Here is a 115,343-nt window from a genome sequence, read left to right as displayed (position 1 = left end):
CACCCTATGGTGGCTCTTCTTGGTTTGGGTGTTCTTGTTCTGTACCAGATTCCAGAAAAATTCTATCCAGTGTTTTTTTGTTTGGTTTGCCTCCTCCTCTTTTTTTTCCCAGAAGATCCAAGTGGAAGGTTTTATAGTGGTAAAGAAATATTTCCTTTGTCCGCAGCATTTGCGTTAGCTGGTTTTGGAATTCTTTGGGATTGGTTTTTTTTGGTATTTGGAAAATCAGAATCCAAATTTAAAAAAATGCGAAGGGCATTGGCCTTTTTTGGGTTTTTACTTATACTTCCTATTTTCCACTTTGCTGATATACAATACCGAATTCTTTTGAGTTTGATTCTTCTCACTCAAATTTTTAGTCAGTGGAATGGATTTCAGATTTTGGTTTGGACGGTCAGTACTGGACTTTGGATTTTTACTATTTTTACTAATCCAAATTCATTTCGATATTCTTATGAACAAATGTGGATTCCGGGAGAATCAATGGCTTCAGTACCAAACAATGGTTTGCTTATCGCGCACCACGGTTTTTGTGAATACTATCATTTTCAGTTTCGGAAAGATTGTCTTTCTTTCGAGCCAGATACAAAAGCCATTTCTGAATTACCCCAAGGTACAGAAATTTATCGAGCCGTATATGGAATCCGATATGAGAATTTACTCTCGAGTAAAGATGAAAACAAAATCCCATTTTTTTCCTTCATCCAACCTTTGGGTGAATACCAACTGGTTTTAGAAAAGGACTGGAAACGTTACCGGTCATGGTTGGAAAATAGAAATTCGAAACTTGTATCCATTGCCAAGTCTTGGAAAAATCCTTACAAAGAACGTCCAAATTTTATTAAGAGAAAACATTCCAATGGTCTTTAGATTCAGAAAAATACCGATCCTTGGGATGAATGAGAAAGTGCATCGCGGGACCTTACGTTTGTTTTTTGGAAAGATTTATTTCCAGTGGAAACGTTACTTAATTTGGTTTTTGGAACGAAAGTTTTTTGCTACGACAAAAATCTCAATTCAGGAAATGCAGGAACGTTTTCCTGTTTCTATTTTTAAGCATTCGTCGCCCATTTACCGCAAACTAAAAAATGTACCTATGTATCTCCAAGAAAATAAAAGGGTAAATCTAAATATCGCCATTTCAAAGTTAGATGGCATTCTCCTGGCACCCAACCAAGTATTTTCGTTTTGGTATTTGGTGGGCAAACCAACCAAAAAAAAAGGGTATTTGCCTGGAATGCAATTACGCAACGGAAGTTTTATCGAACGAACGGGCGGTGGACTTTGCCAAATGGCCAACCTAATCTATTGGATGACTTTGCACAGTCCACTAGAAGTCAAAGAGAGATGGCGTCATAGTTTTGATATTTTTCCCGATTCAGAAAGAACTCTTCCCTTTGGATCAGGGGCCACTTTGTCTTATAACTATATTGATCTACAAATTAAAAATACAACCAATCAACCCTTTGTTTTGCATCTATGGATTGAGGATGACTTGTTAAAAGGAGAATGGCTTTCCGACTTAGAATTTCCTTTTTTTTACCAAGTGTATGAATCTTATCATGGTTTTCATGCAGAACCTTGGGGTGGATATACAAGAAGAAACGTGATACGGAGAAAAAAGATTTCAAAAGATACAAAAGAAATTTTGAAAGATGAGTTGGTAACTGAAAATACGGCTTGGATGATGTATGAACCATTGTTAGAATCTAAAGAATCAAGTTCGGATCTTTAAAATCTCTAATGGAATATAGAATCTTTTGATAAATGATTCTACATCACTCTAAACTTTTCTAAACCCCTCCAACCCATTTTGTATACAATTATACTGAATTCGTATACTGCTTGAATTTGAATTTCTATTGTATCTCCATTCGTTTGCGATGATACTTTATCTATGACAACGATAAGAAAAATCAATTTAGGAAACCAAGGCCTTACCGTTCCCATCGAAGGACTCGGTTGTATGGGAATGACAAAATTGGCGGGATGAATAATTACGGTCCTTTAGAAATTGAAAGATTGGTAGCTAAAGCGATCAAAGGGAATCGAAATTCATATATCATAGCAACTAAGTTCGGTTATGAGATCGATGAAAATGACCAACTCACTTGGCAAATCAATGGTAGGCCAGAGTATATCAAAAAAGCAATCGAACGGTCCCTCAAAAACTTAGGCACCGACTATATTGATCTTTATTATCTGCATAGGCTTGATCCCAAACCACAACATCCTCTAGTCAGTATAACCGAATTAGCTGGTAGCAAAGTAGACTCCTTCCTACTCGGAAATAAATTTGTTTATGATTTTTATATGATCTCGATCAAAAAAAACATAAAAGGAACAATTCGTTATGGAAGACAAAACTACGATTTCAGTGAAGGTATGATGGCACTGAGTTCCCCCAAACAAGTATTTTCCTCTGATGAAACTACAGATTTTTCTGAATTATCTGGTTGGTTTCTTATCTTTCACGCAGATTTTATCAGGAACTATGATTTAGCAAAACGTATAAAAAGTTATGGTTTTCTTTCTTGCGATGTTCATGAAGCCCTTCATTTATCAGAAAAGGAAGAGGCCGTAATCGATTCTATTATGAAAAACATCCAACATGAATATTTATCTCCTATAGATAAGTTTAGCCAAGATGTAATGATTTCCCATATTGAATTATTACTTAATTATTCTAACAGGTTTTATAATAGACAATTTATTACTCGCAAACACAGTAACGATGATCTTCTTATCCGATTGGAAAGTTTACTGAATGAATACTTTGATACAAACAAGATTCAACAACTAGGACTTCCCACTGTAAAATATCTTTCCTTCCGATTAAATGTTTCGCCCAATTATTTAAGCGATATGTTGAAAACGATTACAGGTCAAAATACGCAACAACACATTCATAGCTGGATCATAGAGCGGGCAAAAGAAAAATTATCTACGACATCCCTATCTGTAAATGAAATCGCCATTCAATTGGGTTTTGAATACCCACAATATTTTAGCAGACTCTTTAAAATAAAAACTAATCTCTCTCCGATACAATTTAGAAACTCATTTAATGAAAGTTCCCAATCAACCTAAGTTCACTCTTCGACTTATGTCAAAATAAAGATTTTTCCGAAAGAAACCCAAGAACTTCCCCTAAATTTATCTACCATTGAGGCAATTCAATCAGTCTCATAAAAGAACCAGCCTGTTAGATGTTTAAAGTTGACCATCTGGTCAGCGTTGATTTTTGTTTGCCTTGCCGAGGGCTGGGAAAATTATTTATTTTAACCCCTGGAGAATAAGATGAGCTTTGCTGAGCTTTCGATAAAACGACCTATTTTTATTACCTGTACAATCGTTTTGATTTTGATTACAGGTTATCTGTCCTTAAACAAATTGGGAGTCGACTTATTCCCCAATATTACAATTCCAGTGGTAACAGTCACTGTTCCTTATCCTGGTGCAGCACCAAACGAAATCGAAACACTGATTGCGAAACCGGTCGAAGACGAATTGTCAACGATCTCCGGGGTGAAAAGAATCAAGTCAATCTGTAACGAAAGTTTGGGAACTGTCGTTGTTGAATTCACAATGGAAACCGATGTGAAATATGCAGAACAACAAGTCCGCGATAAAATTTCTGCCGTAAAACCAAAGTTGCCAGATGATGCAAAAGAACCGATCATCAGAAGGATCGACCCTGCCGATCAACCCATTATCATCTTAGCATTGAGAGCTGATCTTCCTGAAGCACAAATTTACGATATTGCAAACGAAGAAATCAAACAGATTCTTCTCACTACGCAAGATGTGGGAAACATCACTATCTACGGTGGACGCAAAAGAGAAATCCATGTAGAGTTGGATCGGGATAAATTAAAATCCCATATGATTTCGGCTTCTATGGTTTCCAATCGTTTGGCTTCTGGCGGAACGAATATTCCAGCGGGAAAAGTAAGTCGCTCGGACAACGAATTAGTTTATAGAACCATCAACGAATTCAAATCCCCTGATGAAATTCGCGATACTCCACTTTCTCTTTTTGGGAACGAAGTGCCTGTCAAAATTGGCCAGTTGGGAGAAGTAAAAGATACGATGGAAGATGAAGCTTCCCGTGCTTACTTTAACGGAAAAAAAGCGGTCTTTCTTCTTGTGTATAAACAATCAGGAGCCAACACTGTTGCCGTTGCCAAGGCGATTAAAAAGAGAGCTGCTGATATCAATAAGGATTTAGCAAGACGTAATGGTTCTCTTTTTCTTGCTATCGCAAACGACAACTCAACTGCTATCGAAGACAATATTTATGATGTAAATGAAACTATCTTCATTGGGATTGCTCTTACTATCATCGTAGTATTATTATTCCTCGGAAGTGTTCGTTCTACACTGATCACAGGGCTTGCACTACCAAACTCGCTACTCGGAGCTTTTATCTTGATGGCGATTGCTGGTTTTACGGTCAACGTAATGACTCTACTTGCTTTAAGTTTGGCAGTTGGACTTCTGATTGATGATGCGATTGTGGTTCGGGAAAATATTTTCCGCCATAGAGAGATGGGAAAAACAGCAAGACAGGCATCCATTGATGGAACCAAAGAAGTAACACTTGCTGTTATCGCTACGACAATGGCTGTCATCGCAGTGTTTATGCCAATTGCCTTTATTAGTGGGGTTGTCGGACAGTTCTTACGAGAATTCGGTCTTACCATTTGTTTTGCCTTACTCATTTCACTCTATGACGCCCTTACCATCGCACCGATGTTATCTGCTTATTTTGGTGGAGCCGTTGCAGGTCATGGTGGTGGTCACGGCGGAGGACATTCTTCTGCGGAGCCAACTACTTCTAAATCAAAGAAAAAAGCACAAGAAGAACAACTTGCTTACGTTTCTGGTCCTGCCGCACCAGGAAAAGTTGCCCAAGTATTGTCTCTGATTTTCAAACCGGTTCGTATCCTTCTGAATGTATTGAATTTTGGATTGGAAAAAGTTTTGGCTGCATTCAACAGATTCCAAACAAGATTAGAAAATCTTTATGCAAAAATTTTAAAATTTACTCTACGTTTTCCAATTTTGATTATTTCTGGCGCGATATTTTTATTTGTATTTAGTATCTATCTCACTAAGTATGTTACAAAAACCTTCTTACCAGCGCAGGATCAAGGTAAGTTCCAAGTAACTTTGGATATGCCGCCAGGCACATCTGTTGATAAGATGGCGACAGTTGCAAAGGAAGTGTATGAAAACATTTCTGCACACAAAGAAACAAAACAAGTAGCGATGTTCAATACGAACAGAACCACTTCGATGTTTGTGGAAATGGTTCCTTCAAAACAAAGAAAGGTAAATACAAGTCAGTTCAAAGATATTTTAAGAAAGGAACTTGCAACGACTCACCCTTATGCGACTCCAATCGTAAAAGATATTGATAATGTCGGCGGAGGACAAAGACCTTTCGTACTTGTTGTCAGTGGACAAAAAGGTGAGGAAGTACAAGAATACGGTTTAAAACTTCTAGAAAGATTAAGAAAGTCCAAAGCATTACTCGACGTAGATACAAGTTACAGAGCAGGTTCTCCTGAATTTCGTGTGATTCCTGATCGTGCCAGAGAAGTAATGTTAGGTGTTTCCGGTTCTGCTATTGGTATGGAACTTAGAACTTTAATTGAAGGAACAACACCTGCTGTTTACAGACAAAATGGTGTAGAATATGATATTAGAGTTCGACTCAAAGAAGGCCAAAGAAACTTAAAAGAAAGTTTCTACCAATCTTATGTTCCGAACTTTAACAACATCATGATCCCAATCAAAAACGTTGCTTCTTCCGAAGAAACTACGGGACTTGCAACCATCAACCGATTGAACAGAAACCAATCCTTAGAAATTTATGCGGATATGGCTCCGGACGGTCCAGGTATGGGTGGTGCCATTGAAGAGATAACAAAAATCACGGAAACAGAACTTCCTCTTCCTGCATCGGTCAGAATCAATTACCTGGGACAAGCGGAAAACTTCAAAGAGTTAGGTTCGTCGATGGCGATTGCAATGGGGCTTGGAATCCTATTCATCTATATCGTACTTGCATCTCTTTATGAAAGTTTTATCACTCCCATTGCCATCATGTTGGTGTTACCATTGGCGTTATGTGGTGCCTTCATTGCACTTTTCCTTGCCAACGAGTCAATGAACCTCTTTTCCATGATTGCACTCATTATGCTCATCGGTGTCGCTACCAAAAACTCAATTCTACTTGTGGACTTTACAAACCAGTTGATCCAACAAGGAACTGAAATGAAAGAAGCGATCATTGAAGCGGGAAGAGAAAGACTTCGTCCGATTCTAATGACCTCATTCGCGTTAGTTGCTGGATTTTTACCGATTGCTATCGGTTTAAATGAAGCTTCAAAACAAAGAACGAGTATGGGTTGGGCGCTCATCGGTGGTGTGATCTCCTCGACACTACTCACTCTGGTTGTGGTCCCCGCAGCATTCTCCTATATTGAAAGATTGAACAATTTCGTTAGAAGAAATTCTCCAAACCCAGACGCAAAATAGAAGTTTAGAAATTTCATTTAGAAATTCTTTTAATAGCCCCACTTCTGTGGGGTTTTTTGTTTTAATACCATAATCTACAAAACTTTCATGATTCTTTGGGCACCATCTCCGGCCATCAGTCGACGAGGGCGCTCCTTCTGTCCGGGGTGCAAGTGACTGGATCCTTAAAGTCCTATAAAAAAATCTTGAAGATAGCAGAAATATTCTGCAAAATGAAAAGCTATGAAAGAACTTACTCTTAGATTGGAAGATGATCAACTTCTAAAATATACTTCCCCAAGTTCAAATACTATCAAATCTTCAGAATTGTTTTCTAAGATATGAAACTTATGAAACTAATTTTGATCGTAATTTGTTTGGGATTTCCTTTTTTATCTTTGCTATCCCAATCCACAGAAAATAAACTCAATGTTTTGGATCGTAAGGCATACGAACTTTCCATAGAAAAAAATCCAAATAAAGAACTGATCAACTTAGAGAAAAACATTCCTGAAATTCTTTTGGATATACGTTATGCGACTCCGAATAACTTCACAAAACAAGTTATCTATAAGGAAGCCAAAGCTTATGCCAGAAAACCAGTAGCAGAAGCTCTCCGCAAAGCCAACCTCGAATTTATGCAACTTGGGTACTCGATTAAAATCTTTGATGCTTACAGGCCATACAGAGCAACAGTCAAATTTTTTGAAATTGTCGGAGATACAAGGTATGTGGCTTCCCCAAAAAACGGATCAAGGCATAACAAAGGTTGTGCGATTGACTTAACATTGGTGGATACAAAAACAAAACGGGAACTTCCGATGCCAACGGAATATGATTCCTTTCGCAAAGAAGCCTGGTCCGAAGCTCCTGTTTCTGATCCAGAGATTTTAAAAAACCGAACCATGTTGATTCAAGTGCTTAGTCAATATGGATTTCGTGTGAACAAAACAGAATGGTGGCATTATGATTTTTTAGAATGCTCCGGGTTTGAAGTTTTGGACATTCCTTTTGAGGAATTAGAGTAGGGTTTAGATATACTAATTTTAATTTGCCAATGATTAAGATATTCTTATTCATTTAAATTAATAAAAGGATTATCCTGTTTTCCTGTGCCAATCACTACATTATACTCTAATTTTGGAATTTTTTCTAGCGGAATTCCTTGAGCTAACATACGGGCTTCATAAGTGTCAATTATGCATTGAAAATGTTTTTTTGCAGATTCGATTTTTTGTTTTTCTTCCTCAGTTCGAATATCACTAAAGTTTTTGTATCCTTTGGTTTCTTTAATATAATAAAGAAACTTTTCAGTGCCGCCAGTTTCTTCTTTTACAACAATTGCCCAATCTGGGTTATATTCTCCGACTGGTGTCGGAACAATAAACTTTCGCGGGAGTTTAGTAAATACCTCAACTTTGCTTGAATCTTCTTGTTCTCTAGCAAATCTCTTTTCAGTATCACTATCAGTTTCCATTTTATCATATAATCCATGTTTATTGGTTTCTATCGTATCAGATATTACCTCTTTAAATTCTTTAAAAATTGGATCAGATGTATTCTTTTGCTCCCAGTAGGTATTGGGTAGAGGAACATATTCTAGTCCATTTTTAATACCAATTTCTCGTATGACTTCTCTGATGTGCTGAGCGGATCTTTCGAGGTAGTTCTGCGGATTTTTTACAAATTCACTAAGAGAGCCGGATTCTTTTAAGATTTTTTTTAAAGTATCTCTAGTTAAGTCCGTTTCTTTTTGTAAGTATTCAAGAGGGTCAGGGAGGGGGAATGGACTTGTTACTTCTCTTGATTCTCTATTACGAATTTCTGCAGCGGAGACACCACCATAAGCAATGGTTCCTTGTGCAATAGAAGTAACTACTCTCATGGATTCACATTGGATCTCTCGGATCCTTTTCACCGATTCGGTAATAATAGAATTGGAATCAAACTGAAATCTATATATGGTTTTTTGTTTGATGATATCCCAAAGTTTCCAAAATTCTGGATGATTCCATAAGTGGTCATTTTTTTTGATTAGGTTTGGCTTTCTTTTGATTTGAACGAAGGTTTGGATATTTAGTCCTCTGAGCCATTCCAGAATGATGTCTTCACGGCCAGCAAAATCACCTTCCAAAATAAACTCTGATGGGTTTAGAAAGGCATTTTCCATTAGATTTGTAAATGCACCATCTGCGTTAAGATAACGTAATTTTTTTAAGACTTCAAAAAGTTCGTCTGCTTTTTTTCTTTTTTCTTGGGGACTAGGAGTATTAGAGCTGAAGCTGGCAACAAGATTCATAAATTGATGGGAATTTACTTTCCCAAATTCGATACCGGATTCTTCCCTGTATTCTGTTTGTAATCCTCTTACAAATTCCGTATAACTTTCGTTTACTACGACTGTAAGTTGGTTTATAGTTTCGTTTTGAATTCGATTGCCTTGAAAGTCCACTGGGAGCCGCATCCCTCGACCAATCTGTTGTCGTTTGGTAAATTCGGAGCGTGTTTCTAATAAGGTACAGATTTGAAACACATTTGGATTATCCCAACCTTCTCTGAGCGCTGAGTGAGAAAAGATAAAACGAAGTGGTTCGTTAGAATCGAGTAACCTTTCTTTGTCTTTCATGATGAGATTATAGGTATCATCATCTTTGGCGCCATCGCCTTTGGTATCTTTCCATTCGACGATTTCTGAATTTCCTTTTTTCTTTTTATCGCCCGAAAAATATCCATTATGTACAAGCTCGACGGGAGGAGCATTTAAATCGATAAACTCTGGTTTTTGAATCAACTCTGAATAGGCTGCCTCAAATACCTTTCCAAATTTACCAAGACTTGTGGTTCCATCAGGATTATATTCTCTGTAATTGGAAACTCGATCAAGAAAAAAGAGAGTCAAAACCTTGGCCTGAATTCCCATTCGCAAAAGTTGCATTTCTTTTTCCAAATGTGCTTTGATTGTTTCTTTGATTCTTTCGTCTTGAATGACGGGGGCTATGGAACCAATTTCTTTGCCCAAAAGAATTACGGTGCCGTTTGTGAATCGTAAAAATTCGTTTCCAGGTTCGATGCTAATCGTATCAGCAATATAACCATTATAATGCGAATTTTCTGTTTTCAGACTTAAGTCATCTTTTTGTTTGAGTTTGATTTTCTTTTTTGAAATTTTTCCCTTAGATTGGACGTTTACCGTGACAGTTGCGGTAAACCCAACACCTGGTTTACCTTCTGTAGATTCCAGTTTGATATAAGGTGCGTTTTCTGTTCCTGTAACTTCTAAAGATCGAATTTGGATCCGTTTGACGAGTTTTCTTTGGAAGGCCTCAACGGGACCCAAGCGAAAGATAGGGTTGTATCTAATGCGTGGTGTAGCCGAATACCTTAATTGGAAAAGTGGATTTAATTCTGCAATGGCATTCTGTGCGGTTTCGGTATTGTCTACAGATTGGGGTTCGTCAATGATGAGGATGGGTTTTGATGAACGAATGAAATCAATAGGTCTTTGTCCATTCAGCTCATCCATTTCTTTTCGAATTACTGCATTATCCTTATTGAAGGCTTGGATATTCATCACAAGAATTTGCAATTGGTTTGTCGTAGCAAAGTTACGGAGGGCACTTGGCGCAGAACCTTGGTAAAGCGAATAAGTGCTTCCTTTGACAAGAGGAATCCCATACTTAGCTCGGAAATGGTCTGCCGTCATTTCTAAGGTTTTTAGAACTCCTTCTTTAATGGCGATGGAAGGAACAATAATGATAAACTTCGACCAACCATAGAGTTTATGAAGAGATAAAATTGTATTTAAATATACATATGTCTTTCCAGTTCCTGTTTCCATCTCGATGGTAAATCGAAGTCCATTTCGTTCAAATTCTTCTTTTGTAGTGGCTTCAAGAGAAAACTTGTCTTGCACCTTTCGCAAGTTTTCATACAAAACTGATTCTTCTAAAAGCAGGGCATTTCCAAATCCAAGTTCGGTTTGAAAAAGAGACCCTTTTTCACCAGAAAGAGAAAAAGAAAATCCGCTGGGATTTTTTTCCATCCCTTCAAATAAAGATACAGTGGCACTTGTGGCAGTGTCTTGGAATTCGAGACTTTCGAAATGGATTTTCATGCTATACTACTTGAAAGCTAACGTCTTTCATCTGTTTGAATCCGGCATGTACGTTGGCTTTAAGGACATCGTTTCCAGAAAAACCCATTTCTCTAGCAATCACAAGCGAAGGGCTTCGTCTCATGATTTCATTAAAAACTTCCAAGTTATGTTCTTTTCCTAGTACATAATAGGCGGTTTCTTCTGCGATATAAACGATCTTTCCGGCGATGGTCTCCGTTTTGATATTTGGGTTTGCGAGGGCTTCTGAAATTCCCGATTTTAATAAAACTTCATAGAGAATGGCTTCTTCTGTATTCGCTAATGCATTGGAAGACAAAAGTGTTGGTTGGTCTTCGAAGAGTGCTTTTTCCACAGCTTCCTTGGTTTTTTCGATATTACCATTCCAAACAGGGAAGTTAGACGGTGCCAGTTTGAAAACCCGAAAGCCTAGATCTTGGGGTTTACGTGGTGGTTCGTTTTCTTCTTTCCTATTTTTTGTTAGTTGGTCTATCTCGGATTCAAAACCCAAAGAAGGAGCCTCTTCTTTTTTGGATTGGTCTGCTTTTACTTTTACCGATTTTTTCCCACTATCTTTGGTGTTTGCACTTCCTTCTTCTTTCAGCTTTGTTATCACACGTCGGATCCGTTCCATTCCAATTTCGGAAATAGTTTGGAAACCGGCCCTGGAGGCTTCCGATTCCTCCCAAGTCCCATCGGCCTTTTGTTTGCGGGTGGGTTCGGGGAGTTGCACACAGATAAATTTACGATTGGCCCCATCTTCCGCATTTAACGCCAGTACGGCGTGGGCTGTGGTCGCAGAACCGGAAAAGAAGTCAAGGATGATGTCGTTTGGGGTAGTGGAAGCTTGATAAATGAATTCTTTAATCAAAGATGTAGGTTTCGGAAAATCAAAAGCCTTTATCTCAAATATGTCTGATACCTCGCGTGTTCCCGTTGTAGTAAGCCCAACTTTTTCTGAATTGAGCCAACTTGAAAATCCAGTTAGCTCAGTTTTTAGATCATTGAGAAATTTTTTTTCCCTCGGTCTTCCTTCCGGTGATTTTGGGAAAAGTATCCTTTTCTCTTCGATCATTTTTTCTATAACTGGTTTTGATTTTGACCAACCTCTATTTGGGTTTGGGGGATAACTTATGTTAGTTTTTGGATCAACTATTGGATAATGTAAGTTAGGTCTTTGTTGGGCAGTTGCTAATCCGCTTAAATCGATGCTTGCCCAAGGACCTCTTGCATCATTATCAGGATTTGTATATTTTGATTTGTCTATCATCTCTCCTCTGAACGAAAAGAGTGACAGTTTTGAATAACTTAAAATATATTCATGATCTGACGAAAGATTATTCTGATTACGATTATCAGCATTAGATCTTCTCTTCCATTGAAATAATGCCACAAAGTTCTCTTCTCCGAAAATTTCATCACATACCTTCCGTAAGTGGGCCACTTCACCATCATCAATGGAAATAAAAATCACCCCATCTTCACGAAGTAAATTCCGGGCAAGAAACAGTCTCGGATACATCATATTCAGCCATTGCGAATGGAACCGGCCCGTAGTTTCTGTGTTATTCGAAAACTTTCGCCCTTTGGCATCCACTTGTCCCGTGTATTCTAGATAGGTTTTTAAGGCTTCGGTATAATCATCCGGATAGACAAAGTCGTTTCCTGTATTGTAAGGCGGGTCGATATAGATCATCTTTACCTTACCGAGGTAGGACTTTTGCAAAAGTTTTAACACTTCCAAATTGTCCCCCTCGATATAGAGGTTTTCGGTCTTGTCAAAGTCCACCGAAGCGGCACGGTCAGGAAGTAGAGTGGCTGTCGTTGGGGATTGGATGGCCTTAAAACAATTTCGTTTGCCTGGCCAGTTCAGTCCAAATCGTTCTTTTGGATCTTCCGATTCGATCGTTTCGCCAAGGCTTTGGCGGAGTTTGTCCCAATCTATCAAATTGCCTTCGGTAAAGACTTCAGGGAAGTGTTCTTTTAGAATACGGAGTTTGTCTTCGGTGATGTTGTGGGAGGTAAGGGGGAGTTTTTGGGGTTCGTCAGTCATTTTCTTTAATTCCTTGATTGTGTTTTGGTTAGATTCCAAAACGGAACCTCTTTCCATCTTTCAGGAAAACCCATTTCGCGAATGGGAATGGTAGGATAGAGAGTAAGTAAATCTAAAAAACGAAATTTCCATTGGCTAGTTGGGGAAATGAAATTTAGCATATATTGAATGATCGATAGAATCACAAAGATTTTGTTTGGTTGGATTTCGACTGGTTGTTTCCAACCTAAATCATTTCTCGGAAGCATTGGTTTGTATCCAAACTCTCGATTCCACAACCTAGAATGGTGTGCACAAATGTTCCTGACTGAGTTTAAACTTCCGATCCAAGACAAGAGAACAGGTTCAGGTAAATTGTATTTTTTAGCAATCGATTTTGAAGTGGAGGTAGCGATTCCTCTGTACATAGTAAACAGTGTACCAAAACTGATGAGCTCAGTAGCCATCCAAAGAGGCAGAGAATCATGCTCTTCACCATATTTGTGTTGGAAATGTGAGACAAATTTTTCCTTACTTCGTGAATATTCTTTTTTGATTTCCTCTTGGAGTTTCAAAAATTCAGGTTCTTTTAACATGGGAAAGGCAGAGGGTTCTATGTATCCAAAAGCACCTGTTTGGTGAGATAGTTTGTATGTGATATCGGTTCGTAGAGCAATTTCTATTTTCTCGATGCCATCAAGAACCAGTAAACGAAGTTTACGATCAAAACAATAACGGCTCCAAATTTCTTTCAGAGTGGTGTTTTGTCTAAATTCTTCGTTTGGATAATTTCGAAAAGGAAACCAATAGCCACTCAATCGATAGTAACTAACTTGTTTTAAGATTGATACTAAGTCAATGCGGTCGCATACCAAACCTCTGGAAAGAAGTTGATCGGCTTGTTCATCGATGGTTAAGGCTTTTTTTTGGTAGATCATCGCCCTTGATTCCGGGAAGGGCAAAAGACCTGCCAATTTGGGCTTACATTCAGAGGCCTGGCAGGTATGCTATCTATCATGATCGGCCATCTGGGTAGATTCGCAAGTGAAAAATCATCTAGGCTCAGAAAATCATTTTTAAAAAGTTCATATTTTGAGTTGGGATTTTGCATTATAAAATGGCAAAAAAACAAGGCTGGCAAGGGAAAAAATGAACAGAAAATGACTGTCAAACAATTTGTATTTTGCCGCAAAATAAAACAGTTTCATCTGTTACAAATTTAGCTTTCTTTTCCATTTCCTCTAAGAATTTTTCCTTTTCTTCATCAATAGAACGACGTGCCATTTCAAAACTCTTCCAGGCCTCATCCCTTCTTTTTTCGATTTCTTTCCTTTCTCTTTCGAGTTTTAGTCTATCTGTTAGGTTCCCCGCATCTTTTGCTTGTTTTTTGCGAATTTTGATTTCCTCATCAAAAGACCTGAGTTCTTTTTGCAGGCTCAATCGTTTGTCATCGGCCCAGGCATCTAGTTTTTCATATTCCTTTGTAAAAAGATCTTGGTTTCTTAAGTCTCGATTGATTAAGATTTGGTTCTTTTTGTTTGAATGAATTTCTTCAAATTTAGTTGTTCTTGAATTTAAATCTTTTTCAGCATATGGCTTCCACTGACAGGATCTAGAAAATAGACGAATTGCTTGTTCGTTGTCTAAGGTTGAGCCATCTTCCCACAGAATTGTTATTAAAAGGACTTCTTCTTTCTCAAAACTATCCAAAGTCCAAAGTGTAGCTAAAATATCACCTTGTTTGTTTTTTATATTCGCATAACTCTGATCAATTCTATCTTTGCTTAGAGTAAATTTCAATATACCATCTTCTGGAATTGCTTCATTGACTGCTGCTTCCAAGATTTTTTTGGCAAGGGGATGGTTAGAATGGAATGAGTTTTCTTGAAATAAAGATTTTCCCATCCGGTAGTGGCCAAGTTGAATTGGAAGAGATGGAAATGGGTTAGAGTCTAAACGGAAACTAAGATCTAAGTCATTTGTTTTTCCATGTTTATGTATGGCATCCTTTGTTAAAATCCATAGTAATTTAGTTTGGCGATCGAACAAAATCTCACTTTCTTCCATTCGGATCTTAAGCTTTTCTTGGACAATTTCGTCAAAGTTTGTAAGTAACTTTTCTCTAGTTTCTTTTATTCTTTCATTTATATCCGATTGTAGCTCAGATTGAAGTTTATCAAATGCATCTTGGATTTCTTCTTTGGTACGACAAGATTGGAAAATTTCTGCAATTCTTTTTTCAAAATCAACGCCAGTTTCAACGTTTCCAAGAACTTCGTCGCTGGCTCCAAATACACCACTGAATAATTGAAATTTTTCGCTTAACAATTCGTATACGCGTACATCGGCTAGGTTCTTTTTATTTAGGAAATTAACGACTACGACATCAAAATTTTGACCATATCTATGGCATCTTCCGATCCTTTGTTCAATCCTTTGCGGATTCCAAGGTAAGTCGTAGTTTACGACGATAGAACAAAATTGAAGATTGATTCCTTCGGCTGCAGCTTCCGTTGCTATTAAAATTTGCCTTTTTTCTTTAAATTCTTCTACAAGTGCAGCCCTAATATCTGCTGTCTTAGAACCAGAAATTTTATCTGTTCCTTTATACTTTTCCATCCAAGCTGCAAAGATCTTCTTTGAAGTATCATCATTGTTGGAGCCATTGAATAACAAGATTTGATTCGCATAACCATTGATTGATAAAAAGTCGAATAGATAGTTTTGGGTGCGTCTCGACTCTGTAAAAATAACAGCTTTTTTTGCTCCACCTAGTCTTTCCATTTCGGAAAACGCTTGTCCAAGACCCGTGAGTAGAACTTCGGCTTTGCTATTGGCTTGGATATTATTAGCAAGTGCTAAGTACTCTTTTAATTCTTTGATTTCAGCTCTTAGGTCTTCTGCTGATTCAATCAGAAAAAGATTTTCGGGAATAGACTTTTGAGTTTGAAAATCAGACCATTCTTCTTTTATTTCTTCATATTCTTCAAAGTCGTCTGCAATTAACTTTTCGATCTCTAAATCGAGAGAGTTATCAGAAACTCCTAGTTTTTTTTCTAATCTATCTACTAATGCCTGCAAAGTACCAGCTATTGCATAAGTGGAAGAAGCGAGGAGTTTGCGTAAAATTAAAGTCATTAGTTTCCTTTGACTTTTGGGAAGTGCGGCTAAGTTTTCCCGCTGCAAATAAGCACTAATCCATTCGTGTAAACGATCTTCGTCTGCGTTTGGGATAAACTCTTTTGTAATAGGAATTCTCTTTGTATATTTGATATATTCTAATACTTGTTTGCGAAGAGTTCTTTTGCAAATTCCTTCGATTCTGTTTTTAAGTAACTGAAGTTGTTCTTCTGATTGGATTCGCAAAAACTGCTGTGAAAAACTATCAAAATCACCAAATGTTTGTTCGTCGATGATGCTTACTAATCCATACAATTCGCTGAGTGAATTTTGAAGTGGAGTTGCAGTAAGGAGAAGTTTGAAACGACCACGTAAACTTTCTTTTATTGTATTTGCGATAACATTGGACTCTTTGTAAACATTTCTAAGTCGGTGAGCCTCGTCTAAGATTACGAGATCCCAAGAAATTTGTGAAATTTCGAATGCCTTCGCTTTGGCAAATTGATATGAAACTATAACTACTTTTTCGTTGTTAAAGGGATTATGAATTCCACTTTTTTGAATTGAATTAAAGTTTTTTCCTTCGATAATTTCAGACTTTAAATGGAATTTCTCTTGTAGCTCACCACTCCATTGTTTCCTTAAATTTGCAGGTGCAATAATCAATATTCTTTTTTTTTCTTCCGACAAAAATTGAGAAAGTACAAGTCCAGCTTCAATTGTTTTTCCTAGGCCCACTTCATCAGCCAGGATTACTCCTCTTGATAAAGGAGATTCCAATGCAAATAAAGCTGCATCTAATTGATGCGGATTCAAGTCGACCTGAGCACCCAGCATAGCCTTTCCGAGTCTTTCTGGATCGCCAGAAGCACGTTTTCTTGTCAGTTCTAGAGCGAGAATTTTTCTTTGGTGTGGAACTAGGTTCATTAAGAAAGGTGATAGGATATTGAATAGTTTTAGAAAGATACGCTCACAAAATGTTAAAAAAATTTAATCAAATTGCCTAAGCATTCAAGATTCGACTTCTTTTTTTATTAACGTCAAGATTTTTTTGAGAAATCTGGTCTTTCAGTAAGCATTAAATCTAGAAGATGCGTTAGTTGGTAGATCTTTTGTCTTTAAATCAACGTATATCTCGAACCATGGGTCAATCCCCGCGCCAGCGATAGACGTGGAAATCCGAAGGATTGGAGCGGATAGCGCGGTCGTTACAGGATAAAATATTGATTTGTTATGCGATTCGAGGCGCCCGAAGAAAATAGGAAATAGTATTTATAAAATAAAAAAGCACCGAAGTTTCCCTCGATGCTTTTATAGTTTTTAATTCCGTTTTGATTCTGTATTTGCGAATCAGAAAGAAATCAAAGTTTACTTATACTGCGTTGACGACTAAATCTCCACCGGCTTTTACTTCACCAGCTTCGTTTTTTGCTTCTACAAGTACAGTCACAGTTTTTTTACCATCTTTTTCAAATTTCTTTTTGATGGTTCCAACGATTGTTAGTTTTTCGCCGAGTTTCGTCATGGCTTTGAAAGTCACACCAAAGTATGCGATGTCTTTTTGCTCAGCCCAAGAAGTACAAAGTCTTCCTACTTGTGCCATTACATACATACCATGAGAAATGGTTCCATCAAGGCCTGCTTTTCTTGCGAAGTCTGGATCGTTGTGGATGGGGTTAAAATCTCCGGATGCTCCCGCATAACGAACTAAATTTGCATGTTCGATAACAGGGATGTCGAGGGGAGGAAGAGTCTGACCAACTTCTACTTTATCAAATTCGATTTTTGCCATTGTTAGCCTCCTGTATTAATCCTTACGAATGAAAATCGCCATCTCAGCAGAAAGGATGGGATCATTTTTTTCATCATAGATGGTTGTTTTGAAAGTAACGATTTCTGCTCTTCCAACTTTTACGTCAGAAATTTCGGACTGTGCGTACACTTTGCCCGGATACAGAATTTTGTGGTACGTATACTCTTCTTTTAAGTGAAGGATTTTGGAAAGGTCGATACCGAGTTCGGCCATATCGTTCCAAATCTTTGGGTATCCCCAAAACATAATGACTGTAGGGAAAGTTGGTGGAGCAGGAACATCAGAGTATCCAGCTTTTTTAGCTTCTTCTACGTCAAAATAGATTGGGTTTTTTTCGTTGATGGCGAGGCAGAATTCTTTGATCTTTCCTCGTTCCACTGTGAAATCAAAACGATCTAGTTTTTTTCCAACTATATCTTTGGTTATTGCCATTGGCATTTATCTCCTTAGTGTTTATCGATCCAAGCAACTAACTCTTTAAAGACGAGAGCTCTGTCTTGCGGGAGTTCGTTCATGGTTTCGTGGTACAATCCGTCAAAAATTTTCATTGTTTTGTCTTTGGAGTTTACCTTTTCAAAGGCTTCCAAAGTTCCTTGGACAAGAGCAATTTGATCTTCTTTCCCATGGAACATATAAATTGGTACATTGATTTTTGTAGCCGATTCTAATGCAAGAGTGTAGCAGTTGAGTAAATAGTCACCTAAGTAGGCTCCAACGTTTCCATGCACCAATGGATCTTTTACATAGGCTTCTACGACTGACTTGTCATGAGAAATCATATTGACATCAAGTCCTGTGGGAACTGTAAGAGTGGGCGCAAGTTTTGCTAAAAACCCACCGGCGCCTTTTTTGATATCCATTACCAGGTCTGTTTTGACTTTGATGGGAAGAGCACTACAGATATAAGCATCTAAATCATTTTGGTAGTTGTCTGTGGCAGTGTAAAGAAAGGTAATGGCTGCACCCATAGAGTGACCAAGTAAGGTAACTTTACTGACGCCTTCGTTTCGTTTGGCGATATCGATGAGTTCTTTTAGGTCAGCAAAAAAATCCGAGAAATGAGTGATGACACCACGGCGTCCATCGGACTTACCATGACCTCTGGCATCGATGAGGTAAATGGCGTAATTGCGTTCTGCCATTGCTTCCAATAAAAAATTGTAACGACCACCGTGTTCCCCGATCCCGTGGTGGACCACAAGGACACGTTTAACTCCCGATTTAGGTCGGTAAATTTGGTAATAAATTTTACCGCCGTCTTTGTTTTGAAAGGTAGACTCCTCACGGGAGTAGGCTTGTTCCCAATTACTCATAGATGTCAAGAATGTATGATGGAAACCTAAAAAGAAAGAACTTTTCCTATTCTTAGGAAACCTGTTTTCCAAACTGGTTCCATATGCGAGCGACTCTTCCCTTCGCCCTGACAATCTGTTTTTGTCTCTTCAGCTGTTTGAACAAATCGGAAAGACGTTTCCCAGTGGATTTGGTTTTGGAGTTACGAAATGCAAAATCAAAAATCGCCATCTCGCGTGATTTATTACCCTACCATTGGAAAAAAAATCCAGGTCGTCAAAGTGGACTTCCCCTCTCTCGCAAATGGGAAAATACACAAGTTACATTCAATACAGACAAAGAGATTTTTTTAAACCATTCTTTGGATTCTCTTTTTTTTCCACCGGGCCAAGAGTATGAATTTAAGGTAACTAAAGGAGAATATGAATTTTCTTCCCTTATAGGTTTGTTAGGTGGAACGGAATACCAAACCCAAGTTTCAGGAAAGTTCAAAATTTATTCAGGAGAAACTCTTTTAAAAGAATGGGACCTTACCGGATTATCTAAGGAACGTTGGTTTTCAAAAAAAGAAATTTTAGAAATAAGGGAACAACAATTACTAAGATTAGTTTGGGAGAGTGCGGATAGTTATCTCTTTGTCGGCGAACCTTTGTTATATCAAAGAGAAGGGTTTGGTTTTGAAAGTCAGGAAACTAGAAAACCAAAGTCTGTGATACTAATTGTCATTGATTCTGCAAGAAAAGATTTTTTTGGGTCTTATGGTTACCCTCATTCTGTCACACCCGTGATGGATCAGATGGCAAAGGAGTCGGTGTTTTTTGAAAATCCTTTTGCAAATGGGAACTGGACCAAACCTTCGATGATGTCTTTTTTTCATTCGGAATATTCGTCTAACCTGGGTTTGGGGAATTCTTGGTTTTCGACAAAACCCTACCAAAGAAAAGTTTATTATGGAAAAAAAAGAGACAATTTAGCCAAAACATTTCGGGAAGCAGGATACTTTACCCAAACAATCATGAATAATGTTTTCTTTTTGGATTACACAACGGTTGGTTTGGATTTGGGATTTCACAACTCTTTCCAGGTGGGAATGGACATAGTGGATACCGAAGTTCTCACAAATAAAGCAATCCAGTTTGTTTCAGAATACAAAGATAGACCCTATTTTTTACATTTTAATTTGAATACGCCTCATGCCTCATATTCTCCACCTCCAGAAGATATGGCTGCAGTTCGATCGATCGTTCCTTCCCATCTGTTTTATCGATATGAATCTCCCGTGCAACGTTACCTCGGCGAAATGCATTATACGGACCGAGAAATTGGGAGGCTTGTGGAAAGGCTAAAGAAAGAAGGCACTTATGAAGAAACTATGATCATAGTGACCGGTGATCATGGGGAACTATTCAGTGCACACCACGATTATAGTTATCATTTCATTATGCAAACTCGGTTTGGTCATGGGGAAACTCATTATGATGAAGAAATCAATGTCCCATACTTTATCAAACTTCCTAAGTCTTTAAAAGAAAGTTTAGAATCTGACCTTGTCAAAAAGGCAAATGGAGGACAAATTCGAATTTCTGGCCAATCGTCTTTATTGTCGTTGGCACCAACCATTTTAGGATTTCTTGATTTATTACCTAAAAATTCTACTTACCAAGGGGCCGATTATTCGTCTTGCATTCGCATAACAAATATTTGTCCAAAAGAAGAGTTTATTTATACAGAAGGAAGAATGTCGGAATCAGTTCGGACGGAAAAATATAAGTACATTCGTAGGTATCCTGGTTTTACGACAGTTAGGCGAACATCGGCTGGTGAACCTCATACAATGGCCGAAGAGTTGTATGATTTAAAAAAAGATCCAGAGGAAAAAAATAACCTCAGTCCTTTGCCCGAAGGTGAGAGTCTTTTACAAACGGCAAGGTCAGACTTTCGCCGGGAAAACTTTTTAAAAAGAAACAATTTGCGAATTTTAATTCCACCTTGTTCGGAAGCACTTTGTCGTGATTTCCTTTCTTTGAATGTCCAAGGTTCCATTTATGATTGGGAGATCTCTCCTGCGATCCAACTTGGTTCCGGTTCCGCCAAATCCATTTCCTTACAAAAAGAATCAAAACCTTCTCAGACAACCCAAGGGGAGGAAGTGGTATTCAAAACAGTGAATCCAGAACTCGGTGCATTTTTTAGTTTTTCAAGGAATGGAAAAACGATTCCTGTTCGTTTTGGAAGGTATGGGTTGGAATACCAAAGGTCCATCACCAACATAGAAGACTTAATTGTATCAGAAAGGCAACCAGAAGGTTTTCCCACTTCTTCCTTGCCTTGGGTGTACAACGATGGTGCTTTTAGTGGAACGAGAGAATCGGATGTACAAAGAGAGATGGGCAAAGAGGTGAAAAAAATATTAGAAACCTGGGGATACATCCACGAATAATTGCTCGTATTGGCAAAGGGGTTTGGCTTACTTATCAAGACAATTGTATGAAAGACTTGTTTATTCCTCCGCGTTTTGAAATCCCAATTGCATTGGGATTGGATTTAGGTTTTCCCATTCTTTCTAAACTTCTCTTCAACATTGATGGGGTTGTGATAGATAAAGAAGATGAACTTCGCCTAAAAGAAATCAAAAACAAAAGGCTTATGTATCTTTCCAATCAACCAAGTGATTTGGAACCTATCATCGCATATTATGTTGCCAGCAAAATTGGAACACGATTTCATTTTATGGCTTCACGTAGCATTTTTAATTGGGGTTTTGGTTTGGTGGGAGAACTCATCAAACGTGTTGGGGCTTTTTCCGTAATTTCAGGATCTTTCAATCGTAGTGCAATCAAAACCACCAAACAGATATTATCCGAAAAAGATGGAAAACTGGTTATGTACCCGGAAGGAATGGTCTCTGGTGAAAATGATAATTTGGTATCATTTTTACCTGGAGTTGCACAAGTTTCTTTTTGGGGATTAGAAGCTGCTTTAGAAAAAGATCCCAATGCGGAATTATGGATCCAACCAACCTTTGTGAAATATAAAATTTCCGGCTCAAGGGATTCGATCCTAGCCGACATTGAAACTTCTCTTTCAAGAATCGAACGCAAATTAAAACTTTATCCAGGTGGAAGAACACTCCTTCGCCGATTTTTGACTGTGGGCCGAGTGATGTTAGAAGAAACTGAATTTGAACTGGGAATTCCAAGAGCTGAAACAGATGGGAAAGATTTTGATTATCGTTTGGGAAGGGCAAGACATACGGCTTTGAATTTGGCAGCTTCCATTTTAAATGTGAAGTTTCAAGAATCAGACAATGCCATTCAAAAGATTCGATTGTTATTCACTGCCTTGGATCGATTAGAAGCAGGGGTTCCTCTTTCTACAACTCCAAAACACCTAACAGATCAGAATATCCGTCGTGCCAAACAATTGGTGGATACTGCCTATGCGTTTATCATTACCAAACCAAAAAATTTAATCCAATGGCCATCTGCGGAACGTTTGATGGAATGGATTTGTAGTTTTGAAAAACATATTTTTGGAAAAACAGAAATGAGACCACGAAAGGCTCATGTGGTAGTTGGTCCTGCGTTTTCACTCGCACCATACTATCAAACGTATCAGTCTCAAAAAAAAGATGCCATTCAAAGTTTACTTTCAGAAATTCGCAAACAAATGGAATTACTGATGGAACGAGGCAAAAAAGAAAGTGAGCCTTTGGTTCCTCCGTATTCGGTGGGACTCGATTTGGAAATTGGTTAGTCCAAAACTAAAGTAATTTCTACTCTGCGGTTTTTATGCCGGTTCTCTTCTGTATCATTGGGTACGATTGGTACTTCGTCAGCATACCCTTTGAAGGAAATATGTTTTTCGTCCATCTTATGAAGATCAACTAACGAATGAAGTACGGACTTTGCTCTGTCTTCTGATAGTTTTTGGTTGTATTCTTTTTTTCCAATATTGTCTGTATGACCGGAAACTCGAATTTCTCTGTCAGGATATTTTTTTAGGATCTCCGCAATTTTTGTTACTGCGGTTTCTGCTTCGGGTTTTAGTTTGCTATCGTTAAAATCAAACAAAATAGAATCCAAAGAGAAAACAATTCCATCCTCGGAAGTTCGAACGGAAACGGGAAGGTTTTTTGGATCGGTTTTTTTCTCAGGAGAAGGGATTTCTCCCGTATCAGTAATCCTTCCTAAGTTTTCTTCATTTGGTAATTTTCCGTTGGTTTTATCTTTTGATGGATCACCGATTTTTGTTCCATTCAAATCACCGGTATATCCTACAATTAAATCTTCAAGTATATCTTCTCGAATGGATTCTTTATCTTTTGCATTGATTTGGTTACGAAGAAAATACACTCCTTTGATATGAAAATTTGCTTCTTGAACCGTTCCATTGGGATAGATGAATGTGTATGATAATTTTACTTCTTTAAACTCGGGAACACCGCGGCTGGCATTAAAAAAAACGGTTCCTGATGCAAATCCAAAAATTTTATACGGAACATTTGGTACCATCTTTTCCCCATCGGGTTTGTTATAAAAAATCGGATAGGTATAGGTGATCTTCTCACAATTGCCTTTATAATTTCCTTCTGACCAAGGAAAGACTCCTTGGAAGGTATATTCGGGAACCACTTTGACTCGGATGCGTTCAGAATTAAAATCAAACGATTCTTCTGCTGGTAATTTCCATACATCGGAAACAGAAACTGCTGTATCCGGAAAACTAGGAAAACTGCGAAGGTTTGGCATGATAAATTCATTAGGAACTTCGTAACGGCCATTACGAAAGAGAGTGAAATCTGATAAAAATTCTTTGTCTTTCCAGAAAGGTCCAGACGTTTTTCCGTAACGAAGATAGGTATCAAACCATGCATTCACCAAACAAGAGTCAGTTGAACATTTTTTAGGTTTCATGACCACTCTGTTTTTATCTTCTCTTTCCACTGTTTTTGTACCAACGCGGAAAAATACATCGTGGTATTCGTTTAGTTCCAATACTTGGTTTTCCTTCCATTTCCACTGGAAAGAGGTTTTGGACTGCGGGTCGGCCGAGGCCATGGCCATCGGAAGAATTGTTACAAAACTATAAAATACCAATCGGCGGAAGGTCATCACGAAACAAAGATCGGGGAATTTTTAGAAAAACTGATAGGGGAAATGGAAAAAACTAACGGTTTTTGCGATTGACGAAGGATGGATTTTTGGCTTTACCTGAATTACCATGAAAAACCTTTCTCTGCTTTTTTACATTTTGATTACAATCAACTTTGTCGCTTGTAAGGACAAACAAACCTTAAAAGTTGCAGGTTCCGAAACTATGAACAGTATGATGCGTTATTTAGGAGCTGAATATGAAAAGGTAAACTCTAATGTTCGTGTAACAGTCGAAGGTGGTGGATCCGAATCAGGAATTGACAGATTACGAAAAGGTGAGATCGATATGGCAGTTTCCTCTCGCGATTTAAACCAAGCTGAATTCGATGACCTTCGTAAAACGGGAAACTTAGAAAAAGTAAGATTGGCTTACGATGGTGTTGCTCTTGTTGTGAATCCAAAAAATTCTGTTTCAAAACTTGACTTGGCCCAAACTTCCGATATCTTTTCTGGAAAAATTAAAAATTGGAAAGAAGTTGGTGGAGTTGATGCCCCCATTTCGATTGTGATTCGGAATGATAAATCGGGAACTCAGGATTATTTCCAAAATCATATTCTCAAACGAAAGGATTTGGGTTTAAATGAGTTTAACGAATATAAATCCAATGTTTTTTCAAAAGATGCAAAAATCGTAAAAGACAATTCTGAAATGTCAAAATTCATCCAAGAAAATCCAAATAGCATTGGTTATATGGGTATGGGGTCAGCTCTTGTCGACAATAAAGACAAATTAAAGGCACTTGATTACGCAAAAATCAAAAAAGATCCTTATATTTCTCCTTCCGTTAGAAACGTATATGACAGAAAATATAAACTGGCACGTGAGTTATTTATCATTTATAAAACTGACCAAGGTGATAAAATTGATGCCTTTGTTACTTTTCTTACCAGCGAACAAGGGCAGGTTGCCGTTTTACAATCTGGATATTTAAGAGCATCACTTCCAGAAGTAGAAGTTTCTGCAGAGCCGGTGAAGTAGGTACGTTTTTCGATTTAAATTTCAAACAAACGTTTTCTTCGTTTGTTGTACTTAGTAAACTAAAACTCTATGATTCATTCGGTCCGCTATGTACAGTTGGCCGAATTTGTTGAAAAAAATTCCAGTAGGGGAATATAGACTTTTAGGTCCAATGACTCCTGCATTACAACTTCCTCCATTGTTTGCCACAGAACAGATTAGATCATTGAACTGACCAAAAACTGCGACAGCGGCAATCCCTTCTGTTTGGGTAGTCCTCGGATACATCACCACACGGTTGTTACCCGAATCTGATACAAAAAGATTATCACTTTGGTCTAAAGCTAATCCAGTCGGACCAGAAAGACTTGTTGGACCTGAACTACCACCACCGCATGTGATAAAATCTGGTTGGCCATACACTCGGGTGGCGGTTGTGGATCCTGGGGGAAAATATAGGATTCTGCTATTGCCATTATCGGAGATGTACAATCCACCTTCGGAATCTAAAACCATTCCGTTTGGACTACTCATTTTTATATTGGAACATCCAAATGAACTAGAGGTCAAATCTGGTTGTCCATAAACACGAGTAGCCGTAGTGGAACCGGCGGGAAAGTAAAGGACACGATGGTATGCAGATTCAGAAGTATACACTCCTCCGTCGGGAGCATGGATCACTCCCATTGGGGTACTTAAGGTAGTAGCACTAGCAAGTCCTGCCGAAGAACTAGTATACCCAGGTTGTCCATAAACTGCAGAGGGAATCGAAGTGTTTTTGGGAAAATGCAAAATGCGATTGTTTCCCATATCCGCTGCATACAATCCGTTGTCTTGGTCAATTCCTATTCCGCGAACACTATTTAGGGAATTTTCACTCACAGCAGTACCAGCACAGGTTCCTGCGGAGGCTCTATTGATCACATCACAAGTAGAATCACCAAATTGTCCGTACACTCTAGAAGATATATTTATGTTAGGTGGATAGTATTGGACGCGGTTCACTCCGGAAATATAAACGCCTCCTGAGGTATCCACAGTCACCCAATAAGGGGCGCTTAGATTTTGGCTAGATGCAACGGCACTGATTGCACAAGCCCCTGTATTATAAGTAGAACCACAAGTAAATGACCCGTATTGTCCATAGACCATGGTTGCACTTGTATCTACAACTTGAAGTGTGATGGTAAAAACGGCATATCCGGGATTACTTCTTGTAATGGTAATAGGAGTATTTTCTGTGATTGCAGCAGTGGTACCTTTAATTTCTCCCGAAAATGAATCAAAACTAAGCCCGACAGGTAATGTTCCTTGCACCGAATAACTAGAATTAGATTTATATCTAGGAATGATGGAAACTGGAAAGTTTAGATACAATCGGTATTTTGAAAATTTATACTCAAATGGGGGAACATTTACTAGATTATTTCCACAGTAGTGGGACTCAGCGGTAGTGGCCGATTGGAAAAATAAAGAGGAAAGATAGGAATCTGATTTTGGATCACAGAAGTTATTGAGAGATTCCGGTTTACAAAAGCTCGATATTAAAATTGGGAATAATAAAAATAAACTTTTGAGTTTGTATGGAATTTGCATTAGATAGGTTTTATTAAAATTTCAGCAAAATGTTATATGGATAGTTTATAATAAGTGAATTTACTATTGTTATAAATTGAAAATAATTTATCAACAAAAATTAAAAATGCTTTTGGTAAAGGTTTAGAGTTTTTTACATGTATGAACGGGTGGTTTTGAATTTTATGGACCATTCAATCTATAAAATTATTGTTTTCTAATATGAAACATAATTTAGGTTTAGGAAAATTCCTGAAATAATTCACAATACGGTTTTCTTGGAAAATTCAGGAAACCACCTTCTTACGAATGTTATTTTTTAACAAAACCGTTAAAAACGGTGAAATGCACTTTTTAGAACATTTTTAGCGGTAATTTTAAATTTTTTCACAAGCTAATGAAAATTAACTGTCTTCCTAGTAATTCATATCTTCAAGATCGTTTTCAAATCTATCAATTTTTTTAGGTTAAAAAAACATGCGAATCGAAAAACAAACTTTCCTTCTTGCCTTTCTCATTCTATTCACTCACAATTGTGTTCTGTTTTTACCCAATGGTGGTGGTGAAGCAGGCTTTAATCCATTTACCTTTCTTCTAGGTCTTGTTGGGGGTAATCCCGCTTCCTCTCAAAACCTAACTCCAGGTGCCACCATTGATCTGTCAGGTGATGGTAAAACAGACGGAACCTTTGTCGATTCTGATGGAGATGGTGTTTCTGATGGAATCAACCTTACCGGTGGAACCACTCCCAATTTAATCCTCATCGATACCAATGGGGATGGGATTCCCGATGCTGTTGATTCCAATGGTGACGGACTCCCTGATTATTATATTAGTCCAAACCCTCCTGGTTTTCTCACAACAGGACCTGGCGGAACAGGAAACCCTGTGGTCGTCATCGTGGATGCAAATGGCAATCCACTTGGCTTTGATACCGATGGAGATGGAACACCGAATGATACTGCGATTGTCACGATCCTTGGTGACACAACACCCCCAACTATCACCAGTTCCTTGTTAACTGGAACTTTTTCCACGACTCAAACCACAACTCTTACTTGTTCCGACAACAAAGCTCCAGGATCCATTGTTTATACTTTGGATGCATCGACTCCTAGTTTCTCTCCAAAACATGGAACCATCATTGCAAAATCTTCCAAGGCAGTTTCTCTTTCTACAGAAGGAAGTCATACCCTCCAAGCCATCTGTCGTGACTTAGCAGGAAATCTTTCTGCACCGATAAACATTGTTTATACGATTGATACTAAAATCCCTGCACTCACAATTGTAAGCCAATCGGCAACAGCTATCAGTTCTTCTGCAGGCGCAATATCTAGTTCTACTGCGACTTGGAGATCGGATCGCTCTGGGTCTTTCACTATTCGAGAAGGGAGTTCTTGTGATTCAGGAACCATTGCTACGACGGGATCTGCTACTGCCAATGTAGACCAGGGGTTTCTTCGTTCCCATACTCATTTTACAAGTGAAGGCATAAAGATATACCGCATCTGTGTAACCGCTTCGAATGGACTGACAGGATTTGTTTCTGTTAGTTTGCAACGAGATGATGCAGCACCGGTTGTCACAGCATCTCCTGGTGCGGGAAGTTATGGAGAAGCAACCTCTGTTTCTCTATCTTGTTCCGATACAGGTGGTTCTGGATGTGAGCAGGTTGCTTATGCTGTCCAAGCTGGTTCCGCACCGTCAATTCCTGCCATCCAAGGAACGACTGGAACGGTAAGTAGTGGAACTTTATACGCAAGCGCCATAGCCATGACCGATGGAGCTGTCACCTATATGAAGTTTGTGGCTCGAGACAAAGCGGGAAATGTTTCTAGTGTGAATTCTCAAAACTATACTGTGGACACACAAGTGGCCACGATCACCGTGAATTCTCACACGGCAGCCATCAATGGATCTTCGTATCTATCTTTAAGCTGGCAAAGTTCCAAAGCTGGAGCCTATCAGATCCGTTTGGGTGGATCTAGTTGTGCCAATGGTACGGCATTAACCAATACAGGCAGTAACGCCAATGTATCTGGAAATGTGGCTGCCACAACTGACATCACTTCCACGATTGCCAATTCTCATTTTACAGAAGGAGACAATACCATCCGTATTTGTGTCGCAAACCTAATTGGTAGTTTTGGATCCACCTCTCGTACGACAAACAAAGACAGTACAGCTCCTGTAGTTACGATGGCCTCTCCTTCTGGATCGGGACCATTTGCATCGGGAACCCAACTCCAACTCAGTTGTTCCGACACTGGCGGATCTGGATGCGATAAAATCATTTATACCTTGAATGGCACAGAACCCACGTTTGACGGTAGTGGTGCTGTGACCAATGGTACAGTGTATTCTTCTCCGGTGGCACTTGCCAATGGTAGCAACCAAGTGAAATACTTGGCTCGTGACGTAGCGGGAAACATCAGTTCAGGTGGAAATCAAAGTTTTGATATCGTTGGTCCTCCGGATGCTCCTGCTTTTGTAGAAGCGCAAGCGGGTGGAACCAGTGCTGTTGTGCAGTGGTGGCATGTGACTGGAGCCACATCGTACACAGTGTACTATAGCACAAGTCCCGGTGTAACAACGGCTTCCACTAGTTTTGGACCTGTGACAGATCCTTATGTAACAATTACTGGACTGGCAGGTGGGACATTGTATTACTTTCGAGTAGTTGCTAGTAATGCAGCTGGAACAAGCGGAGTTTCGTTGTTAGAAGCGGGGGCGTTAACGACCGCTGCACCACCAGGGACGAGTCTGATAGGTAATAGGATTGATGTTTCAGCAGGTCAAATAATATATGAAGATTATTTCCCAAGCATGACTATAGATGATGTAAATCAAAAACTGTATGTGTCGACATTGATATCTAATGATGAAATAAGATTAATTCGTTGTGAATTAAATGGTACAGATTGTACGTTTACTGTTTTGTCAAAAGTAATCCCAAACTCACATTTTTGGTCAATGAGAACAAGAGTTGTAGTAGATCCAATTAATAAGAAAGTTTTAGTGGTAAATAATCTAGGATTGCAGCCAGGTTTGTTTGTTTGTGAACTTAATTTATCAGATTGCAATTTTCAGGATATATCAGTTGGTCAAGGGTATAACTCTGCTTCACTCAATAGTATAAAAGCAATAATAGATCCTATAAACAATAAACTATTGGTTATTGCACGAAATTCAACTCAAAACTCCCTTGGGCTTTTTCGATGTGATTTATCAGGTATTAATTGCATATATAGGATTATAACTGGTTCAGTTTACAATTCATATAATAGTTTAATTATTGATAATAAAAATAACAAATTGTTGGTGGTGCTACCATATGACGGATTAAGATATTATTTATTTAGGTGCAATCTTGATGGAACAAATTGTACAAATAGAAATATTTCCACCAATCTAGGAACTGATTCTGGATATTACCCAAGTATTTCTATAGACTATGTTGATAGCAAGTTGTTAGTAGCTACGGCAGATTCAGGGAACAGTGGTAAACTAAATTTTACTAATTGTAATTTAGATGGATTAAGTTGTTCACATAGTGATATATCGACTCAAACTGGTCAAGGAACTCATTCAGGTCGAACACCAATTTTAAACATTGATTACCATAACAGAAAAATCTTAATTGTAACAAAAAATCAAGCTAACAATTATAAGCCGTCTTTGTTTCGATGCGATATGGATGGTAAAAATTGTTCGCATACTGATTTATTCAATTTCCTAGGTAATGAAAGTAATGTGGACGCCGTATTACCTGCATCTGAACCTGCTGCTATTTTAGATCCAAAGAATGGAAAACTTTTGGTTTTGTCTTTTTCTACTTTTGGTGGACGTAAGCATTCATTACTTATCTGGTAACTCCTCCCCGCGCCAGGGATCCGAAGGGCTTGGTCTCACCTGATGCAGGTGAGACGGGAGCGTAAGCGCACCCCGGAGGAGCCCGGTCGCTGTTTCAATTAGATTGGTATCATCTAACCAATGCGAGGCGCCCAAATGAATCACTTAGATCATTGTAAAATTTATTTTCTTAACTTTTGGTGGCCGAAAAACAGATGATAAGGTAAGGAAATAAATTTCTCTAAAGCGTAGAATCCGTACCTTCCAACTTTGCAACATAAGGTAGATTACGAAATCTACCTTTATAGTCCAAACCATAACCCACAAGAAAATCGTCCTCGATGATAAATCCTGGATAATCAACGGGAATGTGTGGATTAGCTTTTGATTTTTTCCAAAAGAGGGCAGCCACTCTTAAGTCTTTTGGGTTTTGTTTTCCTACTTCTTCTAACAAGTATTCTAAAGTTTTTCCTGTATCTACGATATCTTCCACAAGAAGGACTGATTTATTTTGAACTGAATGTTTTAGCTCTTTGGTGATTTTTAAATCTCCAGATGAAGTCGAATCTCCATAAGATGATGCTGCCATAAAGTCGACCTCGTGCGGAATGGCAATGCTACGGCAAAGGTCAGCAGTGAAAATAAATCCACCGTTTAGGATTCCAATCACAACTAAATCTTTACTTAAGAAATCGCGAGAAATCTCTCTGGCGAGCTCTTCTACCCTTTGGTGGATTCGTTCTTCTGAATATAAAGGTTTCATTCTTTGCCTATTTGCCCGGGGATCCAGAATACCGACAATTGGCAACTGCCCCAGCTAAGATCTTTCCATGAATCTTTTGAAAAACTCAAGCCGAGAAATGCGGCCGTCGGAAATTTCTGAAAGTGAGAAAACTCTGATTCACCAAACAGGAGGGAACTTCCTAAGTCCTCTAACCCTGGATTGTGTCCGACCAAACAGACGGAACGTACGGCCGGGGAGAGTCCTTGTAGCAAAAAAAGGAGATCCTCTTTCTCAGCATCATAAATGGATTCGCGAAGTTCAGGTTTGGGGAACCGAAGGATTTCTTTACGAAGGGAAGAATAGGTTTTTAAAGTTCGTTCTGCCGGTGAGACAAAACATTGATCAAATTCAAAACGACTTTCTTTTAAATAATCTCTTAGGGCTTTGGATTGTTCTTTCCCTCGGCGGGAAAGGCTGCGATCCAAATCAGAATCATAAGGTTCATCCCATTCTGATTTGGCATGGCGAAGTAAATAGATTTGTTTCATAACAATATACTAATCGAAACAAATGACTGAGAAATCACGAATTGACTATTTTTGTATTTCTTTTTCGTACTTGGAAATGAGCTCGTTATTGTTTTTACAAGAAAACTTTGTCCGCATTTGGTTGAGATGGTATTCCACAGTTTTTCTAGACTTTTGGATTCGATCTGCCACTTCGTTTTGAGATAAACCTTGGACGAGTAGGTTGAGAATTTCCATTTGAAAGGCAGAAAATGGAAGTTGTACTTTGCTCACTCCCTCGGAAATAAATGAACCACCTTTCATCACAAGTGTAATGACTTCGGGAAGTTTGGAGATAGGATCTGACTTTAACATATACCCATCAGCCTTGGCTTTGATGGCATCTTCTACATAGACACGGCTTCCATGTAAAGAAAAGATAATGACTTTTGTTGGTTGGTGTTTTTCTTTAATTTCACGCAATACATCGATACCATTTCGGTCAGGTAAATCGATGTCTAAAACCAAAATATCAATGGGATTCGATTCTAAAAAATGAAACAAATCGGCTGCCGTTCGAAATTCTCCGGCAAGAGAAAAGAAAGGATTGGATTTCAGGATAGATATGATTCCTTCAGTGACAACGGAATGATCTTCTAAGATGGCAATTTTTATGGATTCCACAGCCTTATGATTCTCAGAGTATTCTTCTCATCCATCCAAAAATCTTTCTGGGACTTACTTATTTTTTGTAGATATCCCTTAATTTTCGCAGTTGTCATCATTGGCACCGCCTCCTGCCGGTTTGACGCCTACCCAACCTTACTGGCAAAAGATGGTGTTTTGGATGCGAGAGTCGCAGACTTTTCAGGGGAAACGATAAACCTGACTGGGAATTGGGAATTTTATTGGAATGAGTTTTTGGATCCCACCACGGAGTTACCGAATCACAAATCTTATCTTAAAGTAGGTGTTCCTTGGTTTTCCCAAGAGAATGAAGATGGGGAATTGTATCCAAGTTTTGGTTTTGCCACCTATCGCCTAACAGTTCTTTTGCCGGACAATACTTCTGAAAATGAACCTTTTGCCATTTCGGTTCCTGTATTGCATAGTGCGTATCAAATTTATGTGAACGGAAAATTGGTTGGTGAAAATGGAACCATTGCAAAATCCGCAGAACAACACAGACCTTCTTTTCATTCCAAAATTATTCCTCTCACTGGAGTCTCCAAAAAAATAAACCTGGTCATTCATATTTCCAATTTCTCTCATAAGTATGCAGGGATACATGGAATCATTCGATTAGGAAAACTTCAAAACATCATAAGTATATGGAATGTAAATTTTACAATTTCTTGGATCATTATGATCTTCATGTTGTTTCTTTCCATCTATCATGCCTTGGTTTATTTTATCAATCGTTCAGAAAGAAATGCACTTCGTATGACCTTTGTTTATTTGGGGATTCTCATTCTCTCTTCCACATTGATTGAAACAAGAGTTTTGTTTAATCTTCTTTCAGATGATTATTGTATGGCATTGTTTCGATTTTCTCGAATTGGATTTGTTTTGGTTTTATACTTCGGTGGTTATGTTGTTCTTAATTTAGCACAAATGCGTTTTTTCAAACGAATCTTGGTTTTGCTAAAACTGTATACATTGAGTTTTTTAGCCGTAGTTCTATTGACTCCGGTTTCTTATCTTTCGAAACTTTCCTTTTATTTCGAGTTTACTTCTGTTGTGTTTGTATTTTTGGGACTGTTTTCTGTCTCTCTTGCTCTTTATTTCCAACGAAAAGAAAGTAGATTGTATTTCTTTAGTTTGTTACTAGCCATTATCGGTGGCCTAATCGACATTTTTTTAATAACAAATCCTAATTTTGGATATAGGCCACTTGGACTTGTTTCTTTATATTTGTTTATTTTTCCGCAAACATTGGGTGTGACTTTAGGGTTAGTTCGTGTTTATAAAAGATCCGAAACCTTATCAAAAGAATTATATAAACGAAAAGAAGCCCTCGAAAAAAAAGTAAAAGCACGTACGATGGAATTGGAAAAGGCAAATCGTTGGAAGGCAAACTTCGTTTCTTTAATTTCGCATGACTTACGTTCGCCTCTGAATAGTGTGAATCAAATTTTGGATGTAATCGATTTTAGTTTTAGCGAAACAACCGAAGAAGAAAAAAAGAAATTTTTAGAAATTTGTAAAACAGGCGTCACACAATCTCTTCGTATGTTGGAACAATTATTGGATGTAAGTCGGTTTGATGCCTTTGGAACCAAACTCATTCAAACTCGGTTTTGTGTGAACGAACTACTGAACGAAATTATTGAATCAGTAGAACCATTGGCCACACTCAAAGGGATTCGAATCCAAAAAGACACTCCCATCCAAGCAGAAATCATTGCTGACCGCACTTTGATTGGCGAAGTATTTAAAAATATCCTTACCAATTCTATTAAGTATTCTTATCTGAATTCGGAAGTTTGGGTTGGTCTTTCTTATAAAGGGAAATGGCTTTCTGCAGAAATTCGGGACCGGGGTTTAGGAATGAGTGAAGAACAAATCCACCGGCTCACCGGCGAAGAAACAATAAAAAGTATGCCAGGTACTGCAGGAGAACGTGGTACGGGGCTTGGTTTACAATTATGTACAAATATTTTGGAAGCACACTTTGGAAAACTTCGAATTAAATCAGTTTTAGGTGTTGGTTCTGCCTTTGAGATTTCTTTATCAAAAAGCACAAAATCTGTGTTACTTGTAGATGATTCTGGTAATTTTAGATCAGACCTAGCTGAGGTTATGCGAAGAAATCAATGGATTGTGATTGAAGCTGGAAATGGGGAAGAAGCTTTGTCACATTTATCAAGAATCACTCCAAGCCTTATCATTACCGATTTGCATATGCCTGGAATGAATGGGATTTCATTAATTCACGAGTGGGAAGGGCGTCGTAACCAAAACCAAAAAATACCCATCATCTTAGTCAGTTCGGATGCCCCGCTTTCCGGCGGTGATAAGTTTTTGGAAGAAGAAGGTTTAGAAACCATAGTTTCTGCTTATTATTCCAAAATGTATAAGGCAGAGGACCTCTGCCAACAAATAGAAGCGATTTTAGAGTAACACTCGTTCCATGTGATTTTTGATATGAAGGCTATGTGCTACATCATATTCTTCTTTTGTGAGTTCACCATAAGCAAAATGAGGTCGTAGAGAAGACTCTTTTGTTTTGGAAAAATCATCGATGGCTTTGATGAGCCTTGTGATCCCAACTTTTAATTCAGTGGCATTGGAAATTTCCTCCGCGCCGGGAATGGGTTCTTCTAAACCATGATTCATTTTATTTTTAAAAGCAAATACAGAAAATGCAATTTTTCCGACAGAACCTCGGAAGAGAGATGATTTCATTTCAGGATACCCATTCAGTGAATACTCAATGCTTTGGGCACAATGGGTGAAAACTTTTCCAGGACTCCAGTTTCCAGCAATTTGAATTCCTTTGGGATCGGATTGTAATCCGACGAGTAAAACGCGAAGGTCAGCAAGGTCATCCGCTTCCAACCAAGGAGAGACTTTTGTTTGAGTGGATTTGTCCTCATCCTGTTTGGATTCACTTTGTACAGGAAATTGGAGTGCGGTATACAACAAGGCAGATCGTTTGATAAACTCTTTTCGTTTCATTAGAATTTTCCTTTTAATGCGACTGGTTTTTCCGGTTTGGAACGGAGTTTCATATTTAAGAATTCAACAATCACTGAAAAACACATCGCAAAGTAAATGTACCCTTTCGGAATGTGTAATTCAAATCCTTCTCCAAGTAAAGCCACTCCAATCAAAATTAAAAAACTTAAAGCTAAAATTTTGATAGTTGGATGTCTGTCGACAAAATCAGAAATACTTCCACTAGATAATAACATAAATCCTACAGATAGAACAACGGCAACAATCATCACTCCTAATTGGTCTGTCATTCCCACTGCAGTGATCACTGAGTCCAAAGAAAATACAATGTCAAGAATCATTATTTGAATGATGACTTTTGAAAATGAAACTCGTTTGGTTGATTCTTCACCTAACTCAGATTCTCCTTCTAGTTTGTGATGAATCTCTGTGGTAGACTTAGCAATTAAAAAGAGTCCTCCAAAAATCAAAATGAGATCACGGCCACTGATGGAATGGTTCAGAATCGTTAAGATTGGATTTGTGAGTTTCATAATCAGTGAAAGAGAAAATAACAAAAGGATACGAGTGAACATGGCAAGTAAGAGGCCAATTTGCCTTGCTGACTTTTGTTTGGTTTTTGGCAATCGAGAGGAGAGGATGGAGATAAAGATGATATTGTCGATGCCAAGGACAATTTCCAAAGCAGTCAGTGTCAATAGTGCAAACCATACTGAGGGATCGGAGAGAATTTCTATCATAACGTATCCCAAACTGATAAAATCAAAAAAGGAATCAATCTAAATCCGTACAACGTTTTCCATAAAGAGACTAACGACGATAAAAATACCAACCTTCACATTCTTTCACCAAACGAACTCCTTTCCAAAGGTCCAAATGTTCTTTGGTTTCTGTGATCCCCCAGGAAAATTCTCCAAAAGATTTTTGTTCTAATCCCTTGTCCCAAGTTCGGTTGGAAACCCAAGGGTAGTAGATCCCTTCTTTTGTGAATGGAACAAGAATCCAATTTTGGTTGGAAAATGCGTAAACATACTTAATTGGCCAGTAGGTAGAAGCACCAGAAACTTGAGGATCAAATTGGGAAAGGCAATCCATCCGGTGCAAACGTTTGGTTTCTCCTTCATTTACTTTTTGAGTTAATGTTGGATAACGATCATTGTAAAAGAAAACCATTCCTAAAAATACAATGAATACTGCCACGGAACGAAGGATAGGAATGATTGTAACAATTCGGTAGATAAGGAAAAAAATACAAAAAACTAAAAAATAGAGATAACGAAAGTTTGGTTCTATTTGAAAAATAAATAACGCAATGACTGAGAGAAAAGGAGAAAGGAATAAAACTAATTCCAAAAATAAATTTTTTCCCTTGGGCCGAAATACAGAAATCAAAATGTAGAAAATAAGTAAAACAAGATACCAATCAAACCATTCGGCAAATATCGGATGTTTGGTGATAGATTCAGTTAACCCCGAAACCCAAGAACTTGGGTCTTTTAAAACCAAACCTTTTGCTGATTGGATTCTATCCATTGTGGGTAGTTCTTTTGAAGTAAAAATTCCAATCCCACTTAGGCGTAAACCTTGTTGCCAAACTTTTCCTAAACCAAATCCAATGAGAACCAAACCAATGGGAAAAACGGATTTTTTTTCCAAATGAACGAGAGCATATACTAGTAAAAATGGAGCAATATGGACAAAAAACCAATATTCGGAAATCCAAATGAAAGACAAAACCAAAAGGAATCGAATCATCTGAATTCGATTTTTTGGATCCCAATTTTGGATTTCGTAGATTGTGTAGGCGGCAAAAATAAATATAACCGCATGGAAACTCGGAAAATAAAACTGTCCGAGGCTATTGGGCAAAACACCGGCTAAGGCTAAAAATCCCAAAGAAAACAAATACGAAACTTTGTTTGGAATTCCCAAGGTTTTGGCCAAAACAAAGGGCATCAAAAAATAAAAAAAACCAAACACCCAATGGAACCAATAAACTGAATGGAAAAGCGGGTAAATCAGAACCGATAGGACAATTTCTGGAAATAAACTGGAACAAGGAGGAAGGTTCCAACCACGAACCTCGGCAAAGCCACCAGTCCAAAAATCCCGCGCAAAAAGATAAGGATATAAAATATCGCTATCGGTTCCTTCTCCCAAATGGTTTTCATAAATGGCATCAAAAAACAAATGAAAGGTGCCAAATAAAATTAGTAAGATTAGGATTGGTTTTATCAATCGCCGCATCATTCGAATATCACCAGTTATCTAAATTAAATCCACCAACATAAATGATCCAATCACTTAACAAAGTTTAAATCAAAATCAGTTTCAACATATGTTCCAGTTGGATTAGTAACTTGGACATTTCCTTTCAAACGTTTTGAATCGTTCTGGAAAATCTAATTCCACTAAGATTCGTTTGTCGGCAATAAAGGGATGAGGGAACTCCAATCGTTTCGCAAAAAGCAAAAGTCCATATTGGGTATAATCTTTTGCCGAACGAGAATACAAAGTATCTCCCACAACGGGACAACCCACCTTCGCCATATGAACACGGATTTGGTGGGTACGACCTGTTTCAAGCCCTAGTTTCATCAAACTAAATTTACGCCCTGTTTGTGTTTGGACAATTTTTTCAGTTTGGTAATGGGTGACGGCCATCCTTCCATCTTCTCTCACGCACATCTTCACTCGTTCCACGGGATGACGGCCAATCGGTAGATTGATCGTTCCTTCTGATTCCACTGGAGCTTGGAGGACCCAAGCGTAATAAGTTTTTTCAACTAACCTATCTTGGAACATTTTGGAAAGGGCAGCATGGGCACGATCGGTTTTGGCAATGATGAGAACACCTTCTGTGGGTTTGTCTAAACGATGGACAATCCCTGGACGACGTTCACCACCGGTAGCCGAAAGATTTTTAAATTGGTGGAGGAGTCCATTCACAAGAGAAGGTTGGTCGTCTCCAGGCCCACTATGGCAAGCAATCCCGGCTTTCTTATGGATAACCATAAATTCGTCCTCGTCATAGAGAACAGGAATGTCCATGGGGATGGGTTCGAGTCTTGAGGGTGGTCTTGCGATCACATCCACGACATATTCTTCGCCAACGGTCACTTTATATCCATTTTTATGGACAAGTTGCTCTTTGGTTTTGTTTGTCACAAATCCAGAATCAATCCACTTTTGAACAGTAGAACGGCTGAGATCGTCTCCGGCATTGTCTTTTAGAAAGACATCCAGGCGACTTTGGTCATAATCTTCGGAAACGGTTACAAATATTTGCATTTTCGGTTGTTATCTAATGAAAAGAACTAAACTATGGAAACATTAAGGTAGGTCAACTGATGAAAAAAGGATTTTTTTTAAGCCTCATCCTCCTCGCAGGTCTTTCGCTTTCATTAACGAATTGTTCGTCTTCTGAAGAAAAAGAAACTCCGAAAGACACAACTTCCACTATGGGAACAACATCCACTGTATCTTCCAGAGATCTCAATGCAGCTCTTTTGGATGAAATCAATGTAGCACTCAAAGACTACCGTTATCCAGATGGTGTTCGTCGCAGAGGTTTTAGCTACAAACAAGCGGACATCCAAGCAGAAGATTTCAAAACTTGGGCAAAAGACAACGTTTCTTACATCAAAGACGCTCTTGCAAAACTTCCTGAAGGATACGCTTTAGAAGTAACTGGTCATGCGGATGCATCTGGTCCAGAAGAAGCAGAAGGTGCTAAAAAAGGAAACGGATACTATTCACAAATTCGTTCTGATGCTGTGAAAGATGCTCTAGTAAAACAAGGAATTCCTGCTGACAGAATCGTTACAAAAGCTTCCGGTTCTTCTAAGCCAATTTCTGGTTTTGATGAAAAAGACGCGATCAACCGTCGTGTGACTTTCCAAGTCGTTTCTAAATAAGAAAGTAACCTTTCTCAATTAGAGATCTTTCTCTAAATCAAACCCACCATTTGGTGGGTTTTTTTATACCCATCCATTTTTTATAAAGAAAAGTTATCTTCCCGTATCGATTTGGGCGCCTCGTATTGGTTATGCGAATAAAAATTCCATTCTATCTCGACCGCGCTATCCGCTCCAATCCTTCGGATTTCCGCTTCTATCGCCACTTCGATACACTCAGCGCAAATGGCGCAGGGGTGGAAACTAACAAGAAAATGGTTATCTTTTTTGGAATTTTCTTATCGTATGGTTGTTAAAACAACTGTAAGATGATGCAAAACCAGTTTTATTCAAATACCACAGACAATGGAATTCCTACTTCTTTTTTGATTATGGCTCGGGAAAAGGCAGTGGCCATTCGCCAAAAAGTTAATGAAGAACTGATCAAACGTGGAGTGACCAGCCTATGAAGACCATCTTAGTCATATTACTAGGCACATTTACTTTTTTCGGTTGTTATGCGGATTCAAAAAATGGCTACACGTATGGAATTCCCAGTGACCAATTATCCACGTATCTATTTTTCTTTGTGGTTCCCAATTTGGACTTTAACCAATTCTGTCCACCAACCGAACAAATTCCTATTTTAGAACCTGGAACATACAGTCGTTATATGGCAGCAGGAGATACTTTTATTTTTGATAACCGAGCAAGGTTTACACAGACGGCTCCTGCTGGAGAGACTAGATTTTTTACTTTTACAATTCAGGAAAGTCCAGGACAGAATATCAAACTAACTTCACCAGCTTGTGGAGATAGTTCCTATGAATCACCATCTTATGGCGATTCTGGACTATCAGGACAAATGGAAACAGTCTATATCGAATTACGAACTCCTCCTTTTTCAGCCAAACGATCATCTTTTTTCACGAAGCTTAAGGCGGTTTCTGTATCCGGAAATATTTCAATTACAACACCGACGGCAGCAGATCCAGAAAATGCCCATTAATAGATAGGTTACAATCATTATGAAACAAAATAAAAAATTTAAAATCTTCTTGGTTTTCCTTATGAGCTTTCTTTTTGTTACTCAAACCAATGCAGATAAGAATGCATTTAATTTCATCATAAAAGATTCATACTTTAATTACAAAAATTTTGTGGAAATTACAAATTGCAATACTCAATTTGATGAGTTTCATCCAGCTTCCTTTGAACCCAATAAAACCTTTTTAACCTTTTATGGAGACAGTCTGGGTGATTTTGTGGATGTACCTTAGTTTGTATATTTTGATTGAAACAAATTCTTTACGATGACAAACTCTATACCGGAATCTGGGATCTATCATGCCAAACACTGCTCTCGAATACATCCAATCCTTACCAGAAGATCGAAAAGAAGCTTTCCTCAAACTTCGAAATACAGTCAAAAAAAATCTCCCCAAGGGTTTTGAGGAAACCATCCAATACAAAATGATTGGTTATGTAGTGCCTAAAAAAACATATCCTGCGGGATATCATGTAACACCGGAACTAGCTCTTCCCTTTCTCCATATTGCTTCCCAAAAGAATGGACTTGCTCTCTATCATATGGGAATTTATGCCGATCTAAAATTACTCAAATGGTTCCAAACCGAATATCCCAAACATTGTAAAACTAAACTGGATATGGGAAAAAGTTGTATTCGTTTTAAAAACTTAGATGATATTCCTTGGAAATTGATTGGGGAACTGGTGTCGAAGATGAGTCCTAAGGATTGGATTCAGATTTATGAAAAAAATCTGCCAAGTTCAAAACGAAACTAAGGGAAAGTTGTAAACTCGTTCTCGACATTTAAAATGAAAAGATAAATCAAACAATGAATACTGTAACTTATTCAATGAACTCGAATCGTGTTTTTAATCTGAATGTTTTAGATTTTCATTAGGGAGGTTTTATTTATGGTTTTTTTGATTATCAAATACTTAGTCACTGCTGCACTTGTTGTCATCATTTCGGAAGTGGCAAAACGAAATGATCGTGTAGGAAGCCTCATCGCATCTCTTCCATTGGTTACCATTCTTACATTGTTTTGGTTAAAATTTGAAAATGCAGGTAGGGAAAAAATTTCGAACCATGCCTATTATACTTTTTGGTTTGTGATTCCAACTTTACCTATGTTTTTATTATTTCCAAAACTAAATGCTACTTTCGGGTTTTGGGTCGCCATGTTCTTCAGTATAGTTTTAACTATTGTTTTGTTTTATCTATATCAGTTGGTTCTAAATCGATTCGGAATTCGTTTGTTATAAGGTAAGTTCTATGGTTTCAATTTTGACTTTTTGTAATATCATTTGATCCCTGTTGCCAAAAAAAGCGAAGCATCTTCCTTCATAAAAATATTTTTTCCATGATGAAATGTTTTCTTATTTATATTCTGAAACCCAACTTCAGAAAATAAGGACTTAATTTCTAAATCGGTAAATCCGTTATGCACTTTCGGATGGTAAATCTTTTCATTTTTATCAAAATCAACAAGGATGATCTTTCCTTGGGGATTTAGGATTTCATAAAAAAACTTTAAAATCTTTTTTGTATCGGGGATATGCAATAGAACCAAAGAAACCAGTAAAATATCTGCTTTTTTTGTTTTTGATTTTTGCAGAAAGTTGGAGTGGATTACCTCTGCATTCTGTATATTTGTTCTTTTGATTTTTTCTCGGACAATGTCTAACATGGGTTCTGATGCATCAATCAAAAGTACATGTTACACTAAAGATGTTAAGGTAAGGCCGACAAGACCCGTGCCACAACCATAATCAAATAAAGTTTTTGATTGGCTCTCTTGGCATTCCGCCTGGACCTCACTCGTTATGATTTTTGCTAATTCTATTCTTTCGTTTGTATCATACTCTTTTGCAAGTTGGTCAAAAACATTTGTTTCCATCCTATTTTAGACAACAATGAACCATATGAATCCATCCTAGTTCCCAAAAGATTCCTTAAAAACTGACCATCATTCCCAAATAAATCCCACGCAAACGATCAAAGTTTTCTGATTTTTTCGGCAGGTTCCATTCCCAATTGTCTGTCACGGAAGGATTCTGTGATCCTAAATTTGCAGTGTTACGGCTAAACTGAATTTCATTGTAATGCAAATAGGAGAACTTAGAAACAATCATATTATAACCCACAAAAAATTTCATATTAGGATGAAAGGAATAGGAGAGAGAACTATCCCATTCATAACCGCGAAAGATTCCTTCTGTTCCTGCGGTGGATAGAGAATATTGGAAACGGTCTTCCATTAAGTTGGGTTGTTTGAAAAACCGAGTGCCTTGTGTGTAGAATACATCCATTGTTAGGTGGAATGACAATTCTTGGGTGAGTTGGTAGATCGTTTGGGCTGAGACTTGCGGCCCATAGGTAAAAAAGTATTCTTTGAAGGTCCCTTGTCCTAAATAGTTTCCATAGAGATATCTGTTGATATTACGAACCCCACCTCCCAGATACAATTTCCAATCTTTGTTAAGGAAAAATGTTTGGTAAAGGTTCAGTTCAAACTCAGAGCGAGCCGTCGGAGAAAGATAAAACCGGGATACATTTCCACCTTGGGCCGACTGTTGGTAAAGTAGGGTATTTGCATTTACGATTTCAATTTCAAAATAAGAAAGATCGACTTTGAATCCTTTCTCTAAGTTTTCATAACTGAATACAAAGGGAATGAGAACCTTTCCATTTTCTTTTAAAGCGGAACTAGAACGAGTGGGGACAATGGATTCATTTTTATCCGTAAGAGAGCTGTATTCGTAAGGTAGGTAGTGGTAGGTCTGTCTTTTTAAGAGCAAACTCCATTCTGATTTTTTGTTTTTTCCTTCTGGGGTTGGGGTTTCCATTTCCCTCCCTTCCGCAAAAATCATTGAAGAGACAGAAACAAGGATTAGATAAATTAGGTTCTGTTTCATTTTTTCTTGTTATAGACTGATTTTAAAAAAATAGAAACGATTTTTTCCCTTCCTGTTTTCCTCTTTCCCTTCAGTGTTTCTAACAGTCCTTGTAAAAATTCATTTACGAAACGAGGAATCCCGCGAAATTAGAAGTTATAAATAGAGGTTTCCATGCCAGAGTTTTTTTACGCCGATCCTTTCCCTTTAAAAGAAGACACCACCGAATACAAATTATTAACAAAAGATTTTGTAAGCACTGTCCCCTTTGGTGATAAAGAAATTCTAAAAGTGGAACCGGAGGGTCTTACCTTCCTTGCGGAAAAGGCAATGGAAGATGTATCTTTTTATCTAAGAACTGCACACCTGGAAAAAGTTCGTAAAATTTTAGATGATCCGGAAGCAACACCAAACGATCGTTTTGTGGCCATGGCTCTCCTTAAAAATGCTGTGATTGCCGCAGACAAACAGCTCCCTTCCTGCCAAGATACAGGAACCGGGATTGTGATGGCAAAAAAAGGGGAATATGTGATCACCGGTGGCGATGACGCAGAAGCTCTTTCTCGTGGAATTTATAATACCTATGTCAACAGAAACTTACGTTATTCACAAGTGGTTCCTCTCACTATGTATGACGAGGTCAATTCCGGTTCCAATTTACCCGCTCAGATCGATATTTATTCCACACCTGGCGATAAATACAGTTTTCTATTTTTAGCAAAAGGTGGTGGGTCTGCGAACAAGACGTATCTTTTCCAAGAAACAAAAGCACTTCTCAATCCGGCTTCTCTCGAAAAATTCATCACAGAAAAAGTATCCAACTTGGGTACAGCGGCTTGCCCTCCTTACCATATCGCAGTGGTGATTGGAGGAACGTCAGCAGAAGCAAATTTAAAGACCGTAAAACTGGCGTCAGCTGGGTATTTGGATCATTTGCCTACCAAAGGAGACAAATTTGGATCTGCTTTTCGCGATATAGAACTGGAAGAAAAAATGTTACTAGCAGCTCAAAAATCAGGGATTGGAGCTCAGTTTGGTGGAAAGTATTTAGCACATGATTTTAAGGTCATCCGTCTCCCTCGTCACGGTGCTTCTTGTCCAGTGGGACTTGGTGTGAGTTGCAGTGCGGATCGTAACATCAAAGGAAAAATCACAAAAGACGGAATCTATTTAGAAAAACTAGAATATGATCCTTCTAAGTTTTTGCCAACGATCGATGATGTGGATTCTAGTACGGAATCTGTACATATCAATCTTAACCAACCAATGCCTGAAATTTTAAAGGTTCTTACCAAATATCCTGTCAAAACACGTGTTATGTTGTCAGGTCGTTTGGTTGTGGCTCGTGATATTGCTCACGCCAAGTTAAAGGAAAAATTGGATAAGGGTGAACCTCTTCCTGAATATTTCAAAAACCATCCAGTGTATTATGCGGGTCCTGCCAAAACTCCAGAAGGAATGCCATCTGGTTCCTTTGGTCCAACCACAGCTGGTCGTATGGATAGTTACGTCCCACTTTTCCAAGAGAAAGGTTATTCTATGATTTCTCTTGCTAAGGGAAATCGTTCCAAGGTGGTCACTGATAGTTGCAAAAAAAATGGTGGGTTTTACCTCGGATCCATCGGTGGACCGGCGGCCCTTCTTGCGAAAGAAAATATCAAAAAGGTAGAAGTGTTGGATTTTCCAGAGTTAGGTATGGAAGCGGTTTGGTCCATTGATGTGGAAAATTTCCCTGCCTTCATCGTAGTGGATGATAAAGGAAATGATTTTTTCCAAATGTTGAATTAAGTTTATATTTTAATTCACAGTTTTCGTTTGATCAAAAATTTGAAAACCGTACCAAGTGTACGATAAAAAAATTTGGAAACCATACAAGGTAAGGCAAATTGAGATGTGTAAAACAATTAAACAGAAAGTGAAATTTAAAGCCTCACCTATGACAATTTACCAATGCATTGCTGATTCGAAGAAGGTCACTTCACTCACTGGGGAAGCGGCCACGATCAGCAAACATATCGGTGGTACGTTTTCCACTATGTCTGGAAAAGTTTCCGGAATCATCGTCGATCTTGCTCCTTCAAAACGAATTGTCCAAGCTTGGAGAAGATCCGATTTTCCCGAAGGAATTTTTTCGATGGCATCCTTTACCTTCAAAGAAACTTCTGAAGGTGGAACTGAGGTTGTACTCACGCATCGTGGTGTTCCGAAGGAACTTATCCCTGATATAGAAGAAGGTTGGCGCCAAAACTATTGGGATAAGATTCGGAATGTTGTGAAAACTTTAGATTCGTTTTCTACCTAAAATCAAATAGTTCTTTTTCATAAATTCGAAATCCTCTTCTGAATTCCAATCTCTTACGAAGATATGATGGTTTGGTTCAAAATGATCTCCCTCTTTCCACTCTCGAAACAAACTTGAATCTCCTCCCATTTTGTTGATGATGGACAGAGCCTTCGCTGATTCAGATTCCACAAATATTTTATTGAGTGATTCGAGTCCTTTGTTTACGAATACAGCCACAGAACAATCGGTAGATTTTAAAATCTTTTTAATCGTACCTTTATAAATTTCTTTCCATGAATCTACATTTGGTGATCCTAATATGATAAGATCTGGTTTGTATTCATCCAACTGTTCCCATAAAGCTGATTCAAAATTTTCCGAAGAGGAAAATTGAAAGTCAACAGGGATCCCTTCATTTGCAGAAATAAATCTAATGTTTTCGAAGAGGATGGACATTTCGTACTGTGATTGTTCAATATCAAAGTTGTAATTTTGATTCACATGGAAGGTTCGAAATTTTGCATTAGGAAAAATTTTATAACAAAGTTTTACCAAATCAATCCCTGTTTTGGGTCTCGCAAAGGCGATCAAAATTTTGGAAGCAGTCACTTGTTGTGAATTTTCTGAAATAGGGATAAGATTTGGAATGTCTTTCTTTTTAAAAATTTTCTGCACTAAGTTAATGGCCGGACCACTCATCGCTGTTGTAACCAATGCCATAATCACCATAATGGTGAATAACTCTGGTCCAATGATTCCCATTTCTAATCCGATGTTTAACACAATGAGTTCCATAAGTCCTCTTGTATTCATAAGGATTCCGATGATAAGGGAATCTTTCCAGGATTCACCCAAAAATCTGGCTGATATAGTACTACCACCTAACTTACCGAGAATGGCAACAAACAGAATCAATAAACAAATCAAAAATAGATTTGGATCTGATAAAAGTCCGATCTGCGTTTTTAATCCTGAGTATGCAAAAAATAAAGGAAGAAGAAAAATTACACTTACATCTTGGAATTTATTAATGATAATTTTTCTGATTTTATGATTTGCTGGAATCGTAGAACCAGCGATAAACGCTCCGAATAATGAGTGGATCCCCATTGATTCAGTGAATAAAGATGAAAAAGTAAGCCAAATAAATAGGAAAAATACAATGGAACTAGGAAGAAAATCGATATCATCTAATTTGGAAAGACTACTCGCAAACCTTTTCCTTACATATTTGAATGCTAAATAAAGAAAGAGAACCACTCCTAAAAAACAAAGTAAAACTCCTGACATAGAATCGGAAGAGGTGAGTCCCAAAATCATAGCCAAAATCAGCCATGCCGTGACATCATCTGCTGCAGCACAAGTGATCGCAAGAACTCCCGACCTTTCGGTATTTAATTTTTTTTCCTGAATAATCCGTGCTAACACAGGAAAAGCGGTGATCGACATGGAGATACCTAAAAATAAACTGAAGGATAAAAATGAAACTTTTTCGGGTGCTAATGTTTCAAATAAAAATAAGGAAGAAACGACCCCAAGTAAAAATGGGAACATGATCGATACATGGCTGATGACAACTGCTGTGTGGAGACTTCCATGTAAATTTTTCCAGTCAGTTTCGAGCCCGATGAGAAACATAAAAAATATCAAACCCACTTGGCTGAGTAATTTTAATGAACCCATAGAAGAGGCAGGAAAGATCATTTCGGAAAATTCGGGAGCCAACATTCCAAGAAGGGAGGGCCCGAGTACCAAACCTCCTGTGATTTCTCCGATCACAGTGGGTATTCGAACCAACGAAAACAAAAAAGAAAAGATCTTGCATGTAACAAGGATTAGTAAAATTTGCAGAAGCAATCGCCCGAAGGGAGATTTTAAATGAGCAAAGATACCTACAAAAAAAGTAGAGAAGTTAAATTCCAAACTCAAAGGATTTAAACCGTGATTGAGTGGGAAATACAACTGACTGAGGTAAAAAACAAATGCGAGTGAACTAAAAAAAATAGCTACCGCTAGGAAATAAAATAGTGAGGACTTCATAAACTTCCTTCCTTACAAAAAAATAGTTTGCGGAAGGTAATTTACCCTCCCTCAAAGTCTCCGAGGTTAGCTGTCGGGCTAGGATTGAGAGATATCCTCTGCAATTGCAGTACGCCCCAAAATTTGGTTCCCCCGTCTCTATATGAGCTAGACAAGGGCAAATAAAAAGAATCGAATAAAAAAGTCAATCAGTTTATTAAAAAAGATATATTCCATATTTTATAAGCAGAATATTCTAATATACAGATGTATTGTTTTGTTGGATTTTTAAAAGGCAAAACTACTCTTGAGGCGAGATCATCTCTTCCGGTTTCACCCAAAGATCAAATTCTTCTGCTGTCAAAATGCCTAATTTGATTCCCGCTTCTTTTAACGTAGAGTTTTCTTTGTGAGCTGTTTTAGCAATTTTGGCAGCTTTGTCATATCCAATATAAGGGTTTAATGCTGTCACAAGCATTAACGAACGATTTAAATTTTGATCGATCGTTTCAAGGTTTGGTTCTATTCCTCTTGCGCAATGTTCTTCAAAAGACAGAATCGCATCCGCTAACAGGCGTATGGAATTGAGAACATTAAAAATAATCAGTGGTTTGAATACGTTCAGTTCAAAATTACCGGAAGATCCTCCTACATTCACTGCCACATCATTTCCAATGACCTGTGCGGCCACCATCGTCATAGCTTCGGATTGTGTGGGATTGACCTTTCCTGGCATAATGGACGAGCCGGGTTCATTTTCGGGAATGGAGATTTCTCCAATCCCAGAGCGTGGGCCAGAGGCCAACCACCTAATATCGTTTGCGATCTTCATCAGAGAAGAGGCAATGGTTTTCAAAACTCCACTGACTTCGACTAACGAATCATTGGCGGCGAGTGCCTCAAACTTGTTTTCTGCAGTGATAAAGGGAAGTCCTGTTTCTTTCGCTATCGTAGCGGCCGCTCCCGCCGCAAACTCAGGATGGGTATTGAGTCCTGTTCCCACAGCTGTTCCGCCAAGTGCCAATCGGTAAACAGATGGTAAGACCCGTTTGACTCTGTCTATGGAATAGGAGAGTTGTTGTACATAACCCGAAAACTCCTGCCCTAATGTGAGAGGTGTAGCGTCTTGCAAATGGGTTCTTCCAATTTTAATGATGTTTGTAAACTCTTTTGATTTTTTTTGGAAGGTATCGTGAAGTATTTGTAAGGCGGGGATGAGTTTGTGAACGAGTTGTTCTGTGCAGGCAATGTGCATGGCTGTAGGAAAGGTATCATTGGAACTTTGTGCTTTGTTCACATCGTCATTGGGATGGATGGGATTTTTGGAACCCATCACTCCACCTGCCAATTCGATGGCACGATTCGATATAACTTCATTCGCATTCATATTGGTTTGTGTGCCTGATCCCGTTTGCCAAATGACAAGAGGAAAGTGGTCATCCAAAATTCCTGAGATGACTTCTTCTGATGCTTTTACGATGAGTTCTGTTTTTTCTTTGGATAAAATTCCGAGTCCATGATTTGTGAGAGCTGCGCACTTTTTTAAAATTCCAAGAGCTCGAATCATTTCTCTCGGAAATCTATCATTGCCGATATGGAAGTGGTGGAGGGAACGTTCGGTTTGTGCACCCCAGTAACGAGTGTTTTCTACAGCAATTTCACCCATAGAGTCGGTTTCGATTCTTGTTTTCATATTCCCTCACAAATTCATTTAGATAAATTCTGTTCTTTATGTAGACGGAGTTTGTTTTGAGAATCGAAAAAGAAAAAGGTGGGAATGAAAATTCAAACCTCCCGTATCAAAAACAACGGGAGGAATCAATCATCAAAAAATTAAAATGGTTGGTAGAATGCTAAGTAAGCTGCAAACAAACCCAAAAGTGGGAATACAAACCAAAGGATTTTTGCAAAACTTTCTTTTTTTGATGCCATTGCCAAAAGTCCACCAAACGCAAGCCAGATGACGATTTTCAAAATCACCCAAACCGGAAGTGCTGAATGGGAAATCCCACGAAACTTCATGAGTCCAAATCCAGCAACGAGAAGGAGCAATAAACCCACACCGTGGAAGATCGCTGCAGCAGCTTTGAATTTGTTTTCCGATTTTTTCCCTCCATTGATGGTGTAGAGAGTGATTCCGCCGAGGGATAAAAATAAAAGATACATTCCTAAAATATGGATGAGTTTATACGCTTCGTATGACACAAAAGTCTCCTTGTTTCTGCTCTATTCTTTCAGATAGAATCATTCTAGGCTAGATTTTTCTCTTTCCAGGTAAGGAAAAAGAACTAGGTTTTGGTGAATGGAACCCCAAAATTTGTCAAACTCTGAAACAAATCACACCTCAAGTGATACAGGCAAAACACTACTTGCTTTAAGAGGAATTCCCGGTTCCGGAAAATCAAGTTTAGCAAAAGCCATTTCCCTCACCAATGGGGCACCAATCTATTCCATTGATTCTTATTTTGAAGATGAAGCCGGAGAATATCATTTTGATTATCAAAAAAACCATTTAGCTTACAAGGAATGTGAAGCCAAAACCAAACAAGCCCTAGAACAGAGAATCCCTTTTGTCATCGTGGACAATACATTTACTTTAGATTGGGAATTAGAACCTTACATTCGTTTAGCGAAAGAATTTGGATATAGACTTCATGTTGTGACAGTGGAGAACCGGCACGATGGAAAAAATGTACACCAGATTCCAGACGAACAAATCGAGAAGATGAAGGGGAAATATAAAGTGGTTTTGTAGTAGGTCTGGGGAGAGTTAAAGAAAACGGATTCGTTTAAAAAAGGATTTTTATCAGTTCTTTTTATTTTCCAATTTCAAAAAGGGCAAAAAAAAACCGCCGCATAACTAGAAGTTATGCGACGGTTTTTTAACAAACTTGGATTATCTCCAGTTGTTAGTTTTAGGTTTTGCGATGTTTACTTTCATCTCACGGTTAAGAATGTTCTTTCCGTTAAGTTCTTTAATTGCGTTATCAGCTTCTTTTCCATCTTTCATTTCGATGAATCCGAAACCTTTAGAACGGCCAGAATACTGGTCAGTGATGATTTTTGCAGAAGTTACTGCTCCGTGTGCTCCGAAAAGCTCACTGAGTTTACCTTCAGTCATATCGTAAGAGAGGTTGCCAACGTAAATGTTTACTGACATAGTTTTTGTCCTGTTTGTTAAAGTTGACTCGGGAATTCTAGATTTACAATCGTCGGGAACCCTGGACGGGATTTTTGGTAAGAACTCCAGAAAAATGCAGGGAAAAACTTGGGAAAGCTACCAGCGTGCAAGCTTGAAAGGACTACTTCGGCGGTGAAAATCAACAATACTCTGAATCTTCTGTCAGTGTAATTACCCTTTCTAAAAAAAGCAATCTGAAAGAAGACTCAGAGAGAAAATTACGAAAAAAGAGATTTCTAGTGGTGGTGGTGTCCGCCAGGACCGTGCACGTGACCGTGTTGCAATTCTTCTTCCGTTGCCTCGCGGATGGATTTGATTGTGACAGCAAAGTGGAGGGTTTCTCCAGCTAACGGGTGATTGCCGTTCAGAATGACATCTGCATCACGAACTTCTTGTAAGTATAGAACCATTCTACCTTCAGGTGTGTCCGTTTGAAATTCCATTCCCACTTCCAACTCTGCTTCCGGTGGGAGTTCCGTTTTAGGAACTTGAAAGATAAGAGCTTCGTTATATGTCCCATAACCATCTTCAGGTGGTACAGTTACATTTTTAGAATCTCCGTTCACTAATCCTTCTAGTTCTTTTTCCAAACCGGGAATGATGTTTTGCCAGCCGTGGAGGTATAATAGTGGTTCGTCTGATTGGTCCAGAGTTTCTCCCTGGGCGTTCTTTAGGTGATAGGAAAATCCTACAACCATTCCTTTGCTGATGGTTTTTGACATATTCATTACATTCTACCAATGGAAAAAAATACTGCAACCGAATAAAAGGTTGGTACCAAATTGTAATCAAAGAAATTGAACCTTGGAAATATTACATCTATGAATTGGTCACTACTTATTCAAGTTTTAGGTGGACTCGGGATTTTCATCTACGGGATGAAATTACTAAGTGAGTCCTTACAACGTGTGGCGGGAGATAGGCTTCGTTCCTTTCTTTCGTCTATGACGAGAAACAGAGTTTCTGCTGTGTTCAGCGGACTATTTATTACATCTACAATACAATCCAGTTCGGCAACCACCGTTCTTGTGGTTGGATTTGTGAATGCTGGTTTAATTTCTCTCGCTCAAGCCATCGGTGTGATCATGGGGGCCAATATTGGAACCACCATCACTGCATGGATTGTATCTTTTTTAGGATTTAAGTTCAATATTGCATCGTTCGCATTGCCTGCAGTTGCTGCAGGGGTGATCTTAAATTTTTCAAGGAAAGAAAGTCGATCCGGTTGGGGAAGTTTCCTCATTGGGTTTGGATTTTTGTTTTTGGGATTGGATTATTTAAAAACATCCGTTCCTGATAGTGCAAAGGATCCAGATAGTTTTCTCTTTTTACAACAATACACGAATATGGGATTCAACACCATATTGTTATTTGTATTGATTGGTGCACTATTAACGATTGTTATCCAATCTTCTTCTGCTTCCACAACCATTACCATCACCTTAGCATTCTCTGGTTATATCCCAATCGATGCTGCTTATGGTATGATCCTTGGGGAAAACATTGGAACAACTATCACTGCCAACCTTGCAGCCATTCCGGGGAATCGAAATGCTAAAAAAGCAGCTCTTGCCCATACCTTGTTCAATGTGTTCGGTGTGGTCTGGGCCCTTCTCTTTTTCAAACTGTTCACAGGAATTGTGGATGATTTGATACCTGGTGATCCACTCACTGATAAAGAATCAACAAGATTCCATATCTCATTGTTTCATACAATGTTTAACGTGACAAACACCCTGATCCTCATTTGGTTTGTGAATACGATCTCCAAAGTGGTAAGTGCCATTGTTGACGGACTTGCTTCCAAAACGGGAAAAGACAAAGATTCCATTCGATTATTACAAGCTGGTAGTGTAAAAACAACTGAACTTGCGATGGTAGAACTTGTTGAGTTCACTAAAAAAATCATTCGAGATACGTATGATTTCCTTCGTTTGACAGAACAAATTTTACTTCAACCATACGATGCCACAAGAATTGGCCAAGTATTGAAAAAAGAAGAAGAATTGGACCAAGTCCGCACTGAAGTTTTGACCTATCTAAACCAAATCCAAGAAACCGGTGTCACTGGTAACTATGCGAAAGATGTTTTAGGAATTATGGAAAGAGTGAAGGCAGTGGAAGAGATGGGCGATAACTTTGCATCCATTGCAAGGAAAATGAGAAAGTCCCACCGCCAAAAAGTGTCACTCGACAAAACGTTCGGTCATTCTGTAAAAGACCAAATGGATTTACTCAAACACCACTACGACATTTTGTTAGTGAACTTGGATCAAAGTGAAACATTTGATATCCTTGGTAATCCGCAGATTCGTAACCAAAGTCGCGAATATCGTTTTCAAATGATTCGTTCCATTAAAAAGAACGATTCTAAAGTGAAGAAGAAAAAGTATCAGAAAAAAGACAATTTGATGCCAGCTCTTCTTTATCGTGATATTTCTCGTAATTTGGACAATATTTCCAGACTACTCAATGCGGCGATTTATGCGGACGTTTAGTCCGCATACTTTGTTTAAGTAATTTCAAAAAGAATAAATGTTATATCATCGTCTGCGGGACCTTCTTTATTCCGTAGGCGAATGTGTTCATCAATCCCTCCATACAAAGATTCCACTGACTCACTTTTTCTTGTTAACAACCACTGGAGTAGTTCCTCTTCTCCTGAATCACCATTTTCCCATAAATCCCAAATCCCATCTGTAAAAAGTAAGATTTTATCTCCTGAAGTTAGTTTGTAAGTTTCTTCTGGATACTGGACTTCTTTTGAATATCCAATGAGTTTGCCTTTGGGACGAATGACTTCAATAGATGTGGAACTTTCGTTAAACTTGTATAAGGCGGGATGGCCTGCATTTGCTACTTTTAATTGTTTTTGTTCTAAGTCGATAAAGATGGCACTTGCAGTTAATAATTGGTTTTTATAATTACCTACGAGTGATACGTTTATACTCTCCAATACTTTTCCCGGCTTATTGGCAAATGCTAAGGTCTGCATATAAGCAATTTTTAACATAGCCGCTTCTATGGCAGCTGGTACACCGTGTCCAGTGACGTCCGCAATGAGTCCGCAAATTTGATGTTTGCCATAAACTGTGAGATCATAAAAATCTCCACCCACCAATGAAGCAGGGAAGTATCCTGTTTTGATGATAAGACCTGGAAATTTAGGAAGGACTTGGGGAAGAGTGGATTCTTGTAGTTTCTGCGCTAATTTGAGTTCTTTTCCATAGGCAATTAACTTTTGTTTGTTGATTTCTGCTTTGAATTGGATTTTGTCTTTTTCTTTGCGAACTACGGAAATCCGATCACCAAGTCCAAAGGCCATCAGTAATACTTCAATCGCCATGCCTACTTGGAAGGAATTTTCGGTGAAGGTATTGACTGGGAAAAAACCCATGTATTTGAGAACTGTGGCAAGTCCTCCAATGATCACCATAAAATAACCGTAAAAGTAAAATCTTGCCGGTGGAAATTTTTTGATATAAGCAATGTAATAAGAAACAAACAGAGCGTAAAAAGCGAGTAAAAACGAAAATATATCACCAGCTCTGTTCATCAATCGATAAGGTAAAAATGGAAGTAAACAAAGGCTAACAATAGGGATGACCATTAATCCCCAAAACCATTTGTGTATGAGAGGAGCATTTTCCTTTAAGTTCATAAAGGTAATACTCATCGGAAAACAAGTTAGTAAAAAAAGAAAGTATAACAGATTGTGAGCATTATAAACAAGTTCAGGAGAGTTTGGGAAAAAATAAACTGGCATTAAACCTTGTAAGGAAAGTTGAAACAAAATTGCTGAAACGAATAAATACAAAACGTAAAAAATATATGCTTTGTCTCGAACCATGAAGTATACAAAAAGATTGTAAAGAGTCATGACTCCCACAATTCCAAAATAAAATCCTTGTAGTAAGGTGTCCAAAGAAGCAAAACTATCAAAATCTTTTTCCTCTGCAACCATGAGTGGAACCGACATGGAACTATCTGTTTTGACTCCTACGTAATAAGTGACAGTTTCTTTAGGAAACAAATCAGAAGCATAACTAAACCCTCTGTAGTCCCTTTCTCTGTTTTTTAAAGGGAATCGTCTTCCTTGTTGGTTTTCTGAAATTTCACCTGATTCCCGTAAGGTGAAAAATTTAACATCATCCAATAGCGGGTATTTGATAAATGTAATGATTCGTTTGTTATTTGTTCCATCATTATGGAGGACAAAACAAAACCAATATTGTTTATCAGTGTTTCCGAAATTTGGAATGATACCTTCTGATTTTTCTGTAGGAAAAGATTGAAAGTGGTTTGAAACTTCGGTGAGGGAATGGATGGGTGGGTTTTTGGAAAAATAAAGTAGATGATTGGAAAGATCAAAAGTCTCACCGTGAATGGAAGAAAGTGTAACAGGAGTTGTATTTGGGCAAGTTTTTGTGTTAGCAAAGAGGTTTGTATAAAAGAGACATAACAGAATGAATGTGAATGTCTGTTTCATACAGGAAGGTCACAAGTATAAGACGAAGACCTTCCTATGTAAATCTGTTTGTTTTCGAAAAAAAAGGATTTAAGCAGTGACTGCAGGAATCCCTGCTAGGATGCGAAGGGAGTCGTAAGCCTTTTCTTTTTGTTCTACTTTGGTTTTATTGACTGCTTTGCGGATGATTACATCCCATTGTTTTTCTGGGTGTTCCATTTTCATGTTTTCCAGAAGTTCTAAAATGTTTTCGTCATCGGATGCATTAAAAATCTCATCCGAATCATAACGAAACATTCCAAAAAGGGCGTCAATGTAATCCCCTACACTCATGGCCTCTTTTTGACCAGGTAGGATCTTTTTCTTTTCTGCCTTTCGCAGTTCTCTTTCCCTGCGTTCTAGTTCCGTACGTTTCATCTGATGGCCTCTAGCTCGTTTGCATTGGTTCCAATACCATGTTTTCAAAGTCCAGGAGGGGGGACACTAAATTTGTCCAAAAATGGCTCGATTTTTGGGTTGGGTGAGCAAAGATGGAGTGGATGTTCTTTAGACGGTGGATTGCCGGTAGTTTGGCCCTATTCCTCTGTACCCAATTCCTATTTTTAGGGAGTGGGCTACTGGGGTATTGCGTAGAGTCCGCATCAAAAATCTGCCAGTGCAACCATGGATCCAAAAAGGAAAAACATGGGAATGCAGAAGATAATCTCTTTTCCGAAGACAGAGAATCTTCCACTTCCTTGGTTTCCTCGCATGACCATGGGAACAGTTCCAAAGAAACTCTCAAACCGAGTTGCCACGATGCAAAATCGGGAGAGGCGCATCTTTGTTCCTGCAAAAAACAAAAAAAAGATGCCCTTAATTTACGAACCCATCACCAAACGATGGATCGACCAAGCCTTACAATCATATTGGTTCCATCTTCTGATATCATTTATACGATGACTGAGTCTCCTTCCACTCTTGAGGATGGAAGAATCCCTTCTTTACTCCGGCCACCTCGTATCTAAGATTCTATAAATTTACATTTAGTAGATTGATTGATGAATGAATTTACATTCTCTATTTTTCATACCAATCAATAACAAAACAACAATCGTATTTTAGAATATTAGGTATTTATGAACATATTAAGAACTTTTTTAATTTCCCTTTCGGTAGTGGGAGTTATTTCCTGTAACCCGAATTCCAAATCTGATGACAACGAAACTTTAGCTCTTCTGGCATTAGCTTTGCCACAAACGGTGAATTTGAATTTTGAAGCCCTTGCCAATGGACAACCATTGGTTACCGGTTCGAATATCACTGCAGATAGTCGCACTGTGCAGTTTCGTGACTTCCGATTGTATATTTCAGAAGTGAAACTAGTGAAAGCAGATGGTACGACTGCGGATGTGTCTTTATCTACGGACAATGTTTGGCAATCTAATGGAGTTGCTCTTGTGGATTTAGAAACAACTCAGACTCCTGAAACCAATACGAAGGTTTCTGGAAGTGCTCCTGCTGGAAGTTATACTGGAGTCCAGTTTACTGTCGGCGTTCCTGAGGCATTAAATCACTTAGATAAAACAAATCAGACTGCACCATTAAACAACGGAGCTATGTATTGGTCTTGGACAGGCGGATATAAACATTCGAAAATTGAGTTCACATATAATAGCGGAACTGATTGGACAAGTTTACATGTTGGATCGACTACTTGTAACGGAGCACCTAACTATGGTAACTGTTCTAAAAAATTTAGAGCTTCAATTCGATTAACAGGTCAGTTTAGCCCAAGTAACCAAAAGGTTTCGTTTGATGTTGATAAGTTAATAAACGGACATACTTTCGGTGCTATGGGTATGTGTATGCCTGGAACTGGGGCACCATGTGATACCTTAGTCCAAGCCTTTGGATTGAATATTACGAGTGGGGCGGTAGATAGTTCAATCACACAACGAGTGTTTAGTCTCAAATAATTTTTTATCCAAGGTTGGTATTTTTAATACCAACCTTGCTTTTTACAGGATATATATATGAAGTATTTTCATTTTCCTTTGTTTGTTCTTTTAGTTTTTTTCTTTAATTGTAACATTCTTCCGTTTCAGAAAAAAGAAACTAATAATGATATGTTACTTGCTGCACTTGGGATTTTGGCAACAGCTTCTGATTGGGTTTGGGATTTGCCACCAGGTTTTCCGCAGCCGATCGTTCCGTCTGATAACCCCATGTCCAAAGCAAAAGTAGAACTGGGTAGGCATTTGTTTTATGAAAAGAAATTGTCAGGGAATGGTACGATGGCTTGTAGCAGTTGCCATTTTCAATCATTGGCATTTGCAGACGGGAAAGATTTTCCAAGTGGAATTACTAGCCAATCTCATCCAAGAAATGCGCAACACCTTTCCAATGTAGCCTATATGCCAAGACTTACTTGGAGTAATCCAAAAATGACGAGTTTGGAGATTCAAGCACGTGCTCCCATGTTTGGCGAAACTCCGATAGAACTTGGCCTGCAGAATAATAATTTTCTAAATGAATTATCATCTAATGCGATTTATCCACCTATGTTTCAGCGAGCGTTTGGTGGTTCTGGGATTACCGAACAAAATGTACGATATGCCCTTGCTAGTTTCCAAAGATCAATGATTTCAGGAAATTCAAGATATGATCAATATACTTTTAGAAATAACAAATCAGCCTTAACTGCTTCTGAGATTCGAGGACTCAATTTATTTAACGGGGAAGTGGCGGAATGTTTTCATTGTCATGGTGGATTTAATTTTACGGATACTTCCTTTCATGGTGGAGCAACAGAAGAATTCTTTTACCATAGTAATGGAATTCATGATGATGCATACTATGCGGGCGTTCCCAGTAATAAACGAGGATTGTTTGATTTAACAGGTGTTGCTTCAGATACGGGAAAATTTCGTGCACCATCCTTACGAAATATTGGGGTTACTTATCCTTATATGCATGATGGAATTTTTATGTGTGCGGATGCGAACAATCCTGATAAAGCCGCAGGTGCTGCTGCTGGAAAAACAAAGGCCGATTGTGCAAGAGATGCATTGACACAAGTGGTAGACCACTACCGGTCGGGTGGTCAGAATCATACAGCAAAAGATGTTACTCTCATTCGGGCCTTTACCATTACCAATTCGCAACGAGATGATATGGTGAATTTTCTTTTGGCTCTAACAGATGATGAGTTTTTAACCAATCCCAAGTTTGCGAGTCCCTTTTGATGAAACAAAGTCATTGTAAGTGGATTTTGTTCTTTCTTTTACCTCTTCTTTTCTCCCACTGCACTTTTGGTTCGGTGGGGGACAGTAACAAAGAAAAAGAAACAATCCTTCAAAACCTAATCTTTTTTAATAATAACCAAACTGTGGCAGTGGGTACGAATCTTCGCAGTTATGATGACCAAGCGGATGATAACCTAAACCAATTTAGTTTAACAAGTAATGCAGTAGGTTACAATATCACGATCCAAAGTAGCACTTATACCAATTGGGAAACGGGAACCTATCGCATCAATCCTCCTAACCAAGTTTTAGGTGTTTCTACTTCTGGTTCGGAAAAAAGTTCTAACGCAACAGCAAAAACACATACCCCGTATACGGTGCCTCTCGATTTGCCAGCAGATGATTTGTATGGAAAGTCTTATCCTTTTTTAACAGCAGGAACGATTTCTAATATTACAGCTTACAATAGCACAATGGAAACGGGAGCTAGTTTTCTTTTTCCAAACACAAGGATTTCGAGTATGCCATTAGGAGTGGTGGCAGTGGCCAATGTGAGTTGGGAAGAGATTTATATTCGGATGACAGTGGGAGCAAAAGATGTGACAATTTTATTTTCACAAGGAAATAAATCCATCACTCCTAAATGCAAAATCCCAATCAAACTGGGGAGAAGCGGAAATATAGAAATTCTATTCTCTCTTTCCTCACTTTTTCAGGATCGCACCGTTTCAGGAACTCCCGTTCGCTTTTTAGAGCAACTATCTCTCGTGGCTGGGCCTGTCATCATTTCAAAAGTTTCGAATGTGACTTTATACAATATTCTTCTGCAGAATCTGCAAGCTGAAGATATTGTTTTTAGTTTTCCTGGTTGTTTCCCTGGAGTGGAACGATGAAACAAAGTGTTTTAGTTTTATTTCTTTTTATAATTTCTTTTCAATCGATTCATTCGCATCACACTGGTTCGTCGGATAGTCCAAATGCCACAGCAAGATTTGTGGATCCTTTTACTGGAAAGAGGGAAAAACCAACTAACTATTTGGTAATGACCCAAGATTATTACCAGTCCACTCGTGAAAATAGTCATCTCTTCACTACGACTGCATTCGCAGAGATGAATTTTTTTGATGGAAGGTTTGCACTGAATGCTTCTGTTCCTTGGAACTACTACCAACAAAGAGGAAGGGAAGATGCGGCAAGGATTGGTAAAACCTATCTTGGTTTTAAATACCAACCATTCTTTGATTTAGATAAACCGTACTTTTTTGTGATTGAAGGTTCGGTTGGTTTTCCGAGTGGTCCTGACACAGACCGTTTCACTGGTGGAAATTATTATACAGGTTCTGGGTTTATTAAACTTGGATATTTGTATGAGAAGTGGTCCTTTGTGACTAAGATCGGTGGATTAAATCCTCTTTCTCGTCCACAACCCAACAACTTACAAGACAATGATGGGATTCCTTATTATGCTCGTAAACCTTCTGCTTCTCCACCGGAACCAGAATATGAATTCAAAAAAACTACCCTCATTTCTGCTTATGTGACGTATTATTTGATGCCAGAGATTTCCCTTTTTACCGGACTCTTGTATCGTAATCCATACAATGGTGTGGACTATTCCAAAGAGAAAGATAAAGCGAACCCGGCGTATTTTACAGAGGCAAGTGCTGGGTTTTCTTGGAATTTTTCTGAGAAATACAACATGAGTATAGCCTATCGGTACCCTTTGCAAAGGGATCGTGAGTATCGACTCTATCAATCTGCATGGACTTTTGCCTTCTCTATGGAGTGGGGAAGCGATTGACAACGGATGCCTTTTTTAAAACGTTCTAAGAAACTCTATAAATTTTATTCGTAAAAGGTAATCTATGAGCAACGTAGAAATCGTACCAGTAGGGGAACTCCCTCCTATTGGAGTTGTGCCCAAAAAAATGCACGCGCAGGTCATTCGCCCGGAACGTTACGGCGAACCGAAAACTTCTTTCCAGTCAGAAGTCATTGATGTTCCGGAGATCGGTCCGAACGAAGTTCTCGTAGCCACTATGGCTGCCGGTGTTAACTATAATAATGTTTGGGCAGCATTAGGATATCCTGTTGATGTGATCGCAGCTCGTAACAAAAAAGGCGAACCAGAAAAATTCCACATCGGTGGTTCAGATGCTTCTGGGATTGTCTACAAAGTTGGATCTGAAGTTAAAAATGTAAAAGTGGGTGATGAAGTTGTTGTTCACTGTGCAATGTGGGATCCAAAAGATCCATGGGTTCTTTCTGGAAAAGATCCAATGTATGCACCTTCTCAAATCATTTGGGGATACGAATCTAACTGGGGTTCGTTTGCACAATTTTGCAAAGTACAAGACCACCAATGCCTTCCACGACCACAACACCTAACTTGGGAAGCATCTGCTGCCTATATGTTAGTTGCTGCAACCGCATACAGAATGTTACACCATTGGAAACCAAATGATGTAAAGCCAGGGGATGTGGTTTTGATTTGGGGTGGAGCCGGTGGACTAGGTGCTATGGCGATCCAAATTGTAAAAGCAGCTGGCGGAATTCCAATTGCTGTTGTTTCTTCTGATGACAAAATTGATTTTTGCAAAAACTTAGGCGCTGCTGGTGTGATCAACCGTAACAAGTTTAAACATTGGGGTGGACTTACTTCTGATATCAACAAACCAGAAGCATTTGTTGAGTGGACTAAACAAGCTCGTGAATTTGGAAAAGCGATTTGGGACATTGCTGGTAAAGGTAAAAATCCACAAATCGTATTTGAACATCCAGGTGAAACAACACTCCCTACTTCCGTGTTTGTTTGTGAAACTGGTGGTATGGTTGTTATCTGTGCTGGAACGACTGGTTTTAATGCAACAGCTGACCTTCGTTATTTGTGGATGAGACAAAAACGTCTGCAAGGTTCTCACTTCGCAAACGACGACAACTGTCGTGACCTCAACCAATTGGTGATTGATAAAAAAGTGGATCCAGTATTGGCACAAACTTTTACTTTCGATCAAACAGGTGAGTGCCACCAATTGATGAGAGAAAACAAACACCCGGCAGGAAACATGTCAATCCTCGTTGGTGCAAAAACTACAGGTCTTGGAAAGAAGTAATTCTTTCCAGGTGTGTATTTAGAGTACATGTCCCCGCCCTATTGAGACTGGGTGGGGTTATCCACCCGCCACCCAATGGCTCCATTTACCATGAAACTTCCGTTTTGTGAATTCAATTTCTGCTATTGTATTTTTTATTTCTATAAAGTTCATATTTTAACGAAAGGAGTTCGTTTATGCATCCTCGAATCAACTTAATCACTCTCGGTGTATCCGATTTACAACGTTCTATTGACTTCTATGAAAAAGGTTTGGGCTGGAAACGTTCAGAAGAAAGTAATGACAGTGTTACCTTTTTTCAATTAGGAGCTATCGTGTTTGCATTGTTTGGTGAAAAGGATTTGGCTGAGGACATTGGAATCCCTTTTCAAAAACGTCAAGAGTTTTCAGGAATTACACTTGCACAAAACCAAACGAGTGAGGCCGAAGTTGATGTTGTTATTAACAAAGTGCGCTCGTTAGGTGCAACCATTCTAAAAGAACCAGAAAAAGTTTTTTGGGGTGGGTATAGCGGATATTTTAGGGACTTTGATGGCCATATTTTTGAAGTAGCTTACAATCCTTTTTTCCCTTTGAATCAAAAAGGTGAAATTGTGCTAAACAAATAGTTTATATAATCGCTGTTATGTTTGTCTATTTGGAAAGAAAATAGGGGAAGGTATGAAACAAGCTCAAATCCAAAGTTTTGGTCTGGATCATTTAAAAATTGTAGAGGTTCCTGAACCAGCTAGTCCGGGTGCTACGGAAGTGCTCGTTCGAATGCGTGCTGCTTCTTTAAACTACCGAGATTCATTAGTAGTTGAAGGTAAATACAATCCTAAATTTCCACTCCCTTTGGTTCCTTGCAGTGATGGTGCAGGCGAGGTTGTTGCGATTGGTTCAGAAGTAAACGAATGGAAAGTAGGGGATCGGGTTCTTCTCACATTTGCACCCAAGTGGATAGCAAAAGAAGCAACTCATGCAGAAATGCGTCATACTATCGGTGGTCCACTTCCAGGCACCTTACGCGAGTTTGCTTTAGTTCCAGAAACAGGGCTTGTACGAATTCCTTCCCATTTGTCGTATGAAGAAGCAGCCACCTTGCCCTGTGCTGCCCTCACTGCTTGGTCTGGTCTTTTCCAATTCAGCCAATTAAAACCAGGTGAATTTGTTGTGGTACAAGGAACTGGTGGTGTTTCTATTTTTGCCTTACAATTTGCAAAGTTGGTGGGAGCAAACGTTATTCTTACTTCCTCCAGTGCTGAAAAATTAGAACGAGGCAAAGAGTTAGGAGCTGATGACTTAATCAATTATAAAGAAACACCCGAGTGGGGAAAAGAAGTTCGTCGGATCACAAGTAAAGTAGGAGCCGATCATATCATTGAAGTGGGTGGTGCGGGAACTTTGGAACAATCAATTGCCGCCTGTCGTCCATTTGGTGTGATTCATTTGATTGGGATTCTTGCCGGTAAATCAGGAGAACTCAATTTACTTCCAGCAGTGATGAACAATTTAAAAATCCAAGGTCTAGTTGTCGGTGGAAGGAAAGCTTTTATCGAAATGAATCAAGCGATTGAGACTTCTGGCCTAAGACCTGTAGTTGATAAAGTGTTTACCTTAGAAGAATCAGCCGAAGCAATCCGATACTTACGATCGGGCTCTCATTTTGGAAAAATTGTCATTCGTATTTAATATCGAATTCCTTTCAATATCTAAGGCAATCACTGATAAATGAATTTCTATCAGTGCTAAAATGAGTGAGATCACCATAAATAAAAGTGATGAGGCGAATAAAACCCAAGCCACTATATTATAAAACGGAATCATACCCATCGAACAAGTGCATAAGATTAAACTAAAAATCCCCGCACTTTGAGCATATAAAATCAATGAAATGCGAAAACGTAAGTTATGAATTTGTTTTTCTAAAATCTCTGACTTTGAGGATTCATATTCGCTAAGAAGTTGTCTGGATAGTTTTGCTAATCCAAAAAAACGATTGGTATAGGCGAGCATCAGTAAAGAGATTGCTGGAAATAAGAGTCCCGGTATACTATAGGTTAGGTTGTCCAATGAAATTAACCTTGTTTCACCTGAAGGATTTGTTCTCCCAAATTGATTTTTCCATCGGGAGTGCGAATGTTTGCTTTGATAACATCACCAGGTTGTAAATATTCTTTACGTTTTTTTTGTCCTTTGATAAAAACTTCCCATTTTTTGTGTTCAGGTAAAAAACTTGCAAATATTTGTTTTAGTTTTCCTGGAGCCTTAAGCGCACAACCAGAAGGTGTTCCTGTTAATAAAACATCTCCAACTTGAATACGAGAAAACCCGGAAAGTTCGGCAATGGTTTCTTTCGGTGGATATACCATTTGGTTTGCCATTGCGGATTGTCTCAATTGCCCATTGACAGTTAAGTTTAATTCTAACGAATCGAATTGATCAAAATCATTTGGCTCTAATACAGCAAGAAAGGGACCTGCAGGAAAAAAAGTTCTATAAGATTTGCCTTTATACCATTGTAATTGTGGAAGTTGAATGTCCCTTGCCGAAATGTCATTGGCAATGAAAAGAGCAGCAATATATTCTTTCGGGTTGTAAGAATGCAAATCAAGTTCTTCATTGATTTCTTTTCCAAATACAATTCCCAATTCAATTTCATGATCTAATAGTTCAACATATTTGGGTCGGATCACATCGCCAATAGCAGATGTAATAGACAAATCGGACTTAGTAAAAAACAAATTATATGTTTTTGATTTTGGATTGAGTCCAGCTTCTAAGGAATGTTTTTTATAATTTGCCCCTTGGCAAATCACCTGGCAGGGAGCCGTGATTGGCGACAAAATAGTAACTTTGTTTCGGGGAATTGTTTTCTGCGATGAAATGTTTGTCGGAGTTTTGATTCTTTTTTTTTGAAGACCAACTAATAAATCTTTGGTTGTCAAATCGCCTATATACAACGGAAGGATTTCTTCACCGGAGATTAATCCCCAATCTATTCGGTTTTTACTTTGAAAACGTACAAAATTTTTAGCCATCGTAGACCTATCGATTTATGTTTTGAGTGGGGAAAGAAAACACGGGGGCCGAGCAACGGCCCTTGTCGTACGAAGTGGAAAACTTGGTTTTATTCTTCAGAAAATAGATTGTTTAGGGAATCGATGAGAGTGTCTACTTCTACACCATAACCCATACAAACTTGTTCAATGGTTTCAACTTCGTTAATGGAGCAGTGTGAACATCCACCTAAATGGTAGCTGGAGAAAACAAGCCCTGCTTCTGGATGGATTGCGATCGCTTCACCCACAGTCATTTCTTTAAAAAAGCGCGGTTTTGTTGTTTCGGTCATCTTAAGAACCCTCAGGAAGGAAATTACTATACAAATATTGGACTATGCTCTATTCGTCAATGGAATGTTTACCCAAGAAAACGGGAAATTTTACGTCCGCATTGAGGGAAGGTTTGAATCCGCCCATTTCCTCTACCAGTACTTTGCCGATGGCTCAGATGAGCCCATCCACGGCCATTCCTGGAAGGTAGAGGTTTTTTTAGAAGGAAATACGAACATTCGTCCAGATGGTATTTCATACGATTTTTTAACTGCCCGCACCAAACTTTTGGAACTTGTGCATTCCATTGACCACATTTTGATCAACGACCATCCAGACTTCAAAGGAATCAACCCGACTTCTGAAAATGTGGCTCGTTGGTTTTATTACGGTCTGAAAGAGGATGTAAAATCCTCGGATGGAAAAATCCGAAGGATTGTGATTCATGAAGGTCCAGAAAACCTCGCTTTCTTCGAACCGTAAATCGAGTTTCGCTACTGTATTGATAACATTAGTTAGGTACTACTCCTTAAGTTTTGTCTTTTTTCCTTTTCGTTATTTTTTTATCATCGGTAATTAGGTTACGCAGTATGATTTGTACGAGTGCATACTCTGTATGTTTCTGTCTAGATATATGAAAAAAGAACATTTGATATAAAAACGATCCGTAGTTTGGAACCTTACGTAATATTTATGTCAACGAACATCCGTTTGTGCTTAAAAATCGACATAATCCTAAGTTTTGTTGTCTTTTGGGAAGTTAAGAACTGACATTTGTTCAACATTTACAGGAAAAATTTATTGCAGATGTTTTCGTTTTTTTTCATAAAAATTTATCATCTTAATCGATTGCTTTTATACCGCCTCATTATGAAAATCGATAGAACACTCTATGCCATTTACGGAAATCAAACATAGTTTAGGTCATATTTTGCTTGTGGAAGATGAAGCCATATTGGCTATTTCACAGTCAGAATTCCTCAAAAACAAAGGGTATTCCGTGCAGTATGTATCAAATACAAACGATGCATACAACTACATCACATCAGGTGAAAAAGTAGATTTGATTCTTATGGATATTAATCTTTCTGATGGAATGGATGGAATCCAACTTGCCGAAAAAATTCTATCGTATCGTGAGATTCCAATTCTTTTTGTTAGTGGTTATTCAGATAATAAAATTCTAGATCGTGTTTGCAAAATAAAACACTATGGTTTTATTCCAAAAATTTCCAGCCCCGATATCATCGAATGTATGATTCGATCTGCACTCAAACTTTACCAAGCAGAACAAACGTTAGCATTTCGAGAAAAAGAACTTCGGATTACTTTTGAAGCTATGGGAGATGGTGTGATCGTTCTTTCGCCTGAAGGTTTGATTCGTGAAATCAATCACAAAGCACTGGATATGTTGGGGCATCGCAAATCAGAAGTTTTAGAAAAAGACCTTTCTTCATTTTTATATTTAATTCAGGCAGATGCTCGAACACGGGTTTCCTATCCCTTTCTGAATGCATTAAGTGGACTCGAAAAAACGGAAAGACGAAATGATCTTATTATAGTTTCTCGTAGTGGTCGCGAAACACATGTTACAGAAACAATTTCGCCTATTTTAGATTCTGAAATGAATTTAAGTGGAGTCGTTATTGTATTTAGAGAAACACCAAATGCTCCTGTTATGGTTCCACCCAAAGACGGGGAAAGCCTTTATGCAAAGGTATTTCAACTCAGTCCTATTGCCATGGCGATTTCTACAGTCAAAGATGGAACCTATTTGGATATAAATTCCTCTATGGAATCCATCTTCCAATTGGAAAAAGCAAAGGTTATTGGCAGAAAAACAACAGAGTTTAAGGCCTGGAGTAATCCCGAACAACTTGCACGCCTCAATCAAATTTACCAAGAAAAAGGTCGGATGGCAGGCGAAAGAATGTCTGTCACGCATTTGGACGGTAATAAATTTGATGTCATGGTATTCAGCCAGGCCTTTGAAATTGCAGGCGAAAGGTTCATTTTGTGGATCAATTTAGATGTCACAAAAATTTTAGATATCGAAGGCCGACTCGCAAAATCTTTGGAAGAAAAAGATGTTTTATTAAAAGAATTACAACATAGGGTTAAAAATACACTCGCCATCATTTCAGGACTTTTGAATTTAGAATCTTTTAAAGTTGAAAACGACGTCGCCAAACAATCGTTTTTAAATGCACAATCCAGAATCATGTCCATGTCCAAGGTTTACGAAAATTTATACCAATCTGAAGATTTGGAATCTGTAGATTTGCGTAAGTACATTGAAGATTTAGTGTTTAGCCTTCATGATATTTTTGTTCTGAATCCTACAAAAATTCGATTTGATGTTAAGTTAGAAGAAATTCGTTTGGATTTAAAACGAACTTTGCCACTTGGTTTGATCCTAAACGAACTATTAACCAACGCCTTAAAGTATGCATATCCAAATGAAAAAGGTGGTGATGTTCGCATCCACTTGTCACGTTCCAATGAAAATATCATTTTGTCTGTGGGAGATGATGGAGAAGGTTTGCCGGATTCCGTGAACATAGAAAAAGGAAATCATTTCGGTTATGAACTAATTCGTAGTCTCACCTCCCAGTTAAAAGGAGTCCTTTCATCTGTTTCTAAGAAAGGGGAAGGTCTTAACATCATGATTTCTTTCCCATTACATCAATCAGATAAAAACTAAATCTATTGATTTAGTTTTTATTTTACTTATCTTTTCGTTTTCTTCCTCGGATTGTGCCGATAAAAACCAATCGCACTTGTTTGATCGTTTGTAATTTTAATTTTCTCATCTCTGAATGGGCGTCCGTTGCCAGATCTAAAAAATCGGAAGCCATTTGAAAACAAATACTCACAATCAATTCAGATGCAAATTGGATGTCTTCGACAGGAATCATTTTTGGCATTCGCATATCTTTCGCAAGTTCCGTTGCAATTGATTTCATTGACTCACGAATTTTTTCCCGAATCTTTCGGTTCCCACCGGTTCTTTCCCTGGCGATAAAACGAAAGAGGGAACGGTTATTCGTAACATAATCAAAGAAAAATCCAATCGTAAGTTGCAAAGCTGACTTATAGGCTCCCTTGGTGCGAGCATCCCCTACAATCGTCTGGATTCGGCTTCCACACTCATCCACAAGTGACAAACCGAGCTCTTCCATATTTTTAAAATGCCGGTAGAAGGCGGCTGGAACGATTCCTGCCTCACCCGCCACTTCTCGAAGGCTCAAATCGCCTAAACCTTTCTCTTCCCCCATCAATCGCAAAGCTCCTTCGAGCAGATTGCTATGGGTACGAAGTTTTTGGGCATAGCGTTTGTTGAGTTTCATGGCGTGAATTCAGTAAACGATTGTTCACTTTTTTTTAAAAAGCAAGGACTAAACGGAGAATTAGGGATTGACATAGCTAACGACGTAAATTAACACTATTAAATATCTCTGTGAACGAGTGTTCACTTAAATGCGAAATATGAGGCGAAAATGAAAACCTTTCCTTTTATCTACAACCAACCAAAGGAATTTTTGAAATTCCTCCAACCTGGAGATTGGGCAGATTTCCTATTAGGGGAAATCAATCCCCGATTTTCGGTAACGGCGGTCAAAGCCAAGGTCATTGCCGTCCGCGAAGAAACGGCTGAAGCAAAGACATTGGTTTTAAAACCCAATTGGCTTTGGAAAGGATTTGTATCTGGCCAACATGTACCAGTGACAATTGAAATCGCAGGTAGACGTGTCACTCGGTTTTATTCTTTGTCTTCCTTCCCTGGTGAAAAGTATCTTAGTATCACCGTCAAACGCCAAGCAGGTGGTCTTGTTTCCAACTTTATCAATCAGAATATTAAAAAAGGAGATTTGTTGGAACTCGGAGAGCCATCGGGTGAGTTTGTTCTTCCAAAGGTTTTACCTTCTAAAATTTTATTTTTGGCTGGTGGAAGTGGAATCACTCCGATTCATTCCATTCTCAAACAATTACAGGCAAACCAATTCAAAGGAAAAGCCACACTTTTGTATTTTGTTAGGTCCTATGAAGACATCATCTTACATTCTTCATTAGAAGAAATTGCTAAAGCAACTGGCTTTTTAGAGATTCGTTATATTTTTTCAGACGTTCCTCGTGAAGGTTTTGATTCAGGTTTTCTGACCAAAGAAATTTTACAGAAATATACCGATGATATTAAATCTTATTCTGTTTATGTTTGTGGCCCAGGACCAATGCAAACCAAAGCGCTTTCCCTTTTAGAAGGAAATGAAGTAAAGTCAGAGCTTTTTCTTTTGCCAGGTCAATCGCAGTTGAAAGTCAAAAAAACGGGAACGGTGGATGTGTTTCTCTCTTTGAGTCACAAAACAATTCAAGTAAAAGGGGAACGTTCCCTTCTAGAAGAACTAGAAGACCAAGGAATTTATCCGCCAAGTGGATGTCGGATGGGGATTTGTCATACTTGTGTTTGTAAAAAATCTGCAGGTTCTGTGACTGATTTATCTAAAGGCGAAGTATCTGAGTTAGGTGAAGAAAATATTCAAATTTGTATCTCTCGTGCAGAATCAAATGTGGAATTAGAACTTTAGATCTGAGAACTCAAGGCTCTAAACAGATTAAAATAAACGAAATATTCATAGGAAAATAATATGAGAACGATCAGTAAAAAGTTAAACAACGAAGAAATTGAAGCATTTGGTAAAGAAGTAGAATCACTTCGAGAAGAAGTAATGTCCAAAGTCGGAAAGGAAGATGCAGATCATATCCGATTCATTTATAAGGCGTATCGTTATACAGAAATTTTGGGTAGAGGACTCATCCATTTTAGTTTTGAACCAATTTCTTTTGTTGCTGGGACTTTGTTACTGGCGACATCTAAAATTATCAACAATATGGAACTTGGTCATAATGTCCTTCATGGTCAATATGATTGGATGAACGATCCACGTTTTAATTCAAGAACTTTCGAGTGGGATATCGTCTGTGATGCACATCAGTGGAAATTTTATCATAACTATATGCACCATACCTTTACGAATGTTTTAAACAAAGACCATGATTATGGTTATAATTTTACACGTTTGACAGAAGGGCAAAAATGGAAGCCGGTTCATTTGACACAGCCTTTCACTAATCTATTCCTTGCTATGAACTTTCAATGGGGAATTGGTGCACATGGATTCCGTGTTGAACACTTAGAAATTCCCAAAAAACAAAGAAATAAAAGAACCTTAAAAGATTTTAAGAAAGTGTTCTTTAAAAAAATTGAACTACAGGTTGTAAAGGATTACTTATTGTTTCCAGTACTTGCCGGACTTAATTTTCCAAAAATCATTTTAGGGAATATGATTGCGAATTTAATTCGTAACCTTTGGACATATGCAGTGATTTTCTGTGGTCACTTCACAGAAAATGCAGAATCCTTTTCTACTGAAGAGATTGTTGGTGAAACAAAAGCACAATGGTATTTAAGACAGCTCAAAGGTTCGTCTAACTTGGAAGGTAGTAAGTTGTTTTATACAATGACTGGCCACTTAAGTCACCAAATTGAACACCATATGTTCCCTGGTATGCCAGCGATACGTTATCGTGAAGTTGCACCTCGTTTGAAAGAAATTTGTGCAAAGTATGGTCAACACTACAACACAGGAAGTTTTTTAAAGCAGTTTGCTTCTGTTTGGAAACGAATCATTGCATACTCTTTTCCAGATTCTATCGCGGGAAAATTAATGGGGAATCGAAAAGTATATTTGGAACCAAAAGGTATGATTTCACAACCCAGTTTCCAGATCTCCCTTCCTGCAGAAGAGAAATCCGTTACTCTCACTTAACCTGAACAATTTTGGACTTCCCACTAGCGCATTGTGGTGAGTTCATCCCTTTCCTTTCTTTCGGGTCCTCATGACGAGGACCCTTTTTTTTATCTTTCAGTGAGTCTGATTTTGTTTGCGGAAAGGATTGCCAGACTATCAGCATGGAAGGCTTTGCACCAGGTGGTGCGTAAATCTTTTCGTTTCGAAGATTTGTTTTTTGCTCTTTCCATTAAGTAGCCGACTACCACTCTTGCTGCTGATTCGACTACTTCAAAACTAAATGTTTCTTTGGTCTCTTGGTTTTCGATCGACTTGTATGTTTCCACAATGGACTCAAAAAGATTTCGAACTTCTAGAAGTTTTGGATTTGATTCCGAACCTTTTGCAAGATGATCTAAGTAAGCACGAAATGTACCTGTCGGGCTCATCCCTGATGTGATTCCTCCAATGGCTGCGTTGACTTGGATTTGTGTGGTTCCATCATAGATATTGGTGATCCTGGCATCTCGATAAAGTCTAGAAAGATCATAATCTTCTGTATATCCTGCACCACCTAATACTTGTAATCCGTCATATACTAGATCATTACACATTTCAGAGTTATAGTATTTGGAAATAGGAGTGAGCGTATTTGCTACCTTCTCCCAAAATTTTCCGGTTTTTGTTTCTTCTGGGGTAGGTGTCCTTCCATCTTCATACCAATAGTATTTATCTACGGAATATGCTGCCTCTACCATGAGGCAACGCATTCCCGCCAATTCCCTTTCCATTCGATCCAACATACGACGTACGGCTGGAATTTCATAAATGGGTTTTCCGAATTGAACTCTTTCTTTCGCATATTTGAGAGCTTCTTCGTAAGCTGCTGTAACGATTCCCGTTCCTTGGGAAGATACGCTGAGGCGTGCGCCGTTGAGCATTCCCATAACATATTTCACAAGTCCGAAACCTTCTTTTCCAACCAAATGGCCTTCACTGTTTTCAAAAACGGTTTCGCATGTTGCAGATGCTTTGATTCCTAATTTTTTTTCAATTCCTTGTACGGCGTAGTTTTTGTTTTCAACGATGAAAAAAGAAAGTCCTCGCGCTCCGCTTTCTTGAGTTCCTGTTCTCGCAAGAGTAAGTGTGATTCCTGGACTTCCATTGATACCACAAGCAACTGTTTGGAATCTTTTGGTTCCATTCAGAAACCACTTATCATCTTTTTTGATTGCCTTGGTTGTGATATTTGGTAAGTCAGATCCAAAGTCCGGTTCCGATAGTCCCATGGTGACAGTATAGTTTCCTGAAATTAATTTTGGAATCCATTCATTCTTCATTTCTTCGGTTGCACAAACTTCTAGGATAGCGGCTAGGCCCATACTTCCCACTGCTATTGTAATGGAACTATCGGATCTATACATTAACTCAGCGATCATCGCTTTGATGATACTTGGTGTTCCAAGTCCGCCGTATTTTCTTTTGAAAGCTGCCGGACCAAGTCCTGCATCGTGATACATTTGGACTACATCCACCATCTCTTGTGGGTGGATTACGTTTCCATTCTCAAATTTAAGTCCTTTCGAATCTACAATGGAAGCAACTTGGGAAACATACATCCCACTAATTTCACCACAAGATTTTAGAATTTCTTCATAAAACGATTTCGCCTCACTAACATTAGATGGTGCGTATTCTAGTTTAGGGTTATTATTTTCTAAATATAACTTGGAATCTGAAAATTGATTTTCGTAGATTGGTACAATTTCATTCCAATCTATCAAATCTTCGAAATGTTCCCTTAAGTCTTCGTTGGTTTGAAAATAGTTACTTTGGATCATATAAATTCCTTTTGGATTAGAAGATAAAATTTATGAATGTGAGGCGATTAAAAAATATTCGTATAACAAAAAAAATTGAATGATTGTAATTAATGAACCGATCGGTTCATTAATGAATTTTTTTAATTTTGGATACAAAAAAGAACATAGTGATTGGATTCCTCTAAAGTTGAAATTCTGACAGAACTAAGCAGAAAATAAGGTTTCTTTTTTACAGTTTCAAATTAAAATTCTAAATCTATCTCTGCCTCGGGACTAAATCGTCCCTCCTTTTGGCAGAACAGGAGATGTATGAAAAAACTGATTTCCATTCTTACGCTCGTTTTTGCCATTCAATGTGCAAGCGTGCCAACTTCACAACTACCCGTTAAATCAACAGTCACAGGCAGTCCGGTGGAATATAAATTGGACGGGAAAACGTATGAAGGTTTTCTCGCCGTTGATTCTTCCATTACAGGCAAACGACCCGGAATTCTTGTGATCCATGAATGGTGGGGTTTAAACGATTATCCAAAACAACGTGCCAAACAATTAGCTGATTTGGGTTATGTTGCATTTGTGATGGATGTTTATGGAAAAGGAATCATTGCAAAGGATCATGTGGAGGCTGGAAAACTTTCTGGTGCGAATGGGGATCCAAAAGTAATTCTTAAAAAAATCTACAAAGCCTTAGATATTTTAAAATCGAATCCCAATGTAGATGTGAGTAAAATTGGTGCTATTGGATATTGTTTTGGTGGCGGAGGAGTCATTGAACTAGCATTAGATGGTGCAGATTTAAAAGGGGGAGTTGTTTCTTTCCATGGATTTTTTGGTAGCAAAAATTTGGCAACGGGTGCCAAAAAGATAAAAAGTAAAGTTTTAGTACATCATGGGGCAGACGATCCATTTGTACCTAAGGCTTCTGTGGAAACCTTTGTGAAAACCGTCACTGATGCAAAAGCTCCTGTCACTTTTGTTTCTCATCCTGGTGCAGTTCATGGATTCACTCGACCAGGTTCCGAAAAACAAGGGTTACCTGGTCTTGCTTATAATCAAAAAGCAGATTATGCGTCTTTTGATAGTATGAAAACTTTTTTTGCTGCAAACTTCAAATAAACTAAAGGAAGAACAAAGAGGGTCAGTGCACTAGCTGTGACTAACCCTCCTATCACTACGGTTGCAAGAGGTCTTTGGACTTCTGCACCTGGTGATGTGCTAATTGCCATTGGTATAAATCCAATTGATGCAAGTAGGGCAGTGGTTAGGACTGGCCGTAGTCGTGATATGGCCGCCTCTTTGACCGCATCTTCTTTCTTTTTACCTGATTGTTCCAAACTACGAATGAAACTAATCAGTACGAGTCCATTGAGTACTGCAATTCCAAATAAGGCGATAAATCCCACTCCTGCAGAAATACTGAATGGCAAATTTCTGAGATAAAGCGCGAAAATTCCGCCTGTGATGGCAAAAGGTACGTTTAAAAAAATGATCGTTGCCGCCGATATTTCGTTAAACGCAAAATAGAGGATTAAAAAAATAATAATCAGTGTGATTGGAACAACAACATACAATGTTTTTGTTGCCGATTCAAACTTTTCAAATTCTCCTCCAGTTGTATAATGATAACCTGGCGGAAATTTAATTTCTTTTTGTAACACGGTTTGAACGGCATTGACAGTGCTAACCATATCACTTCCACGAATGTTAAACTGAACTAGAGCATAACGATTTTGATTTTGATGATAAATCTGAACAGGTCCATCTTCAATCTGAATCTCCGATAGTTCGTGTAACGGAGCGAATGTGTTTTTCCCAACTTTTACAGGAATGTTTTTGATTTGTTCTAGATTTTGTCCAACGTCCGTTTTGACTACAATTTCAAATCGTTTCATTCCTTCGTAAACAATCCCCGCAGGAACTCCAGAAGAAATAGATTCTGTAACTCGATTCACATCTAATATTGATTGGTCATATCTTGCCAATTTTTCTCTGTTAGGTTTGATTCTTAAATACTCAAGTCCATACAGTTGTTCTATTCTAAGATCTACAACACCAGGGATGTTTTTGATTTTGGTAGAGATTTCCTCTGCGATTGTTTTTAGTTGGATTAAGTCATCACCAAAGACTTTGATTCCGACATCGGCACGAATTCCCGCCATAATTTCATTGTTACGCATTTCAATCGGCTGAGACAATCCATAAGCCACTTGTGGTGCGACCCTTTCAATGATTTCTTGTAACTTGGATTCGATTTCAGTTTTGGTAAGATTCCATTCGGATCTTGGTTTCATATCCAAATACATATCTGTTTTTTCAACACCCATGGGTTCGATAGCAAGATCAGGCGATCCTGTTCTGGAAACCACTTCTGTGATTTCAGGAATTTCTTTAAGAATAGTTTTTTCAATTTTAATGGAAGATAGTAAGGATTCTGTTAAAGTGGTGGAAGGATATCGGCTAACTTCGATTAGTAAATTTCCTTCATCCAATTTTGGTAAAAATTCTCCACCCAAACGGAAAAATAAAAAGATGGATAGAATTAAGATTCCAATGGTCGAATAGGTAACCTTTTTGGACTCTCTCAAACAATAATCTAACTTAGGTGTATACCATTGATGGATTTTTTGGAAAAAAGGAGTTTCTGCTTCTGCTATATGTCCTCCTTTCAAAAAATAGGAAGCCAAAACGGGAATAATGGTGAGTGTCAAAAAAAATGCACCAAGTAACGCAAATAAAACGGTTGTTGCCATGGGGATAAACATTTTACCTTCGGTCCCACTGAGAGTAAGGATAGGAATGTAAACAACTCCTATGATAATCTCACCATAAATGGTTGCTTTTCTAACTTCGATCGTTGCATTCAAAATAGTTTCTTTTTGTTCTGCATCAGTCAGATCTCTTTTGAGTTCCTTTCGTTTTAACCCCAATCTCCTGTGTGAATTTTCAATGAGAATTACCGCACCATCCACAATGAGTCCGAAGTCGATGGCCCCCATAGACATTAAATTGGCTGGTAAATCACGTAAAAACATAAGACTGATGGCAAATAACATTGCAAGCGGAATCATCGATGCGATCACAAGCCCTGATCGAAAATCACCGATCATTAGAAAAAGAATGATGATCACAAGGATGGCACCTTCTGATAAATTCCAAACAATTGTATTTAGTGTATTTTTCACCATAATGGAACGGTCGTAATATGGTTTAATTTTCATTCCTGTTGGAAGTGTTTTTTCGATTTGTGTGATTTTATCTTTTACCGCTGTTGTGACTTCTAGTGAATTTTCACCCAGCAACATAAGAGTCACGGCACCAACCACTTCCGACTTACCTGTGGCTGTGGCAGCACCTTTTCGTAGCCGAGGTCCTTCTATGATATTTGCAATGTTATCTAAATATATAGGAAACCCATCTCCCATTTTTCCTACTTGAATTTTTTCAAAGTCATTTTTTGATTTTAATAAACCATCACTACCAACAATCAACTGTTCGCCGGATCTTTCGATATATCCGCTGCCTGTAGAAAGATTATTACTTTGTACTGCATTCACAATTTGGTTCAAGGAAACGCCAAGTGAAGCTGCTTTAAATGGATCTACAATGACTTGGTATTGTTTCGTTTTTCCACCGAAACTATTGACTTCGACAATTCCTGGAACAGTTTTGAGTGTTGGGTTGATGTACCAATTCAAATAAGTGGTGAGCTCCATTTGGCTATGCAATTCACTTTCTAAGGTAAATTGGAATACTTCGCCAAGACCAGTGGTGATAGGCCCAATAACGGGTTTTCCAAAAATCGCAGGAATGTTTTCAGATGCTTCTGTTAATTTTTCGCTGACCAATTGTCTACTTTTCCATAGATCTGTTCCATCTGCAAAAACAGCTGTGACTAGTGAAAATCCATATCGAGAAACAGACCTTACTTCAATTAGGTTTGGAATCCCTGTGATGGCTCGTTCCACTGGCAAAGTGATGTACTGTTCTATTTCAAGGGTTGAGAGTGCGGGTGAAGTAGTGATCACTTGTACTTGAACATTGGTAATGTCGGGAACTGCATCTACTTTTAAATGTTTTAATGAATAAATTCCGCCAAACACAAGTAATGTTGTGAAAACTAAGACTAACAATCGATTTTGTAAGGAAACCTGTACAATTTTTGTTAAAAATTCCATGTTTATTCCCCACCAAACGTAGATTTGAAGAGAATTGCTTTTAATTCAAAAGCACCTTTGGTTACAATCCTATCTCCTTCAGACACTCCAGAAAGAATTTCCGTTTTTCCATCATTTGTGCTTCCAGCTTCAATTTCTACCCACTGAAAGAGATTTGTTTGTGATTCTACAAATACAAATTTTCGATTTTGGTAAGATTGGATTGCGGCATTCCCAATCTGAATTCCAGATCTACCGTTTACACTTAAAACTGCCTTTCCAAACAATCCTATCTTGGCTTTGTGATTTTTATTTTTAAAAACAAGTCGAGCGTGAACAGTCCTTGATTCGGGGTCTACTTTTTCCCCGATATGTTCTAAAACTCCGTCAAATTCGAAATCAGGATAAGCATTTAAAATGATTTTACCTGAAATACCTTCTGATAGATATTTTAAATCATTTTCAAATATCTTTGCCTGAAACCATAATTGCGAAAGTTCCGCAATGGTTGTTAGGATTTGATTTCCTAATACGATGGAACCAGGGATTGCATTTCTAGAAAGCGCTAATCCAGTTCTTGGTGCAAAAACTGTATAAACTCCCGATGCTGCATTATCAATGGGAAGTCCGTTGGCCCGTAAGTTTTCTTCAGCAGCAATCTTTTCGGATTCAATCACTTTTAAGTTTGCTTCAGCGTCAATTAACTCTTGTTTTGCTGCCAAATTCATTTTCACTAATGAATTGATTCGGTTTAGGTTTTGTTCTGCTGCCGTAAATTTTGATTTTGCTACCAAATAAGCAGATCTAAGTTTTGCAAGTTCTGGAGAATCAATTGTTGCCAATTTTTCTCCTTTTTTGATAGAATCACCTTCGACAAAAGAAACCGAAGTAATACGTCCAGAAATTCTTGCAGGAACATCAATGATGGCATCAGGAACAGCTTCTGTTTCTCCAATCAGTTCAATTTTCGTTTGGATGGGTTGGTTACTTAGAATTTCTGTTTCAATGGAAAGATTTTTGCGATTTTCTTCCATCAACTTAACAGTATTTTTGGATTCTTCTGTTGTCTCAGGATTTGTATTTGTGTCTCGTAATTTCCAGATGGTTACAGAAATCAAAATGACAAGAGAAGAGATAAGGAGTATGATTGTTTGTTTTTTCATTGGTTCATTCCTAGTGAATGGATGGGTAAACCTAAAACACGAACCAATTCAATTTGAGATAATTCAAATTCCGATTTGGTGTTTAGGTAGTTTAGTTTTGTTTGTAAGAGAATTCGTTGTTGGTTAATGGCATCGATGATTTTAATTTTTCCAAATCGGATGGCTTCTTGAAGATTTTTTAAATCTGATTCAGCACGTTCCATTTTTGATTCATCATAAAGGTTGATTTCTTCTGAAAGGTTTATGTAATTTGTTAGCGCAAACAAAACTTCTTGTTTTATATTGCGAGAAACAGATTCTTTTAATTCCTTTGAATTATCAATTTTCGAAGAAGCTATGATTTTTTCTCCTTCGTAATCACGCCAAATGATGATTGGAAACGTTAACATCCCACCGACCACTCTTTCATTAAATCCATCGTTTTGGGCAAAAGCTCCAAGAGACACATTGGGAATTTTCTGGCGCCTAACTTCATTTTGCCGAAGAACTGCGAGTTCAATTTCTTTTTCGGAAAGGGAAAGTTCGGGGCGCATCTGCATGGCCATTTGAATTAAATCTGCTTTTTCTTTTGGTAAATCACTCGGCATCACCCAGTATTGCATTTTAATTGAATCCAATTCTACCGGCATCCCAAGTAATACTTCTAATTCGGATTTCGAGTTTTCTGAGAGTCTATGAGTTTGGTTCCAAATTTTGAATATTCGGATTTCTTCTGATTCTGATAAAGATTCATCAATCCCAGGAGATAAGCCTTCGTTAACTCTTGCTTTGGATATTTTTTTTAATTCTTTAACAAGATTTAGGCTGTTTAAACTATTCTCTTCTTCTAAATGTAGATATCGAAATCGAGTCATTTTTTTTAATGCATCAAATTCTAAGATTCTTTTCACAGATTCTAAACGAAAGACTTGAGCTTTGAATTCTTCATCTGCAATTTGAACCGCTATCTCTCGTTTGCCGTTTGTAAAAATTTCTTGGTTGACCATAACCTGAAAGTTATTTGCAGAATTTGGTCCAGACAAAAGTGTTGGGCCAGTAGATTCTCCTTTCCTTGTGGCCACATAACTTGTAAAAACGGGATTCGCAGGAAAGTAATAGGATGCTATTTTTTTTCTTCCTGAAATTTCCTTTAGTTTAATTTCTTCAATGCGATAATCAGGATGTTTCCTTACAATGCATTGACTCAGATCGAAAATAGAATTGTATTTATCGCAATTATATCCATTGGAATCATTTGATTCTGGATTTATTGGTAAATTGAATATACAGATACAGATAAAAACCAAACAACGCAGATGGATCCTTTGTAGTTTGGGGAAAAAATAAAAAGTCATGGAACCTCCCAAGTGTTCACGCAAATAAAATTGCGAATTTACTAAGTTAGGTTTTGTTTGGGAGGGCGGAAGAAACTGTTTACTGTTACGAGGTTTGGAATCTGTAATTCAGGTTGTTGGATATATACTTTATGTAGTTGGATGAGTATATGAGAAAGATATAAATCCCAGGAACAAGAGACTATGAAGTTACATGGGCAAGAGAAACACACATGGTCAGTATGTTCCCCATCTTCGTTTAAATCGTGCCCCGGATTAACACCTAACGCATGATCCAAAAAAGCGTATGGGCAACCGCTTTCGGGAGAACCAATCAGTCCACAATTGACCTCGTTGTCAACGATGCGTTGGTACATAAAATTGGCGGAAAATAATAGGATAAAACTAAATAGGGAAAATCGCCTCCAAATTTTAAGTTTTTCCAAATTTGCCTTCATACGGTTACTTATAGTTTGGAATCTCCTTTGCGGTTTGCAATAACTTATCTGCAATTTCTGGAACACAGACGGGCGAAACATGGCTACAATCTACATACGTTTTACAATTCGTATTTCCTTCATTTAAACTAATGTAGCGGATATTTTTTGAATTTGGATCCACAAATTGGCGGATGTATTGTTTAAAAATCCCTCCATTCGTAATTTTGTGTCGAATGTCTTGGTAATATGGGTGGATTTGTGGTTCCCAGATGACCATCGGGATATTGTGTTTTTCTGCGTGTTCGACTATTTTTTTGAAAAAGTTCGTTTCTGTTTCTGAAATTTGGAAACGGCTCAAAAAATGCTCTTTGCGGGATTCAGCATATTCAATGATTCTTTCTTGAAATTCTTTTGGTGGAAATTGATTGATCTCATAACCCGCTTTATCTGGAGTGAATGGTCTTTTCACATTCATATAAGACGAAATTCCGATAAAATAAGTATCATTTGTAATGCGATTTCCTGTGAGTAGATTTTTCGCAGCGACAACTGGTTTGAAGTGATAATTGTAACCTAAAAACAAAAGACGTGCAATGATATCTCTTTGCATTTCAGAATTCATCGAATCATAAATATCGAGTAATTCATTTTCGTGTAACATCAATTCGGCCCATTTCGTTTTGTAGGTGTAGATATTATTTTCGTTTAACATTTCATCCGAAAATTCTAAAAACATTACATCAGGTTTAAAACCTGCATCTGTCATTGATTTGATTAATAAATAGTATAATAAAAACTCAGAAGCTTTTACAGCAGTGCGTGTCTCGAAATACACTGGTTCGCTTATCGTTGATGAATTGACAGGAATTTCAGCCCATTCATGAAAAGGTTCTGAACGAGACGTTCCTGTAACAACGGCTACTTTTTTTCCACTATTTTGGATTTTTTTATTTTCATCCCAAATCACGGGCATTCCAAGTAATATATTTTGACCAGCTTTGTAATTTCTCCGGCCACTTTCTCGAACATCAGGGATACAAATAAGTTTATCCACGACAATGATGCTCAGTAGTATAAAAAATGGTAAAAAATAGATTCGATTAAATTTCATAAGTTTCCATTAAAATTGAAAGTATATAAATGTTTCTACTGGTGATTCGATCCTGATAAGGGCCAAATATACAAAAAAGCTAAGGATAAAAATAATCCAATTTGTATATGGTTTGAGTCGTTCAGAAAAATAATTTTTAAATTCTAGAATTTGAATCGCATAACTTGCGAGGATGAGTCCCCAAAAGTCTAGTCGATAAATGATTTTTCCAGTAAGGTTGATACTTGCAGACCAAAATGTTACAATTTTCTTTAATGTATCAATTCGAAAGAAAGTTGCAAGGATACAAAAAATAGCAAATATCCAAATGGAGGCAAACACTTGCTTTGTGAATGTCATGGACTTTCGATCTGGTTTTCCAAATGCAAATCTTTCGATGGAGAGAAAAATTCCATGGAAAAATCCCCATAGAAAAAATGTATAAGTGTTTCCATGCCAAAGACCAGATAAAGACATGACGATGATGGTATTGATATTATACCTTAGTTCCGAAACTCGGTTTCCGCCTAACGGAATGTACAAGTAGTCTCTGATCCAGGTAGAAAGTGTGTAGTGCCATCGGCTCCATAATTCGGTGAAGCTAACCGATAAAAATGGGGAACGAAAATTTTCTGGAATTTCGTATCCAAGAAGAAAAGCAGAACCTCTTGCAAGGTCTGTATATCCGGAAAAATCTCCATATACTTGAAAAGAAAATGCAACGGTGGTTAACAATATTGATATTCCATCGTATTCGCCCGGACTCATATAAACGGGATTGATGATTTTTGCGAGTTGGTCTGCGATGAGTACTTTTTTAACCAGACCAGAAATGATATGTAGGATTCCCCTTTGTACAAAATCCAAAGAAAGTTTGGAATGATCGATTTGATCATAAAAATCATCGTGCCTCATGATGGGGCCTGCAATGAGTTGTGGGAAAAATAAAATGAATAATAAAAAGTTAACGAACGGAGATTCTGTAAATTTTCCTCTCCATGCATCTACCAAGTATGCAATCATTTGAAATGTATAAAAACTGATCGCTAATGGTAAGATAATTTCTGATAAGGATTGGAAAAAGGGAATGGTTAAATCGCCCTCTAACATTAAATATTTTATATATGTTAGGAAATATTTGAAAAAACATAAATTGATCAAATTGATTCCCACGCCCAAAATCAGAAAAATTCTGCTTTTGGTTTTGAGGATACCGAGAACACAGAGATGAGTGAGGATGATAAATGCTACGAAATGTATTAAAAATGAACCGCTCCAATACCCATAAAAGATAAGCGAAAAAATTATGAGGATGTATTTTCGAAAACGAGAAGGTAAAATCCAATAGATAATATAACAGGCGATAAAAAAGAAAAAATAATCAATGGAATTGAACAGCATTTTCCCTAGAATTTCCTCGATATTTTTTTCTACCAGTCATTTTACACAATCATACTTGCGTCAAAAATCAAATCCAAGAAGATCAGTCTTCATGGCGACTCAAAATACACTGTGGACACCGAGTTCAAAAGAAACCAATTTATTCCGTTTCCAAGGGCATTTAGAAACAAAGTTTGCAAAATCATTTTCAGATTATGTTTCCTTTCACAAATTTTCAGTGGATGAATTTGAATTATTTTGGAAGGAGTGGTTGTCTTATTCGGGTTTAAAGTTACATAAAGAACCCCAAAAGACGTTCGAACGAGGATTACATTTTTCAAACTCTGTTTGGTTCCCTGGTGCACTTTATAATTTTGCAGAAAATTTACTTGAAGTGGGAGATCCCGATTCCTTCGCATTAGTTTTTTATTCGGAAGATGGAAAGGTCCAAAAATTAAAATATTCTGAACTAAAACAAGAAGTTCTAAAATTGCAAAAACATTTGTTTGGCCTTGGAGTTAAAAAAGGAGACCGTGTTGTTGGCCTTGTACCAAATGCTCCTATATCTACCATTGGAATGTTGGCAACCACTTCGTTAGGTGCTATATGGTCAAGTGCTTCACCAGATTTTGGTGTTAGGGGAATTCTTGATCGTTTTGAACAAATTAATCCTAAAGTATTAATCTCTGTTGAGTCTTATTTGTTTAAAGGAAAACAAATTCCAATTGTTGATAAATTGGAAGAAGTATCCATTCAATTGGCCAAATCAACAAACTCTGAATTCAAACAAACTTTAATTTATGATTTTGTAGAGCCCATCAAAGATTTTGGGAAAATACAAAATCCATTTCGATACAATGAAATTTCTCCACCAAAACCTTCTGATCAATTGTCTTATACTTCTATTTCCTTTTCAGATCCGGTGTACATTATGTTTTCCTCTGGGACAACAGGTCTTCCTAAATGTATTGTGCAGGGCGGGGGAGTTTTACTCAACCATACCAAAGAACTTTCGCTTCATTGTAATGTATCCAAACATGATCGTTTTTTTTATTACACAACTTGCGGTTGGATGATGTGGAATTGGTCTCAGTCAGTATTGGCGTTAGGGGCAACACTTTATCAATTTGATGGAAATCCTTTCCATCCATCTTGGGAATCTCTTTGGTCAATGGCTGAAAAAGAATCGATCAAAGTGTTTGGAACTAGTGCCAAGTATCTTTCTGTATTGGAAGAGGAAAATATAAATGTAAAATCCAAATTTCCTTTGCCTGAATTAAAAGTAATTTTATCAACTGGTTCACCACTTCCAAATTCTGGATTTCGATATGTGTATCAGAATATCAAAAAAGATGTACAATTATCTTCTATATCCGGTGGAACCGACTTAAATGGATGTTTTGCTTTGGGAAATCCCAACTTACCTGTGTTTGAAGGTGAAATCCAATGTAAGGGATTGGGAATGGACGTGCAGGTATTTGATGATATGGGTAAATCAGTTTCGAATCAAAAAGGGGAATTGGTATGCCCAACTCCATTTCCTTCCATGCCACTATTCTTTTGGAATGATGAATCGGGAGCAAAGTACAAATCTGCTTATTTTGAAACCTATGATAATATTTGGTGTCATGGAGATTTTGCTTCCATCACACCTGAAAATGGTTTGGTGATTTATGGTAGGTCTGATGCCACTTTGAATCCTGGTGGTGTGCGGATTGGAACAGCTGATATTTATTCTGTAGTTTCTACTATTCCTGAAGTGAAAGATAGCGTCATCATTGGACAAGATTATAAAGATGATGTACGTGTGATTTTATTTGTCGTAACAGCTGATGGTGTACTTTTGGATGAAAGTTTGATCAAAAAAATTAAAGATCGTATCAAACTGGAAACTTCTCCAAGGCATGTTCCTTCGTTAGTACTTTCAGTTCCTGAAATTCCTTACACAGTGAATGGAAAAAAAGTAGAGATCGCCGTAAAACAAACGGTTGCTGGACTTGAGGTAAAAAACAAAAACGCACTTGCTAATCCAAATTCATTGGACTTTTTTAAAGACAGAAAGGAGTTACAAGTATGAATCCAAATCTTAGGATTTTTGGATTAGTAGCGATTGGTTTGTTAATGACAACAAATCTTTTTGCAGAAACCAATCTAACTCGTTGGCGCTCCTGTTTCCAAACCAATTGTATTTCCTTTGATCTTCCTTCGAAATGGTTTCTCACGGAACGTAGGTCCAATGGAATCACAACAAAGTTTGACCATTTTAAAACTTTGCCGTTAAAAGAAGAATCGGGCCGAGAAATCATTCCAGCTCTTGTGATCCTTTTTAAAGAATCAGAAAACAAAATGCCACTCCATCCGATTCTCTTTCATGCTGAGTCTAGACGGTTTAGTATGGTTACCAATATTCGTAAAAATTTTACCTTACAGAAAATTCCTAACTCTGATAATGTTTATAAATTTTTAGGAATGTTCGGGAGTTTTAAAGATAAAGAAGATACAGTTGTACAACACTATATCACAGCTACCGAAGATAAATTCGGATTTACTATTTTAATCACTTGTTATGAGTCCGTTTATCCGCAAATAGAAAAAGATATTAGTCAATTTCTGGACAGTTTGTCCTGGAATACTAGACCTATGCCTTGGAAATTACAACTACCTGAAGAACTAATTTCTAAGGCAAAAGAATTGGAACTTAGTGCTCTCGACAGGTTAAAAACTAAAAAATCGGAAGAAATAACAATGGCATTAGAAGAACTGAGTGATTCTTGTGAATTGGGTTCAGCATCTGCTTGTGAAATGTTCACTTTGTTTATGAATTTAGGAAGATAACAAAGATTAGGTTATTTCTGCATTTTTTGGATGTATTCCGCCACAGCATCAATTTCTGTTTTCCACATATGAGAATATGATTTCATATAGGTTCCGCATTTCCTTAACGACTCTTTCTATTATCGAAAAGTTAAATGTTGAAATCTATAAAGTCCAGATAATTCCTTTCCAAAGTATCTAAGGTTAGATGAAATCTTTTGAAAACTCCAAAGACCGAAATCTTTTGAGAAGGAGTTTCATTTAAATCGGTTTTAAAAGCGAACTTCTGTTTGGTTTAAAGCAGTCCTTTTGAAGCTAAAAACTCTTCGTTGTAAATTTTGGATTGGTATTTGGCACCACTGTCACATAACACAGTCACGATGGTATGTCCCGGGCCAAGGTCTTTGGCAATTTGGTAGGCTGCGGCCAAGTTGATCCCCACACTGCCACCCATAAACAACCCATCTTTTTTTAATACCAAGTTCAAAATTCTTAGGGCTTCTTTGTCGTGGATTCTGATGGCGTCATCGGCTGGCATCCCTTCCATATTTTTGGTGATCCGACCTTGGCCAATCCCTTCTGTGATTGAAGATCCTTCGATGACGATTTGTCCTGTTTTGACAAAAGAATAAATTCCCGACCCGTAAGGGTCAGCCACAATGCATTTGATATTCGGATTTTTGGATTTGAAAAAAAGTCCTGTCCCGGCATAGGTCCCGCCGGTTCCGAGGGAAGTGGTCCAAACATCAATTTTCCCTTGGGTCTCTTCCCAAATTTCGGGGCCAGTGGTTTCGAAGTGGGCGTTCCGATTGGCTAAGTTATCAAACTGGTTGGCCCAAACGGAATTGGGAGTCTCTTTGGCAATCCGTTCTGACACTCGTACATAATTTCCTGGATCAGCATAAGGAACCGCAGGAACGAGTGTCACATCTGCACCTAACGTACGTAACATTTCTATTTTTTCTTTGGATTGTGTTTCTGGGATGACGATGACAGATTTGTAACCTTTTGCATTACAAATATGGGTGAGTCCAATTCCGGTATTCCCAGCAGTTCCTTCCACTACAGTGCCACCTGGCTTTAGGAGTCCCTTCCTCTCTGCGTCTTCGATGATGTATAAGGCAGCTCTATCTTTGACAGACCCACCTGGATTTAAAAACTCTGCCTTGCCTAAAATTTCACATCCGGTTTCTTCACTTAGGGAATGGATGCGGATGAGTGGGGTGTTTCCCACAGTATCAATAAAACCGTTTCGTATATTTGTTTTCATGAGAATCGACTTGACTCCTTCTCTTTAGGCTTTCATCTTCCTAGTCTATGTTACAAACCATTCGCCTATGGTTCGCTCCTGCTCCGTCCATACCCAAAAAATCTGAAAAAGAAATCCAAACCCTTTATCCGAAATTTCGGTTTCGTGTTTTGGAATCGACTTTTCTTGGTTATACGACCTATTACTTAACTCGAAATAACTTCTCTCCAGTTTCAAAAGAAATAGGTGAAGCGTTATCTTATTCGAAAACAGAGATAGGTGATATCCTCGCAGTGACTGCCATCACTTATGGGATTGGAAAATTTTTAATGGGAGCACTCTCCGATCGTTCCAATCCAAGAAAGTTTATGGCTGTTGGTTTGTTTCTTACTGCCATTTTGAATTTTTCATTTGGATTTGCGAATCATTATTGGATTCATCTTTTTTTATGGGGTGCTAACGGTCTTGTACAAGGAATGGGTTGGCCACCATGCGGTCGTTCCCTTGGTCACTGGTATTCGGTTGGAGAACGAGGTACTACGTTTGCATTTTGGAATATTGCACATAATATTGGAGGCGGGATCGTTGGAGTGGTCGCTTCCCATTCGGCAGCAAAGTTTGGTTGGCAATATGCCTTTTTTGTACCAGGTGTCATCGCACTTGTTGGATCCGTATATTTATACATTCGCCTTGTAGACACTCCTCAATCCGAAGGACTTCCTCCCATTGAAGTATATCGAAATGATTATCCACCGGAAGAAAAAGAAGACCATGAAAAGGAATTAACCACCAAACAATTGATTGTTGAACAAGTGCTATCGAATCAATACATTTGGTTATTTGCGATTATTAATTTTTTTGTTTATATCATTCGTTACAGTTTGATTGATTGGGGTCCTACTTACTTAAAAGAAACAAAAGGAGCAGACCTACTAGGTGGTGGATATTCCACACTCATTTTGGAATTTGGAGGGATTGGTTCAACGATTCTAATGGGTTGGGTATCAGACCGGTTTGATGGTAGAAGGGGAATGGTCAGTTTACTTTGTATTATCCCTATTTTCTTTGCTTTTTTAGGTATTTTGTTGAACCCTCCCGGATCCATTTGGATTGATTACATACTATTTGGACTCATTGGACTTTTTATTTATCCACCGGTGATGTTGTTAGGTGTGGCTGGTATGGATTTTACATCGAAAAAAGCTGTGGGAACTGCCGCAGGTTTTATCGGGTTATTTGGTTCTTTGGGAAGAACGGCACAAGGAAAGGGTCTTGCCATCCTTGCCACAAACTACTCTTGGGATGTCGCGTTATATGCGATCCTTGTTTCCACTTTGATTGCCATTTTCCTACTTGTTTTCAGTTGGAATTTACGTCCGCGTGGGTAAATAAATTGACTAAATCCAAAAAATAGATAAGATACTGAACTTATGACACTCGGCAGAAAAATTTCCATAGGAATCATCGGGATCATAGCGATCCCGTTAGTTGTAGCTATTTTCTTACCTACTGGTTACCAGGTAGAACGTTCCATCGACATTAACAAACCAGCATCTGATGTATTTGCGTACATTCGAATGTTGAAAAACCAAGACCAGTACAGTGTATGGGCAAAAAAAGATCCTAGTATGAAGAAAATTTATACGGGTTTAGATGGAACCGTTGGTTTTATTTCTCGCTGGGAAAGTTTAGACAAAGAAGTCGGAACTGGGGAACAAGAGATTAAAATGATCAATGTGGATGCCTTAGAGATGGAAACAGAACTAAGATTTTTTGAACCTTTTGAAGGTACTGAACGCAGTTATATGAAGGTTTCTTCTTTGGACCAAAAAAAATCCAAAATCATTTGGGGGTTTGATGGTTCGATGCCTTACCCTTCCAATTTGATCTGCCTTTTTATGGATTTTCAAGAATTGATCGGAAAAGACTTTGAAGAGGGACTATCTAACCTGAAAGTTGTTTTAGAAAAGTAAGGAAATTCATTTCGATTGAACAAACAAAATATCTATTGGCAACTTTACCAAGATGATCCTATTTTAAAGCCCGGATTCCCATCCCCTGTTTTGGCGGATCCGAGTTTTTTATTCCCTGAAAATTGCCCTGATGGACTTTGGCATCTTTTTGCTCACAATATTTTTGGGGTTCAAGAATTCCTTTCGGAAGATGGAATCCATTGGAAAAAGAGAAAAACCGTGGTTTGGAATGCCATGCGTCCTTTTATTTTTTTGGAAGATGGAACTTATTATTTATACTACGAAAAGTACAAATTCCTTCATGTCCTTATGTCTTGGTTTCCTTATCGGAAGTGGAAGTCTCATATCGAAGTTCGAACCAGTAAAGATTTAAAATCTTGGTCTTCGCCCAAAACTGTCATTACTCCAAAATTTCCCTTTCATAAAGATCCAAAATATGGAGAATCAGTCAGTAATCCTTGTTTGGTGAAGTTTGGGAAAAAGTACAGAATGTACTTTTCTTCCTCTCTCGTTTTTATCCCGGATTGTGGATTTTGTGAACCAAAACATATTACCGTTGCCGAAGCAAACTCCCCACTAGGACCTTTTTCTTATTTTTCTGATCCCATTCTTTCTCCGAACGAGATGGATCCATTTTGTAATTTGGGTGCAGGTTCCATCAAAGTGATTGAATGGAAAGGACGTTACTTAGGATTTCAAAATGGGATTTTTTGGAACCCTGTTAGAAAAGAATCCTGTTCGGCCATTCTCTTTTTACAAAGTGAAGATGGAATTCATTTTGATCGCATCAACCAAACACCTATCCTTGGACCTACAGGAAGAGGATGGAAAGCAAGCCATGTATATGCTTGTGATGTGAAGTATTCGGAAACAGAAAAAATCTTTATTCTCTATTTTAATGCTCGAAACAAAGCACATTGGACCCAAGGCAAAGAAGCCATTGGTCTTTTTGTAGGTAAGGTAGAAGAATCCAAAACTTCTGGAACCAAATCTACCAAACAAATCAAAAAACAAAAACCAACTGCGAAAAAGAAAATATCCAAACCAAAACCGAAGGTAAAGAAGTCTAAACGCTAATGACAAAATCTCTTGTTGGACACTCAAAAGACTTAGGTGACAATTTTGTGATCCGACGTGTTCTTCCGGCAATGGAGAAACGTTCAGTAGGTCCCTTTGTTTTTTTTGATCACTTTGGTCCAGTACCTGTAGTGACCGGAGAAGAGCTAGTGGTCCGAGCGCATCCACATATTGGTCTTGCTACCATAACTTTTTTGTATGATGGGGTCATCACTCATCGTGATAGTTTGAAAGTGGAAATGGACATTCGTCCACATGAAACCAATTGGATGGTAGCCGGATCAGGAATCGTTCACAGTGAACGTTCAAAATTTGATCCTAAATACGAAATATTAGAAGGCATTCAAACATGGATTGCTTTGCCGAAAGATAAAGAAGAAATAGATCCTAGTTTTGAACATTTTTCGGAACAAGAAATTCCTGTTTTAACAAAAGAAGGTTTGGTTTTTCGTTTATTAGGTGGTAGTTTTTTAGGATTACATTCCCCCGCCACAGTCCATTCCCCTTTGATATATGCTGATATTGAAATCAAACAAAACGCAGATGTTGTCAATTGGGTTCTTTCTGATAAAGAAGAAGCGGGACTTTATGTGTCCCGAGGTGCGATTGAATCCAACGGGGAATCTTATACAGTAGGATCCATGGTTTTATTTGAAAAGGGAACTTCTGTTTCCTTTAAGGCCAAACAAAATAGCCGTTTGATTTTACTTGGTGGAGAACCACTTACGGAAAAAAGACATTTGTTTTGGAACTTTGTTTCGACTAAACAAGAAACAATCGATAGAGCAAAGGAAAGATGGGCAAAAGATGAATTTCCGAAAGTTCCTAAAGAAACAGATCGAATTCCTTTGCCCACTTAATAGTAAAAGATAGAAATTTATTTCAAATCATCTGCAGCTTTTTTGTATTCTTCTGCTTCTATACGAAATTCTTTTGCAAGTGATAAGCAATGTTCTTTAAACTTTGCTTCACTGATTGCTTTTCCACCTTTGTTGCCCGCCATTTTTTCGTGTCTCTTCGCACTTGCTTCTTTTTCTTTTGCCATAGCATTGAGATAAGAACGTGCAGCTTGTTTACTTTCTGGAGAATTTGCCTCTTTAATCATCAAGTTTTCCAAGTCAGACAAAGCAAATACTGATGTAGATGCTAACACGAGTAATAGGGAAATTATTTTTTTCATAGATACCTCTCTGGCATCTATTATACTCATTCTATTAAAATGTCAATAGGGTAGACTATTGATATTTTACGGAATCTGAACCGGCAGACATAAATGCTAGCTTCGTACCAGTTTCCGCAAAGGCAGAGATAGTTTCTGAAAACCCAGCTGCTGTGATCATAAACGTTTCGTTCGGTCCTACAAGTTTCTGGAATTCTGGAAAATAAATAGATCCAGAGACAGTATAAAAAATTCCAAAAGTTACAGGGTCACCTAATTTTGAAAAGGTGAAATTTTGGGCTTGGTTGAACTCCCAAGATTCCAATCTAAATTTGTCATTAGAGGTAAAAAGATATCTTGGAAAAGGATGGTATGTGATCAGTTGTTTTGTTTGTTTTTCAGAACCATCTGATTTTTGAAAATTGAGAACTGCGAGTGCTTTTTCTAAATGAAGCTCTCTTGGGTTTCCATCGTCACCCAATCTTCCATAATCGTACACTCTGTATGTTGAATCAGAAGATTGTTGCACTTCTAAAAGTAAAACACCACCACCAATGGCATGGATAGTTCCTGGGTTTAATAGAAAAACATCACCAGGTTTTACTTTCCATTTCCTGAGAACATTTTCGCCTAAATTCTGTTTCACTAGGGATTCATACTCTTCTTTGCTCGTATTGGTATCGAAACCGACTACAAGTTCAGCTCCAGGTTCAGCAGATAAAACATACCAACATTCTTTTTTCCCATTTGATTTGGGATCGTATTTGAGTGCGTAATCGTCATCGGGATGAACTTGGACGGAAAGTTTTTCTTTGGCATCTATGACCTTGACAAGTAAAGGTAATCCCGATTTTGTAAATGGTTTTCCAAGGACAGATTCTGGTGCTTTTCGGATAAGGTCTGTTAGTGGAGTATTATGGAACTCTATATTTTTGATTGGGGAAACGTCTGATCCATAAACAGAAACTTCCCAAGATTCCCCAATGGATCCTTCTGGAATTTTACGGCCGAGAAATGTTTCGAGTTTTCTTCCTCCCCAGATTTTTTCTTTATAGAGGGGGGTTACAAATAGAACTTTGGGAATCTTTTCCATCGATTTCCTTTTTAGACAGTACTCTTTGCTCGTAAAGGGATATTTTTATGTACTAAGAGTTTCACACGTAGGAATTTTTTCTTAAAATGGGTAAAGGAATCTGGTCGGAATTTGGATAGGTCAAATTCAAAAATTTTTCCATTCACAAGAGCAGATTTTGGAAATTCTACCTTCAGATTTCTGTAACCTTTATAACTACCTCGTCCATTACATGCGGGACAATGCGGGTCACCTCCCATACAATCCCTACAAACAATTCTGACAGTCAGTGGGATGACGGCAATCACTGGACGAATGATTTCCGATTCTTTTAAATCAATAATCAAATCATAATCGATTCCCGTGACTTTACGTCTATCTTTGTTGCGAAAACCCTTCCTCATTAATCCACGTTTGGCGAGTTCTAATATCCCTGTTGTGAACCTTACACGAGAAACTGGGAGTACAACGGGATGTTCTTCGAGTTTGCGTTTTAAGAATTCGCGAGCGTAGTTTTTTTTAAATTCTTCATCATAACGTTTCCGCCCATCCCCTGTTAGTGTTTGGTAGGCAAAATAGATACTTTGAAATTTAGAATAGGAGCCTGTGAAGGGATTGTCGGGATGGAATTGTTTTACCAGATGACGGAAAGAGGTTTTAATCTCTTCCGTCGTGGCACCAAAGGGAATCTCTAGGACTTCGTAAAGGTTGGAAGATTGTGGTGGTATGGAAAAACTCATTCCACCCTCATTGGACTATGGTTCTTGGAAATCACCGCTGACAGAAATTTCCATAACGGATTCAGAAACCATTCTGGTTTCCAAACCACCTTTTGCTTGGATGTATCTGTCAATGGTTCTTGCTACTTCGCGGAGTCTATCGCGATAGGCTGTTGCCAAACGCAATCTTTCCCAAGGGCTTTGGATTTTTTCTAACTCAAAACTTAATGTATTGTCATCTGCATTAGTAACAGTACGAACTGAAAGTGTTAGTCCTTTCACTCCACCGCTTGCATTATTTTTTAATTCACGATAAGTTGTGACTGGGTCTTTGCCTTTTTCAGTGAGTGATTTTCTTGACCAAAAGGACAATTCATCTAGAGAGAATCCACCGCCTTCGGCTCCACCACCACCTTTCAGTTTCATAACAAAGCGACTATGCATAACATAACGAGGTTCAAATGGAAGGTGGATTTCCCTTGCGTTTGTGACTTGGCCATATCTGCTGTCCTTGATTTTCTTTTCGAAACTCAGGAACTTTACCTTTTCATTGATCACGGCATGATAATCATCCACTTCTTTACCAATTCGTTCAATCTTCTGTTGTTGCTTTGCATTATAAGGAATGAGAGCAATACTACCATCCGGATTTAACTTTTGGGAATCTGCTTGGCTAGCAGGTTCATTTTTTTCATCCGCAGCAAAAAGGCCAACGGTGAGTAGGAAGGATAAAATTAGGACAAACGAGATACGCATACGAACTCCCAGATAGTAGACTCTATATATATTTTCGACTTTTGAAATGAAATCATTAATTTGTTAAAAATAAGGTTGATAAAAAACGCAAAAACCCGAGCCTTGCGGTAGGTCTCCCATGGAAATAAATCTAAAAAAAAATGCCGACGCCTACGTGATCAGCATTTCTGGAAGTTTGGACATTTACACTTCCCTGGATTTTAAAAACTTCCTGGAAACCAATGTTCCGACTCAGCCCACTGAAAATCTGCACGTAATCATCAATTTAGAGAAACTCAATTACATTGACTCTTCTGGAATTGGAATGCTCATCAAACAGCTGAATTATGTCCAAGAACTCAAAGGAAAGTTCTCCATTGCCAATATGAAACCGGCCATTGAGAAGGTTTTTAAAGTCGCTGGCCTTACCAGTTACTTCCAAACCATTGGTGAAGACGAATACCGCGAAAAATATGCCGTTTAGGCATTTGCTTTAGTCTTTCGCATCCAACCGATTTTCCAAAACAAACGCATCCCAAACTCCCCAAAACCGTCCTAAGGAATTGTGACTGGGCACAAGGTCGACATAAATCTTTCCGTCTGGGTATTCGGAAGGTTCGAGGGGAATTTCAACAGGGTTCACAAAACTTTGGTTTTTGTCCGCATAGATGGAAAGTTTGGGCCTTCCATTCACAAGAATGTTTAATTTTTTCGGTTTGAATTTGGAACCTTTTAACGGTCTGTAACGAGTTATGTCCAAATAAAGATAAACCGTAGATTTGGATTGGATCGTTTTTTCTAAAAGGAATTGGAGGCCAGTTTCTGGCACCATCCGGCAGATATAATCCTGGAGTCCTAAGTAGGGTGCATCTGGTTCCAATTCATAGGATTGGTAAATCGCCCATGTTTTGAGTTCGGGGTAGGTAGAAATGTCTTCTGGGAGTAAACCCTCTTCCAAACCAAATTCTTGTTTGGGAATTTGGAAGTCTTTTGCGAACAACGAAACCAAGGTTGATAAAAAGATTGCCGTAAGGAGAAGGATTCGTAGTTTCAATGGAAGCACCTAGTACAAGTATCGGATTACGAGACAAGTCCCCCCTTGAAAATTATTCGCTCTTTAGAATCGATCCAAAACGAGTTTCAAAACGGCTCTTCCTTGACACTCGGCAACTTTGATGGAATCCATGTGGGCCACCAGACTTTACTTTTGCGAACTGTGGAGAAGGCTAAGGATTTAGGCCTACCTTCTGTGGTGGTTACTTACTTTCCCAATCCATCTGTGGTTCTTGGGAAAAAACCAAATTTCAAATATCTCTCTTCCGAATCAGAAAAAGAAGAACTCATTCGCGGGTTTGGAATCGACTATTTGGTTGTTTTAGATTTTACTTTGGAACTTTCAAAAATGTCTGCAGAAGTTTTTTTGGAAAAGATCATGATCCAAACTTTGAATGCAAAACATATCGTAATTGGTTATAATCATTTTTTTGGAGCAGAACGCCGTGGTGATTTTACACTTCTCGATTCAAATAAAACTAAATACGGTTATGCGGTCGAATTAAAGGAAGCGGTTCTAAAAAAGGAAAGTAAAATTTCATCTTCACTGATCCGTGGTTTTTTGGAAAAAGGAGAAATGGAAGAGGCAAAAATTCTTCTCGGAAGAAATTATCATATAACAGGCGTCGTGTTTGAAGGTGCCAAACGAGGAAGGACAATTGGATTTCCCACAGCCAATATCAAAGTTCCAGAAGATAAGTTGTTACCTGCCATCGGCGTTTATGCTTGTTTTGCAAAATTTGATGGCCATGACCACAAAGGTATGGTTAACATCGGACACAATCCCACCTTCGATGGGTTAGGTCTTCATGTGGAAGTGAATGTTTTCGATTTTGATGGCAATTTGTACGGAAAAGAAATAGAATTAGAAATTGTTCATAAAATTAGAGATGAAAAAAAATTTAGTGGTTTGGAAGAATTAAAAAACCAACTAACAAAAGATAAAGAAGAGAGTATCCGTATCTTAGATTTTAACTAAGTGGTATAATTTTCCTTTTCGTTTGATTTTTCCTAAAATTTGTCCGTTGGTAGAATCTTTTTCCAACAATCCTTCCAAAGAAGTTTTTGAGACCGCCCAATCTTCTTTTAGTTCGTCAAAATAAAACCCATGTTCCTTTTTTGATGAGTCCTTTATCAGAAGTACATTCTTTTGTTTTTTTTCACCTTCTTCCATTAAAACAAATCCAGGCCCAGGAAACAGAGGAATTAATTTTTCTCTAATACGTAACTGTTTTTTGAAAGCGGGAATATCACGGAGGATTCGATATGTTTTTTTAGGAATTAAAAAATTCACACCTTCTAACACATAACAAATAAAAACTAATTTCCCACTGAGTTTCTGTTGTGAAGATGGATTCTGTTTTTTTTCAGTAAGGTTAACTGCAATGCGATTGATTCGATTTTTTAAAGCCGAATCCAAAAATTCAATTTTATCTTCTGATTTGATTTTTTCTAAGATATGGAAAAGTGAATCAAATTCCTTTTGTTTGTATTCATTTTTGATTTTGAACTTATGAATTTCAGTGTTTAGGCGTTTGCTTCTTTGTAAAAAGTATGGAGATTCGTTGGATTCTGAAAGTTGGATCAGTTGTTCCGAAAGTTCAATCATGGAAGTAATGTGAGTTTTTGAATCTCTCTCCAGTTCTTCCAGACGAATCAATTCATTTTCTAATTTGATTTTGGTCTGAAAGAACTCTTCTGCCCCCAATACTTTTTTGGTTGGTTTCATGGTGGATCTTAGTTTGCAAACTTACGTTTTTTTATGGATAAAATAATTCCAACGGCCGTCATTGCCATCACCAAATGCGACCCACCATAACTCATAAACGTGAGTGGAACACCTGTTACGGGGAGAAGTCCAATTACAATTCCCACGTTAATGGCAATATGAAAAAAGATCATGGCTACAATCCCGGCGGCAAGAAGGGATCCGAACCTGTCTTTACTTTCAAAACTAATTTGGAGTCCTCTGAGTGGGATGGACATAAGGAAAAATAGAAGAAGAACACTTCCAAAAAATCCAGTTTGTTCTGCCCAAGAAGCAAAGATAAAATCTGTTCCCGATTCGGGAACATGGGGAACGCGCCCTTCGGTCATCTCTCCATGAAATAACCCTTTTCCAAAAACCTTTCCTGAGCCAACAGCGGGTTTGGAAGCTCGAAGTTGGTAACCTGCACCCTGTTTGAACTGGTCAGGATTGAGAAAGGCAGTGAGACGGATGACCTGGTTTTCTCGGAAAGGAATGGATTTGTGAACGGCAATAGCAGAAAGGATGGAGAGTCCTAAAATTCCAATGGTGATGTAGTAGTTTCTTAAGTGTTTGGAACCACGAGCAATCCGGATAAAAATCATCACAAGACTAATGAGAGCCAGTGTCCCACCCAGGCCAAACATAAACGCTTCGTTTGATAAAATCTTATATCCGACACTCGCATATTCATCTTTGACAATTTCTGCGGCTTCCCGGATCATCTGCAAATTTTTTGGGTTCTCAATTCCAGGCAAAGTGAGTCCAGATACTTTTTTCCCATCTAAAATTAACCAAATTTTACCTTGGAGTTGGTTTACGATGGAGACAAGTTCCACTTTGTTATCTTTACGAAGTAAATCAATGAGTGGTTGGATGAGTGTTAGTTGTGAGTACGCAAGGTACATGGGAACCATCAGTGAAATTCCACCAAATGTAAGTAAGGATCCAACGTGTAAAATGTCGGCCCCACCTAAGTATAACATTGTAAACAACATTGGTAAAAATGAAACTGCTGTTCCAAAGTCTGGCTGCAGAATGATAAAAAGCATCGGCACCAAACAAATGATAAATGGAATGATAAGCACCGTGATTTTGTGCATTTCTTTTTCTTTTAATACCAAATACTGGCCAAGAAGGATTACGGTTGCTAGTTTTGAAAACTCGGAGGCTTGGAGAGTGATGGGTCCTAGTTTTAACCAAGAACGTGCACCACGACCAGAAGGAAGGTATCCAATTCCAGGAATTAAAGTAAGCACAAGTAAAACAATTGAGAAGATATAGATAAAGAGTGCATAAGAACCAATCAACTGGTAATTGATCCTTGACATAAACCACATGGAGATGAGTCCCACAAACACGAAGGTAAACTGTTTGTACCAGCGCCCAAGTCCATCCGCAGTGTTTGCTTCTTGTGTGTATAGGGTAAGAACTCCTGCCATTGCCACAAGGACAACAGAGAAGATAAGAAAAAAATCTAGTTTTTCTGTATTACGATCTGCCATTAAAATGCCTCTTGTTCTACCGGTGCTTCTTCTTCCATTGATTTGGCACGGGACCTATCTGTTCTTGGGAAAGAACCTGGTGGGAAAGCCGCTTTGAATACTTCACGAGCTGCTGGAGCCGCAGAGGCCGCACCACCCACACCATATTCTACGAAGGCAGCAACTAATATTTGTTTTTCGGGTGGCGCATTCACTGGAGCATATCCAATGAACCAAGCATGGTTAGATGAGGAAGCTCCTCTTCTTCTTGTTTGTGCCGTTCCCGTTTTTCCTGCAATTTCTGGAAGTGTTGGTGAGTTGAGAACACCAGATGCAGTACCTGAATAACCAACCAAATACAATCCTTCTTTCAGTGCTTCGACAGTGGATTTTTTTAGAGGGATGTCTCTGAGTATGGTTGGTTCCGTTTTTTGGATCAAAGAATTATCGAGAGGGCTCCTAATCTCTGAAACAACATAAGGTTTATAGATTTTTCCGTTGTTAACAACAGCCATATAAAAAAGTGCCATCTCAATCGGAGTTACAGAAATAAAACCCTGCCCAATGGAAAGGTTGACCGTATCACCATCGAACCACTTGTTTCCATAAGTTCTTTTTTTCCAATCAGAACTTGGAATGAATCCTGTTGCTTCCCCTGGAAGGTCAATACCTGTTTTTTTGTCTAGACCAAATAACCGTGAATAGGCGAGAATCGGTTCCGCTCCTAATTTGTAACCTAACTGATAAAAGTATACTGAGTTAGATTTTTCTAATGCTTGTGCTAAATTGAGTTCGCCGTGATTTTTTTTATCCCAGTTGTAAAACACTTGGTCAGGAACACCTTTGAAGGTTGACTTGAGAGTGAAACTTGCAGGGCAGGAAAATGTTTGTTTTGGATCATAATTGATTTTATGTTCGCTTTCCATAGCCGCAAGACCCACTAACGTTTTGAAAGTTGAAGCTGGTGGGAACCTAGATTGAATGGCTAAATTTAAAAAACCACCATTGTTCGTCACGCGAGTGAAATGGTTGGAACGATCCAATTTATTTTTTCCGGAAAGGATATTGGGATCATAAGATGGATTGGATGCCATTGCTAACACTTCACCTGTGGTTGCTTTGATGGCAAGAACCGTTCCACGAACACCTTTTAACGCACGATAGGCGGCAATTTGCATATCACGGTCAATGGTTAAAATTAAATTATTACCAGGGACAGAATGTTCAATGACACGTTCTTCTTCAATATTTCCTTCCGTGTTTCTTTTTTGGATTCTAAATCCATCTTGGCCACGTAAGGTTGTATCGTATAGGGATTCGATCCCACCTTTTCCAATGAGTTGGTAGGTTTTGATTTCTTTTTCTTGTAAATCGCTGGTTGTTGGTTTCCCCACATAACCTGTCACATGGGAAAGGGCAGGACCCATATGATACACACGTGCAGGTGAAGAAACCAAATACACATATTTGTTTATGTTATCGAGGACAAGGATTCGTTCTTGTTGTTCCCGTGAAATTCCCTCTAAAAGTACAAAAGGTTCGCGTGAACGAATTTTTTTGATCATCCGCGAGTCTTGGAGTTCTTTTTCGTAATAAACAATGGGGATGGAAAGCGCTTCGCAGAATTTGTAAATAAAATCTTTTACTTTTCTTGGATCGTTTTTGAGTAAACTTGTATTAAGGATTACATCTAGAGAGGCAGAATTGGAAACCAATGGTTGGCTTGTTTCTGGCGTGAGAAAGTTTCTATCAAAAATATTTCCACGGTCAGCGGGAATGGACTCACTTCTTCGGACAAAACGTTCGGCCTTTAATGAGTTTTCGCTTCCTTGGACAATTTGTAGATTAAACAATTGAAGGATGTAAGCGGTGAGTGTGAACACAACCATCCCCGTAAAAAAATACAGCCGTTTGCGGAAACTTGTTTCTAAACGAAATTCAGATGCCGATTGGCTCATTGCCTAACCTCGTCTGCATCCAATCGGAAAGCCCAAGAAAATAAAAAGAATAGTGCTGGTCCAATGAATGCATTGTACAATGAAACATACAAAAAGGAATAACTTTGGTTCGAGTGAAAGAACATCAAAAACAAAAGATATGTAATGAGTCTTGAAACTAAAGTAAATCCTAGAATATAAATCGTAATTGAAATATAGTTCTCTGTATAGGAACTTCTCATTACTTTTCCAACAATGTAACCAATGATGGCATAAGAAAAAGAATGGAGTCCAATTTTGTAATAAACAATATTGTCTCCGCCGATTTCACCACCTAGCGATGTATCGGTGAGAAGCCCTCCAAAAAATCCTAACCATAGTCCATAAAGTGGTCCTTTCCTTAATGCAAAAAAGACAACGAAGATGACCATAAAGTCTGGTCGAATGGCATTTCCTAATTCAAACACATTCGATCCGTTGAGGAAGTGGGAGAGTAATAATCCTATGATGATAAATAGTTTATCTAAAATCATGGTGCCACCTCCTTAGGGCCTTCTTGTGTGGAAGGAGTGGATGGGGTAGTAGGAGTAGAATCAGGTACAGTTGCATTCACAGATGGTTTTGTGTATTGGGGAGTTCCGAAAGTAGAAGGAAAGTTACCTTGTCTTTTTTCTGGTTCTTTTCCTTTTTTATTATAATCTTTTTCTTTTGGAAAATCGATTTCACCGAAATAAGGACCGTCAATTTGAATTGTTTTTTCCGCCGGCCACTCTTCTCTCCATTTTTCAGGTTGTTTTTTCAAAACAATCACATGTAAAAGTTTATCAAACTCAACAAACGGACGTAAGATGGCAGTTTTAAAGGATCCATTCCTTGGTCCTTCTTCGATGATGGTTCCTACTGGAATTCCTGGTGGGAAAACTCCTGATCCGCCGGAACTAAACACAGCCTTACCAATTTTACTAAATCCTTCCGTAAACATTGTACCTGCTGAAGTAGGTGGAGGGTTAGGACCCATAGGGAAATTGCCGATGGCTTTTGGATCGATCACAATTCCGGAATCAATATAGTCTAACAAAACATCTGTTCCGCGACCACTGTTTCCGTTAAGTGATGCCCAAAGGTTGGTTCCTGGAATGGCAACTCCCATAGAAAAATTGGAATTGATGATGGGTTGGATGACCGCAGATCCTTTGGAAACGGCTATGATTTTACCAACGAGGGCTTCTGTGAATTTCCCTTTTTCGTCGAGGGAACGAGCCACAACAGGCATATACGGTTTGATTCCTTCTTCCGATCCTTTGTTGATGATGATGGTTCTATAAATAGCATTCAAACGAACACTCAGTACTTCTGCTCTTACGGAAGGGTAATCTAAATGAAGAGGAAAGTTTAACTCTTGTCTGAGAATGGCATTTTCTGCCTTCAATCTTTCTACATCTTTGGAAAGTTGGCGGTATTCTTCCATGACGTTCAAACAAGAATCGCGCTCTTCTCTGACCCGCTCAAAAGACTCGAGTTTGTTATAACTACTTTTGATCAAAGATCCAAAGGAATCAAAGGACCCAGAAAAAAAGTCGCCTACACCCTGAAAGCTGGCAATCCCTCTTACCATGAAGTTGCCGTTCCAAATTAGGGAAGTAAAGGAAAACAGGAATACGAAGAGTAGGGAAAACAATTCGTCATTTTGGTTGATGCGATTCCACTTCATGGACTTATGTCACATTAATTTTATTCGAAAGAATCTTTCAAGCGCGAATCGAATTTGGTCAATTTTTCAATGCGAGTGGGTCGGAAGGAAATAAAGTGAGGCCGGTTGCTCCCACCGGGCCTCTCCCTGAATGGTTTGGAGTCCTTTGGGGTTTCGAAAAACAGTGACCTTCACGTTTGCCACCTTGGGAAGGTTTGCTCCTTGGACTCCCAATTTCAGTCGGACTTCTCCGAGGCCTGGATCAACCACTTGTGCGAAATAAGTCCTTTGCCCAGATTGTACGATGGCAAATTCAGGAAGGCCAAAAATTGGTCTTGGGTCGTTTGCCGTTCCTAGGAATTTTGCGACCAAAGAAAGGAAACTGGGAAAATCATTTGTTTCCAAAGAAGATATATATTGAAGCAAATGTTGGCGGAGGTATTCTTTTGCGTGGTTGTGTGCCAGTAAAACACGATGGCGGCGATCTAGTTGGGAGTAGAAGGATTGGAGGAGGTTTCTTTCCTCCCTGTTGCAACCTGCTCGAAATGCCAACCGATCGAGTCGTTTGCTGTGCATACGGATCAGTTCCATTCTATGTGTAAGGTAAGCACTGGCCCGAAAGCTTAGATAAAAGAAAAGAACAAGAAGGACCAGTTGCAACAAGGCAAATTGTGGATCACCCTTCCAAATCCAAACAGGTCTTTCGGGAAACATTGGAGGTTAGACGGGAGGAGAGTGCATTTTTGTGCTTTCTCTTATTGCCAAATAAAGATGAACAAATTATATCATGTAGCTCAATCGAACTTTGCGGATAAACCAATGAAAGAAGAAATCAAAGATATCATATCATACAAAAAACACAGGCCTTGGGAAATGCCAAATAGGAATTGGTTTTGGTATCAGGAATGGAATGATGTTCTATTTTTACATTACCAAATTCAAGAGAAAGATTTGAGGAAATTGGTTCCCGATTTTTTAGAATTGGATTCTTTTGAAGGATCTTACTTCGTTTCCGTTGTGGCTTTTACAATGAATCAAATTCATATTAGAAATTCGTTTCCTATTCGGTATTTTTCCAATTTTCATGAAGTGAATTTACGAACATATGTAAAACATAAAAACAAACCAGGTGTCTATTTTTTAAGTATTGAAGCAGAAAAATTAATTCCGACAGTTTTGGCAAAACTTTTATCAGGTTTGCCTTATGAACATTCTAAAATAGAAAGGTCACCTAACTTTTGCTATTTGAATGGGAAACGAAGCCAAATAAAAATTGATTTTACCATTGGAAAGAAAAATGAAAATTTGAAAGGGATCTATTTATGGTTAACGGAAAGATATTGTTTGTACAAAGATAATTCTGAAAATCCAAATCCATTAGAGGTTCATCATAAACCTTGGGAATTATATCATTGCGATTTAAAAAATTTAGAAATAAAGTATCAGAAGTTTAATGACTACCTAGACTTCAATCATCCTTCTTTATACCATTATTCTCCCGGTGTAAAAGTAATTGCATGGAACCAAAACTAGAATCGTTGTTTCTTCGCAATATATAAAACATAGGATTGTCATGATTTCCAAATTCGACCATTTCCTTCTTTATTCTTCCGAACCAGAAAAAACATTTCAGTTTTTAAAAAACCGATTTCAGTTAACCACGCTAATACCTTTAACAAATTATGGACCCTTCCAGAGTGGGATGTTTGCCTTCCAAAATGGAATTCTGGAAATCCTTTGGTATGAAAACAAAACAGAGAAAGAGGAAACGAATTTTCTAATCAATCAATTTGTAGGATTTGCATTACAATCCGAATTAGATTTAACTACTACCAAACGTGAATTAGAAAATTTAGAATTTACTGTTTCTCATGTTATGGAGCAAAAAGTTGTTAATGCAAAGAATGAAGAGGTAGTCATCTCGGAAATTGTAATGTTGGATCGTTTTTTGGGAGATTTCCAAACTTTCTTTATTGAATATAAAAGTGATGATTTACGAAAAAAATTCGAAGAACAATCTAAAACTTCACTTTGGGAAATGGAATCGTTTATTTTAGAGACGGCAAATCCAGAGGAAATACGAAATGGTTTTTTACATTTAGGTTTTAAACAAGAGGATGTTTCTTTTGTTTTTGAATCGAACGGGATCAAAGTCAAAATTCAAAAAACATTATCGCAAAATTGTATTTCTTCTTTTGTGATTCAATCCAAAGGAGAGAAGGTCGATATTTTACAGGTGTTAAAGGAGGTTAATGGATATAGATGAAATAATCTTAGTTTTAAGTCCTTTGCATTGGTTTAGACTATCTTTCTTCTATGTCTGTACAAATCCCCGCGCCAGCGATTGTAGCGGAAATCCTTTCCGGAGAGAAAAGATATTTGTAACAAATCAAATCGGAAAGATTGGAGCGGAAAGCGCGGTCAAGCCATAGCGGGATATTTAAACGACAAATCAAAGTGAGGCGCCCTCTTTTTTCCTGCCTAATAAAGCGAAGAGGCCGAAGATGGGGCCTATGGCAAGTATTAAGTAAAGATATTGAAAATTGATTTTTTCTGTGAAAAAACTGATCAGTTGGATGCTTACAATCGTGATTGAAAATCCAATACAATTTACTATTGTCAATGCAGATCCTCTTGAATCTTCCGGAGCATTCCCAGCCACAAGTGTTGAGAACATTGGTGAATCTGCGATGACTACGAGCCCCCAAAAAAATAAAAATATGATTAATAAAACAACTGATTCAGATGACAAAAAAAATGGAGAAGTCAAACAACATAAACAAGATAAAAAGAGTGATATAGTAGCAATCTTTCTTGCACCAAATCGCGTGGAAAACAATCCACTGAAAACACAAGCTATGGCTCCAGATCCTATGATCAAAAACGAAAGTAATGGTACATTCAAATTTAAATTCGGATAATTTCTGTTATATGAAATCAGAATCATTGGGATAGAAGTCCATAAAGCATATAGTTCCCACATATGTCCGAAATAACCAAAGGAAGCTGCACGAAAATTTTTATTCCTGAATGCATTTGTAAATGCAGCAAATTTTAATTTTTGACCAAATTTGCGATAAGGTCCATCGGGAACAAAAAACAAAATACTCAATCCACCGCATAACGACAAAGTTGTGGTTACATACAAAACATACCTCCATGGGAATCCGATTGTAAAAATTTTTAATAAATGAGGAAAGGCAGTTCCAAATACTAATGCACCAACCAAGAAACCTAAAGATTTTCCGAGACCAACTTGGAAGTAGTCAGATGCTATTTTCATACCAACGGGGTAGATTCCAGCAAGAAAGAAACCAGTTAAAAGTCGGAATGAAAGAATTTCTATAGGTTGGATTGATTTTAATGTCATTCCGAGATTAAAAAGTCCAGCCAAAAGTGAACAAATGAAAAACACTAATGATGGAGAAAGACGATCGGAAATATTAAATATTGCGAATACTAATGTACCGATAATGAATCCAAGCTGTATTGAACTTGTTAGGTTAGCCAAAAAGTGATGTTCGAGGTGTAAATCATTGGCTAAGTCCGAAATAATTGAGTTTCCTGCAAACCAAAGTGACGTACATAAAAATTGCGATACAATTATTATCGGTAAGGTAAATCTCATGAATTGGTTTTATGATTTTATATGCTTACAAATGTGTGAAATTTAGACAACTGTGTTCTTAATTTAATCAGTCAAATCGACTTCTTCGAATTCCTCTGTTTGGTGGCGAAACATCCATAGTTTACTACCAGAATAAAAATTAATAAACCCATCTCGCATTTCAAATTGATAAACCTGTCGGAGGAGTAAATTTTGTTCGTATTGCATCTCGGTGGTGAGGTCCATCACAATGATACGGCGGGATGTGATGATGGCCACTTTATCATATAGGTTGGCAAAGGCACTCAGGGTTTCTTGTTCGAGGCTAATGGTTTCCCAATGGTTCGTATAACTGTTGTATATGTAAAGTTTGCGATCACTTGCAACAAGGGCCGCTTTGTGACCCATTGCCACTTCGTATCGTTCTTCCCCAAAGATATGTCCCTTTTCCCATTCAGTGCTTGTATTACTCACACCTAACAGGTTTTTCTGGGAGACAATGATACACAAGTCACCGTAACATTTGGAGTAACGAAGGTGTTCCCCTCTTGTGGAATATGCGACTTCCGTTCCATCTGATAAAAATGCCTTTAAGGACAGATGGCCTTCGACAAAGTTAATCGTTGTTTGGATATATGGGTAAGCGGTTTTGTCCGTGGGCATATTGGAGAAGACCGTTATATCTTGTTTGGCGGGAACGGTAGGAACGTGGAGGTCTGGTTTTTGTTGTGTCCGGTTTCGATTTTGGCTGACCGTGTCGACGTAGTAAATATCCCCGTAAAATTGGTCGGGATTGGCAAAAAGGGATGGGAACAATCCGATAGAGAGGGAAAGACCTATGATGAGCGAAAGTGATTTTAGAAACTGTTTTGTATGCAACCTTGAGAGCATTGTCTTCTGTGACCCTTGCCAGTGAATCTCCATTAGATGGCATCTTCCGACAACCATTTCTCTGTCTTAGAGGGAGAATAGTTTTGTAAATGAGAGAGTAAGTCCTTCGTTTCATTTAGGATTAGCACGAGATTCATATTTTCTTTTTTTAAAAAACCAGATTCCACCATGGTTTGGAACATTTGGACCAGTGGGTTATAAAATCCATTCCAATTCAATAAAACAACGGGTTTGTGATGTAAACCTAACTGAGACCATGTGATCACTTCAAAAAACTCTTCCATGGTACCAAAACCGCCTGGTAATACGACAAAGGAGTCCGACAAATCAAACATCTTTCGTTTTCTTTCGTGCATACTGTCTACGAGAATTAGTTTACCGAGTCCACTATGTTCGATTTCTTTCTTTTTCAAAAATTTGGGAAGTATTCCCGTTACCGATCCATTTTTTGACAAACAGCCGTTGGCTACTGCTCCCATTAAACCTACGCTGGCTCCGCCATATACCAGGCCAATATTTTGAGTGGCCATATATTCACCTAATTCGTATGCTGCGGTCATAAAGTTGGGATCAAATCCGGGTGCGGATCCGCAGTAGACGGCAATATTTTTAATTTGATTCATTGGGTATTTGTTCTTTATAGTAGAGTGTGTTTAGGATGAAATTATTGATATCAATGTCTTGCATACCGTGATGGTTGATTCTTAAGAAACACTTTCTACGAGCTTCGATAAGTTTATTAATCAAAATTTGATGATTAATCGAATTTGAAAAAAAATCCAACGGATGAATTGTGTGAGACTCACCTTTATTTTGAATCATTTTTTCTATTTCATTCATCAGTTTGGAATCAGAAAAATTGTTGGAACTTTCTCCATATTTCTTTTTTAATTTTGCAATTAAAAAATCATAACTTTGGTTTTTTACATAATTTTGTTCACTAAAAAAATAGTTTTCCGTTTCTTTAGAAAGAGATTTTGGTTTTGGTTTTAGTTTTAGATACAGTTCTTTTCCAATTGGACCAGCATTATCAAGCAGAATGTAAGTTTCATTCACAAAGGTGATGTGGTCATTCTCTGTTTCTAACATTGTATAGATATCGTTTGCACATTCTGGTGTACAAATTCTTCTTAAGATGCTGGTAATTGATTGTCTAAGTTTTGGGTTCGGCTCTGATTTGAGAATTTTAAGTAAATGTGGAACACTTTGGTTACCATAGACTCCGTAAAGATGGGTTCTTTGTGCATGTGCATCCACCGTGGCAATATGTTGCGCAATAAAAAAAGACTTACTTTCATTTTGTAAAAATCTTTTGTCAATTGAGAATAGAAAGTCTGGAGTTTGTTTTTCACTTAGGAATAATGCCAAACGAAAGTATTGTTGTGTATTTTGTATGATAATTGGACTTTGAAAATCAATCGTTTCATATGCTTTTTTGATGAGATCAATTTGTTCTTCTTCTGGATTATAAAGTGCCAAATACCAGCTTAAATCGAGTAACACCATTTGGTTTGGTGAATTAGAAGATAATTCATCTTTTAGTTTTGTTCGGATGATGGGAAGTGAGGTGGATTTTTTTTCGGAAAATTTTTTCCAGTTTGAATCCATTAGTGAATTAAAATTTTCAATTTCACTTTTGTCGTCGGATGCTTTGATTGTACGAATTGACTCAATAGATTGGATGACTTCTTCTTCATAACTTTCAGGGAAGATGTTTGTGCTTGTTAATAATATAAAACTGATGATCCAATATTTCATTTTACAAATCCATAAATTTCTTTTGTAGGAAATTCCCATTCTGGCGTCGAAAAAGTTTGGTTTTGTGGAATTTCAAACCAAGGGGAATATTTACTTTCTGACTTTAGAATATGCATTTCTTGTGAAGGCATATAACTTTGTGCCAAAAGAAATAAAGTTTGTCCATCTTTTCCTATTGTTTGGTCTACAACCATTACTACATGTCCAGGGGAACCGGCCTCAATCCAAACGTCTCCTGGTTTTAAGTCAGAAATTTGTTTTTTCTTTAATTCAGATTTTAAGGAAATGGTTCCGGCATAACTATATATAAATTTTAAATACTCTTCAAATACATCTCTTCCAACTCCCTTTTTGAACTTGCCTGTTTTCCAATGGGTTTTGTTTCCATTCACTTGGACTCTTTCACCTTTGACAAACCTCGGAAATCCAACATCCAACCCATTGCTGATTTTAAAATGAATCTCTTCATATTGTTTTAAGGAATAAAAATATTCAGCACGTAGTTTCATCACTGCATCTGCACATTGGATTAAGTCGGCATTGAGGAGAGGAAAATCTAAAACAGCAACATGGACCTCATTGGTTTTTGTCCTTCCATCAAAGAGATGGACTGGACTTCCTTTCGGTTTTAAAGGATAGTTTTGTAAAAAACTCGCAAAACTATGATTTGGGTAATTGACTCTTTTGAATTCTTTGGGAGGAGGAAAACGTTCTTGAATGGAATCAGCAAATAAGTTTTGGATCAAAAAATGGATCAGGATAAAAAAAATCCAAACCGAAAAATTACGATTTGGAATTTGATTTTTCATAAAATAAAGAGTAAAATTTTTCATATAGATTGGACTTAGTTCATTTTGTAATCACAAGTTTGATTGATTCTTCTAACCAAGCATCCTTGGCGTCATCAAAGGAAACTTGGTTTGTAACAATTTTTTCTGGAGTAAATTCACCAGACTGAATGTAAGGATACAACGCCTCCATGGAATCTTTGGACTCCACTCGTCCCAAATGGATTTCGACACCTTGGTTGTACATTTCAAGATATGGAATTTCCCATTGGTTCGTCCAAAAGATAGACGCTGAACTAAAAATAGCATTTCGTCCCAAAGAGCGGACTGCAAAATCCCAACCTGATTTGTCAGCTGATGCATCACAAACCAAATCATACTTTTTTGTTGGTTTTGGAAATTGGGCAAAATGTTCTACAGGGATTCCTAAGGATTCTGCCAATTGAATTCGCATGGGATTTGTATCAACATACATCACTTCAGCTTTCTTTGTTTGGTGGAGAAATAAAGCTGTATAAAGTCCAATACTTCCTGCATGTCCGCCAACAACCAAAACGTTTGGATCTTTTTTTTTGTTTAAAAATCTACCTGCAAGTTTCCAAACTTCAGCAATATTGTCACTAAGGCTAGCAATTCCTACTGGATTGATTTTTTGATCAATCTCAAGTAGCATTTGTTTGGCGAATGGAATTTTGATTTCATCAGCAATGGCACCGCCAAAGGAATGAGCGCCTGGTGGCATTCCAAATCCTGAAGTGTAAGGAACAGATTCGCAGGAATTGGAATGATGGTTCAGGCAAGCAGGGCAGGTTCCACAAAAAATTTGAAAGGAACTTGCTACATTCATTCCCTTCGAATATAAATGGGTTAGGTCTTCTGAGACAGATTTGATTTTGCCTATAAACTCATGGCCCACAGGAAACGGTGCACGAAATAGAGTTTCTCCCCGAAGAATGGGTAAATCCAAATCGCAACGGGCAATGGCAATGGGTTCTATAATGACTTGGTTTTCACCGGTGATTGTAAGTGGTTGGGTCTCTTCCCATTCTAAGATACCTTTTTTACGAAACATCAATCGACGCATAAAACACCTCATGTATACCGATTGGTCTATTTAGGAAAAGAAGATCAAAACTTACAACTAGAATTGTTTGAACCAACTAGGAACTTGGGGGAGTTCAGTTTCTTTCCAAGTCCAATCTCCGAGAACTGTAACAATGGGTTCTGTCGAATCCAAGGCGAGGCCTAGGCCGCGACCTAAATCTTCCCGTTCTGTTGGGCGATATGGTGTTTCAAATTGTTTTTGAAAGCTTTCCTTTTCATGTTCCCAAGCATAAGAAAGAAAAAAGTCCAAAAATTTTTGGTCTGAGTTTTCATACCGACTTTTTAATGTTAGAAGGTCAGGATTATTTGTTTTTTTCATTGTCCGTTGGAGGACAATGGATATCCCTCGAACACTCTTTGAGAAAAATGTTCCTGCCCTTACAATTTTTCTTTTTTGGGGATTTGCCAAAGCCCAAAGGTCACCTTTGTATTTAGCGATTCCCATCGAACCATAAAAAGACAGAGTATGACTCAACCAATAAAATGCGGAATAAGCAACTGAAAGTTCTGGATTGAAAGTTTCTTCCAACTCCAAAAGAGGATAAAAACTGATTCCTAAAGTATCTTCGATTTGTTTGGGAGTACTTTCAATGATGGGGAACCCTACCTCACCGAGAGCTGGAGTATAAATGATGGCTTTAAAATTGGGCTGAATCTTATGATTTTGTAGATCCTCTTGGATTTTTTTGGAAAGTCCTTGCGTAGCTGATTTATCGAAAAATGTAAGATCGGCATTCGACACAGGTTCATTTGTTGTAGTCGATGTTATGATATAAGCAGATGGATCCTTCTCTTTTAGGCAAGTGATGGCACTTTGGCCCGCCTCTCCCGATCCTCCAATGACTAAATAATGATTTTGTCTCATGAATTCCTGCCTGAATGGTTAGAAGTTTTGAATTTTCGATTGATCCGTCAAAACTCTCCTGTTTTATTAATCGGAACAAGCGAAATATGAAAACGATCTTATCCTGTTCTAATTGTTTTAGCGGTCATTCTGTTTCAACTTCCAAATTGGAAGGTAAAAAAGGAAAGTATCGCTGCAAAAAATGTTCTGCCTGGAACCATTTTGATTACCGTATTGACTTTTCTTCACAGTCTTCCGACTCACTCGTGTTATATGATCTAAATTTTAAGGATTTTATTCCAGATCATAAACTCCAAGGTCAAATTTTTGGCAGATACACAACTGATTTTATCTCGGACTGGTCAAACGAGGAACTTGTTTTTCTAAAAGATGAGGATGGAAATGAAAACGATTTACGCATTTCAATTTCCGGATTACCTGAAATCATCCGATTAAAGAATTTTATTTTTGATATAACAACAGAATCTCCATCGAAATCGTTAAACATTATTATTAATCAAAATGTTAATGTATCACCACTAAGGCTTTCGATTACTGTAGATGTTTTTGAGGACCATTCCGTCTCAGGAAAATTGTATTTAGCAATTGCAGATGAGTGGAATACTTTGTTACACGGAAGTTTTACCGCAACACATATCTACAAAATTCAATTTGATGAACACGGAGATTCAGATAAAAAACTTCCTGATTTTATTTCCAATGAACTGGCAGCAAAAATCCATGCATTATCAGGAAATATTTTGTCACTGCAAGAATCGTTTTCTCTTTTGGAACAACATGCGAAGGATGAACTTTTGACTTTGGTTATTTACCATTGGCCAGAAAACCAATCTACAATTTCAGAAGTTCATTTTAAAGAAGGGAACTTACAAGTTGTGTTCCAACTAACACAGAAAAAACTAAATGAAACTTTGATTTTTCTTCTTTCCAACCAAGTTGTGCCAACCCTAAAACATTGGCGGCTCATTCATGATGTTGTCTGTCATTCTGAAGGAGAACCATTATTTATACCGCTTCTCAAACATAAGTTTCCGGACGGTTATGAAATCAATTTAGGTTCTAGTTTAGAATCGAAAAATGATGATAAAACTTTGGATTGGTTAGATTCAGATGATATTTATCTTTTGGATTCCTTTGTTCGTACAGTAGGTTCTCTCGACTATGCCATAAATGATCCGATTCGAAATCCTTTGGGGTTTTCTCTTTTACAAGAGTCTTTTGTCCGGGCAAAATACAAATCTTGTATGCGACTTTTGGAGAGAGGAGCAGATCCCAACCAATTGGATGCCAATGGAGAAACTGCAATTTTTAAATTGTGCCAAGATAGTACACTTCGATTACAAGAAAAAACGGCTCTTATGGATGAGCTGATTCGAAGGGGAGCAAAAGTTAATCTTCAATCAGTCAATGGAATGACTCCATTGCATTGGTGTTCTGTTTTTGGAGAACCAAGTTTGGCAAAAAGATTAATCAATGCCGGTATCGATATTCATACTGCAGATAACAGTGGTAGTACGGCTCTTCATGAAGCATGCAAATTTGGAAATTCTGCGGTTCTTGCTTTGTTATTGGAATCTGGAGCCAAATCCAATGCAAAAACTTTGGATGAAAAAACGGGAAGAGACCTAGCTTTTGAAAATTTGGAAATTGCTGAATTGGAAGGTGATGAAGAGAAAAAGAACAGATCCCAACGCGTTCTTTCTCTCTTGGATGTTTACGGTGGTTAGGTTGTTTTTTTATTTTTAATGAACAAACGACTAATCGTGCGTAGAATCAAGTACAAAACAAATCCAGCCGGCCCAAAGTAAAAAGTTAAGGCCAAAACGGGAACAAGAATCCATCGGTTGATTCCTACTTTTAATCCGTCCTCCACTTCCCAGGTTCCTAAAAACAGATCAAAGGCAAGGTAGTGGATCCAACCTGCCAGTAAAAAGTAATCATTGGCAAATAAGGATCTGACCGATTCCAAACTAGAAAAATTCCCTTCTGCTTCTCCACTTCCAATGAGGATTGAAAATATATAAACTCCACCCAAAACAAGTCCGGACACAAAAACTCTTAAGAGCCGAATCACCTTTGTTTGGTTTGGAGCAAGTATCAAAATAAGCCATGAAAGAAGTGTGATTCCATTTGCAATTTTAAAAATGATCGAAGGGTTCATACAATTACTTCCTTTTGAAATTCTTTTGGTTGTGAACTTAATTTGAAAAAGCAAATAGAAATCATCAAAATACAAAATCCATAAATACTAGTATACAAAGGATTCAAATAAAAAACTGATTCTCCATTTATAGTTTGGATGACCATCACTACATTCATGATTAAGAATGAAATGCCGGTGAGCCGAACGAATACTAGATCTTGATTGGAATTTCTTTTACCAAGTAAATACGCAGACAGAAATACAAAGATTTGCATCACATGCATTCCAAAAAAATGTGGAACTCTCATATCACCTAGTTTTTTGTCCCAACCTAGGAAAAATAAGGAACCACCTGGGTTTCCTGTTCCGAAGTTATGGGAGCCACTCGTTTGAAAAATTCCTTGTTTCATCGCTTCTAGTTGGTCAGGGCGAGGAGAAGTCATAAAAAACCCAATGATCATTCCAAACCCAGCAATGGTTAATCCCCAAACTAAACTTTCTTTCACCGATTTAGGTATAGATTGTTTTCGAAAAATTTGGTAACTCATCCAAAGATGAAAAACCCAAAAGATGGAAATGCTCGTACCCATAACGGAATAAACAATTTGGTTCCAAGTATTTGTAACATTGAAGTGACTCATCTCACCACGTGAGGCTTGTAAGGTGATGAGAACAATTTCGATAAGAGCTGTAATGGTTAAGACCATTTGAATCAGGCCATTGAATTTCCAATCTTTTAGAAATTTAACTAAAACCCAAATTGTGGTAAAAGAGTACAATCCCAGCGAAAGGGAAAATTTTAAAGGTTTGATCCAGACATTTGCGCCCAAAAGGGTTCTTGTGTCCAAAAATAGGAGAGGAAGGATGGCAACAGTGAGTACTGCCATAGCGATCCCATTCCAAAAAAGTGGTTGTTTTCTGTAGTCATCGAATTCCATAATGTAGACAGTGTATATATCTATGTAGACTCTGTCAACATTAAATGTATACGCCGTAAACATTTTTTATATGAAACCTGCCAAAAAAAAACAAACTCTCCCTAAACCAAGTCCTTCCAGTTCTGCTAAAGCAAGTAGATACCACCATGGAAATCTCAGAGAAAAGGTTTTGGAACTTTCCAAAAAAGTTTTAGAAACCACTGGAGTCTCTTCTTTGAGTTTGCGAGATATTGCGAATGAATTAGGAGTCAGTCATACGGCCCCCTATCGCCATTTTCCGAAAAAAATGGATCTCCTCCAGGCACTTGTCACGGAAGGTTTTCGGGAATTAACGGAAGCAATGGAAAGAGCCTGGAACCATTCAGAGGATCCGTTGGAAAAAGTCAAAATGGCAGGTGTGGAATATATTTTTCTACTGCTTAGAAATCCAAGAAGGACAGAACTGATGTTTGGTGGAGAGATTTATGTATCAGGAGATCCTCTTTCTGATGAATTGAGAGAATGTGGGAAACTTGCTTATCTGGGAATGTTCAAAATTGTGGAGTATGGCCAAAAGTCTTTGAAGTTAAAAAACTCCGTTCCTACTGATACTTTGATGATGAGTTTTTGGAGTGGGGTCCATGGATTTGCAGTGCTGAATGAACGTAAGTGGAAACAAATCAAATCAAAAGAGGAAGAAGAGTCCTTTCGAAAAGAGGTAAATCAAATTTTAGAAATTATGATTGAGGGAACCCGTCTATAAAGTAGATGACCCGACTTGTGATGACTGTGTCTTCGTCTTCCGATTCGAAAGTTACTTCCATCTCTACTGGATAATCTTTTAAAACCAAAATGAGACCTATGCCTGAACGTTGAATATCTTTTTCATTTGTTTCCAATTTTTCAAGATACAAAGGTTCTAAGTCATTTGCTGAAAATATTTCTTTTAAACTTTCTTCATAAGCAAAAACATTTGATTCGTTTGTTTTGTTACGAACATACATTTCAAAAGTTTTGCCTCTATGGATAAGGGAAATTTCAATATCTGCTTTTTTATCATAAGAATATTTTGCAGCATTTTCCAATAGTTCATTGAATACGGTAGAGATAGAATTCACGATCTCTGAATTTTTCATATCTATGGATTCGGTAGGAACATTGGGTAAAAAAGAAAATCCGTAAAAATATCCGATAAAATCGGAAAGAATTCCGATTCGCCGCCAATAACGCATTAAATCCAAAGGTTTTAAATGGATTTGAAATTTGGAATTGGGATCTTGGTTGTTGATTTGATTTGCAAACTGAAAATTGCCGTATTTTCGCATAGTCCTAGTTCAACTATGGAATCTAGACTATTTATGTAAAAGTCGCAAGCGCTTTTTCTATCGTTTGTTGCATTAATGGGCGTTCTTCGGGGTTGGTGCTCAATTTATCAAAGTGGCAAGATTCAATGGATTTGCGGACACATTTGACACCAATTTTACCTTTCTGTTTTTGTATCACTGGACCCGTCTATCAGGGATTTGGTTGCATCCTTTTTTAGGAAATCCCGAGCATCAGCCACATGTGTTTATCTAGAAAAAATTCCGCTCTGCATACGTTGGTATCTTCCGCTTTTATCCCCGTTTACGCATGATCATGATGGTAATGTCATCATAAACATCCATTCCGTTAATGAAGACGTAAATGTCTTTAAAGATTGCTTCTAAAATTGCATCGGTGGTTCCAAGTTCTGCATGTTTTTCCAGAGACTGGATCAAGCGATTCGAACCAAATTGTTCTTTTTTGGGATTTTCTGCTTCTGTAGCACCGTCTGTATACAAAAGGATGATGTCTTTTGGATGGAGTGGAATTTGTTTTTCGTGTATAAATTCATCAATGGATTCAGTAAGACCAACTAACATACCGTTGTCAGCAGTATCGATAATTTCTGTTTTTTTAGAAGCGTGGCGGTAAACCATAATTGTTTCGTGTTGTCCAGCCGTTGTAAACACTCCATTTTTAAAAGAAAAGAGTGAGAGTGTTAGGTTACGGATATCATTCATCCTTACATGGATATTGGAAAACAAAATGGAATTAATCGAGCGAAGAGATTCTCTCAAAGAGATAACTTTGGAACGTAAAGTGGTGATGAATGCAGATTGAGTCATGAGCATCACAACCCCAGATGCAAGACCATGGCCTGTAACATCTCCGATCCCAACATATACTGTTCCATCTTCATGGTGGATTACATCATAATAGTCTCCACCCACTTCCTTCGCCGCATCCATTCTGGCGGAAATTTCTAATTCTTGAATGTCTTTTAGTTCTTCATTACGAGGGAGAACCATTGCTTGGATTTGCCTCGCTACTTCCAATTCCATGCCGAGATGCATATTCTCTTCTAGGATAGCCTGTCTTTCCGCATTAAAAATTAAGTCTGCTTGTTCATGGGTCGTACGAGAAGTATTTTGGATTGCATATAATATCAATCCACCAGTAACGATCATGTAGAGAAGGATGAGAAAAATTCCCATCGGCACACCACTTACCAAAAAGAATGTGCTGTTCTCTTCTAAAAAGTTTGGTTTTAGATAGGAAGACAACTCGATGAGTTTTGTATTCAAATCGGACATATCTGAATAGAAGTAT

The 115,343-nt window shown here is 38.0% G+C and carries 105 protein-coding genes, 1 pseudogene and 1 riboswitch (2 of these 107 cut by a window edge); of the genes and pseudogenes, 45 read left to right on the top strand and 61 right to left on the bottom strand.

The window, feature by feature from the left end; all coding sequences use genetic code 11:
- From EHR01_RS13185 to EHR01_RS13165, 5 genes are all read left to right on the top strand, one after another.
- Window positions 1-870 carry the 3' portion of a hypothetical protein gene (locus EHR01_RS13185; RefSeq protein WP_135695233.1) on the top strand. It extends 477 nt beyond the left edge of the window, so the window shows 870 of its 1,347 coding nt (coding positions 478-1,347); its start codon lies beyond the left edge, outside the window; the stop codon is at window positions 868-870.
- Complete coding sequence (locus EHR01_RS13180) at window positions 860-1,735, top strand: VanW family protein (protein WP_135695231.1); 876 nt, start codon at window positions 860-862, stop codon at window positions 1,733-1,735. The genes EHR01_RS13185 and EHR01_RS13180 overlap by 11 nt, the downstream gene beginning before the upstream one ends.
- Window positions 1,736-1,989: 254 nt before the next feature.
- The gene (locus tag EHR01_RS13175; RefSeq protein WP_208721779.1) at window positions 1,990-3,090 is read left to right on the top strand and encodes an aldo/keto reductase; all 1,101 of its coding nucleotides are present in this window, start codon (window positions 1,990-1,992) and stop codon (window positions 3,088-3,090) included.
- A 210-nt stretch (window positions 3,091-3,300) separates the two neighbouring features.
- Complete coding sequence (locus tag EHR01_RS13170; RefSeq protein ID WP_135695229.1) at window positions 3,301-6,549, top strand: efflux RND transporter permease subunit; 3,249 nt, start codon at window positions 3,301-3,303, stop codon at window positions 6,547-6,549.
- A 329-nt stretch (window positions 6,550-6,878) separates the two neighbouring features.
- Window positions 6,879-7,556, top strand: a complete 678-nt coding sequence (locus tag EHR01_RS13165; RefSeq protein ID WP_135695228.1) for a M15 family metallopeptidase — start codon at window positions 6,879-6,881, stop codon at window positions 7,554-7,556.
- Between the two features lie 44 nt (window positions 7,557-7,600).
- On the opposite strand, the gene EHR01_RS13160 is transcribed toward EHR01_RS13165, so the two are convergent.
- The 7 genes from EHR01_RS13160 to EHR01_RS13130 form a co-directional block, all read right to left on the bottom strand.
- A complete protein-coding gene (locus EHR01_RS13160; RefSeq protein ID WP_135695225.1) occupies window positions 7,601-10,642 on the bottom strand; it encodes a restriction endonuclease in 3,042 nt (1,013 codons plus the stop codon).
- Window position 10,643: 1 nt separating this feature from the next.
- Complete coding sequence (locus tag EHR01_RS13155) at window positions 10,644-12,695, bottom strand: site-specific DNA-methyltransferase (protein ID WP_135695223.1); 2,052 nt, start codon at window positions 12,693-12,695, stop codon at window positions 10,644-10,646.
- Between the two features lie 5 nt (window positions 12,696-12,700).
- The gene (locus tag EHR01_RS13150; RefSeq protein WP_135695221.1) at window positions 12,701-13,612 is read right to left on the bottom strand and encodes an Abi family protein; all 912 of its coding nucleotides are present in this window, start codon (window positions 13,610-13,612) and stop codon (window positions 12,701-12,703) included.
- Between the two features lie 229 nt (window positions 13,613-13,841).
- Entirely contained in the window at window positions 13,842-16,721 is a 2,880-nt protein-coding gene (locus tag EHR01_RS13145) for an SNF2-related protein (RefSeq protein ID WP_135695219.1), read from the bottom strand.
- Between the two features lie 445 nt (window positions 16,722-17,166).
- Window positions 17,167-17,586: a MaoC/PaaZ C-terminal domain-containing protein gene (locus EHR01_RS13140; RefSeq protein ID WP_004786111.1), complete on the bottom strand. Its 420-nt coding sequence runs from the start codon at window positions 17,584-17,586 to the stop codon at window positions 17,167-17,169.
- Window positions 17,587-17,601: 15 nt separating this feature from the next.
- On the bottom strand, window positions 17,602-18,039 hold the full coding sequence (locus EHR01_RS13135) for an FAS1-like dehydratase domain-containing protein (protein ID WP_020776763.1): 438 nt from the start codon (window positions 18,037-18,039) through the stop codon (window positions 17,602-17,604).
- 14 nt (window positions 18,040-18,053) lie between these two features.
- Window positions 18,054-18,920 (bottom strand): alpha/beta hydrolase, encoded by an 867-nt coding sequence (locus EHR01_RS13130; protein ID WP_135695217.1) that lies wholly within the window; start codon window positions 18,918-18,920, stop codon window positions 18,054-18,056.
- Between the two features lie 137 nt (window positions 18,921-19,057).
- On the opposite strand from EHR01_RS13130, the gene EHR01_RS13125 reads away from it, so the two are divergent.
- Complete coding sequence (locus tag EHR01_RS13125; RefSeq protein WP_135695215.1) at window positions 19,058-21,340, top strand: sulfatase family protein; 2,283 nt, start codon at window positions 19,058-19,060, stop codon at window positions 21,338-21,340.
- Window positions 21,341-21,387: 47 nt separating this feature from the next.
- On the top strand, window positions 21,388-22,656 hold the full coding sequence (locus EHR01_RS13120; protein WP_135695213.1) for a 1-acyl-sn-glycerol-3-phosphate acyltransferase: 1,269 nt from the start codon (window positions 21,388-21,390) through the stop codon (window positions 22,654-22,656).
- Here the strand turns inward: EHR01_RS13120 and EHR01_RS13115 are convergent.
- Window positions 22,653-24,014, bottom strand: a complete 1,362-nt coding sequence (locus tag EHR01_RS13115) for an OmpA family protein (protein ID WP_135697333.1) — start codon at window positions 24,012-24,014, stop codon at window positions 22,653-22,655. The genes EHR01_RS13120 and EHR01_RS13115 overlap by 4 nt on opposite strands.
- Before the next feature lie 109 nt (window positions 24,015-24,123).
- Here EHR01_RS13115 and EHR01_RS13110 point away from each other — a divergent pair, with 109 nt between their 5' ends.
- Window positions 24,124-25,035, top strand: coding sequence for a phosphate ABC transporter substrate-binding protein (locus EHR01_RS13110; RefSeq protein WP_135695211.1), 912 nt, complete (start codon window positions 24,124-24,126; stop codon window positions 25,033-25,035).
- 51 nt (window positions 25,036-25,086) lie between these two features.
- Here EHR01_RS13110 and EHR01_RS13105 read toward each other — a convergent pair whose 3' ends face one another.
- Window positions 25,087-26,610: an NHL repeat-containing protein gene (locus tag EHR01_RS13105; protein WP_135695209.1), complete on the bottom strand. Its 1,524-nt coding sequence runs from the start codon at window positions 26,608-26,610 to the stop codon at window positions 25,087-25,089.
- A 456-nt stretch (window positions 26,611-27,066) separates the two neighbouring features.
- On the opposite strand from EHR01_RS13105, the gene EHR01_RS13100 reads away from it, so the two are divergent.
- Window positions 27,067-30,462 carry a chitobiase/beta-hexosaminidase C-terminal domain-containing protein gene (locus tag EHR01_RS13100; protein WP_135695208.1) on the top strand — a complete coding sequence of 1,132 codons (3,396 nt, stop codon included), beginning with the start codon at window positions 27,067-27,069 and terminating at the stop codon, window positions 30,460-30,462.
- 220 nt (window positions 30,463-30,682) lie between these two features.
- Here the strand turns inward: EHR01_RS13100 and hpt are convergent, their stop codons facing one another.
- Genes hpt through EHR01_RS13085 form a run of 3 tightly spaced genes read right to left on the bottom strand, consistent with a single transcriptional unit; the run spans window position 30,683 to window position 32,355 of the window.
- Entirely contained in the window at window positions 30,683-31,204 is a 522-nt protein-coding gene (gene hpt, locus EHR01_RS13095) for a hypoxanthine phosphoribosyltransferase (protein WP_135695206.1), read from the bottom strand.
- Window positions 31,201-31,713, bottom strand: coding sequence for a SixA phosphatase family protein (locus tag EHR01_RS13090; RefSeq protein WP_135695204.1), 513 nt, complete (start codon window positions 31,711-31,713; stop codon window positions 31,201-31,203). The genes hpt and EHR01_RS13090 overlap by 4 nt, the downstream gene beginning before the upstream one ends.
- A gap of 45 nt (window positions 31,714-31,758) precedes the next feature.
- Window positions 31,759-32,355, bottom strand: coding sequence for a response regulator transcription factor (locus EHR01_RS13085; RefSeq protein ID WP_135695202.1), 597 nt, complete (start codon window positions 32,353-32,355; stop codon window positions 31,759-31,761).
- Window positions 32,356-32,361: 6 nt separating this feature from the next.
- Between EHR01_RS13085 and EHR01_RS13080 the strand changes: the two genes are divergently transcribed.
- On the top strand, window positions 32,362-34,794 hold the full coding sequence (locus EHR01_RS13080) for a hybrid sensor histidine kinase/response regulator (RefSeq protein ID WP_208721778.1): 2,433 nt from the start codon (window positions 32,362-32,364) through the stop codon (window positions 34,792-34,794).
- Here EHR01_RS13080 and EHR01_RS13075 read toward each other — a convergent pair.
- The 4 genes from EHR01_RS13075 to EHR01_RS13060 all read right to left on the bottom strand — a co-directional run bounded on the left by EHR01_RS13075 (window position 34,786) and on the right by EHR01_RS13060 (window position 38,643).
- A complete protein-coding gene (locus tag EHR01_RS13075; RefSeq protein WP_135695199.1) occupies window positions 34,786-35,352 on the bottom strand; it encodes a DUF1569 domain-containing protein in 567 nt (188 codons plus the stop codon). The genes EHR01_RS13080 and EHR01_RS13075 overlap by 9 nt on opposite strands.
- Window positions 35,352-36,089 (bottom strand): TerC family protein, encoded by a 738-nt coding sequence (locus EHR01_RS13070; protein WP_208721810.1) that lies wholly within the window; start codon window positions 36,087-36,089, stop codon window positions 35,352-35,354. The genes EHR01_RS13075 and EHR01_RS13070 overlap by 1 nt, the downstream gene beginning before the upstream one ends.
- A 73-nt stretch (window positions 36,090-36,162) precedes the next feature.
- Window positions 36,163-37,599: an Asp23/Gls24 family envelope stress response protein gene (locus tag EHR01_RS13065; RefSeq protein WP_425269990.1), complete on the bottom strand. Its 1,437-nt coding sequence runs from the start codon at window positions 37,597-37,599 to the stop codon at window positions 36,163-36,165.
- A gap of 105 nt (window positions 37,600-37,704) precedes the next feature.
- Entirely contained in the window at window positions 37,705-38,643 is a 939-nt protein-coding gene (locus EHR01_RS13060) for an RluA family pseudouridine synthase (RefSeq protein ID WP_135695196.1), read from the bottom strand.
- Window positions 38,644-38,699: 56 nt separating this feature from the next.
- Here EHR01_RS13060 and loa22 point away from each other — a divergent pair, with 56 nt between their 5' ends.
- The 6 genes from loa22 (at window position 38,700) to EHR01_RS13035 (ending at window position 41,540) form a co-directional block, all read left to right on the top strand.
- Entirely contained in the window at window positions 38,700-39,269 is a 570-nt protein-coding gene (gene loa22 / locus EHR01_RS13055; protein ID WP_208721809.1) for an OmpA family outer membrane lipoprotein Loa22, read from the top strand.
- Between the two features lie 308 nt (window positions 39,270-39,577).
- Window positions 39,578-39,718 (top strand): hypothetical protein, encoded by a 141-nt coding sequence (locus EHR01_RS19220; protein ID WP_167482952.1) that lies wholly within the window; start codon window positions 39,578-39,580, stop codon window positions 39,716-39,718.
- Complete coding sequence (locus tag EHR01_RS13050; RefSeq protein WP_244310113.1) at window positions 39,715-40,257, top strand: LIC_10705 family lipoprotein; 543 nt, start codon at window positions 39,715-39,717, stop codon at window positions 40,255-40,257. The genes EHR01_RS19220 and EHR01_RS13050 overlap by 4 nt, the downstream gene beginning before the upstream one ends.
- 19 nt (window positions 40,258-40,276) lie before the next feature.
- Complete coding sequence (locus tag EHR01_RS13045; RefSeq protein ID WP_135695194.1) at window positions 40,277-40,528, top strand: hypothetical protein; 252 nt, start codon at window positions 40,277-40,279, stop codon at window positions 40,526-40,528.
- Between the two features lie 67 nt (window positions 40,529-40,595).
- Complete coding sequence (locus tag EHR01_RS13040) at window positions 40,596-41,054, top strand: DUF1801 domain-containing protein (RefSeq protein ID WP_135695193.1); 459 nt, start codon at window positions 40,596-40,598, stop codon at window positions 41,052-41,054.
- 135 nt (window positions 41,055-41,189) lie between these two features.
- Complete coding sequence (locus tag EHR01_RS13035; RefSeq protein WP_135695192.1) at window positions 41,190-41,540, top strand: DUF3147 family protein; 351 nt, start codon at window positions 41,190-41,192, stop codon at window positions 41,538-41,540.
- A gap of 38 nt (window positions 41,541-41,578) precedes the next feature.
- Here EHR01_RS13035 and EHR01_RS19370 read toward each other — a convergent pair whose 3' ends face one another.
- Genes EHR01_RS19370 through EHR01_RS13025 form a run of 3 tightly spaced genes read right to left on the bottom strand, consistent with a single transcriptional unit; the run spans window position 41,579 to window position 43,193 of the window.
- Window positions 41,579-41,965 (bottom strand): class I SAM-dependent methyltransferase, encoded by a 387-nt coding sequence (locus tag EHR01_RS19370; RefSeq protein WP_244310112.1) that lies wholly within the window; start codon window positions 41,963-41,965, stop codon window positions 41,579-41,581.
- A gap of 30 nt (window positions 41,966-41,995) precedes the next feature.
- Window positions 41,996-42,175 (bottom strand): class I SAM-dependent methyltransferase, encoded by a 180-nt coding sequence (locus EHR01_RS19365; protein WP_244310111.1) that lies wholly within the window; start codon window positions 42,173-42,175, stop codon window positions 41,996-41,998.
- 55 nt (window positions 42,176-42,230) lie between these two features.
- Window positions 42,231-43,193: an LA_2444/LA_4059 family outer membrane protein gene (locus tag EHR01_RS13025; RefSeq protein WP_135695191.1), complete on the bottom strand. Its 963-nt coding sequence runs from the start codon at window positions 43,191-43,193 to the stop codon at window positions 42,231-42,233.
- 153 nt (window positions 43,194-43,346) lie between these two features.
- Here EHR01_RS13025 and EHR01_RS13020 point away from each other — a divergent pair, with 153 nt between their 5' ends.
- Both EHR01_RS13020 and EHR01_RS13015 read left to right on the top strand, forming a co-directional pair.
- Window positions 43,347-44,960 carry a fumarate hydratase gene (locus EHR01_RS13020; RefSeq protein WP_135695190.1) on the top strand — a complete coding sequence of 538 codons (1,614 nt, stop codon included), beginning with the start codon at window positions 43,347-43,349 and terminating at the stop codon, window positions 44,958-44,960.
- A gap of 127 nt (window positions 44,961-45,087) precedes the next feature.
- Window positions 45,088-45,474: an SRPBCC domain-containing protein gene (locus EHR01_RS13015; protein WP_244310110.1), complete on the top strand. Its 387-nt coding sequence runs from the start codon at window positions 45,088-45,090 to the stop codon at window positions 45,472-45,474.
- Here the strand turns inward: EHR01_RS13015 and EHR01_RS13010 are convergent.
- The 3 genes from EHR01_RS13010 to EHR01_RS13000 all read right to left on the bottom strand — a co-directional run bounded on the left by EHR01_RS13010 (window position 45,454) and on the right by EHR01_RS13000 (window position 49,641).
- Complete coding sequence (locus tag EHR01_RS13010) at window positions 45,454-47,496, bottom strand: cation:proton antiporter (RefSeq protein WP_135695189.1); 2,043 nt, start codon at window positions 47,494-47,496, stop codon at window positions 45,454-45,456. The two genes, EHR01_RS13015 and EHR01_RS13010, sit on opposite strands and share 21 nt — an antisense overlap.
- Window positions 47,497-47,537: 41 nt before the next feature.
- Window positions 47,538-47,660: riboswitch (cyclic di-AMP (ydaO/yuaA leader) on the bottom strand.
- A gap of 116 nt (window positions 47,661-47,776) precedes the next feature.
- Window positions 47,777-49,168, bottom strand: coding sequence for a class II fumarate hydratase (gene fumC / locus EHR01_RS13005; RefSeq protein WP_135695188.1), 1,392 nt, complete (start codon window positions 49,166-49,168; stop codon window positions 47,777-47,779).
- Between the two features lie 140 nt (window positions 49,169-49,308).
- Window positions 49,309-49,641, bottom strand: a complete 333-nt coding sequence (locus EHR01_RS13000; protein ID WP_208721808.1) for a hypothetical protein — start codon at window positions 49,639-49,641, stop codon at window positions 49,309-49,311.
- Between the two features lie 136 nt (window positions 49,642-49,777).
- Between EHR01_RS13000 and EHR01_RS12995 the strand changes: the two genes are divergently transcribed.
- On the top strand, window positions 49,778-50,230 hold the full coding sequence (locus tag EHR01_RS12995) for a P-loop nucleotide/nucleoside kinase family protein (RefSeq protein WP_208721777.1): 453 nt from the start codon (window positions 49,778-49,780) through the stop codon (window positions 50,228-50,230).
- 141 nt (window positions 50,231-50,371) lie between these two features.
- Here EHR01_RS12995 and EHR01_RS12990 read toward each other — a convergent pair whose 3' ends face one another.
- Both EHR01_RS12990 and EHR01_RS12985 read right to left on the bottom strand, forming a co-directional pair.
- Window positions 50,372-50,635 carry an RNA recognition motif domain-containing protein gene (locus tag EHR01_RS12990; RefSeq protein WP_035983131.1) on the bottom strand — a complete coding sequence of 88 codons (264 nt, stop codon included), beginning with the start codon at window positions 50,633-50,635 and terminating at the stop codon, window positions 50,372-50,374.
- 257 nt (window positions 50,636-50,892) lie between these two features.
- Window positions 50,893-51,384: an FKBP-type peptidyl-prolyl cis-trans isomerase gene (locus EHR01_RS12985; protein ID WP_004785810.1), complete on the bottom strand. Its 492-nt coding sequence runs from the start codon at window positions 51,382-51,384 to the stop codon at window positions 50,893-50,895.
- Between the two features lie 93 nt (window positions 51,385-51,477).
- Here EHR01_RS12985 and EHR01_RS12980 point away from each other — a divergent pair, with 93 nt between their 5' ends.
- Window positions 51,478-53,154 (top strand): Na/Pi cotransporter family protein, encoded by a 1,677-nt coding sequence (locus tag EHR01_RS12980; protein WP_135695186.1) that lies wholly within the window; start codon window positions 51,478-51,480, stop codon window positions 53,152-53,154.
- Between the two features lie 14 nt (window positions 53,155-53,168).
- Here the strand turns inward: EHR01_RS12980 and EHR01_RS12975 are convergent, their stop codons facing one another.
- Window positions 53,169-55,145 carry a 7TM diverse intracellular signaling domain-containing protein gene (locus tag EHR01_RS12975; protein ID WP_135695185.1) on the bottom strand — a complete coding sequence of 659 codons (1,977 nt, stop codon included), beginning with the start codon at window positions 55,143-55,145 and terminating at the stop codon, window positions 53,169-53,171.
- Between the two features lie 69 nt (window positions 55,146-55,214).
- Window positions 55,215-55,541, bottom strand: a complete 327-nt coding sequence (locus EHR01_RS12970; RefSeq protein ID WP_004784080.1) for an LB_289 family protein — start codon at window positions 55,539-55,541, stop codon at window positions 55,215-55,217.
- A gap of 122 nt (window positions 55,542-55,663) precedes the next feature.
- Here EHR01_RS12970 and EHR01_RS12960 point away from each other — a divergent pair, with 122 nt between their 5' ends.
- The 8 genes from EHR01_RS12960 to EHR01_RS12925 all read left to right on the top strand — a co-directional run bounded on the left by EHR01_RS12960 (window position 55,664) and on the right by EHR01_RS12925 (window position 63,135).
- On the top strand, window positions 55,664-56,131 hold the full coding sequence (locus EHR01_RS12960) for an LIC_11090 family protein (protein ID WP_208721776.1): 468 nt from the start codon (window positions 55,664-55,666) through the stop codon (window positions 56,129-56,131).
- Window positions 56,132-56,242: 111 nt separating this feature from the next.
- Window positions 56,243-57,082: an MbnP family copper-binding protein gene (locus EHR01_RS12955; protein WP_135695183.1), complete on the top strand. Its 840-nt coding sequence runs from the start codon at window positions 56,243-56,245 to the stop codon at window positions 57,080-57,082.
- Between the two features lie 57 nt (window positions 57,083-57,139).
- The gene (locus tag EHR01_RS12950) at window positions 57,140-58,351 is read left to right on the top strand and encodes an MbnH family di-heme enzyme (protein WP_135695182.1); all 1,212 of its coding nucleotides are present in this window, start codon (window positions 57,140-57,142) and stop codon (window positions 58,349-58,351) included.
- A complete protein-coding gene (locus tag EHR01_RS12945) occupies window positions 58,351-59,244 on the top strand; it encodes a hypothetical protein (protein WP_135695181.1) in 894 nt (297 codons plus the stop codon). Before EHR01_RS12950 ends, EHR01_RS12945 begins: the two co-directional genes overlap by 1 nt.
- On the top strand, window positions 59,241-60,152 hold the full coding sequence (locus EHR01_RS12940; RefSeq protein WP_135695180.1) for an LIC11086 family outer membrane transporter: 912 nt from the start codon (window positions 59,241-59,243) through the stop codon (window positions 60,150-60,152). The genes EHR01_RS12945 and EHR01_RS12940 overlap by 4 nt, the downstream gene beginning before the upstream one ends.
- A gap of 64 nt (window positions 60,153-60,216) precedes the next feature.
- The gene (ccrA, locus tag EHR01_RS12935; RefSeq protein ID WP_135573362.1) at window positions 60,217-61,464 is read left to right on the top strand and encodes a crotonyl-CoA carboxylase/reductase; all 1,248 of its coding nucleotides are present in this window, start codon (window positions 60,217-60,219) and stop codon (window positions 61,462-61,464) included.
- Window positions 61,465-61,640: 176 nt separating this feature from the next.
- Window positions 61,641-62,072, top strand: a complete 432-nt coding sequence (locus tag EHR01_RS12930) for a VOC family protein (protein ID WP_135695179.1) — start codon at window positions 61,641-61,643, stop codon at window positions 62,070-62,072.
- 52 nt (window positions 62,073-62,124) lie between these two features.
- Window positions 62,125-63,135 carry a zinc-dependent alcohol dehydrogenase family protein gene (locus EHR01_RS12925; protein ID WP_135695178.1) on the top strand — a complete coding sequence of 337 codons (1,011 nt, stop codon included), beginning with the start codon at window positions 62,125-62,127 and terminating at the stop codon, window positions 63,133-63,135.
- On the opposite strand, the gene EHR01_RS12920 is transcribed toward EHR01_RS12925, so the two are convergent.
- The 3 genes from EHR01_RS12920 to EHR01_RS12910 form a co-directional block, all read right to left on the bottom strand.
- On the bottom strand, window positions 63,091-63,516 hold the full coding sequence (locus tag EHR01_RS12920; RefSeq protein WP_135695177.1) for a DUF2721 domain-containing protein: 426 nt from the start codon (window positions 63,514-63,516) through the stop codon (window positions 63,091-63,093). The genes EHR01_RS12925 and EHR01_RS12920 overlap by 45 nt on opposite strands.
- 5 nt (window positions 63,517-63,521) lie before the next feature.
- Entirely contained in the window at window positions 63,522-64,484 is a 963-nt protein-coding gene (locus tag EHR01_RS12915) for a fumarylacetoacetate hydrolase family protein (protein WP_135695176.1), read from the bottom strand.
- Between the two features lie 89 nt (window positions 64,485-64,573).
- Window positions 64,574-64,795 (bottom strand): DUF1858 domain-containing protein, encoded by a 222-nt coding sequence (locus EHR01_RS12910; protein WP_002973441.1) that lies wholly within the window; start codon window positions 64,793-64,795, stop codon window positions 64,574-64,576.
- 64 nt (window positions 64,796-64,859) lie between these two features.
- On the opposite strand from EHR01_RS12910, the gene EHR01_RS12905 reads away from it, so the two are divergent.
- Together EHR01_RS12905 and EHR01_RS12900 are read left to right on the top strand one after the other, a co-directional pair.
- Window positions 64,860-65,258 carry a 6-carboxytetrahydropterin synthase gene (locus EHR01_RS12905; protein WP_135697324.1) on the top strand — a complete coding sequence of 133 codons (399 nt, stop codon included), beginning with the start codon at window positions 64,860-64,862 and terminating at the stop codon, window positions 65,256-65,258.
- Between the two features lie 409 nt (window positions 65,259-65,667).
- Window positions 65,668-67,479, top strand: coding sequence for a histidine kinase dimerization/phosphoacceptor domain -containing protein (locus tag EHR01_RS12900; protein ID WP_135695175.1), 1,812 nt, complete (start codon window positions 65,668-65,670; stop codon window positions 67,477-67,479).
- Window positions 67,480-67,501: 22 nt separating this feature from the next.
- Here the strand turns inward: EHR01_RS12900 and EHR01_RS12895 are convergent, their stop codons facing one another.
- A complete protein-coding gene (locus EHR01_RS12895; RefSeq protein ID WP_135695174.1) occupies window positions 67,502-68,125 on the bottom strand; it encodes a TetR family transcriptional regulator in 624 nt (207 codons plus the stop codon).
- A gap of 150 nt (window positions 68,126-68,275) precedes the next feature.
- Between EHR01_RS12895 and EHR01_RS12890 the strand changes: the two genes are divergently transcribed.
- Both EHR01_RS12890 and EHR01_RS12885 read left to right on the top strand, forming a co-directional pair.
- Window positions 68,276-69,361 carry a flavin reductase family protein gene (locus EHR01_RS12890; RefSeq protein ID WP_135695173.1) on the top strand — a complete coding sequence of 362 codons (1,086 nt, stop codon included), beginning with the start codon at window positions 68,276-68,278 and terminating at the stop codon, window positions 69,359-69,361.
- 60 nt (window positions 69,362-69,421) lie between these two features.
- A complete protein-coding gene (locus EHR01_RS12885) occupies window positions 69,422-70,603 on the top strand; it encodes a fatty acid desaturase family protein (RefSeq protein ID WP_135695172.1) in 1,182 nt (393 codons plus the stop codon).
- 89 nt (window positions 70,604-70,692) lie between these two features.
- Here EHR01_RS12885 and EHR01_RS12880 read toward each other — a convergent pair whose 3' ends face one another.
- The gene (locus EHR01_RS12880; RefSeq protein ID WP_135695171.1) at window positions 70,693-72,405 is read right to left on the bottom strand and encodes an acyl-CoA dehydrogenase family protein; all 1,713 of its coding nucleotides are present in this window, start codon (window positions 72,403-72,405) and stop codon (window positions 70,693-70,695) included.
- A gap of 291 nt (window positions 72,406-72,696) precedes the next feature.
- Between EHR01_RS12880 and EHR01_RS12875 the strand changes: the two genes are divergently transcribed.
- Window positions 72,697-73,503 carry a dienelactone hydrolase family protein gene (locus EHR01_RS12875; protein WP_135695170.1) on the top strand — a complete coding sequence of 269 codons (807 nt, stop codon included), beginning with the start codon at window positions 72,697-72,699 and terminating at the stop codon, window positions 73,501-73,503.
- Here EHR01_RS12875 and EHR01_RS12870 read toward each other — a convergent pair.
- Genes EHR01_RS12870 through EHR01_RS12845 form a run of 6 tightly spaced genes read right to left on the bottom strand, consistent with a single transcriptional unit; the run spans window position 73,452 to window position 81,948 of the window.
- Complete coding sequence (locus EHR01_RS12870) at window positions 73,452-76,562, bottom strand: efflux RND transporter permease subunit (RefSeq protein WP_135695169.1); 3,111 nt, start codon at window positions 76,560-76,562, stop codon at window positions 73,452-73,454. The genes EHR01_RS12875 and EHR01_RS12870 overlap by 52 nt on opposite strands.
- Window positions 76,563-76,564: 2 nt before the next feature.
- Complete coding sequence (locus EHR01_RS12865; RefSeq protein WP_135695168.1) at window positions 76,565-77,704, bottom strand: efflux RND transporter periplasmic adaptor subunit; 1,140 nt, start codon at window positions 77,702-77,704, stop codon at window positions 76,565-76,567.
- Window positions 77,701-79,038, bottom strand: coding sequence for a TolC family protein (locus EHR01_RS12860; protein ID WP_135695167.1), 1,338 nt, complete (start codon window positions 79,036-79,038; stop codon window positions 77,701-77,703). Before EHR01_RS12860 ends, EHR01_RS12865 begins: the two co-directional genes overlap by 4 nt.
- A gap of 41 nt (window positions 79,039-79,079) precedes the next feature.
- Complete coding sequence (locus EHR01_RS12855; protein ID WP_135695166.1) at window positions 79,080-79,475, bottom strand: hypothetical protein; 396 nt, start codon at window positions 79,473-79,475, stop codon at window positions 79,080-79,082.
- Window positions 79,476-79,479: 4 nt separating this feature from the next.
- Window positions 79,480-80,568, bottom strand: a complete 1,089-nt coding sequence (locus tag EHR01_RS12850) for a DUF1574 family protein (protein ID WP_135695165.1) — start codon at window positions 80,566-80,568, stop codon at window positions 79,480-79,482.
- A 9-nt stretch (window positions 80,569-80,577) separates the two neighbouring features.
- Window positions 80,578-81,948 (bottom strand): MBOAT family O-acyltransferase, encoded by a 1,371-nt coding sequence (locus EHR01_RS12845; RefSeq protein WP_135695164.1) that lies wholly within the window; start codon window positions 81,946-81,948, stop codon window positions 80,578-80,580.
- A gap of 91 nt (window positions 81,949-82,039) precedes the next feature.
- On the opposite strand from EHR01_RS12845, the gene EHR01_RS12840 reads away from it, so the two are divergent.
- Both EHR01_RS12840 and EHR01_RS12835 read left to right on the top strand, forming a co-directional pair.
- Window positions 82,040-84,004: an acetoacetate--CoA ligase gene (locus EHR01_RS12840; protein WP_135695163.1), complete on the top strand. Its 1,965-nt coding sequence runs from the start codon at window positions 82,040-82,042 to the stop codon at window positions 84,002-84,004.
- On the top strand, window positions 84,001-84,762 hold the full coding sequence (locus tag EHR01_RS12835) for a hypothetical protein (RefSeq protein WP_135695162.1): 762 nt from the start codon (window positions 84,001-84,003) through the stop codon (window positions 84,760-84,762). The genes EHR01_RS12840 and EHR01_RS12835 overlap by 4 nt, the downstream gene beginning before the upstream one ends.
- Window positions 84,763-84,773: 11 nt before the next feature.
- On the opposite strand, the pseudogene EHR01_RS19455 reads toward EHR01_RS12835, so the two are convergent.
- Window positions 84,774-84,857, bottom strand: a pseudogene (locus EHR01_RS19455) (c-type cytochrome); the annotation flags it as partial.
- Window positions 84,858-85,036: 179 nt separating this feature from the next.
- On the bottom strand, window positions 85,037-86,011 hold the full coding sequence (locus EHR01_RS12825; RefSeq protein WP_135695161.1) for a cysteine synthase A: 975 nt from the start codon (window positions 86,009-86,011) through the stop codon (window positions 85,037-85,039).
- Between the two features lie 47 nt (window positions 86,012-86,058).
- On the opposite strand from EHR01_RS12825, the gene EHR01_RS12820 reads away from it, so the two are divergent.
- Genes EHR01_RS12820 through EHR01_RS12805 form a run of 4 tightly spaced genes read left to right on the top strand, consistent with a single transcriptional unit; the run spans window position 86,059 to window position 89,900 of the window.
- A complete protein-coding gene (locus EHR01_RS12820; RefSeq protein WP_135695160.1) occupies window positions 86,059-87,378 on the top strand; it encodes an MFS transporter in 1,320 nt (439 codons plus the stop codon).
- Between the two features lie 42 nt (window positions 87,379-87,420).
- Window positions 87,421-87,963, top strand: coding sequence for an SRPBCC family protein (locus tag EHR01_RS12815; RefSeq protein ID WP_135695159.1), 543 nt, complete (start codon window positions 87,421-87,423; stop codon window positions 87,961-87,963).
- Between the two features lie 15 nt (window positions 87,964-87,978).
- Window positions 87,979-89,040, top strand: coding sequence for a glycoside hydrolase family protein (locus EHR01_RS12810; protein WP_135695158.1), 1,062 nt, complete (start codon window positions 87,979-87,981; stop codon window positions 89,038-89,040).
- Window positions 89,040-89,900 carry a pirin family protein gene (locus EHR01_RS12805; protein WP_135695157.1) on the top strand — a complete coding sequence of 287 codons (861 nt, stop codon included), beginning with the start codon at window positions 89,040-89,042 and terminating at the stop codon, window positions 89,898-89,900. Before EHR01_RS12810 ends, EHR01_RS12805 begins: the two co-directional genes overlap by 1 nt.
- 17 nt (window positions 89,901-89,917) lie before the next feature.
- On the opposite strand, the gene EHR01_RS12800 is transcribed toward EHR01_RS12805, so the two are convergent.
- Genes EHR01_RS12800 through EHR01_RS12785 form a run of 4 tightly spaced genes read right to left on the bottom strand, consistent with a single transcriptional unit; the run spans window position 89,918 to window position 92,746 of the window.
- A complete protein-coding gene (locus EHR01_RS12800) occupies window positions 89,918-90,220 on the bottom strand; it encodes an LIC_10421 family protein (protein ID WP_244310108.1) in 303 nt (100 codons plus the stop codon).
- Window positions 90,221-90,275: 55 nt separating this feature from the next.
- Window positions 90,276-91,292, bottom strand: coding sequence for a type I phosphomannose isomerase catalytic subunit (locus EHR01_RS12795; protein WP_135695156.1), 1,017 nt, complete (start codon window positions 91,290-91,292; stop codon window positions 90,276-90,278).
- An 11-nt stretch (window positions 91,293-91,303) separates the two neighbouring features.
- A complete protein-coding gene (locus EHR01_RS12790) occupies window positions 91,304-92,011 on the bottom strand; it encodes a DnaJ domain-containing protein (protein WP_135695155.1) in 708 nt (235 codons plus the stop codon).
- 15 nt (window positions 92,012-92,026) lie between these two features.
- Window positions 92,027-92,746, bottom strand: a complete 720-nt coding sequence (locus EHR01_RS12785; RefSeq protein ID WP_135695154.1) for an LIC_12936 family protein — start codon at window positions 92,744-92,746, stop codon at window positions 92,027-92,029.
- A 118-nt stretch (window positions 92,747-92,864) separates the two neighbouring features.
- Here EHR01_RS12785 and EHR01_RS12780 point away from each other — a divergent pair, with 118 nt between their 5' ends.
- On the top strand, window positions 92,865-93,209 hold the full coding sequence (locus EHR01_RS12780; RefSeq protein WP_135601399.1) for an STAS domain-containing protein: 345 nt from the start codon (window positions 92,865-92,867) through the stop codon (window positions 93,207-93,209).
- Between the two features lie 9 nt (window positions 93,210-93,218).
- Here EHR01_RS12780 and EHR01_RS12775 read toward each other — a convergent pair whose 3' ends face one another.
- Window positions 93,219-93,779, bottom strand: a complete 561-nt coding sequence (locus EHR01_RS12775) for an LIC10729 family protein (RefSeq protein WP_135695153.1) — start codon at window positions 93,777-93,779, stop codon at window positions 93,219-93,221.
- 45 nt (window positions 93,780-93,824) lie between these two features.
- Between EHR01_RS12775 and EHR01_RS12770 the strand changes: the two genes are divergently transcribed.
- Window positions 93,825-94,757, top strand: coding sequence for a bifunctional riboflavin kinase/FAD synthetase (locus EHR01_RS12770; protein WP_135695152.1), 933 nt, complete (start codon window positions 93,825-93,827; stop codon window positions 94,755-94,757).
- On the opposite strand, the gene EHR01_RS12765 is transcribed toward EHR01_RS12770, so the two are convergent.
- From EHR01_RS12765 to EHR01_RS12740, 6 genes are all read right to left on the bottom strand, one after another.
- Window positions 94,743-95,507, bottom strand: coding sequence for a hypothetical protein (locus EHR01_RS12765; protein ID WP_135695151.1), 765 nt, complete (start codon window positions 95,505-95,507; stop codon window positions 94,743-94,745). The genes EHR01_RS12770 and EHR01_RS12765 overlap by 15 nt on opposite strands.
- An 8-nt stretch (window positions 95,508-95,515) precedes the next feature.
- Window positions 95,516-97,030 (bottom strand): rod shape-determining protein RodA, encoded by a 1,515-nt coding sequence (gene rodA / locus EHR01_RS12760; RefSeq protein ID WP_135695150.1) that lies wholly within the window; start codon window positions 97,028-97,030, stop codon window positions 95,516-95,518.
- Window positions 97,030-98,967: a penicillin-binding protein 2 gene (mrdA, locus tag EHR01_RS12755; protein WP_135695149.1), complete on the bottom strand. Its 1,938-nt coding sequence runs from the start codon at window positions 98,965-98,967 to the stop codon at window positions 97,030-97,032. Before mrdA ends, rodA begins: the two co-directional genes overlap by 1 nt.
- Window positions 98,964-99,479, bottom strand: coding sequence for a rod shape-determining protein MreD (gene mreD / locus EHR01_RS12750; RefSeq protein WP_135695148.1), 516 nt, complete (start codon window positions 99,477-99,479; stop codon window positions 98,964-98,966). The genes mrdA and mreD overlap by 4 nt, the downstream gene beginning before the upstream one ends.
- Window positions 99,476-100,657 carry a rod shape-determining protein MreC gene (gene mreC / locus EHR01_RS12745; protein WP_135695147.1) on the bottom strand — a complete coding sequence of 394 codons (1,182 nt, stop codon included), beginning with the start codon at window positions 100,655-100,657 and terminating at the stop codon, window positions 99,476-99,478. Before mreC ends, mreD begins: the two co-directional genes overlap by 4 nt.
- Window positions 100,658-100,723: 66 nt before the next feature.
- Window positions 100,724-101,350 carry a hypothetical protein gene (locus EHR01_RS12740; protein ID WP_135695146.1) on the bottom strand — a complete coding sequence of 209 codons (627 nt, stop codon included), beginning with the start codon at window positions 101,348-101,350 and terminating at the stop codon, window positions 100,724-100,726.
- Window positions 101,351-101,455: 105 nt separating this feature from the next.
- Here EHR01_RS12740 and EHR01_RS12735 point away from each other — a divergent pair, with 105 nt between their 5' ends.
- Both EHR01_RS12735 and EHR01_RS12730 read left to right on the top strand, forming a co-directional pair.
- Window positions 101,456-102,169 (top strand): YqjF family protein, encoded by a 714-nt coding sequence (locus EHR01_RS12735; protein ID WP_135695145.1) that lies wholly within the window; start codon window positions 101,456-101,458, stop codon window positions 102,167-102,169.
- Window positions 102,170-102,209: 40 nt separating this feature from the next.
- A complete protein-coding gene (locus tag EHR01_RS12730; RefSeq protein ID WP_135695144.1) occupies window positions 102,210-102,902 on the top strand; it encodes a hypothetical protein in 693 nt (230 codons plus the stop codon).
- 186 nt (window positions 102,903-103,088) lie between these two features.
- Here the strand turns inward: EHR01_RS12730 and EHR01_RS12725 are convergent, their stop codons facing one another.
- The 7 genes from EHR01_RS12725 to EHR01_RS12695 form a co-directional block, all read right to left on the bottom strand.
- A complete protein-coding gene (locus tag EHR01_RS12725; protein WP_135695143.1) occupies window positions 103,089-104,264 on the bottom strand; it encodes an MFS transporter in 1,176 nt (391 codons plus the stop codon).
- A gap of 63 nt (window positions 104,265-104,327) precedes the next feature.
- A complete protein-coding gene (locus EHR01_RS12720) occupies window positions 104,328-105,134 on the bottom strand; it encodes a hypothetical protein (RefSeq protein ID WP_135695142.1) in 807 nt (268 codons plus the stop codon).
- 32 nt (window positions 105,135-105,166) lie between these two features.
- Window positions 105,167-105,757 (bottom strand): LOG family protein, encoded by a 591-nt coding sequence (locus EHR01_RS12715; protein ID WP_135695141.1) that lies wholly within the window; start codon window positions 105,755-105,757, stop codon window positions 105,167-105,169.
- Window positions 105,744-106,892: a HEAT repeat domain-containing protein gene (locus EHR01_RS12710; RefSeq protein WP_135695140.1), complete on the bottom strand. Its 1,149-nt coding sequence runs from the start codon at window positions 106,890-106,892 to the stop codon at window positions 105,744-105,746. Before EHR01_RS12710 ends, EHR01_RS12715 begins: the two co-directional genes overlap by 14 nt.
- Entirely contained in the window at window positions 106,889-107,725 is an 837-nt protein-coding gene (locus EHR01_RS12705) for a DUF4846 domain-containing protein (protein WP_135695139.1), read from the bottom strand. Before EHR01_RS12705 ends, EHR01_RS12710 begins: the two co-directional genes overlap by 4 nt.
- Window positions 107,726-107,741: 16 nt before the next feature.
- On the bottom strand, window positions 107,742-108,764 hold the full coding sequence (locus EHR01_RS12700) for a zinc-dependent alcohol dehydrogenase (protein WP_135695138.1): 1,023 nt from the start codon (window positions 108,762-108,764) through the stop codon (window positions 107,742-107,744).
- 57 nt (window positions 108,765-108,821) lie between these two features.
- Window positions 108,822-109,649 carry a hypothetical protein gene (locus EHR01_RS12695; RefSeq protein WP_135695137.1) on the bottom strand — a complete coding sequence of 276 codons (828 nt, stop codon included), beginning with the start codon at window positions 109,647-109,649 and terminating at the stop codon, window positions 108,822-108,824.
- A gap of 86 nt (window positions 109,650-109,735) precedes the next feature.
- Here EHR01_RS12695 and EHR01_RS12690 point away from each other — a divergent pair, with 86 nt between their 5' ends.
- On the top strand, window positions 109,736-111,376 hold the full coding sequence (locus EHR01_RS12690; protein ID WP_135695136.1) for an ankyrin repeat domain-containing protein: 1,641 nt from the start codon (window positions 109,736-109,738) through the stop codon (window positions 111,374-111,376).
- Here the strand turns inward: EHR01_RS12690 and EHR01_RS12685 are convergent.
- The gene (locus tag EHR01_RS12685) at window positions 111,373-111,810 is read right to left on the bottom strand and encodes an ABA4-like family protein (RefSeq protein WP_135695135.1); all 438 of its coding nucleotides are present in this window, start codon (window positions 111,808-111,810) and stop codon (window positions 111,373-111,375) included. The genes EHR01_RS12690 and EHR01_RS12685 overlap by 4 nt on opposite strands.
- A complete protein-coding gene (locus tag EHR01_RS12680; protein WP_135697321.1) occupies window positions 111,807-112,730 on the bottom strand; it encodes a hypothetical protein in 924 nt (307 codons plus the stop codon). The genes EHR01_RS12685 and EHR01_RS12680 overlap by 4 nt, the downstream gene beginning before the upstream one ends.
- A 70-nt stretch (window positions 112,731-112,800) precedes the next feature.
- Between EHR01_RS12680 and EHR01_RS12675 the strand changes: the two genes are divergently transcribed.
- The gene (locus EHR01_RS12675; RefSeq protein WP_135695134.1) at window positions 112,801-113,472 is read left to right on the top strand and encodes a TetR/AcrR family transcriptional regulator; all 672 of its coding nucleotides are present in this window, start codon (window positions 112,801-112,803) and stop codon (window positions 113,470-113,472) included.
- Here the strand turns inward: EHR01_RS12675 and EHR01_RS12670 are convergent.
- Complete coding sequence (locus EHR01_RS12670; RefSeq protein WP_135695133.1) at window positions 113,447-114,034, bottom strand: DUF6272 family protein; 588 nt, start codon at window positions 114,032-114,034, stop codon at window positions 113,447-113,449. The genes EHR01_RS12675 and EHR01_RS12670 overlap by 26 nt on opposite strands.
- Before the next feature lie 291 nt (window positions 114,035-114,325).
- Window positions 114,326-115,343, bottom strand: the 3' portion of a protein-coding gene (locus EHR01_RS12665; protein WP_135695132.1) for a PP2C family protein-serine/threonine phosphatase. The gene runs 494 nt beyond the window's last position; 1,018 of the gene's 1,512 nt are visible here — the last part of the coding sequence; the start codon falls outside the window, past its right edge — the gene reads right to left on this strand; the stop codon is at window positions 114,326-114,328.

Origin of the sequence: Leptospira mtsangambouensis (assembly GCF_004770475.1) — a bacterium.
Taxonomy (GTDB): domain Bacteria; phylum Spirochaetota; class Leptospiria; order Leptospirales; family Leptospiraceae; genus Leptospira_A; species Leptospira_A mtsangambouensis.
This window is presented reverse-complemented; position numbering and strand designations above follow the sequence as displayed.

What these genes read in the sequence shown, in the direction of transcription:
- EHR01_RS12680 (WP_135697321.1), bottom strand. Translation starts at nt 112,730, where the DNA reads ATGGAATTCGATGACTACAGAAAACAACCACTTTTTTGGAATGGGATC.
- EHR01_RS12950 (WP_135695182.1), top strand. Translation starts at nt 57,140, where the DNA reads ATGAAGTATTTTCATTTTCCTTTGTTTGTTCTTTTAGTTTTTTTCTTT.
- EHR01_RS13045 (WP_135695194.1), top strand. Translation starts at nt 40,277, where the DNA reads ATGAAACAAAATAAAAAATTTAAAATCTTCTTGGTTTTCCTTATGAGC.
- EHR01_RS13130 (WP_135695217.1), bottom strand. Translation starts at nt 18,920, where the DNA reads ATGAGTAATTGGGAACAAGCCTACTCCCGTGAGGAGTCTACCTTTCAA.
- EHR01_RS12765 (WP_135695151.1), bottom strand. Translation starts at nt 95,507, where the DNA reads ATGAAACCAACCAAAAAAGTATTGGGGGCAGAAGAGTTCTTTCAGACC.
- EHR01_RS12715 (WP_135695141.1), bottom strand. Translation starts at nt 105,757, where the DNA reads ATGAATCAAATTAAAAATATTGCCGTCTACTGCGGATCCGCACCCGGA.
- EHR01_RS13000 (WP_208721808.1), bottom strand. Translation starts at nt 49,641, where the DNA reads ATGTATCTTTTATTTTTATCCCTCGGCGGAATCACTCTCTACACCATC.
- EHR01_RS12695 (WP_135695137.1), bottom strand. Translation starts at nt 109,649, where the DNA reads ATGAGACAAAATCATTATTTAGTCATTGGAGGATCGGGAGAGGCGGGC.
- mreD (WP_135695148.1), bottom strand. Translation starts at nt 99,479, where the DNA reads ATGATTTTAGATAAACTATTTATCATCATAGGATTATTACTCTCCCAC.
- EHR01_RS12860 (WP_135695167.1), bottom strand. Translation starts at nt 79,038, where the DNA reads ATGACTTTTTATTTTTTCCCCAAACTACAAAGGATCCATCTGCGTTGT.
- EHR01_RS12690 (WP_135695136.1), top strand. Translation starts at nt 109,736, where the DNA reads ATGAAAACGATCTTATCCTGTTCTAATTGTTTTAGCGGTCATTCTGTT.
- EHR01_RS13115 (WP_135697333.1), bottom strand. Translation starts at nt 24,014, where the DNA reads ATGACCTTCCGCCGATTGGTATTTTATAGTTTTGTAACAATTCTTCCG.
- EHR01_RS12870 (WP_135695169.1), bottom strand. Translation starts at nt 76,562, where the DNA reads ATGGAATTTTTAACAAAAATTGTACAGGTTTCCTTACAAAATCGATTG.
- EHR01_RS13010 (WP_135695189.1), bottom strand. Translation starts at nt 47,496, where the DNA reads ATGAAGTCCTCACTATTTTATTTCCTAGCGGTAGCTATTTTTTTTAGT.
- EHR01_RS13165 (WP_135695228.1), top strand. Translation starts at nt 6,879, where the DNA reads ATGAAACTAATTTTGATCGTAATTTGTTTGGGATTTCCTTTTTTATCT.
- EHR01_RS12865 (WP_135695168.1), bottom strand. Translation starts at nt 77,704, where the DNA reads ATGAAAAAACAAACAATCATACTCCTTATCTCTTCTCTTGTCATTTTG.
- EHR01_RS12685 (WP_135695135.1), bottom strand. Translation starts at nt 111,810, where the DNA reads ATGAACCCTTCGATCATTTTTAAAATTGCAAATGGAATCACACTTCTT.
- EHR01_RS13025 (WP_135695191.1), bottom strand. Translation starts at nt 43,193, where the DNA reads ATGAAACAGAACCTAATTTATCTAATCCTTGTTTCTGTCTCTTCAATG.
- EHR01_RS13145 (WP_135695219.1), bottom strand. Translation starts at nt 16,721, where the DNA reads ATGAACCTAGTTCCACACCAAAGAAAAATTCTCGCTCTAGAACTGACA.
- EHR01_RS12925 (WP_135695178.1), top strand. Translation starts at nt 62,125, where the DNA reads ATGAAACAAGCTCAAATCCAAAGTTTTGGTCTGGATCATTTAAAAATT.
- EHR01_RS12895 (WP_135695174.1), bottom strand. Translation starts at nt 68,125, where the DNA reads ATGAAACTCAACAAACGCTATGCCCAAAAACTTCGTACCCATAGCAAT.
- EHR01_RS12900 (WP_135695175.1), top strand. Translation starts at nt 65,668, where the DNA reads ATGCCATTTACGGAAATCAAACATAGTTTAGGTCATATTTTGCTTGTG.
- EHR01_RS13020 (WP_135695190.1), top strand. Translation starts at nt 43,347, where the DNA reads ATGCCAGAGTTTTTTTACGCCGATCCTTTCCCTTTAAAAGAAGACACC.
- EHR01_RS19370 (WP_244310112.1), bottom strand. Translation starts at nt 41,965, where the DNA reads ATGTTAGACATTGTCCGAGAAAAAATCAAAAGAACAAATATACAGAAT.
- EHR01_RS13035 (WP_135695192.1), top strand. Translation starts at nt 41,190, where the DNA reads ATGGTTTTTTTGATTATCAAATACTTAGTCACTGCTGCACTTGTTGTC.
- EHR01_RS13050 (WP_244310113.1), top strand. Translation starts at nt 39,715, where the DNA reads ATGAAGACCATCTTAGTCATATTACTAGGCACATTTACTTTTTTCGGT.
- EHR01_RS13135 (WP_020776763.1), bottom strand. Translation starts at nt 18,039, where the DNA reads ATGGCAATAACCAAAGATATAGTTGGAAAAAAACTAGATCGTTTTGAT.
- EHR01_RS13180 (WP_135695231.1), top strand. Translation starts at nt 860, where the DNA reads ATGGTCTTTAGATTCAGAAAAATACCGATCCTTGGGATGAATGAGAAA.
- EHR01_RS13075 (WP_135695199.1), bottom strand. Translation starts at nt 35,352, where the DNA reads ATGAAACGAAAAGAGTTTATCAAACGATCTGCCTTGTTGTATACCGCA.
- EHR01_RS12705 (WP_135695139.1), bottom strand. Translation starts at nt 107,725, where the DNA reads ATGAAAAATTTTACTCTTTATTTTATGAAAAATCAAATTCCAAATCGT.
- EHR01_RS12840 (WP_135695163.1), top strand. Translation starts at nt 82,040, where the DNA reads ATGGCGACTCAAAATACACTGTGGACACCGAGTTCAAAAGAAACCAAT.
- fumC (WP_135695188.1), bottom strand. Translation starts at nt 49,168, where the DNA reads ATGAAAACAAGAATCGAAACCGACTCTATGGGTGAAATTGCTGTAGAA.
- EHR01_RS12960 (WP_208721776.1), top strand. Translation starts at nt 55,664, where the DNA reads ATGTTCTTTAGACGGTGGATTGCCGGTAGTTTGGCCCTATTCCTCTGT.
- EHR01_RS12990 (WP_035983131.1), bottom strand. Translation starts at nt 50,635, where the DNA reads ATGTCAGTAAACATTTACGTTGGCAACCTCTCTTACGATATGACTGAA.
- EHR01_RS13090 (WP_135695204.1), bottom strand. Translation starts at nt 31,713, where the DNA reads ATGAAACAAATCTATTTACTTCGCCATGCCAAATCAGAATGGGATGAA.
- EHR01_RS12825 (WP_135695161.1), bottom strand. Translation starts at nt 86,011, where the DNA reads ATGAAAACAAATATACGAAACGGTTTTATTGATACTGTGGGAAACACC.
- EHR01_RS12890 (WP_135695173.1), top strand. Translation starts at nt 68,276, where the DNA reads ATGAAAACCTTTCCTTTTATCTACAACCAACCAAAGGAATTTTTGAAA.
- EHR01_RS12970 (WP_004784080.1), bottom strand. Translation starts at nt 55,541, where the DNA reads ATGAAACGTACGGAACTAGAACGCAGGGAAAGAGAACTGCGAAAGGCA.
- EHR01_RS12905 (WP_135697324.1), top strand. Translation starts at nt 64,860, where the DNA reads ATGTTTACCCAAGAAAACGGGAAATTTTACGTCCGCATTGAGGGAAGG.
- EHR01_RS13080 (WP_208721778.1), top strand. Translation starts at nt 32,362, where the DNA reads ATGATTCTCAGAGTATTCTTCTCATCCATCCAAAAATCTTTCTGGGAC.
- EHR01_RS13140 (WP_004786111.1), bottom strand. Translation starts at nt 17,586, where the DNA reads ATGGCAAAAATCGAATTTGATAAAGTAGAAGTTGGTCAGACTCTTCCT.
- EHR01_RS13065 (WP_425269990.1), bottom strand. Translation starts at nt 37,599, where the DNA reads ATGCGGCGATTGATAAAACCAATCCTAATCTTACTAATTTTATTTGGC.
- EHR01_RS12985 (WP_004785810.1), bottom strand. Translation starts at nt 51,384, where the DNA reads ATGAATATGTCAAAAACCATCAGCAAAGGAATGGTTGTAGGATTTTCC.
- EHR01_RS13110 (WP_135695211.1), top strand. Translation starts at nt 24,124, where the DNA reads ATGAAAAACCTTTCTCTGCTTTTTTACATTTTGATTACAATCAACTTT.
- EHR01_RS12945 (WP_135695181.1), top strand. Translation starts at nt 58,351, where the DNA reads ATGAAACAAAGTCATTGTAAGTGGATTTTGTTCTTTCTTTTACCTCTT.
- EHR01_RS12885 (WP_135695172.1), top strand. Translation starts at nt 69,422, where the DNA reads ATGAGAACGATCAGTAAAAAGTTAAACAACGAAGAAATTGAAGCATTT.
- EHR01_RS12670 (WP_135695133.1), bottom strand. Translation starts at nt 114,034, where the DNA reads ATGCGAAAATACGGCAATTTTCAGTTTGCAAATCAAATCAACAACCAA.
- EHR01_RS12780 (WP_135601399.1), top strand. Translation starts at nt 92,865, where the DNA reads ATGGAAATAAATCTAAAAAAAAATGCCGACGCCTACGTGATCAGCATT.
- EHR01_RS12795 (WP_135695156.1), bottom strand. Translation starts at nt 91,292, where the DNA reads ATGGAAAAGATTCCCAAAGTTCTATTTGTAACCCCCCTCTATAAAGAA.
- rodA (WP_135695150.1), bottom strand. Translation starts at nt 97,030, where the DNA reads ATGGCAGATCGTAATACAGAAAAACTAGATTTTTTTCTTATCTTCTCT.
- EHR01_RS12815 (WP_135695159.1), top strand. Translation starts at nt 87,421, where the DNA reads ATGACACTCGGCAGAAAAATTTCCATAGGAATCATCGGGATCATAGCG.
- EHR01_RS19365 (WP_244310111.1), bottom strand. Translation starts at nt 42,175, where the DNA reads ATGGAAACAAATGTTTTTGACCAACTTGCAAAAGAGTATGATACAAAC.
- mrdA (WP_135695149.1), bottom strand. Translation starts at nt 98,967, where the DNA reads ATGAGCCAATCGGCATCTGAATTTCGTTTAGAAACAAGTTTCCGCAAA.
- EHR01_RS12800 (WP_244310108.1), bottom strand. Translation starts at nt 90,220, where the DNA reads ATGAAAAAAATAATTTCCCTATTACTCGTGTTAGCATCTACATCAGTA.
- EHR01_RS13170 (WP_135695229.1), top strand. Translation starts at nt 3,301, where the DNA reads ATGAGCTTTGCTGAGCTTTCGATAAAACGACCTATTTTTATTACCTGT.
- EHR01_RS12845 (WP_135695164.1), bottom strand. Translation starts at nt 81,948, where the DNA reads ATGCTGTTCAATTCCATTGATTATTTTTTCTTTTTTATCGCCTGTTAT.
- EHR01_RS12735 (WP_135695145.1), top strand. Translation starts at nt 101,456, where the DNA reads ATGAAAGAAGAAATCAAAGATATCATATCATACAAAAAACACAGGCCT.
- EHR01_RS12740 (WP_135695146.1), bottom strand. Translation starts at nt 101,350, where the DNA reads ATGTTTCCCGAAAGACCTGTTTGGATTTGGAAGGGTGATCCACAATTT.
- mreC (WP_135695147.1), bottom strand. Translation starts at nt 100,657, where the DNA reads ATGAAGTGGAATCGCATCAACCAAAATGACGAATTGTTTTCCCTACTC.
- EHR01_RS12875 (WP_135695170.1), top strand. Translation starts at nt 72,697, where the DNA reads ATGAAAAAACTGATTTCCATTCTTACGCTCGTTTTTGCCATTCAATGT.
- EHR01_RS12975 (WP_135695185.1), bottom strand. Translation starts at nt 55,145, where the DNA reads ATGAAACAGACATTCACATTCATTCTGTTATGTCTCTTTTATACAAAC.
- EHR01_RS12940 (WP_135695180.1), top strand. Translation starts at nt 59,241, where the DNA reads ATGAAACAAAGTGTTTTAGTTTTATTTCTTTTTATAATTTCTTTTCAA.
- EHR01_RS12675 (WP_135695134.1), top strand. Translation starts at nt 112,801, where the DNA reads ATGAAACCTGCCAAAAAAAAACAAACTCTCCCTAAACCAAGTCCTTCC.
- EHR01_RS12850 (WP_135695165.1), bottom strand. Translation starts at nt 80,568, where the DNA reads ATGAAATTTAATCGAATCTATTTTTTACCATTTTTTATACTACTGAGC.
- EHR01_RS12820 (WP_135695160.1), top strand. Translation starts at nt 86,059, where the DNA reads ATGTTACAAACCATTCGCCTATGGTTCGCTCCTGCTCCGTCCATACCC.
- EHR01_RS12730 (WP_135695144.1), top strand. Translation starts at nt 102,210, where the DNA reads ATGATTTCCAAATTCGACCATTTCCTTCTTTATTCTTCCGAACCAGAA.
- EHR01_RS12910 (WP_002973441.1), bottom strand. Translation starts at nt 64,795, where the DNA reads ATGACCGAAACAACAAAACCGCGCTTTTTTAAAGAAATGACTGTGGGT.
- EHR01_RS12720 (WP_135695142.1), bottom strand. Translation starts at nt 105,134, where the DNA reads ATGCTCTCAAGGTTGCATACAAAACAGTTTCTAAAATCACTTTCGCTC.
- EHR01_RS13175 (WP_208721779.1), top strand. Translation starts at nt 1,990, where the DNA reads ATGAATAATTACGGTCCTTTAGAAATTGAAAGATTGGTAGCTAAAGCG.
- EHR01_RS12995 (WP_208721777.1), top strand. Translation starts at nt 49,778, where the DNA reads ATGGAACCCCAAAATTTGTCAAACTCTGAAACAAATCACACCTCAAGT.
- EHR01_RS12785 (WP_135695154.1), bottom strand. Translation starts at nt 92,746, where the DNA reads ATGCGTATCTCGTTTGTCCTAATTTTATCCTTCCTACTCACCGTTGGC.
- EHR01_RS12930 (WP_135695179.1), top strand. Translation starts at nt 61,641, where the DNA reads ATGCATCCTCGAATCAACTTAATCACTCTCGGTGTATCCGATTTACAA.
- EHR01_RS12710 (WP_135695140.1), bottom strand. Translation starts at nt 106,892, where the DNA reads ATGAAATATTGGATCATCAGTTTTATATTATTAACAAGCACAAACATC.
- EHR01_RS13150 (WP_135695221.1), bottom strand. Translation starts at nt 13,612, where the DNA reads ATGATCTACCAAAAAAAAGCCTTAACCATCGATGAACAAGCCGATCAA.
- EHR01_RS12700 (WP_135695138.1), bottom strand. Translation starts at nt 108,764, where the DNA reads ATGCGTCGATTGATGTTTCGTAAAAAAGGTATCTTAGAATGGGAAGAG.
- hpt (WP_135695206.1), bottom strand. Translation starts at nt 31,204, where the DNA reads ATGAAACCTTTATATTCAGAAGAACGAATCCACCAAAGGGTAGAAGAG.
- EHR01_RS12835 (WP_135695162.1), top strand. Translation starts at nt 84,001, where the DNA reads ATGAATCCAAATCTTAGGATTTTTGGATTAGTAGCGATTGGTTTGTTA.
- EHR01_RS12805 (WP_135695157.1), top strand. Translation starts at nt 89,040, where the DNA reads ATGACAAAATCTCTTGTTGGACACTCAAAAGACTTAGGTGACAATTTT.
- EHR01_RS12980 (WP_135695186.1), top strand. Translation starts at nt 51,478, where the DNA reads ATGAATTGGTCACTACTTATTCAAGTTTTAGGTGGACTCGGGATTTTC.
- EHR01_RS12880 (WP_135695171.1), bottom strand. Translation starts at nt 72,405, where the DNA reads ATGATCCAAAGTAACTATTTTCAAACCAACGAAGACTTAAGGGAACAT.
- EHR01_RS13155 (WP_135695223.1), bottom strand. Translation starts at nt 12,695, where the DNA reads ATGACTGACGAACCCCAAAAACTCCCCCTTACCTCCCACAACATCACC.
- EHR01_RS12725 (WP_135695143.1), bottom strand. Translation starts at nt 104,264, where the DNA reads ATGAGATTTACCTTACCGATAATAATTGTATCGCAATTTTTATGTACG.
- EHR01_RS13160 (WP_135695225.1), bottom strand. Translation starts at nt 10,642, where the DNA reads ATGAAAATCCATTTCGAAAGTCTCGAATTCCAAGACACTGCCACAAGT.
- EHR01_RS13040 (WP_135695193.1), top strand. Translation starts at nt 40,596, where the DNA reads ATGCCAAACACTGCTCTCGAATACATCCAATCCTTACCAGAAGATCGA.
- EHR01_RS13120 (WP_135695213.1), top strand. Translation starts at nt 21,388, where the DNA reads ATGAAAGACTTGTTTATTCCTCCGCGTTTTGAAATCCCAATTGCATTG.
- EHR01_RS12915 (WP_135695176.1), bottom strand. Translation starts at nt 64,484, where the DNA reads ATGGCTAAAAATTTTGTACGTTTTCAAAGTAAAAACCGAATAGATTGG.
- EHR01_RS12790 (WP_135695155.1), bottom strand. Translation starts at nt 92,011, where the DNA reads ATGAGTTTTTCCATACCACCACAATCTTCCAACCTTTACGAAGTCCTA.
- EHR01_RS12855 (WP_135695166.1), bottom strand. Translation starts at nt 79,475, where the DNA reads ATGAAGGCAAATTTGGAAAAACTTAAAATTTGGAGGCGATTTTCCCTA.
- EHR01_RS12955 (WP_135695183.1), top strand. Translation starts at nt 56,243, where the DNA reads ATGAACATATTAAGAACTTTTTTAATTTCCCTTTCGGTAGTGGGAGTT.
- EHR01_RS13105 (WP_135695209.1), bottom strand. Translation starts at nt 26,610, where the DNA reads ATGCAAATTCCATACAAACTCAAAAGTTTATTTTTATTATTCCCAATT.
- EHR01_RS13060 (WP_135695196.1), bottom strand. Translation starts at nt 38,643, where the DNA reads ATGCAAATATTTGTAACCGTTTCCGAAGATTATGACCAAAGTCGCCTG.
- EHR01_RS19220 (WP_167482952.1), top strand. Translation starts at nt 39,578, where the DNA reads ATGATGCAAAACCAGTTTTATTCAAATACCACAGACAATGGAATTCCT.
- ccrA (WP_135573362.1), top strand. Translation starts at nt 60,217, where the DNA reads ATGAGCAACGTAGAAATCGTACCAGTAGGGGAACTCCCTCCTATTGGA.
- EHR01_RS13100 (WP_135695208.1), top strand. Translation starts at nt 27,067, where the DNA reads ATGCGAATCGAAAAACAAACTTTCCTTCTTGCCTTTCTCATTCTATTC.